110 protein-coding genes and 1 riboswitch (2 of these 111 cut by a window edge) are annotated in these 115,343 nt (G+C 56.9%); of the genes, 45 read left to right on the plus strand and 65 right to left on the minus strand.

Annotated elements, in window-relative coordinates:
- The 9 genes from BM155_RS05485 to BM155_RS05525 all read right to left on the minus strand — a co-directional run.
- On the minus strand, positions 1-526 hold the 5' portion of the coding sequence (locus tag BM155_RS05485) for a TIGR04282 family arsenosugar biosynthesis glycosyltransferase (protein ID WP_254773129.1). It extends 137 nt beyond the left edge of the window; only the first 526 of its 663 coding nucleotides appear in the window; the start codon lies at positions 524-526; its stop codon lies off the left edge, out of view.
- A gap of 146 nt (positions 527-672) precedes the next feature.
- Entirely contained in the window at positions 673-1,473 is an 801-nt protein-coding gene (locus tag BM155_RS05490) for a DUF547 domain-containing protein (RefSeq protein WP_074901595.1), read from the minus strand.
- The gene (locus BM155_RS05495; RefSeq protein ID WP_074901599.1) at positions 1,463-3,622 is read right to left on the minus strand and encodes a dihydrolipoyl dehydrogenase family protein; all 2,160 of its coding nucleotides are present in this window, start codon (positions 3,620-3,622) and stop codon (positions 1,463-1,465) included. The genes BM155_RS05490 and BM155_RS05495 overlap by 11 nt, the downstream gene beginning before the upstream one ends.
- Before the next feature lie 35 nt (positions 3,623-3,657).
- On the minus strand, positions 3,658-4,611 hold the full coding sequence (arsS, locus tag BM155_RS05500; RefSeq protein ID WP_074901602.1) for an arsenosugar biosynthesis radical SAM (seleno)protein ArsS: 954 nt from the start codon (positions 4,609-4,611) through the stop codon (positions 3,658-3,660).
- A 425-nt stretch (positions 4,612-5,036) separates the two neighbouring features.
- On the minus strand, positions 5,037-6,467 hold the full coding sequence (locus tag BM155_RS05505) for a carbohydrate-binding protein (protein WP_074901604.1): 1,431 nt from the start codon (positions 6,465-6,467) through the stop codon (positions 5,037-5,039).
- Between the two features lie 618 nt (positions 6,468-7,085).
- Positions 7,086-9,881: a galactose-binding domain-containing protein gene (locus BM155_RS05510; RefSeq protein WP_083421096.1), complete on the minus strand. Its 2,796-nt coding sequence runs from the start codon at positions 9,879-9,881 to the stop codon at positions 7,086-7,088.
- Positions 9,882-10,663: 782 nt separating this feature from the next.
- Positions 10,664-11,983: a discoidin domain-containing protein gene (locus BM155_RS05515; protein ID WP_074901609.1), complete on the minus strand. Its 1,320-nt coding sequence runs from the start codon at positions 11,981-11,983 to the stop codon at positions 10,664-10,666.
- Between the two features lie 607 nt (positions 11,984-12,590).
- Positions 12,591-12,971, minus strand: a complete 381-nt coding sequence (locus BM155_RS05520; protein WP_074901611.1) for a DUF5071 domain-containing protein — start codon at positions 12,969-12,971, stop codon at positions 12,591-12,593.
- 89 nt (positions 12,972-13,060) lie between these two features.
- Positions 13,061-13,687, minus strand: coding sequence for a TetR/AcrR family transcriptional regulator (locus tag BM155_RS05525; RefSeq protein ID WP_074901613.1), 627 nt, complete (start codon positions 13,685-13,687; stop codon positions 13,061-13,063).
- 147 nt (positions 13,688-13,834) lie between these two features.
- Between BM155_RS05525 and BM155_RS05530 the strand changes: the two genes are divergently transcribed.
- Genes BM155_RS05530 through BM155_RS05545 form a run of 4 tightly spaced genes read left to right on the plus strand, consistent with a single transcriptional unit; the run spans position 13,835 to position 18,340 of the window.
- Positions 13,835-15,391 (plus strand): efflux transporter outer membrane subunit, encoded by a 1,557-nt coding sequence (locus BM155_RS05530; protein WP_254773130.1) that lies wholly within the window; start codon positions 13,835-13,837, stop codon positions 15,389-15,391.
- Entirely contained in the window at positions 15,384-16,928 is a 1,545-nt protein-coding gene (locus BM155_RS05535) for an MFS transporter (protein WP_074901616.1), read from the plus strand. Before BM155_RS05530 ends, BM155_RS05535 begins: the two co-directional genes overlap by 8 nt.
- A 33-nt stretch (positions 16,929-16,961) precedes the next feature.
- Complete coding sequence (locus tag BM155_RS05540) at positions 16,962-17,984, plus strand: HlyD family secretion protein (RefSeq protein WP_074901618.1); 1,023 nt, start codon at positions 16,962-16,964, stop codon at positions 17,982-17,984.
- Positions 17,985-18,001: 17 nt separating this feature from the next.
- The gene (locus BM155_RS05545) at positions 18,002-18,340 is read left to right on the plus strand and encodes a DUF190 domain-containing protein (protein ID WP_074901621.1); all 339 of its coding nucleotides are present in this window, start codon (positions 18,002-18,004) and stop codon (positions 18,338-18,340) included.
- A gap of 66 nt (positions 18,341-18,406) precedes the next feature.
- Here BM155_RS05545 and dkgB read toward each other — a convergent pair whose 3' ends face one another.
- The 4 genes from dkgB to BM155_RS05565 are packed head-to-tail and all read right to left on the minus strand — an operon-like array spanning position 18,407 to position 22,330.
- Entirely contained in the window at positions 18,407-19,213 is an 807-nt protein-coding gene (gene dkgB / locus BM155_RS05550) for a 2,5-didehydrogluconate reductase DkgB (RefSeq protein ID WP_074901623.1), read from the minus strand.
- Between the two features lie 3 nt (positions 19,214-19,216).
- Positions 19,217-20,209 carry an alcohol dehydrogenase catalytic domain-containing protein gene (locus tag BM155_RS05555; RefSeq protein WP_074901625.1) on the minus strand — a complete coding sequence of 331 codons (993 nt, stop codon included), beginning with the start codon at positions 20,207-20,209 and terminating at the stop codon, positions 19,217-19,219.
- Positions 20,196-21,116: a TIGR03571 family LLM class oxidoreductase gene (locus BM155_RS05560; protein ID WP_074901628.1), complete on the minus strand. Its 921-nt coding sequence runs from the start codon at positions 21,114-21,116 to the stop codon at positions 20,196-20,198. The genes BM155_RS05555 and BM155_RS05560 overlap by 14 nt, the downstream gene beginning before the upstream one ends.
- Before the next feature lie 41 nt (positions 21,117-21,157).
- On the minus strand, positions 21,158-22,330 hold the full coding sequence (locus BM155_RS05565) for an MFS transporter (RefSeq protein ID WP_067156668.1): 1,173 nt from the start codon (positions 22,328-22,330) through the stop codon (positions 21,158-21,160).
- A gap of 98 nt (positions 22,331-22,428) precedes the next feature.
- On the opposite strand from BM155_RS05565, the gene BM155_RS05570 reads away from it, so the two are divergent.
- The 4 genes from BM155_RS05570 (at position 22,429) to BM155_RS05585 (ending at position 29,586) form a co-directional block, all read left to right on the plus strand.
- A complete protein-coding gene (locus BM155_RS05570; RefSeq protein ID WP_074901995.1) occupies positions 22,429-23,313 on the plus strand; it encodes a LysR family transcriptional regulator in 885 nt (294 codons plus the stop codon).
- A gap of 326 nt (positions 23,314-23,639) precedes the next feature.
- Entirely contained in the window at positions 23,640-25,457 is a 1,818-nt protein-coding gene (gene typA / locus BM155_RS05575) for a translational GTPase TypA (protein ID WP_074901631.1), read from the plus strand.
- A 286-nt stretch (positions 25,458-25,743) separates the two neighbouring features.
- Entirely contained in the window at positions 25,744-28,506 is a 2,763-nt protein-coding gene (locus BM155_RS05580; protein ID WP_074901634.1) for an Lcl domain-containing protein, read from the plus strand.
- Positions 28,507-28,788: 282 nt separating this feature from the next.
- Positions 28,789-29,586, plus strand: a complete 798-nt coding sequence (locus BM155_RS05585; protein WP_074901638.1) for a helix-turn-helix transcriptional regulator — start codon at positions 28,789-28,791, stop codon at positions 29,584-29,586.
- 30 nt (positions 29,587-29,616) lie between these two features.
- Here BM155_RS05585 and BM155_RS05590 read toward each other — a convergent pair whose 3' ends face one another.
- The 3 genes from BM155_RS05590 to BM155_RS05600 all read right to left on the minus strand — a co-directional run bounded on the left by BM155_RS05590 (position 29,617) and on the right by BM155_RS05600 (position 31,773).
- Positions 29,617-30,180, minus strand: a complete 564-nt coding sequence (locus BM155_RS05590; protein ID WP_067156675.1) for a glutathione S-transferase family protein — start codon at positions 30,178-30,180, stop codon at positions 29,617-29,619.
- Between the two features lie 347 nt (positions 30,181-30,527).
- Positions 30,528-31,013: an arsinothricin resistance N-acetyltransferase ArsN1 family B gene (locus BM155_RS05595; RefSeq protein WP_067156678.1), complete on the minus strand. Its 486-nt coding sequence runs from the start codon at positions 31,011-31,013 to the stop codon at positions 30,528-30,530.
- A gap of 190 nt (positions 31,014-31,203) precedes the next feature.
- The gene (locus BM155_RS05600) at positions 31,204-31,773 is read right to left on the minus strand and encodes a macro domain-containing protein (RefSeq protein ID WP_254773131.1); all 570 of its coding nucleotides are present in this window, start codon (positions 31,771-31,773) and stop codon (positions 31,204-31,206) included.
- Positions 31,774-31,947: 174 nt separating this feature from the next.
- Between BM155_RS05600 and BM155_RS05605 the strand changes: the two genes are divergently transcribed.
- From BM155_RS05605 to BM155_RS05620, 4 genes are all read left to right on the plus strand, one after another.
- Complete coding sequence (locus BM155_RS05605) at positions 31,948-33,030, plus strand: GGDEF domain-containing protein (RefSeq protein WP_067156682.1); 1,083 nt, start codon at positions 31,948-31,950, stop codon at positions 33,028-33,030.
- A 120-nt stretch (positions 33,031-33,150) separates the two neighbouring features.
- Entirely contained in the window at positions 33,151-35,025 is a 1,875-nt protein-coding gene (locus BM155_RS05610) for an NPCBM/NEW2 domain-containing protein (RefSeq protein ID WP_074901642.1), read from the plus strand.
- On the plus strand, positions 35,018-35,404 hold the full coding sequence (locus BM155_RS05615) for a GtrA family protein (protein ID WP_067156701.1): 387 nt from the start codon (positions 35,018-35,020) through the stop codon (positions 35,402-35,404). The genes BM155_RS05610 and BM155_RS05615 overlap by 8 nt, the downstream gene beginning before the upstream one ends.
- The gene (locus tag BM155_RS05620; RefSeq protein WP_067156703.1) at positions 35,401-36,429 is read left to right on the plus strand and encodes a glycosyltransferase family 2 protein; all 1,029 of its coding nucleotides are present in this window, start codon (positions 35,401-35,403) and stop codon (positions 36,427-36,429) included. Before BM155_RS05615 ends, BM155_RS05620 begins: the two co-directional genes overlap by 4 nt.
- Here BM155_RS05620 and BM155_RS05625 read toward each other — a convergent pair.
- From BM155_RS05625 to BM155_RS05650, 6 genes are all read right to left on the minus strand, one after another.
- Entirely contained in the window at positions 36,426-37,187 is a 762-nt protein-coding gene (locus BM155_RS05625; RefSeq protein WP_067156705.1) for a VIT1/CCC1 transporter family protein, read from the minus strand. The two genes, BM155_RS05620 and BM155_RS05625, sit on opposite strands and share 4 nt — an antisense overlap.
- An 87-nt stretch (positions 37,188-37,274) precedes the next feature.
- On the minus strand, positions 37,275-38,048 hold the full coding sequence (locus BM155_RS05630; RefSeq protein WP_254773133.1) for a hypothetical protein: 774 nt from the start codon (positions 38,046-38,048) through the stop codon (positions 37,275-37,277).
- Positions 38,049-38,062: 14 nt separating this feature from the next.
- Positions 38,063-39,208, minus strand: coding sequence for a PQQ-dependent sugar dehydrogenase (locus BM155_RS05635; RefSeq protein WP_074901645.1), 1,146 nt, complete (start codon positions 39,206-39,208; stop codon positions 38,063-38,065).
- A gap of 118 nt (positions 39,209-39,326) precedes the next feature.
- Positions 39,327-41,237 carry a DUF885 domain-containing protein gene (locus BM155_RS05640; RefSeq protein ID WP_074901647.1) on the minus strand — a complete coding sequence of 637 codons (1,911 nt, stop codon included), beginning with the start codon at positions 41,235-41,237 and terminating at the stop codon, positions 39,327-39,329.
- Positions 41,238-41,582: 345 nt separating this feature from the next.
- On the minus strand, positions 41,583-42,176 hold the full coding sequence (locus tag BM155_RS05645) for a DNA-3-methyladenine glycosylase I (protein WP_067156716.1): 594 nt from the start codon (positions 42,174-42,176) through the stop codon (positions 41,583-41,585).
- A gap of 112 nt (positions 42,177-42,288) precedes the next feature.
- Positions 42,289-43,278 carry an SDR family oxidoreductase gene (locus tag BM155_RS05650; RefSeq protein ID WP_074901999.1) on the minus strand — a complete coding sequence of 330 codons (990 nt, stop codon included), beginning with the start codon at positions 43,276-43,278 and terminating at the stop codon, positions 42,289-42,291.
- Between the two features lie 127 nt (positions 43,279-43,405).
- On the opposite strand from BM155_RS05650, the gene dtd reads away from it, so the two are divergent.
- Positions 43,406-43,843, plus strand: a complete 438-nt coding sequence (gene dtd, locus BM155_RS05655; RefSeq protein WP_067156718.1) for a D-aminoacyl-tRNA deacylase — start codon at positions 43,406-43,408, stop codon at positions 43,841-43,843.
- Between the two features lie 38 nt (positions 43,844-43,881).
- Here dtd and BM155_RS05660 read toward each other — a convergent pair whose 3' ends face one another.
- The gene (locus BM155_RS05660; protein WP_074901650.1) at positions 43,882-44,409 is read right to left on the minus strand and encodes a TrmH family RNA methyltransferase; all 528 of its coding nucleotides are present in this window, start codon (positions 44,407-44,409) and stop codon (positions 43,882-43,884) included.
- A 150-nt stretch (positions 44,410-44,559) separates the two neighbouring features.
- Complete coding sequence (locus tag BM155_RS05665) at positions 44,560-45,726, minus strand: aminopeptidase (RefSeq protein ID WP_082817571.1); 1,167 nt, start codon at positions 45,724-45,726, stop codon at positions 44,560-44,562.
- Between the two features lie 11 nt (positions 45,727-45,737).
- Here BM155_RS05665 and BM155_RS05670 point away from each other — a divergent pair, with 11 nt between their 5' ends.
- Complete coding sequence (locus BM155_RS05670; protein ID WP_067156726.1) at positions 45,738-45,995, plus strand: hypothetical protein; 258 nt, start codon at positions 45,738-45,740, stop codon at positions 45,993-45,995.
- 105 nt (positions 45,996-46,100) lie between these two features.
- Positions 46,101-46,271: a DUF3149 domain-containing protein gene (locus BM155_RS05675; protein WP_074901655.1), complete on the plus strand. Its 171-nt coding sequence runs from the start codon at positions 46,101-46,103 to the stop codon at positions 46,269-46,271.
- Positions 46,272-46,466: 195 nt separating this feature from the next.
- Here BM155_RS05675 and BM155_RS05680 read toward each other — a convergent pair whose 3' ends face one another.
- Positions 46,467-47,408, minus strand: coding sequence for an SDR family oxidoreductase (locus BM155_RS05680; protein WP_074901658.1), 942 nt, complete (start codon positions 47,406-47,408; stop codon positions 46,467-46,469).
- A gap of 228 nt (positions 47,409-47,636) precedes the next feature.
- On the opposite strand from BM155_RS05680, the gene BM155_RS05685 reads away from it, so the two are divergent.
- Positions 47,637-48,533 (plus strand): AraC family transcriptional regulator, encoded by an 897-nt coding sequence (locus BM155_RS05685; protein ID WP_074901660.1) that lies wholly within the window; start codon positions 47,637-47,639, stop codon positions 48,531-48,533.
- A 73-nt stretch (positions 48,534-48,606) separates the two neighbouring features.
- On the opposite strand, the gene tatC is transcribed toward BM155_RS05685, so the two are convergent.
- The 8 genes from tatC to ubiE form a co-directional block, all read right to left on the minus strand.
- A complete protein-coding gene (gene tatC / locus BM155_RS05690; protein WP_067158153.1) occupies positions 48,607-49,377 on the minus strand; it encodes a twin-arginine translocase subunit TatC in 771 nt (256 codons plus the stop codon).
- 18 nt (positions 49,378-49,395) lie between these two features.
- Positions 49,396-49,902, minus strand: coding sequence for a Sec-independent protein translocase protein TatB (tatB, locus tag BM155_RS05695; RefSeq protein WP_074901663.1), 507 nt, complete (start codon positions 49,900-49,902; stop codon positions 49,396-49,398).
- Between the two features lie 29 nt (positions 49,903-49,931).
- The gene (gene tatA / locus BM155_RS05700) at positions 49,932-50,177 is read right to left on the minus strand and encodes a Sec-independent protein translocase subunit TatA (protein WP_067156735.1); all 246 of its coding nucleotides are present in this window, start codon (positions 50,175-50,177) and stop codon (positions 49,932-49,934) included.
- A gap of 44 nt (positions 50,178-50,221) precedes the next feature.
- Entirely contained in the window at positions 50,222-50,557 is a 336-nt protein-coding gene (locus BM155_RS05705; protein ID WP_067156739.1) for a phosphoribosyl-ATP diphosphatase, read from the minus strand.
- Positions 50,554-50,964 (minus strand): phosphoribosyl-AMP cyclohydrolase, encoded by a 411-nt coding sequence (hisI, locus tag BM155_RS05710; RefSeq protein WP_067156741.1) that lies wholly within the window; start codon positions 50,962-50,964, stop codon positions 50,554-50,556. Before hisI ends, BM155_RS05705 begins: the two co-directional genes overlap by 4 nt.
- Before the next feature lie 106 nt (positions 50,965-51,070).
- A complete protein-coding gene (gene ubiB / locus BM155_RS05715; RefSeq protein ID WP_067156746.1) occupies positions 51,071-52,681 on the minus strand; it encodes a ubiquinone biosynthesis regulatory protein kinase UbiB in 1,611 nt (536 codons plus the stop codon).
- A 2-nt stretch (positions 52,682-52,683) separates the two neighbouring features.
- Positions 52,684-53,313, minus strand: coding sequence for a ubiquinone biosynthesis accessory factor UbiJ (locus BM155_RS05720; RefSeq protein WP_074901666.1), 630 nt, complete (start codon positions 53,311-53,313; stop codon positions 52,684-52,686).
- Positions 53,314-53,467: 154 nt separating this feature from the next.
- Positions 53,468-54,217, minus strand: a complete 750-nt coding sequence (ubiE, locus tag BM155_RS05725) for a bifunctional demethylmenaquinone methyltransferase/2-methoxy-6-polyprenyl-1,4-benzoquinol methylase UbiE (protein WP_067156751.1) — start codon at positions 54,215-54,217, stop codon at positions 53,468-53,470.
- Positions 54,218-54,353: 136 nt separating this feature from the next.
- Between ubiE and BM155_RS05730 the strand changes: the two genes are divergently transcribed.
- The 3 genes from BM155_RS05730 (at position 54,354) to BM155_RS05740 (ending at position 56,694) form a co-directional block, all read left to right on the plus strand.
- Positions 54,354-55,205, plus strand: a complete 852-nt coding sequence (locus BM155_RS05730; RefSeq protein ID WP_074901669.1) for a CHAD domain-containing protein — start codon at positions 54,354-54,356, stop codon at positions 55,203-55,205.
- A 64-nt stretch (positions 55,206-55,269) separates the two neighbouring features.
- A complete protein-coding gene (locus tag BM155_RS05735) occupies positions 55,270-55,731 on the plus strand; it encodes an NfeD family protein (protein WP_067156757.1) in 462 nt (153 codons plus the stop codon).
- A 117-nt stretch (positions 55,732-55,848) separates the two neighbouring features.
- A complete protein-coding gene (locus BM155_RS05740) occupies positions 55,849-56,694 on the plus strand; it encodes an SPFH domain-containing protein (protein WP_067156759.1) in 846 nt (281 codons plus the stop codon).
- A gap of 747 nt (positions 56,695-57,441) precedes the next feature.
- Here BM155_RS05740 and BM155_RS16970 read toward each other — a convergent pair.
- Positions 57,442-57,693, minus strand: a complete 252-nt coding sequence (locus tag BM155_RS16970) for a hypothetical protein (RefSeq protein ID WP_139223158.1) — start codon at positions 57,691-57,693, stop codon at positions 57,442-57,444.
- 433 nt (positions 57,694-58,126) lie between these two features.
- Between BM155_RS16970 and BM155_RS05755 the strand changes: the two genes are divergently transcribed.
- The 3 genes from BM155_RS05755 (at position 58,127) to scpC (ending at position 62,444) form a co-directional block, all read left to right on the plus strand.
- A complete protein-coding gene (locus BM155_RS05755) occupies positions 58,127-58,633 on the plus strand; it encodes a hypothetical protein (RefSeq protein WP_067156761.1) in 507 nt (168 codons plus the stop codon).
- 359 nt (positions 58,634-58,992) lie between these two features.
- Positions 58,993-59,325: a hypothetical protein gene (locus BM155_RS05760; protein ID WP_139223159.1), complete on the plus strand. Its 333-nt coding sequence runs from the start codon at positions 58,993-58,995 to the stop codon at positions 59,323-59,325.
- Positions 59,326-60,932: 1,607 nt separating this feature from the next.
- The gene (gene scpC / locus BM155_RS05770) at positions 60,933-62,444 is read left to right on the plus strand and encodes a succinyl-CoA:acetate CoA-transferase ScpC (protein WP_067156773.1); all 1,512 of its coding nucleotides are present in this window, start codon (positions 60,933-60,935) and stop codon (positions 62,442-62,444) included.
- A gap of 67 nt (positions 62,445-62,511) precedes the next feature.
- Here the strand turns inward: scpC and BM155_RS05775 are convergent, their stop codons facing one another.
- The gene (locus BM155_RS05775) at positions 62,512-63,624 is read right to left on the minus strand and encodes an NADH:flavin oxidoreductase (RefSeq protein WP_067156779.1); all 1,113 of its coding nucleotides are present in this window, start codon (positions 63,622-63,624) and stop codon (positions 62,512-62,514) included.
- A gap of 90 nt (positions 63,625-63,714) precedes the next feature.
- On the opposite strand from BM155_RS05775, the gene BM155_RS05780 reads away from it, so the two are divergent.
- On the plus strand, positions 63,715-64,170 hold the full coding sequence (locus BM155_RS05780; RefSeq protein ID WP_067158159.1) for a winged helix-turn-helix transcriptional regulator: 456 nt from the start codon (positions 63,715-63,717) through the stop codon (positions 64,168-64,170).
- 57 nt (positions 64,171-64,227) lie between these two features.
- Here BM155_RS05780 and BM155_RS05785 read toward each other — a convergent pair whose 3' ends face one another.
- The 11 genes from BM155_RS05785 to BM155_RS05835 all read right to left on the minus strand — a co-directional run bounded on the left by BM155_RS05785 (position 64,228) and on the right by BM155_RS05835 (position 77,482).
- On the minus strand, positions 64,228-65,088 hold the full coding sequence (locus tag BM155_RS05785; RefSeq protein ID WP_067156781.1) for a choline kinase family protein: 861 nt from the start codon (positions 65,086-65,088) through the stop codon (positions 64,228-64,230).
- A 10-nt stretch (positions 65,089-65,098) separates the two neighbouring features.
- The gene (pnuC, locus tag BM155_RS05790; RefSeq protein ID WP_067156783.1) at positions 65,099-65,794 is read right to left on the minus strand and encodes a nicotinamide riboside transporter PnuC; all 696 of its coding nucleotides are present in this window, start codon (positions 65,792-65,794) and stop codon (positions 65,099-65,101) included.
- Complete coding sequence (locus tag BM155_RS05795; protein WP_074901680.1) at positions 65,787-66,050, minus strand: hypothetical protein; 264 nt, start codon at positions 66,048-66,050, stop codon at positions 65,787-65,789. Before BM155_RS05795 ends, pnuC begins: the two co-directional genes overlap by 8 nt.
- 48 nt (positions 66,051-66,098) lie before the next feature.
- A complete protein-coding gene (locus BM155_RS05800; protein ID WP_074901683.1) occupies positions 66,099-68,231 on the minus strand; it encodes a TonB-dependent receptor in 2,133 nt (710 codons plus the stop codon).
- A gap of 57 nt (positions 68,232-68,288) precedes the next feature.
- A riboswitch (TPP riboswitch) is annotated at positions 68,289-68,389 on the minus strand.
- Positions 68,390-68,510: 121 nt separating this feature from the next.
- Complete coding sequence (locus BM155_RS05805) at positions 68,511-70,127, minus strand: alkaline phosphatase (protein WP_067156790.1); 1,617 nt, start codon at positions 70,125-70,127, stop codon at positions 68,511-68,513.
- Positions 70,128-70,144: 17 nt separating this feature from the next.
- Positions 70,145-71,698, minus strand: a complete 1,554-nt coding sequence (locus BM155_RS05810) for an alkaline phosphatase (protein ID WP_067156791.1) — start codon at positions 71,696-71,698, stop codon at positions 70,145-70,147.
- A gap of 175 nt (positions 71,699-71,873) precedes the next feature.
- The gene (locus BM155_RS05815; RefSeq protein WP_067156792.1) at positions 71,874-72,251 is read right to left on the minus strand and encodes a gamma-butyrobetaine hydroxylase family protein; all 378 of its coding nucleotides are present in this window, start codon (positions 72,249-72,251) and stop codon (positions 71,874-71,876) included.
- A gap of 72 nt (positions 72,252-72,323) precedes the next feature.
- Positions 72,324-73,646 carry an ATP-dependent protease ATPase subunit HslU gene (gene hslU / locus BM155_RS05820; protein ID WP_067156793.1) on the minus strand — a complete coding sequence of 441 codons (1,323 nt, stop codon included), beginning with the start codon at positions 73,644-73,646 and terminating at the stop codon, positions 72,324-72,326.
- Positions 73,647-73,692: 46 nt separating this feature from the next.
- Positions 73,693-74,232 carry an ATP-dependent protease subunit HslV gene (gene hslV / locus BM155_RS05825; RefSeq protein WP_067156795.1) on the minus strand — a complete coding sequence of 180 codons (540 nt, stop codon included), beginning with the start codon at positions 74,230-74,232 and terminating at the stop codon, positions 73,693-73,695.
- Positions 74,233-74,414: 182 nt separating this feature from the next.
- Positions 74,415-74,981 carry an SPOR domain-containing protein gene (locus BM155_RS05830; protein WP_067156797.1) on the minus strand — a complete coding sequence of 189 codons (567 nt, stop codon included), beginning with the start codon at positions 74,979-74,981 and terminating at the stop codon, positions 74,415-74,417.
- Positions 74,982-75,175: 194 nt separating this feature from the next.
- Positions 75,176-77,482 carry a primosomal protein N' gene (locus tag BM155_RS05835; protein ID WP_254773140.1) on the minus strand — a complete coding sequence of 769 codons (2,307 nt, stop codon included), beginning with the start codon at positions 77,480-77,482 and terminating at the stop codon, positions 75,176-75,178.
- A 161-nt stretch (positions 77,483-77,643) separates the two neighbouring features.
- Here BM155_RS05835 and rpmE point away from each other — a divergent pair, with 161 nt between their 5' ends.
- The 9 genes from rpmE (at position 77,644) to BM155_RS05880 (ending at position 84,941) form a co-directional block, all read left to right on the plus strand.
- On the plus strand, positions 77,644-77,859 hold the full coding sequence (gene rpmE / locus BM155_RS05840) for a 50S ribosomal protein L31 (protein WP_067156799.1): 216 nt from the start codon (positions 77,644-77,646) through the stop codon (positions 77,857-77,859).
- A 390-nt stretch (positions 77,860-78,249) separates the two neighbouring features.
- Positions 78,250-79,506 carry a malic enzyme-like NAD(P)-binding protein gene (locus BM155_RS05845; protein WP_067156801.1) on the plus strand — a complete coding sequence of 419 codons (1,257 nt, stop codon included), beginning with the start codon at positions 78,250-78,252 and terminating at the stop codon, positions 79,504-79,506.
- Between the two features lie 155 nt (positions 79,507-79,661).
- Positions 79,662-80,108: a hypothetical protein gene (locus tag BM155_RS05850; RefSeq protein WP_067156807.1), complete on the plus strand. Its 447-nt coding sequence runs from the start codon at positions 79,662-79,664 to the stop codon at positions 80,106-80,108.
- A 104-nt stretch (positions 80,109-80,212) separates the two neighbouring features.
- Positions 80,213-81,796 carry a glutamate--cysteine ligase gene (gene gshA, locus BM155_RS05855; protein ID WP_067156809.1) on the plus strand — a complete coding sequence of 528 codons (1,584 nt, stop codon included), beginning with the start codon at positions 80,213-80,215 and terminating at the stop codon, positions 81,794-81,796.
- A 39-nt stretch (positions 81,797-81,835) separates the two neighbouring features.
- On the plus strand, positions 81,836-82,432 hold the full coding sequence (locus BM155_RS05860) for an acyl carrier protein phosphodiesterase (protein WP_067156813.1): 597 nt from the start codon (positions 81,836-81,838) through the stop codon (positions 82,430-82,432).
- Between the two features lie 20 nt (positions 82,433-82,452).
- Positions 82,453-82,944 carry a disulfide bond formation protein B gene (locus tag BM155_RS05865; RefSeq protein ID WP_067156815.1) on the plus strand — a complete coding sequence of 164 codons (492 nt, stop codon included), beginning with the start codon at positions 82,453-82,455 and terminating at the stop codon, positions 82,942-82,944.
- A 45-nt stretch (positions 82,945-82,989) separates the two neighbouring features.
- Positions 82,990-83,388 (plus strand): CidA/LrgA family protein, encoded by a 399-nt coding sequence (locus tag BM155_RS05870; protein ID WP_083421097.1) that lies wholly within the window; start codon positions 82,990-82,992, stop codon positions 83,386-83,388.
- The gene (locus tag BM155_RS05875; RefSeq protein WP_074901685.1) at positions 83,381-84,067 is read left to right on the plus strand and encodes an LrgB family protein; all 687 of its coding nucleotides are present in this window, start codon (positions 83,381-83,383) and stop codon (positions 84,065-84,067) included. The genes BM155_RS05870 and BM155_RS05875 overlap by 8 nt, the downstream gene beginning before the upstream one ends.
- 406 nt (positions 84,068-84,473) lie before the next feature.
- Complete coding sequence (locus BM155_RS05880; protein ID WP_067156822.1) at positions 84,474-84,941, plus strand: Rsd/AlgQ family anti-sigma factor; 468 nt, start codon at positions 84,474-84,476, stop codon at positions 84,939-84,941.
- Between the two features lie 110 nt (positions 84,942-85,051).
- On the opposite strand, the gene bamJ is transcribed toward BM155_RS05880, so the two are convergent.
- Positions 85,052-85,822 carry a BamJ family beta-barrel-assembly machinery protein gene (bamJ, locus tag BM155_RS05885; RefSeq protein WP_067158168.1) on the minus strand — a complete coding sequence of 257 codons (771 nt, stop codon included), beginning with the start codon at positions 85,820-85,822 and terminating at the stop codon, positions 85,052-85,054.
- A gap of 465 nt (positions 85,823-86,287) precedes the next feature.
- Between bamJ and BM155_RS05890 the strand changes: the two genes are divergently transcribed.
- Entirely contained in the window at positions 86,288-87,208 is a 921-nt protein-coding gene (locus BM155_RS05890) for a hypothetical protein (protein WP_074901688.1), read from the plus strand.
- Positions 87,209-87,420: 212 nt separating this feature from the next.
- Here the strand turns inward: BM155_RS05890 and BM155_RS05895 are convergent, their stop codons facing one another.
- Positions 87,421-87,918: a TIGR02444 family protein gene (locus BM155_RS05895; protein ID WP_067156828.1), complete on the minus strand. Its 498-nt coding sequence runs from the start codon at positions 87,916-87,918 to the stop codon at positions 87,421-87,423.
- A gap of 227 nt (positions 87,919-88,145) precedes the next feature.
- Here BM155_RS05895 and BM155_RS05900 point away from each other — a divergent pair, with 227 nt between their 5' ends.
- Entirely contained in the window at positions 88,146-90,056 is a 1,911-nt protein-coding gene (locus BM155_RS05900) for an ATP-binding cassette domain-containing protein (RefSeq protein WP_074901691.1), read from the plus strand.
- A gap of 35 nt (positions 90,057-90,091) precedes the next feature.
- Here the strand turns inward: BM155_RS05900 and BM155_RS05905 are convergent, their stop codons facing one another.
- Complete coding sequence (locus BM155_RS05905) at positions 90,092-90,883, minus strand: outer membrane beta-barrel protein (RefSeq protein ID WP_074901693.1); 792 nt, start codon at positions 90,881-90,883, stop codon at positions 90,092-90,094.
- Between the two features lie 203 nt (positions 90,884-91,086).
- Between BM155_RS05905 and BM155_RS05910 the strand changes: the two genes are divergently transcribed.
- Positions 91,087-92,508 carry a DUF1254 domain-containing protein gene (locus BM155_RS05910; RefSeq protein WP_083421098.1) on the plus strand — a complete coding sequence of 474 codons (1,422 nt, stop codon included), beginning with the start codon at positions 91,087-91,089 and terminating at the stop codon, positions 92,506-92,508.
- Here BM155_RS05910 and trmB read toward each other — a convergent pair.
- The 6 genes from trmB to ftsY all read right to left on the minus strand — a co-directional run bounded on the left by trmB (position 92,501) and on the right by ftsY (position 97,710).
- Positions 92,501-93,217: a tRNA (guanosine(46)-N7)-methyltransferase TrmB gene (gene trmB / locus BM155_RS05915; RefSeq protein WP_067156834.1), complete on the minus strand. Its 717-nt coding sequence runs from the start codon at positions 93,215-93,217 to the stop codon at positions 92,501-92,503. The genes BM155_RS05910 and trmB overlap by 8 nt on opposite strands.
- 41 nt (positions 93,218-93,258) lie before the next feature.
- Positions 93,259-93,654: a DUF423 domain-containing protein gene (locus BM155_RS05920; protein ID WP_074901694.1), complete on the minus strand. Its 396-nt coding sequence runs from the start codon at positions 93,652-93,654 to the stop codon at positions 93,259-93,261.
- 142 nt (positions 93,655-93,796) lie between these two features.
- Entirely contained in the window at positions 93,797-94,651 is an 855-nt protein-coding gene (gene rpoH / locus BM155_RS05925; RefSeq protein ID WP_067156839.1) for an RNA polymerase sigma factor RpoH, read from the minus strand.
- A gap of 224 nt (positions 94,652-94,875) precedes the next feature.
- Complete coding sequence (gene ftsX, locus BM155_RS05930; protein ID WP_254773141.1) at positions 94,876-95,907, minus strand: permease-like cell division protein FtsX; 1,032 nt, start codon at positions 95,905-95,907, stop codon at positions 94,876-94,878.
- A complete protein-coding gene (gene ftsE / locus BM155_RS05935) occupies positions 95,888-96,574 on the minus strand; it encodes a cell division ATP-binding protein FtsE (protein ID WP_067156841.1) in 687 nt (228 codons plus the stop codon). Before ftsE ends, ftsX begins: the two co-directional genes overlap by 20 nt.
- Before the next feature lie 50 nt (positions 96,575-96,624).
- Entirely contained in the window at positions 96,625-97,710 is a 1,086-nt protein-coding gene (gene ftsY / locus BM155_RS05940) for a signal recognition particle-docking protein FtsY (protein WP_074901695.1), read from the minus strand.
- A gap of 74 nt (positions 97,711-97,784) precedes the next feature.
- On the opposite strand from ftsY, the gene rsmD reads away from it, so the two are divergent.
- The 3 genes from rsmD to ggt all read left to right on the plus strand — a co-directional run bounded on the left by rsmD (position 97,785) and on the right by ggt (position 100,717).
- The gene (rsmD, locus tag BM155_RS05945) at positions 97,785-98,351 is read left to right on the plus strand and encodes a 16S rRNA (guanine(966)-N(2))-methyltransferase RsmD (RefSeq protein WP_067156851.1); all 567 of its coding nucleotides are present in this window, start codon (positions 97,785-97,787) and stop codon (positions 98,349-98,351) included.
- Positions 98,352-98,425: 74 nt separating this feature from the next.
- Entirely contained in the window at positions 98,426-98,905 is a 480-nt protein-coding gene (gene coaD / locus BM155_RS05950) for a pantetheine-phosphate adenylyltransferase (RefSeq protein ID WP_067156857.1), read from the plus strand.
- Positions 98,906-98,971: 66 nt separating this feature from the next.
- Positions 98,972-100,717 (plus strand): gamma-glutamyltransferase, encoded by a 1,746-nt coding sequence (ggt, locus tag BM155_RS05955; RefSeq protein WP_074901697.1) that lies wholly within the window; start codon positions 98,972-98,974, stop codon positions 100,715-100,717.
- A gap of 319 nt (positions 100,718-101,036) precedes the next feature.
- Here ggt and BM155_RS05960 read toward each other — a convergent pair whose 3' ends face one another.
- The 5 genes from BM155_RS05960 to radC form a co-directional block, all read right to left on the minus strand.
- Positions 101,037-101,606: an amidohydrolase family protein gene (locus BM155_RS05960; RefSeq protein ID WP_139223160.1), complete on the minus strand. Its 570-nt coding sequence runs from the start codon at positions 101,604-101,606 to the stop codon at positions 101,037-101,039.
- 65 nt (positions 101,607-101,671) lie between these two features.
- Positions 101,672-102,487: a bifunctional DNA-formamidopyrimidine glycosylase/DNA-(apurinic or apyrimidinic site) lyase gene (gene mutM, locus BM155_RS05965; protein ID WP_074901712.1), complete on the minus strand. Its 816-nt coding sequence runs from the start codon at positions 102,485-102,487 to the stop codon at positions 101,672-101,674.
- A 78-nt stretch (positions 102,488-102,565) separates the two neighbouring features.
- On the minus strand, positions 102,566-102,721 hold the full coding sequence (gene rpmG, locus BM155_RS05970; RefSeq protein WP_067156865.1) for a 50S ribosomal protein L33: 156 nt from the start codon (positions 102,719-102,721) through the stop codon (positions 102,566-102,568).
- A gap of 36 nt (positions 102,722-102,757) precedes the next feature.
- Positions 102,758-102,994 carry a 50S ribosomal protein L28 gene (gene rpmB / locus BM155_RS05975; protein WP_067158178.1) on the minus strand — a complete coding sequence of 79 codons (237 nt, stop codon included), beginning with the start codon at positions 102,992-102,994 and terminating at the stop codon, positions 102,758-102,760.
- Positions 102,995-103,210: 216 nt separating this feature from the next.
- Complete coding sequence (gene radC, locus BM155_RS05980; protein WP_067156868.1) at positions 103,211-103,885, minus strand: RadC family protein; 675 nt, start codon at positions 103,883-103,885, stop codon at positions 103,211-103,213.
- A 102-nt stretch (positions 103,886-103,987) separates the two neighbouring features.
- Between radC and coaBC the strand changes: the two genes are divergently transcribed.
- The 4 genes from coaBC (at position 103,988) to slmA (ending at position 109,306) form a co-directional block, all read left to right on the plus strand.
- Positions 103,988-105,202, plus strand: coding sequence for a bifunctional phosphopantothenoylcysteine decarboxylase/phosphopantothenate--cysteine ligase CoaBC (gene coaBC, locus BM155_RS05985; RefSeq protein ID WP_074901715.1), 1,215 nt, complete (start codon positions 103,988-103,990; stop codon positions 105,200-105,202).
- Between the two features lie 46 nt (positions 105,203-105,248).
- Positions 105,249-107,606, plus strand: coding sequence for a phosphomannomutase/phosphoglucomutase (locus tag BM155_RS17530; RefSeq protein ID WP_074902011.1), 2,358 nt, complete (start codon positions 105,249-105,251; stop codon positions 107,604-107,606).
- Positions 107,607-107,664: 58 nt separating this feature from the next.
- The gene (gene argB / locus BM155_RS05995; protein WP_067156877.1) at positions 107,665-108,582 is read left to right on the plus strand and encodes an acetylglutamate kinase; all 918 of its coding nucleotides are present in this window, start codon (positions 107,665-107,667) and stop codon (positions 108,580-108,582) included.
- Between the two features lie 121 nt (positions 108,583-108,703).
- On the plus strand, positions 108,704-109,306 hold the full coding sequence (gene slmA / locus BM155_RS06000) for a nucleoid occlusion factor SlmA (protein ID WP_067156879.1): 603 nt from the start codon (positions 108,704-108,706) through the stop codon (positions 109,304-109,306).
- A gap of 21 nt (positions 109,307-109,327) precedes the next feature.
- Here slmA and BM155_RS06005 read toward each other — a convergent pair whose 3' ends face one another.
- A complete protein-coding gene (locus BM155_RS06005; protein ID WP_067156881.1) occupies positions 109,328-109,948 on the minus strand; it encodes a hypothetical protein in 621 nt (206 codons plus the stop codon).
- A 43-nt stretch (positions 109,949-109,991) separates the two neighbouring features.
- Positions 109,992-110,645, minus strand: a complete 654-nt coding sequence (gene pyrE / locus BM155_RS06010; RefSeq protein ID WP_067156883.1) for an orotate phosphoribosyltransferase — start codon at positions 110,643-110,645, stop codon at positions 109,992-109,994.
- Between the two features lie 114 nt (positions 110,646-110,759).
- Here pyrE and BM155_RS06015 point away from each other — a divergent pair, with 114 nt between their 5' ends.
- Positions 110,760-111,527 (plus strand): exodeoxyribonuclease III, encoded by a 768-nt coding sequence (locus tag BM155_RS06015; RefSeq protein WP_067156885.1) that lies wholly within the window; start codon positions 110,760-110,762, stop codon positions 111,525-111,527.
- Positions 111,528-111,594: 67 nt separating this feature from the next.
- Here the strand turns inward: BM155_RS06015 and rph are convergent, their stop codons facing one another.
- A complete protein-coding gene (rph, locus tag BM155_RS06020; RefSeq protein ID WP_067156888.1) occupies positions 111,595-112,314 on the minus strand; it encodes a ribonuclease PH in 720 nt (239 codons plus the stop codon).
- Between the two features lie 122 nt (positions 112,315-112,436).
- On the opposite strand from rph, the gene BM155_RS06025 reads away from it, so the two are divergent.
- Positions 112,437-113,318 carry a YicC/YloC family endoribonuclease gene (locus tag BM155_RS06025; protein ID WP_067156891.1) on the plus strand — a complete coding sequence of 294 codons (882 nt, stop codon included), beginning with the start codon at positions 112,437-112,439 and terminating at the stop codon, positions 113,316-113,318.
- 54 nt (positions 113,319-113,372) lie between these two features.
- Here the strand turns inward: BM155_RS06025 and BM155_RS17775 are convergent, their stop codons facing one another.
- Positions 113,373-113,603 (minus strand): type I restriction enzyme endonuclease domain-containing protein, encoded by a 231-nt coding sequence (locus BM155_RS17775; RefSeq protein WP_074901717.1) that lies wholly within the window; start codon positions 113,601-113,603, stop codon positions 113,373-113,375.
- Positions 113,604-114,081: 478 nt separating this feature from the next.
- On the minus strand, positions 114,082-114,411 hold the full coding sequence (locus tag BM155_RS06035) for an ArsR/SmtB family transcription factor (RefSeq protein ID WP_437180634.1): 330 nt from the start codon (positions 114,409-114,411) through the stop codon (positions 114,082-114,084).
- Positions 114,412-114,503: 92 nt separating this feature from the next.
- On the opposite strand from BM155_RS06035, the gene BM155_RS06040 reads away from it, so the two are divergent.
- Positions 114,504-115,343, plus strand: the 5' portion of a protein-coding gene (locus BM155_RS06040) for a permease (RefSeq protein WP_074901720.1). It continues 198 nt past the right edge of the window; 840 of the gene's 1,038 nt are visible here — the first part of the coding sequence; the start codon lies at positions 114,504-114,506; its stop codon lies beyond the right edge, outside the window.

Here is a 115,343-nt window from a genome sequence, read left to right on the forward strand (position 1 = left end):
GCCGGGTAAGACTTGCGACTGAAGCAGTACTCCAGGGTATATCGAGAAACACCGTGGGCAGGTAGTTTGAAAGCCCCAGTAGCGCGTAGCCGCCATCGCTCACAGGTACCATGCATGCGTCGTTTTTCTCCAGGGATAGTGCCGCCGCACGCAGCTTATCAGCGGTCATATCGGGGCAGTCTGTTCCTATTAATAAAACTGCTTCTCCCTTGTCAGTTGTTCGTCGGGCCGCATCGGCCAAACGTTCACCCAGATTGCCTTCTTTCTGCTCGGACCACTCCAGGGAAGAGGGCAGGGCTAGTTCACTCCAAATAGGCAGCATACGATCCGGTGCCACACACAGTTCAACTGGTCCAATATCCGCCTTAACCGCTTGCTCTACAGTATGTTCCAGCAGTTTTGCAGCGAGACATGCCGAACCTTCACTGCCAAGGGCGGGAATCAGTCTCGTCTTGGCCATACCCGGTAAAGGTGCCTTGGCCAGAATAACTATCCGGATCACGGTGTCGTCACGGAATCTCATCATGGTTCTAAAATGCCCTTTACTTCTTGTATGGCAATATCCACAGCTTTATATCTGAAATACTTTTAGGTGCAGGCGATTTATGCCTCCGCCCATAAGACAGGTGTTCAACGGTTCTTTATTGGGGAAAACTTGCAAAGTTATCGCCATTATTTTTTGTTGAGATTCCAGTCATAGTTCAGAAAGTCGATTTCCACTTTCCCGTTTCTCAACTTCGTCTTCATCGGCTCAGATAATTGGAGCGCATCAGCCTTCTCCAAAAGGAAATCTTCCAGCCTTTGATACCCTAACCAGCCCTTTTCAAAATCCTCCCGATACCATTTGAATATCGGCGAAAGATTAATCGCACTATCTTCTACCCGGTTTCGGCTGCGATCGCGAAGAAACAAGTCAACTTGTTCGTTCAACTGCTGATCGAGGCGCTCCCCGGTATAAGCTTCGGCGCGCAGTGCGGGGCATCCTATACTGGCGCAGTTGACGGCAAAGTGAATTCTGGGGTCGTTATATCGACCAGGAGCTCGCAACAGGCCATGTTCAATATCGTCGAGGCTTCTCGTTTCTCCAAGTAGTGGCACAAACTCTTTACGCCATGGAGAGGTGAAGAGACCACCTAAATCCTTGATCGACTCCAGCTCCGGCCACGCGCTCAGAATCAGCTCTACAGTCCAGGCGTTATAGGCATTAATCAAAAATGCCTTTTGTTCATTTACCGTCCAGCTGTCAAATTCCGATCGGCGCACTTTCGATAACGCCTCGCGGTACGTCATTAACTGATCCCGATCCCCGGACAGCCCCTGATAATCCACAACAGTGGCTACACCGCCATTGATGCTGTAAACATGGGCATTGAGCAATTTGTTCCAAATAGAGTGATCGAAACTTGTGGCCGCAGCACCGTTAAGTGCCAAAAGGCTTAGTAGTAATCCGATCAGCCAGCGATTATTTCGCATTACCTCTTCTCCACTGGTGATATTTTTCCACCCACGCGAGCACACCTTGTGGCGCATGGGCACGCTTCCATTCACCGGCTGCATATTTATTGGCCTCAGCCCATGTAGGATAGGCGTGAATGGTGCCGAGAATCTTGTTCAGGCCCAGTCGATATTTCATCGCCAGAACAAACTCAGCCATTAGATCGCCACTGCGATCTCCGACAATAGTGACGCCGAGAATACGGTCTTTTCCCGGTTCAGTGAGTACCTTGACGAATCCACAGGCGCTGCCGTCCGCTATGGCCCTATCCAGGTCATCTAAACCGTAACGAGTGACTTCAAAAGGAATACCTTTTTCCCTGGCTTCCTGTTCATTGAGGCCGACCCGCGCTACTTCAGGGTCAATAAAGGTCGTCCAAGGTATAACGCGGTAGTCGACCCGGAACTTCTTGAACTGGCCAAACAACGCATTGACGGCGGCGTACCAGGCTTGATGGGCTGCGACATGCGTAAATTGATAAGGCCCCGCCACATCACCGACAGCGAAAATATTCGGGTATAACGTCTGGAGATAGTCATTGGTGACTATCGTCCGTCCGGTTTCAATACCCAGTTCTTCCAGCCCGTACCCCTCCAATCGGGCAACGCGTCCTACTGCGCAGAGCAGAGCGTCGAAGGCAATCGCTTTCTCCGCACCATCGTGCTCGACGATCAATCGTTTTTCACCATTGGATATTTCACAGCGAAGCGCTTTGTGGCCAGTAAGAACCGTGACGCCATCACGCTCCAATGAGGTTTTGGCCAGTTCGGATACCTCCTCATCTTCCCGAATCATAATACGAGGTGCCATTTCCACCTGAGTTACCTGAGATCCCAGCCGCGCAAAACTCTGTGACAGCTCGCACCCTATGGGGCCACCTCCCAGTACCAGAAGCCGGTTTGGCGCGTCATCCAGCTGGGCGAATTCGTCCCACAAAGTATCACTGGTGACGTAGCCCACCTCTTCAATACCCGGGAGAGGAGGAACAAAGGGACGTGCCCCCGTTGCCAATACAATCGAACGGCTGGTGAGACGTTGTACATCTCCATCGTTGCGTTTTATTTCCACAGTCCAGGGATCGATGAGCTTCGCATATCCCTGAATGACCTCTACCCCCAGCCCTTCGTACCGCTCGATGCTATCGTGTGGCTCAATCTTGCGAATCACCTCATGGACACGGGCCATGACCTTGCGAAAAGAAAAGTCTGGAGATACCGCATCCAACCCGTAATGGTCTGCATGACGCATCTGGTTTGCCAGGCTTGCGCTCTTAATCAGGGCTTTGCTCGGGACACAACCGTAATTCAGGCAGTCGCCCCCCATCTTATTGGCTTCGATCAGGGTAACTTTTGCTTTTACCGCTGCCGCTATATAAGAACTCACCAATCCGCCGGCACCAGCGCCAATGACAACCAGATTGCGGTCAAATTTTTTTGGCTTTTTATAGTCTTTATAGACACGGCGATTCTTTATTAAAGTCAGTATTTTTTTCGCCAATAGAGGGAAGATTCCCAACAAAGCGAACGATGCCAGCAAGGAAGGAGACAGTATTCCCGACAAGCTGGTTAGATTGGCCAACTGTGTCCCTGCATTAACATATACCAGAGTTCCTGCCAGCATCCCCAACTGACTCACCCAATAGAAGGTCAGCGCTCTCAAAGGGGTAAGCCCCATTAGTAAATTGATAAGGAAAAAAGGGAATACCGGCACCAAACGCAAGGTGAACAGATAGAAGGCGCCTTCTTTCTCGATACCTTTATTAATGGGACTCAGTCTTTCGCCAAAACGGCTTTGTACCGTATCCCGAAGAAGATAGCGGGAAACGAGAAGGGCGAGTGTTGCTCCTATAGTGCTGGCGAATGAAACAATTACCGTTCCCCATAACAGGCCAAACAAGGCTCCCGCCGCCAATGTCATTACCGCTGCGCCAGGTAAAGACAATGCTGTTACCAGGACATAAATCAAGAAAAAGACACCACCAACCAATATGGGTGCCTCTACACGCCAACTTTCAAATTGTGAAAGTCCATTTTTTAAACCATCCAATGTCGTCAATTGGTGTAGGTCAAAGTAAAAAAAACCAGCAACCAATATGGCCAACAGGATTAATAAACCTATTTTTTTCATTCGCCACCTATGTCACGATGTTTTCCAAACCAGCGCTAGAAAGCACCGCCACAACTGCTGCCCTGACCGGCAGTACAAGCATAACAATGGTCCGCCACACAGATTGGCTCTTCATTGACATCTTCCTGCAGCAGATCGCGTAAGTGTTTGCGTTTAGTACCACCCAGTGGCAGATCCAGTTGCTGATTGAAATCACAGTCGTATAAATATCCTTGCCAGTCGACACTAACCAGCGATCTGCACATAACCTGTTCAATATTGCTCTGTTGGTAATTGTCCTTAAGCAATTGCATATAGCTTTGAAATTTTCCCTTGGCGATCAGGGTGGCGCCAAAACGCTTAATCGGCATATTGGCCAATGCATACAGCTGATTGAATTCGATACCAAAGTGCCGCTGTAGTTCGCGTTTGTATTCCGCTTCGAGCAATTTTTGATCCGGCGGTAAAGATGCCCCCTGTGGGTTGTAAACCAGATTCAGGATCAAACCACTGCCAGGCTTGCCATAGCCCAACGCATTGAGCTTTTGTAAGCCCGCAATACTTTTATCAAATACGCCCTTACCACGCTGGTTATCGACATTTTTCAGGGAATAACAGGGCAGTGACGCGACTACTTCCACTTGCTTCTCCGCCAGAAATTCCGCCAACCCTTCCTGCCCGGATTCAAACAAAATTGTGAGATTACATCGATCAATAACGTGCAGGCCGGCAGCGCGCGCCGCGGACACCAAATAACGGAAGTCGGCGTGTAATTCCGGTGCGCCACCGGTCAGATCCAGCGTTCGGACATTACGGGACTTGGCAACCGGCAGGATCAGATCCAGGGTTTCCCGCGCCATCATCTCTTTGCGATTCGGTCCTGCGTTGACATGGCAGTGCAGGCAACGCTGGTTGCACTTGTAGCCCAGATTGACTTGGAGAGTCTCCAGGCCTTTGCGCCGAATGACGGGGAAGTCAGTAACTTCCAGCAGGGGTAAGGTTGCGCGCATCGCAATCTCCAGAGTCTAGTCGAAATATGTAGGTTAGTCGGACCTGGTGCCGAATTCTTACAGACTAGATATCGCAAATATGAAATTTGTTCCGGGCGGCTTTAGGGCCACCCCTTGAGTTGAATATGGAGTGTGCGTTGCATGAAGTAAGGACATTCGCCATTTCTGGCGCACAGGGTATGTGACCACTAACTTAGTGAAGCATGTTTGGGATCGGCTCAGGATGTCTTGCAAGCCTTGGGCAATCCACAGGAGCTGTTCTCCCAGCTCAGGTGACATGTATAGCTTTAGGACTCTCCCGCCAAGATACCACCGTAAACCGCTCGCGATATTAAACGGGACTTCAGAAAAAAATGGCCCCAACTCAGAGGTTGGGGCCAAAGGGGGGGGGAAGATTTCTTTTTTATGCGATCAGGCGTGGATTCTTATAAAAACTCATCAAAGAATCCCGAGATATTCCCTACATGGTTAAAACCGAAGATCCAGGTTGTCTCAACCGTGTCGGAAAAATCCATACCCCCCTCCGCAATGGTGGGGTTCTTCCAACCAACTTCGTTATCAATAGCGTGGTCGGCAACACGCTTGGCCTCGGTCCAGATAACCCCCACTTGTGGGTGGTTCAATACCCGGCTCCATTGGCTGGTGTCTTTGCTGTTGAAACCAGGAGTACTATTGTTGCCGGAATTACCGTCATCGATTTTCTGGTAATCGGTATTGTTGCGCACATAGCTCAAGTCATCGTCACTGGTTTTGTCTTCATTCCAGTTGCTGTGCTGAATAATATGAATGCGCGCGTTGGTATTCACTGATGGCAGATCCTGCTTCACCCGGCGCACCAAGTCAGCACTGAAGTCAGACTGGCCAGCTTCCGATATCCACACATCGCCACCGTTATTGAGTGTGGTTTTTACCTTATTGAATACGGTATTCAGGGCACCGTTATAGTCAGAATGGGCATCCGACCAACGGTTAGCACCGAACGCGAGATCAAACAGATAGTCGGCTTCAATAAAGTCACCGCCCTGGATACCGTAAGCGCCAGCAACGGCATGGTAGTTTACATTGCTAAAGCGAGCATCCTTCAATATTGTGGCAACACCGGCGACAGAGTGAATATCATCCGGGTCCGGTTTGCTATCAAAATTGGCCAGGTACAAATCTTTACTAGTATCGAAACGGCCGATTATTTCACCAGAACCGCTATCGGAAACTTGGCGCAGTTCCAGCCAGTTGATATTGAAGTTACCCGCCTGAATCTGCAAGCGCAGTGTATGCTGCCCCTCGCTCAACTGTCCGAGATCCAGTTTTTGCGTGATCCACTTTTGCCAACCACCGGTAGCGCCTACCTGTTGTGCACTACCGCGGGTTTGACCATCGACTTCCAAAGTATATTGACCGCCACCGGGCGCTGACGCTACGCGGACGTTCGCATAGTATTCTCCAGCCTGCAGTACGTCGATATCGAACTCCAGCCATTCGTTGGTTTCGGTCCATCCCACATTGTATTGACCGCCGTTATCACTGGTTTCCTGGATATCCACGCCGTCCTCTCGGTAGGCACCACCGAGGTTCTGCGCAGTACTGTCCCAATAGCGATGATAGTCTTCCGCCTGAATGTATCCAGGCACCATAAATGTATCCGGAGACGGGGTGGAAGGATCTTCAACTTCATCACAGGGAACAGAACCGCACATGCATACACTGTAGAGGGAACGGCTATTCAAACAGTCTGTCGCCTGGTCACCGTAGATTGCTTTACATTGCGATGTGTAATCGCATTGATCTTGGGCAAAAGTGGCCATTGCCAGCGCGCTGAACGCGAAACCGGTCAAATATCGCAAAGCAGGCAAGCTCATGATAGAGACTCCTTTTACAAATAAATATAAAAATATATTCCGATTTTTTTGAATTAGTGTGTTTCGGAAACTGACATTAACTGCCAGCGCAGAGACTCTATACATCAACTCCCACACGAACCGCTTATAAGATCACAGGGATAGGGAAAAAAAGACGACTCACGAAATAATCTGAATACCCTTCTCTTGAAAAAAATTAAAAAACGTTAACCGTTTAACAAGTTAAAAAAATACAACCTCATAAATACCATATTAATGGCATGAAAATATCTAGGCTTTTTTGTTATACAAAATAACAAGGAATCATATTTTTTCAGTTATAGAAAAATAGATGCAAACACTAAATTTACATCTGAATACCATACAAACAATACGAAGGGTTTTATGAAAAAATTTTAGTGCAATACAGCAAATTCAGGTAACGTAATGGCACTCCTAGCTCCATTAAAATATCAGAGAAAAGTTAATGTGGGGTTTCTATAGATACCAAAAGGCTCTTACATTTGTAAGAGCCTTTATGCAATCCCTGATTTAACTACGTACAATCCTTGTATTCATATTTTTCTAACAGCTAGATCACTCATGCTAATTCATCAGCAGCTCCTAAACCTGCTTCTTTTAATTTTGCTGGATATTGTTATCGCTGGTATTTCCTGAGACTGGACCATTGGATTGCCCATTGACGCCTGACGCCAAGTTATTTATCAGCACGGGGAAGTTTGTGAGATTATTAACGACTGAGCTTGTTAGAGTTAACTGATCCTGATTCTGCAGGGAGTCTTCCAGATGACGAATACTGTGCTTGTCTCCCGATAGCACCACTTGCAGATTGGAGGGTATATCGGTTTGACTGCTACGCAAGGTAATATCATGATTTTTTCCTCCAATAAAGGCGAGTGCTCCCCACCCATTTTTTGAACCGTCGGTTGGCAAAACAGTGATATCTGCCTTGGTGCCGTTATCGCTAGAATAGGCGAAAGTAATTACCGGACCTACATCAGCATCAGCGTACGAATTAACAATATTTCCGGAGCCGATTGAATATCCCTGCTCACAACCGATTACTGTTGTATTTTCAACATACTTGCTGCCAGTGGCGTGCACCAAAGTAACACCTGTTCGCGTATTTCGAATCACTGAATTCAATACTGTTACCGTATCTGCACCGCGCTCATATTCAACCCCATCGATAATGGTGTTACCGCCGTTATAAGCCCGGATACCGGCTTCTTGCAAACTCATCCAGTAACCTGTCGGCAGCTTGTAGCCCCAAACCGTCATAAAATCAACACTGGCAGCACGGGCATCGGCAGCGGCAAAACGTGGGTTGTTTGCTGCCAACATATCCGCTGTTGAGCGCAACTCACCTTGTACATAAATACCATCAATCAGCGTATCTTCAGATCCCTGCATAAACACGGAGTGACCGTATGAATAATTGAATACCGTGGAATTCCTGAAGGTATTGCGTAAACCACGAATCAGTACTGAAGAGTGTTTCTGGTGAGATAGTACAGGGCCAGCGCCTTTACCGTAGGCATCACCCAAACCGTATGGTTGAGAGCCGCGCGAGGTGATAATGAGGCCTTCAATTACATTATCCCGGCCGTCCATCATGACACCGAGTGCGCCACCACTCGGCGAAGTGTCGCCGATATCTTCAATAGAAAGATTGCTTATGGTGTTGTAGTTACCGACCGTACGCAACTGTATGACTTCGTTTTTCCCAAATTGACGCCACAGATCCGTATCAAATTTTATGTAGGCACAGCGGAAGTCGTAATGACTGTTGTGTCCATCAACGGGCAATAGCGTACTAGCGGCCTTGCCACCGGGTAGGGATTGTGAGGTAAATAAACTCGTATCACTTTCATCAATGACATAAGTGCCTGGTTTTAATGCCACTTTTACATTGTTTTTCCCCATGGCCTCAATCATTTCAGGTAAAGAGTCCACAAGTGTAAATCCTGCGGGCGTTTCACAGCTAACGGGCAGAGCACCTGCTACTGTCCCACCGCCACCAACGTAGGTTGCACCCTCCCGAATGGAGGAATCATTGTCAATTATATTTAACCAATTTAGATTAAATGCCGCCGATTCAACATTGATTCTCAGAGTATGAGTGCCAGCACTGATATTACCTAAGTAAACTTCTTCAGTATTCCAGTTTTGCCAGCCTCCGGTAGAATCTACCCCATGTTGCGCCACCACGACGCCATCAACCTCTATAGAAATCTGCCCCGTGTCGCTTGGTGAAGCCAGGCGAAGTTGCGCACTGTACTCCCCTGTATTGGAAACATAAATTGGATACTCCAACCACTCACCGGCATCCATCCAGCCAACGTTGTAGCCACCGCCAGAATCAGTTGTCTCCTGAATATCGACACCTTCATCCGGGCGATACGCTCCACCACGATTCTCAGTATCAGCATCAGAATAGTTACTGAAGTCTTCGGCCTCTATTTTTCCGGGGACAATAAACAGGCTGCCTGTAGCTTCAACACCATAAACCTCTACTTCTGCGAGGCTTAACGGATTACTACCAGCAAGCTGAACTCTGACATAACGACCGCTACGATTAATATCGATAGATGTCGGGCTACCCGCTGTGGAACCGTAGTAGTAACTGGCAACATCGTCCTGTGCAAGCAGCACATTTAAATCGTTTGAACTAAATGGTTTATCTGAAACCAATACATAAAAATTGGATAAACGTGAGCTGCAACAGCTATCAGTTCGGTTATAAAGATTGATGGTTGAAATGGTGCTTACACTGCCTAAATCAACCTGCCACCAAGGTTGTATTTCGTTCTCAGTATGTGTAATGGTATTGCTACTCCAGTTACCGCGAACATCTCCATCAACCGCTCGACTGGAAATACCACTGTAATCCGTAGAGGATTGCGAGGTAGATTTACCCAAGGCCAAATTCACTATTTCGCCACTTGCCACCTCAGAAGCTGAAATAGCCACCTCAGTAAAGCTGTTCCATTTATTTGACGTATTTCCGTAACCCACAATACGCACATAGCGGGCTTCCGTATCGTCTACATCAAAGATTTGCAGATCCAAGGTTTTTGATGGTTGATCACCGTAGAAAATACTTTCCCAGGTGTTACCATCACTAGATACTTGGATTTCTATCGTCGCAGTTCTCTGATCACCTTTATAAAAAGCTATCTGCACATCTTTGACGATGTAATTCTTTCCGAGGTCATATTCAATCCATTGCCCATCTCCAATGGCAGACCAACGGGTTTCCAGATTGTTGTCTAGCGTATTCTCCGGGATATTGCCATCATTAGAAGAAGCAGTAACAGAAACAGGATCGATTGCAAATGCGCTAACGCCATATAAGGATGAAAGCAAACACAAAATGGTAGCACTCAGTGGGATTCTTTTATATCTACTCATTAATTAATCCTTTCTATCTCAGCATCGCTTTTAGATTGACCAGTAACTTACACTGATTTACAACACCTCTCGGCAGGAAAAGAGGGCGCATCCAGTTATTCAATATAAGAATCAATAAAATGAATACGCTGCAGAAAATTCTACCTTGCACATTTTTTTACAACTAGGAAAAAAACACTTTCCAAAAAGTTTTTCACGCCATCATTATTGCTATTGATCACGTATTTGTTTTTTCGCATTACTAGCCAACTAATAACAAGACATTTTTTCACGCAACGATATCTAATTTTTTCCGTTAAAACCTATTCTATATAGGAGGGTGCAATTTAGTATCAGCAAGCTATAGGTGAATGTGCTGCGTTGATATTTGATTACTTCCGGTACAATCGTGACACTGTCGCCCCCCAAAATGCCAATTATTCAGCAATTGGAAAATATCGTCTCAGACAGTAGAAGAGATTACGAGTCACCCCCAAATTTCTGGAGCCTCCAAAAGAGTTTTTTCCGTAAAAATAAAAGGCGTGTCTCTAATTAGCCACGCCTTTTCTATGATTACCTTGTGTACGAAAAACCATTAGGGAACCTCTGAATAATTCGTGTGGACACAATGGTAGGTTCCGGGGCGCTCAGGTAATAGGACGGATATTTCGAAAACGCACGAGTACTTCCCTGTAGCTCCGACGGATACCTCCCTGTATCCGACGGTTTCGAAATATCCGTGCTATCACCTGAGCTTCATATCCGCCTCAAATGAATTAATCAGAGGCTCCTTAGAGTTTGTTTTACTTGATAATATTCGTTTCCACCTCTGCATCGTAATCGATATCACAAGGTGATCCGTAACATTTAATTTGATTGCAGGTGCCACTTGGGTTTGCGCAGTTTCCGTACACATTCAGATTTACAAAGCGCGTATCGTAAATACCATCAGTAAAGTGCAATCCATGGTCTGCATTGTTAGTCACTTTTAGATTTTCCAAATAAGCATTTTTGATATGCGAGGCCCGGATGCCATGACCACGGGGGCTGTCGTAGTAACCACCAACGTTGTCATCGGTTTGAATCATTACAAGATCTGCAACACGACGGAAATATATGTTGTGGAACAAGTCAGTTTCGGTATTTCCGTTATTGTGCAGCTTTAGATCAATAGCAGTTACACCCGTAGCGCCTTTAATGTGCATACCGTTACTGCAGTACATCGCTTCGATACGCTCCATATACAAGTTATTATTACTGGTTGCTTCTCCCTGTGATGGATCACCGCTGCCTTCCAGGAACAATCCCATATGATCGTTGCGCAAATCATAGCTGTTCGGATCTTGGTTAATATGACAGCGCAACTTGAAGTCTCTTAGTTCCACATTATTTACTGCCGTTGCATATAACAGTGGTTCATTGATGCTATCAGCGATCGAGTCCGGCCAAGTGATAACCGTATCGTAGCCCTGTCCCACGATGTTAACGTTATCTTTAAGAATTAAAGATTCAGTTAAGTAGTAGGTTTTTGCTTCCAGATTCACGGTACCACCACCTTTTGCGGACATGGCGGCAACACAATCAGGCAGGTCATAGCTACCAACGCAGATTTCACTCTCTGGTTCAAGATTATCAGGTGCCTGGCCTAAAAGTTTTACTTCGGTAATATCTGTCCAGCTTGTAGAGGCAGAATTAGAGTGTGTTTTAATGCGCACTTCCTGCACTTCAATATCTGCAATGTCGATGAAATCAATTTCAGCCGTTGTCCCGCTGCTTTCACCATTAAACACACGTGTCCAGGAACCGCTGGTGTCAGGGCGAACATAGATCTCAAATTTATATGTACGCTGGTCACCACGCCCCCAAGCGATACCGACTTCGCTAACCAGGGTGGGTTGCGCTAACTGTACAGTTAAATTAACCGGTGAGCCGTACCCCGCCCATCTAGATGCAAAAGACGTATCGCCATCAATTACATTAGTTGCAGGATAGTTAGCATGACCAGACCCGTCATCGAAAGCGGTTGCTATACCGATAGCTGATTCAGCACTATAGGCAGCTGAATACGCAATAGAAGCCGTTAAAGCTAAACAGCCTGCCAATATTTTATTTTTTATTATCATAATTAAGTCCTTATATGCATCTAGATTTATTTATGGAACCCCTGATTAATTCGCGTGGACACTATGGTTGCTTCCGGGGCGCTCAGGCAATAGGAAGGACATTTCGAAAACGCACGAGTACTTCCCTGTCGCTCCGACGGATACACCCCTGTATCCGACGGTTTCGAAATGCCCGTCCTATCACCTGAGCTTCACATCCGCCCCCGAAGCGCCTCTGCCACCAGAAAGTGACTTAATCAGAGGTTCCTTATATTTCTTGAGCATCTCGATAGACCAAAGATAGTTTGCTCTATTGCGCAGTCGTCACAACGACCGAACTCAACAAATAAACAAGCCATTGAAAAGTCTACCGAGCATATTTTTTTATAACTAGAGTCAAAGGACTTTAAAGAAAGTATTTTGCGCCTGGAATATTGCTATAGTTCACGTATTATAATTTTTATAAAGCCATGAATAATTTATGTGAGCGCGGTTTGATTTCTGAATACTCAGGTAGTGGGATAGGTAAGGTGTTTAAAACCCTGTTTCAATCAAATAGCTCATAGGCTGATATATTTCCCCAACCGATCCGGAAAGTGGGCTTCCGGCGATGAAAGAACGCTTTTCATCAGTTTCGTCTAAAGCGAAGCAATTCACACACTGCATCAAATACTTCTTCTTCTACTTCACTTTTTGTGGGGTGCAATTTTATGCTGTTTAGCTTGAAACGCAGCTGACAAAACACATCATCACTAACCTGGTAGAGAAGGTGTGAAACGATCCAATATTTCCACATTTCATCATTACCGGATAATATCCTTAGTATAGGCTGCACCAGCTCCAGACCTAACATTGACAACCTCTCCGATACCAGCGGTGCGATTGGCCAGTTTAAGTCTTGCAGGCACTCCAGCAATCTCTCTATATGCGGTATCACTTCTTCATCTGATGCAGCTTTTAAATGCTCGCAGGCTTCATCATCAAATTTATCAATTGGGACTAATCTCATTACCTGAGCGCCGAACCAACTACAAGATTGATATGAATTAATCAGAGTTTCGTTAATGAAAAGCCCGTGCCGATTATTCCATGTCGCACTCAGGCTATATCGGCGTTTCCGTATGCCCGCAAAAAGGTAGTAACCGCTTGGTTTACCCACTGGTCGATCTGGGCTTCCGAGGCCTGAGACTCGGGATGGGTGAGGGCAATCAGCTGAGCCTCGCCGCGCAACATCCCCGTAAACAGGGTTGCAGCCGCTTCGAGCCCGATGACCTGTACATCAATCTCGCCGGCGTTGGCCGCTTTCTCCAGGTGCGCCGCCAGTACCTTGGTCATGGTGCCGGGGCCACTGGTGTAGAAGGTACGAGCCAGGTGCGGAAATTTATCCGCCACGGCGACCACCACACGGAAAAGCGCCAGGGACTCATAGGACAGCAAAAGGCTGAGGTATGTGTGACCAATTTCCAGCAAAACCTTGCGGATATTGCCCGGAGTCACTTCGATCTGCTGCACCCTGCGGGTAAAACGGCTGCACTGATATTCGATCACCGCGGCGAAGAGCGCTTCCTTTTTGGGGTAGCGGGAATAAAGCGTCGCCTTGGACACACCTGCCGCCTGCTGGATCATGTCCGTGGTGGCGGCATTAAAGCCATGCTCGAGAAAGACCTGGGAGGCCGCCTTCAGAACACATAGGGACTTGTCGTCTGTGGCGATTGTCTGGCTCAAGGGATCACCTGCCTGTGAAAATGGATCTCAATGAACGGACTATACCGAAACCCTCACTTGACATAAACTGTACCGATCGGTTTATACTCCGCGACCTCTCTTTCCCGCCTAACTCATTGTAAATTTCGCTTTAAACGCAGGTGTATTGTGGGTGCGAAGCAACTCCTATCGGTTTTCGTCATTCTGAACAGTACTAAACGGTACAGTTCATCGCTATTTCGGTTTCTGTCTCCCAGCACCCGGACGGGATGCTTGCTGGCTGTCACCCTGCTGGGTGGCTGCGCCTCTTTGCCTGATGGGACGCAGCCTGGCGATATCCAGCTCCCGCAGCCCCCATCTCTTGTGGCCGCGCAAAGTCTGTCGGAACAGCCGGTGCCCCAAGCCTGGTGGGCCCTGTTCAACGACGAGCTGCTGGCACAAATGGAGCGCGATCTGGCCACCGGCAACCTGGATCTGCAGCTGGCGGCGGCACGGGTTGAGCAAAGCCGGGCCAGGCTTGGCCTGGCCGCATCGGCCCAGGGCCTGCAGCTGGATGCCGCGGGCGGCTATTCACGCAGTCAGCTGAGTGAGTTTTCCCGCCTGGCGGCGCTGGGGGCTCCCACCGATCCCAGCGACTACTGGAGCCTGGGTACCCGTGCCAGTTGGGAGCTGGATCTTTGGGGGCAGCTGAGCAAGCGTACTGCCGCCGCCGGGCAGCGTCTGCTGGCAAGCCGCTATGCGCTGGCGGGCGCCCGGGTCTCCGTCTCCGCCGAAGTGGCGCGGACCTATCTGCTGCTGCGAGGGGTACAGCAGAAGCTGCGCCTGGCGGAAAAGGAACTCGAGATCAACCGCGATCTGCTGGCGCTGCAGCAAAGCCGCAGAGCCCAGGGGGTAGCGACGGACTATGACACCGCCTCGGCCCGCGCAGCCGTGGCCGCTGCTGAGGCACAGATTCCCCTGCTGGAAACCCAGCGGGATCAGCTAATGAACGCTCTGGCGCTGCTTCTGGGCAAGGCGCCAGAGGCACTCAATGCACAGCTGACGAAAAGCGCACACCAACCTGAGCTGCCGAAACAGCTGCCGGTCGGGCTGCCATCGGAGCTGGCCCGCCGGCGTCCCGATATATTGGCGGCGGAAGCACAGCTGCAGGCGGCCACGGCGGATATCGCCGCGGCCCGGGCGGATTTTTATCCGCGTATCACCCTGGGACTGAGTGCAGGAATGGAGGCGATAGAAAGCGCCGATTTCGGCAGCTGGGGTTCGCGCACCTTCTCCCTGGGGCCCTCCCTTTACCTGCCCATTTTTCAGGGCGGGCGCTTGCGCCGGATGTTGGAGCTGCGCGAAGCCGGGCAGAAGGAAGCGGCCATTCGCTACCGCAAAACCGTACTCAGCGCCTGGCATGAGGTGAACAATGCCATGAAAGGGTACAGCGATGCCCTGCGCCGCTACCAGGCATTGCAGCAGGCCAGTGTGGACACCGATCAGGCGCTTGCAACCGTTCAACGGGCCCGCCGTCATGGTGTCGCCAGCCGTATTGCGGTACGGCAGGCGCAGCTCGCCGAGCTGCGTCAGGAGAGGGCGCTGACAGATGCGGCTACCGCCTCGGCACTGTCGGTGGTGGCCCTGTATCGCGCGCTGGGGGGCGGCTGGTCGGATGCGCTGGCACCAGCCCCCGCAACAGACACGCAAGCCGGGAATATTGTAGCGGGAGGAACTCGTGGCTGAGGCTTCCGCACCGCAACCGGGCCCCCAGCAGCCGGTCTTCAACCTGCGGCTGGCCCTGGGACTGCTGGGCATCCTGCTGGCCGCAATGACCGCGGGACTGAACAGCCGGGTTCCCGGTCTGGCGCTGGCGGATATCCGCGGCCAGCTCGGCCTGAGTTATGACCAGGGCACCTGGCTGAGCACCCTGTACGCCGCCGGTGAACTGATCGCCATGCCCTTTGCCTCCTGGTTTGGCATCACCTTCTCTCTGCGGCGGTTCCACCTGTCGATGCTGCTGTCGATGATGGCCCTGGCAGTGGTCATGCCTTTTGTGGGCAATTTCTATCTGCTGGCGGGACTGCGACTGCTGCAGGGACTGTTTGCCGGAGCGCTGATTCCGCTGCTGATGGGCGCAGCCCTGCGCTTTCTGCCATTGTCGATCCGCCTGCACGGTCTGGCACTCTACGCCATGACCGCCACTCTATCCCCCAATGTGGCGGTATGGCTGGCGGCGCAGCTGGCGGAAGATCCCGTGTCCCTGAATTGGCTGTACTGGCAAGTAATTCCCCTGGGGCTGCTGGCTGCTGCGCTGGTGTATTACGGCATCCCGGCCTCGCCTCCGGCACTGCCCAGGCTGAAACAGGGCAACTGGCTGGGGATGGCCCTGGGTGTACCCGGCCTGGGCCTGCTGGCTATCGGCATCGGCCAGGGGGTGCGCCTGGAGTGGCTGCATTCCCCCCTGATCTGCCTGCTGCTGGGGCTGGGGGGAGTTCTGACACTGCTGTTTCTGATCAGTGAATGGCGTCATCCGGCACCCTTTATCAGATTGCAGATGCTGAGTCGGCGCAATCTGGGACTGGGATTCACGGTGTTCTTCTTTCTGCTGGTGGCCATGTCCGCCGGGGTCAGTGTGCCGGTCTCGGTTCTGGCTCAGCTACAAGGGTTCCGGCTGGAGCAGATGACCGCCCTCGGCCTGATTATTGGTCTGCCGCAGCTGTTTATGGGCTCGGTGGTGGCGCTGCTGCTGTACCGGCGCTGGATGGATGCCCGCTATCTGTTTGCGCTGGGGCTGGGCCTGATGGCGCTGGGCTGCTTCCTGGCCTCCCGCATCACCAGCGAGTGGATGGTGGACCAGTTTTTCTGGTCCCAGGTGTTGCAGGCCATTGGCCAGCCGATCGCCGTAGTCTGTCTGCTGTTTTTGGGCACCAGCGTTGTACAGCCGATGGAGGGTCCCTTTGTGGCCGGTATCGTCAACACCATCCGGGCCCTGGGGACTCTGCTGGGTGGCGCCTTTGTCGGCCAGCTGACGGCAGATCGCAGCCGGTTCCATTCCGACATGCTGCTCAACCACGCGGGGATGTGGCTGAGCCACAACCCGGCCCCACCGGCTATCGATAACCTGGCCCAGGTGATCTCCACCCAGGCGGCGGTACTGGCCAGCGCCGATATCTTCCTGGTCTTTATGACGCTGCTGCTGGTGCTGATTCCGCCGGTACTGTGCCTGCAATATGTGCCGGCACCCCGTATCCCCGCACCGCCGGCCGCGCAGGCAGGCTGAATTCTTGTATTTGAACAAAGAAGGTTTGAAGTCATGAAGAAAAACCGAATTGTCCTGGCAGGCGGCGCCCTTCTGGTGATCGCCGTTGCTGCCATTATCCTGATCGGTGTGGGGTCCGGTGGCGTCCAGGCCACCGACAATGCCTATATCAAAGCGGATATGACCGCCGTTGCACCACAGATTTCAGGTGTCATTCGCAAGGTGGCCGTACGCGACTATCAGCCGGTGGAAAAAGGCGATCTGCTGTTCACCATCGACGACCGGGAACTGAACGCAGCCCTGCGTCAGGCCGAGGCGGATGTGGCCAGCGCGGAAGCGGATATCCACCGGATTCAGGTGCTGCTGGATGCCCACAAGAACAGGATCCGCCAGGCACAGGCCGTGCTGAAGGTGGATGAGGCTAACCTGCAACTGGCCCGCGCCAATCAGAAACGGTTCCGCAGTCTGGCACAGGAGGGTTCCGGCACCGAGCAGGACCAGGAGCAGGCGGACGCGGTGCTGGCCGTGCAACAGGCCACATTCAAAAGAGATGAAGAAGCCCTTCAGGCGGCACACAAGCAGGAAAAGGTGCTGCAATCCCAGCTCGATATGGCCCGGGCAGCCCTGACGGCGGCACAGGCCAGGCGGGATCGTGCCCAGCTGCAGCTGTCCTATACGCAGGTGAGGGCGCCGGTTTCCGGTGTGGTGGCCCAGCGACTGCCGCGGGAGGGAAGCTATGTGCACGCCGGCCAGACCCAGATTACTCTGGTGCCCCTGAACACCCTCTATATCGAGGCCAACTACCGGGAAACCCAGCTGGCAGAGGTTCACCCTGGCCAGCCAGTGACTTTCCGGGTGGATGCCCTGCCGGGGCTTGAATTCAGGGGCCATGTGGAAAGCCTGGGACCGGCGTCCGGGGTCAGTTTCTCACCGGTAGCGCCGCACAATGCCACCGGCAATTTCACCAAGATCGTCCAGCGCCTGCCGGTGCGTATCCGCATCGACGATGGCCAGCCCCAGGCGGCGCGGCTGCGGGTGGGCATGTCGGTTCGACCGGAAATTCATACAGATCAATAAGTGAAGGGCAAGACAGAATGGAAAAGGGCTATCAGGTCACCTTCTTTACCCGGCAGGACTGCACCATCGGCAATCAGCCACTCGGGCAATGGCTGTTGCATATCGCCAGCCAGCTCGGCCTGAAGGGGGCGACCGTCAACGGCGCACTTGAAGGCGTGGGACACGACGGCGAAGTGCATATGGTCAACCTCTATGACATCTCCGAACAGCCCCTGCAGATTGTTATGGTGGTAACTGAAGCCGAATACCGGGCGCTGTTCCGGAGGCTGGAACAGGAGCCGGTGTCCGTGTTCTGTACGGTGGCCGAAGTCGAATTTGGCATGGTCGGTGGCGGGACGCAGGCACCGAACCGGTGACAGATTCACTCCAACCCCTCGGATTGGTGAAAAGGGGTACCCGGAGGGTACCCCAAAAGCCGTGTATCAATCCCACTCGGGCGCAAAGTCGGGATTCGCAATCCGCTCATTGCGATCCAGTGTTCTGATGGCAGACAAATCCTCTTCGGAGAGGCTCAGTTCAAAAGCCTTCAGGTTCGCTTCCAGGTGTACACGTTTGGTTGATGAGGGAATAGCAACTATGTCCCGGTGCTTCAGCCAGGCGAGTACTACCTGGGGAATACTGGCACCGTGCTTCCCGGCAATGCTTGCGAGTGTGGAGTCCTCCAGCACCTTGCCGACCGCCAGAGGCATGTACCCCGTCACCACAATCCCCTGTTGCTGGCAGAAATTCACGACAGCCTCGTTCTGCAGGTAGGGGTGAACTTCAATCTGGTTAGTGAGAATCTGCCCAGGCCCGGCAATGTCGATCGCCTGCCGGAGCTGCCGGGTCGTAAAATTGGAGACACCAATGTGCCGGGTCAGGCCAAGTTTTCTGGCCTCCAGCAGTGCGGAAATGTATTCCTCCATGGGGACTGCTTCTTCCGGTGAAGGCCAGTGGATCAGCAGCAGGTCCACATAATCCGTTTTCAGTCGGGCAAGGCTTTCCCTGACACTGGCAATAAATTTCTCACTGACCAGGTTTTCGTGCCAGACCTTGGTGGTAAGAAACAGATCAGCGCGGGCCACATCGGCGGTTGCCAGCAGCTCGCCAATTTCTGCTTCATTGTCGTAGAACTGGGCAGTGTCTATGTGCCGGAAGCCCAGATCCAGGGCTTCTGTAACGGCCGATTTCAGAGCGTCGCCCTGCAGCCGGAAGCTACCCAGGCCGGGGTTTGGAATTACTGTGGTCATGCTTTACTCCTTGTTCGGAAGATAACGGGAATCAATGACCGTCTTTAACGGACGGTCCAGTGTGGTCGTCAATTCCAGGGCTGCCGGAAGTTCAGAAATCGGTTCGATGTGCGGAGGCGGAAGGCTCAGCCGTTCCTGTGCAACCATAGCCAGCAGCTGCTCTCCTGCGCGACAAAATTCCTGCCACTGGCGTTCACTTCCTAGCCAGTGCAGGGCGTTCAGTGCCACCTCATGAATGGAAAGGGCTTTGTCGAAGGCAGGCACCGGCGGGCTATCCAGGCGGTCCTGAATACACAGAATATGTCCGTTTGCCTCAATCTGATCTGTCAGCCCTGCGGCATGCTCAGCATTTACCGTGTCAAAAACCGCAAAGTACTGCCCCGGCTTACCCTGAACTGCCCAGTCCACCACGGCCTGTGCGCCCAGCTGACGCAGTGCGGCAGCGTGCCGGGCTGAAGCCATCGCCGTTACCCTGAAGCCGCGCTTTGCCGCCAGCTGCACCAGAAAGCGGCCAACCATGCCGCCGGCACCGGTAATCAGAACCTGTGCATCAGGGCGATGGGGGATCTTTTCAATGGCCTGCCAGGCCGTCATCAGGGGGCACGGGAGCGCAGCTGCGGTGGACAGGGGCAGGGTGTCGGGTACCTGCAGCAGCGCCTTGCTGCTGACCACTGTGTGACTGGCAAAGCTGCCAGGCCTGTGCAGGTCCTGGTGGTAGCAGACACGCTGGCCGGGAGTAATTCCCGTAACCTTCGAGCCCACCTTGCAAACCCTGCCGGCACCATCGACACCGGGTATATGCCCCTGCTCCCAGAAGGGTGGCCAGTTCCGGATCATTTTCCAGTCCACCGGATTCAGGCCAATAAACTCGTTGCGGACAACCACCTCGTCCGGGCCCGGACTCAGATCATTCTGCAGGGATTGCCATTGCAGGGCCTGGGTGGCCTGGCCCTTTGCAACCAGGACCCAGGCAAAAACTTGTTCAGGGTGTCTCATGAAATACTCCAAGAATGTCCTCTGCCACCCGCATCAGGGTGTCTGCAACCGGCGCCTGGTTGCGTCTGAAATGCAGGCCTATGTGGTTCACACCGGCACTCTGCATCTCCTCCAGTTCCCGCAGCAGGCCATCCCGGCCGGTCTGCACGCCAAACCGGTGTCGCCGCCGTGGCGCTTTGGCATCGTCCAGGTAATCCAGATGGATAAACGACACATAGGGCTTGTCGCCAGCCACATTCCGCCAGAGTGCCACCCGGCGCATATGCTCTTCTGGCGTCCCCGGGTAGGCCAGCCAGCCACTCATATGCTCGCCAATCCACTGCGGGGATTGCTGGGACAAGCCGGCGGATAACAGTGGCGGTGGTTGCGTTTCGGGCAGAATGGCTTGCCCGGGGGCCAGCCGGCGGTCCTGTTTGCCGGTGAGTATTTCGACACCGTGACGGAAGTCCTGGCCTCGAGTCTCATAGTCCGCGCCGAACAGCGGGTATTCGGAAGGTCTGTCACCGCTTGCGATGCCAAGCAATAGACGGTTCCCGCTCAGGGCCTGAACCGAGGCTGCGGATTTGCGCACAATCCAGGGGTTGCGCAGGGGAAGAACAATGGCTGCGGTACCCAGGAGAATGTTCCGGGTGACCCCGGAAAGGAAACCCAGGTACACCAGGGGATCGAATACCTGGGCGGCATCGCCGAATGACGGGTCGTAAAGGGGCACATCGCGGACCCAAAGTGCCCGGAACCCCAGTTCGTCCGCTTGCATGGCCAGGGACTGGTGTGCACTCAAATCCGGTACACCGAATGGGCGTTTGTCGAGCAGTCGTTGACGCTGTCCGTCTGAGGTCCAGTCATTATCCAGAGGCAGCTCCACGCCAATGGTAAGGGGGCCTGATGTGAGCTTTGACAGATTCATAATTCACCTCCAGCGCCTCCCTTACGGGAGGCCGGTTCAGCTCAGGCGGTTGCCGGTTCGCGGTTATCCAGAGTTGCGGAAATACGGGTCAGAACCAGGGCACTGAGCACAATCACTCCGCCAATCCAGGGGGTATGCATCAGTCCCATATCCTCAACCACATGCCCGCCAAGCCAGGCGCCGCCGGCAATACCGATATTGAATGCTGCGATGTTCAGCCCGGATGCAACATCAACAGAATGGGGGGTATAGCGCTCGGCGAGCTGAACGACATACACCTGCAGCCCCGGCACATTGCCGAACGCGAAGGCGCCCCAGACCAGCAATGTGATGACAACGGCAATCGGGTTGTAGGCCGTGAAAGTGAGCAGGAACAGGGTTGCCGCCAGGCCTCCGAAGATGATGTACAGCGCCGAGGTTGGTCCATGGCGATCTGCCAGTTTGCCGCCCCAGATGTTTCCGGTGGCCACTGAGATTCCGTAGACCAGTAACAGGACACCAACGATTCCGGATGCAAAACCGGTGACATCTTCCAGAATTGGCGTCAGATAGGTGAATGCCGTAAAGCTGCCGCCATAACCAATGGCGGTCATGGCATATACCAGCAGCAGCCGTGGATGCGTGATCACCTCAAACTGCTGGCTCAGTGTGGCTGGCTTGGATTGCTTCAGATTTTTGGGTACCAGCAGGGCACTGCCGATCAGAGCAATGGCCCCCAGGACTGCCACTGTCAGGAAGGTTGCGCGCCAGCCGAAGGTCTGTCCGATAAAGGTGCCCAAAGGCACACCCGTCACCAGAGCCACGGTCAGCCCGGTGAACATAATGGCAATAGCGCTGGCCTCTTTTTCTTTGGATACGAGGCTGGTAGCAATCGTTGAACCAATCGAGAAGAACACACCGTGAGCCAGCCCGGTCAGGATTCGGGCCGTCATCAGTGATGCGTAATTGGGGGCCATCCAGGCAAGTACATTGCCGACGATGAACAGACTCATCAGGGACAGCAACACCCATTTACGATTCCAGCGCCCCGTCAGGGCAGTTAATACGGGGGCTCCAACAGCGACACCCAGGGCGTACAGGCTGACCAGAAGGCCAGCTGATGGCAGGGGAACACCCAGATCCTGGGCAATGGTTGGGACCAGTCCGACAATAACAAATTCGGTGGTCCCGATTGCAAAAGCACTCAGGGTGAGCGCGAAGAGTGCAATGGGCATAGCGGTTCTCCGTGAGATTCATTGACGGAGGCTAGTTTGCGGCCGCATACTTTTGCGATAAATGGCAGTTTTTGAAAAATACTTTTGCGATTTTTGAAATGAAAAGCCGGTCGGACGATCTGTATTTTTTGCTTTCAGTGGTCGACAGCGGCGGTTTCAGCGCAGCGGCGGAACAGCTGGAAGTGTCCGTCACTCGGGTTTCCCGTGCGATAACCCGGCTGGAGCAGAGTCTCAACACCACCTTGCTGAACCGCACCACACGAAAGGTAAGCCTGACTGAGGAGGGGCGCCTGTTCGTCGAGAAGGTCCGCGGGGGATTGGCCGCTCTGGAAGAAGCCGAAGAACTGCTGGCCATTCGCAAACAAAAACCGGCAGGGCGCCTGCGGGTGGATGCCGCCAATCCTTTTTTGTTGCACCAGATAGTGCCGCATGTCCGGGACTTCCGCGAAGCCTACCCCGACATCGAACTGGAACTGACCGCCAGCGACCGGATTGTGGATCTGCTGGAGCGGCGGATAGATGTCGCCATCCGGATTGGCCCGCTGGAAGACTCCTCCCTTCATGCCCGCCCAATCGCCCGTTCCCCGTTATCGGTGGTGGCCTCCCCGGATTACCTGAAACGGCGGGGCAACTGCGACTCCCCGGATGCCTTGAGAGACCATGACATCATTGGCTTTACAGCCCCGGAAGCACTGAACTTCTGGTACATCGGGCAGGGTGTGCGGGTCCGGCCCAGCATCCGGGCCAGCAGCGGAGAAGCGATTCGTCAGCTCTGTCTGAGTGGGAACGGGCTGGCCTATCTTTCCCGATTCATGATTGGCGCAGATATTGAGCAGGGGAATCTGGTGGAGTTGCTGAGCGATCACCTGGTCAGCCCTAATCCGCGGGAGCTGGTCAATGCCGTCTATTACCGCAATACAACTCTGTCAGCGCGTATTCAGGTGTTTCTGGATTTTTTCGAGACGCGCTGGAATTTCCTGTAATGCGTGCGCCGATGTACTTGTCTCTGCACGGGTATAGCAGAGAACCCGTATGTGCAGCAGCAAACTCTCAGAGAATCTTCGTATAAGCCCGGCCGAAACCTTCCGGGGCTTCGCCTCTGATTAATTCATGTGAGCGTTGTAGTTGATTTCGGGGCGCCCTGGCAATGCGGTCGGTTCCTGTAGGGATAAATTCATATCTCTGAAAGAACAATCCGTGTAAAATCTTGCCCCCTTTTATTTCCCGCTCGCAGCCTTCGGGCCGGGAGCAGTCTACGAGCTACGAGGTTTGTACGAACCTTCACGCCAAAGCAGGTAAAACGCCTTCTATGCCCTCTGATATCAACAAGTTACGCAATATCGCCATCATCGCCCACGTAGACCACGGCAAAACCACCCTGGTGGACAAGCTGTTGCAGCAGTCCGGCACCCTGGACCGCCGCGACGCGGGCGCCGAGCGGGTTATGGATTCCAACGACCAGGAGCGGGAGCGCGGCATCACCATTCTGGCCAAGAACACCGCCATCCGCTGGAACGACTACCGTATCAACATCGTCGACACCCCCGGACACGCCGACTTCGGCGGCGAGGTAGAGCGGGTACTGTCCATGGTGGATTCCGTACTGCTGCTGGTGGACGCGGTGGACGGCCCCATGCCGCAAACCCGTTTCGTAACCCAGAAGGCCTTCGAGCGCGGCCTGAATCCCATCGTCGTCATCAACAAAATCGACCGTCCCGGCGCGCGCCCGGACTGGGTGATGGACCAGGTGTTCGACCTCTTCGACAGCCTCGGTGCCACCGATGAGCAGCTGGACTTCCCAGTGGTCTACGCCTCCGCCCTGAACGGCATTGCCGGCCTGGACGACACCGATATGGCCGAGGACATGACCCCGCTGTTCCAGATGATCGTCGACAAGGTCGCGCCGCCGCAGGTGGATCTGGACGGCCCCTTCCAGATGCAGATCTCCGCCCTGGACTACAACAGTTACGTGGGTGTTATCGGCGTCGGCCGTATCACCCGCGGCACCCTGAAGCCGAACCAGCAGGTACTGGTACTGGACCGCGAGGGCAACTCGCGCAAGGCCAAGGTACTGCAGGTGATGGGCTACCTGGGGCTGGAGCGGATGGAAGTGGAACAGGCCAGCGCCGGCGACATCGTCTGCATCACCGGCGTCGGTGATCTGAATATTTCCGACACCCTGTGCGACCCGGATCACCCCGAAACACTGCCGGCCCTCACCGTGGACGAACCCACGGTCAGCATGACCTTCCAGGTCAACGACTCGCCCTTTGCTGGCCAGGACGGCAAATTCGTCACCTCGCGCAATATCAAAGAACGCCTGGAGCAGGAGCTGATCCACAACGTGGCCCTGCGGGTTGAACCGGGAGACTCTCCGGATAAATTCAAGGTTTCCGGCCGCGGAGAGCTGCACCTTTCCGTGCTGATTGAAACCATGCGCCGGGAAGGTTTCGAACTGGGTGTATCCCGCCCGGAGGTGGTGCAGAAAGAGGTGGACGGCGAAATCCACGAGCCCTATGAGCAGGTGGTGATCGACGTAGAAGAGCAGCACCAGGGTGCGGTGATGGAAGAGCTGGGCCTGCGCAAGGCGGAACTGACCAATATGGAGCCAGACGGCAAGGGCCGCGTGCGCCTGACCTTTATCGTGCCCTCCCGCGGCATGATCGGCTTCCGCTCCCTGTTCCTGACCCTCACCAGCGGCTCCGGCATTATGACCAGTATCTTTGACCACTACGGCCCGGTAAAACAGGGCGAAGTGGCCAAGCGCACCAACGGCGTGTTGGTATCCATGGTCAACGGCAAAACCCTGGCCTATGCCCTCTACGCATTGCAGGATCGGGGCCGCCTCTTCCTCGGCCACGGCGAGGATATTTACGAGGGACAGATCGTGGGTATCCACTCCCGCGGCAACGACCTGGTAGTAAACCCCACCAAAGCCAAACAGTTGACCAACATCCGCGCCGCCGGCAGCGACGAGGCCCTGACCCTCACGCCGCCGATCCGCCACACCCTGGAGCAGGCGCTGGAGTTTATCGAAGACGATGAACTGGTAGAGGTCACTCCCAACCACATTCGTTTGCGCAAAAAAATCCTGCAGGAAAATATGCGCAAGCGCGCGAAGAAATAAGGCTTTGGAAAACCTCTGAGTAACTCGCTCCTGCACGACAAAATACGGCAAAGTCGGATAAGAAGCTCAGGTGAGTTAATCAGAGAAGCCTCGATTCCCTTTCAAGAACAACGGGCCCTTCGGCCCGTTTTTTTATGCATTTATCCCCGCTACGTCATCAAGGAGCGACGTCACACAGCGAACCTCGGACGATCCGCACTCCCTGAATAGGGAATAGACACAGCCCCCCTATCTGATAGCTTCGCGCCAAAAAACCGGGCTGATTTTTATTCCACTTGGGGGACTCATGGTATTTCGCAACAGCTTCGCTGTGCTGCTCTCGGTATTAACTCTGACGGCCTGCGGCAATGGCCTGGAATCCGATACCGAGCAAACCGCATCACAGGAAATCTCCGACACACCAATTGAAGAGCCGGACCTGGACCCCGGGGAAGATCCCGTAGAAGACCCCACCGAAGATCCCGTCACCGACCCAGGTGACGGGGATTTGCCGCCACCAGAACCTTCATCCCTGATCAAGCTCGGCAGCGACGGCGCGCCGCTGGAGATCCAGTCTGTGGCCTGGAGTGATACCGGCAGTGAAGAGGAAGGCAGCCAGTGGGCTTGCGTGCAAGACACCATCAGCGGACTTGTCTGGGAGGTGAAACGGCCAAACGCACAAAACGATCACTCAGCGGCCAACAGTTTCAGTTGGTATAACCCGGACAGTGAGACGCTCAACAAAGCCTCTGGCCTGGGGCAGTGCTACGCAGGTAACACGCTCACCGGCGGTGCCGACTGTAATACGCGCGCCTTTGCCGAACGCATCCGCGCCTTAAATTTGTGCGGCCTAACAAATTGGCGCATTCCGAGCATTGCAGAACTGGCCACGCTACTAAGCGAAGAATCTGACGCTTCCGGCTACCATACCGGCGTCGCGCAATTTCCCGGAATTAACGGCGTTACCGAAACGATTTACTGGAGTAGCAATGCCGCCGACCACCAATACGTTTGGGCAATGGACTTCAGCCAGGGAGAAGCGGTGCTCCGGGAACCCTATGAAGCGCTGAATCTACGCTTGGTCAGCGGCAATCAGGCACCGGTGGCCACGTCCCAACGCATCGCCATTGCGCCGGATGACCTGCCTATCGCACCGACCAGCGGTGAACAAAAACTGGATATCACGCTCTCAGGCGAAGATCCCGACGGTGACGACCTTATCTATACCCTGGTTACCGAACCTCAGCACGGCGCACTGCGGGGGAACCCGCCCCAGCTGGAGTATATCCTCGACCACGAATATACCGGCGAGGACAGCTTTACATTCACCGCGAGCGACGGAAGTGAAACGTCGGAAGCGGCCACCGTCACCATCGGTATCGCCCCACTTGTCAGCGAAAACCCCGCGACACCCACACCGGTAGATCTGGCTCAATTCGACACAGAGTCACCGCAGTCTTTCCTGTTGAAAGACAGTATTGCCGACGACGGACAGGCACTGGGCTACATGGAAATTACTGTTCCTGAAAATACTGACATCATGCAGGATCTCAGCTATTTCCTCGCCGCACAGAATATACGGTCGGAGCAGGCGACACATTACACTTTCGAATTGTTTACTGAATCCGACTTTTCCGGTACGCCGCTGACACAGGTAACCGCCAGCGATGGCGCTCTCATCGCGGCGGCGAACCATAAAAGCAAAACCCTGTATTTACGCTTGAAGGCGAGTTTTGATGAGGCCGCGCCGGTGTATTTTGAGCTGGCGGGCGGCAGTGACTCGGAACCGAACCGACTTGTCCATTACTGCGAGGAATATCCTCATCCCGAACTCATCCCGTACAACATGTGCAACTGGGAATCCGGCTGGGATATAGGGTGTGATGAAGAGCGCTGTATTGCGGTCAACGCAGCGCCCGAAGTCGATCTTAAATACGAATGCGCATATCGCACTTACGGTATGTTCGAGAACGTCATGCGCTGCCATGCGTTCGAAGTATCAACGGGCGAGTTTTCCTATGAAATCTGCCCGTCACCCTATATCTGTACCAAAGTGAAACTGGACGATCCCCCGGATGTCGATCCCGGTGATACAGTTCCGGTCACAGACCCTATCGAAATCTCGTTCGACACCCCAAGTGTCACCATCGAGGTACCCACCACTCCGGCCTATGGTGTCAATCTGACGCAGCAGCTATTTCTCAAAGCCGTGGAAGGCAGTGCAAGCCAGCAGATACTGAGTGATTTCTTCGAAACGCTCAGAGCATCACTGGTGGAAGATGCCGCGGCGGATTCCACGGTTGCGCCTTGGCGAGACTATGTTGTCTCGCAGCTGGATTCCGGCGCATCGGTGTCCGAGATCATCGCCAACTTTACCCAAGATACCGCCAGCGGAAACCAGGAAGCCGCCGCATCACTGTACGCCACCATCAACGAGCTGATCGTGGCGCTGACGCAAAGACCGCAGAGTGCGCTGAACAATGATGAGATATGGCTACTGACAATCACCATGGCGCATATCAATGATCGCCGCGAGGCACTTGTGACCAACGCAGAGCAGAAAGTCGCCGATTACTTTGCGGAACTGAGTGACTGTTTCGGTCTGCATTGCGTTTATGTTTCCACGGGCTTCCCGCAGGCACTCGCCGATGCCATCGCTACAACCGATGCCGACCTGATTTCCGCCGGAACCGTGGGCGGAGTGGCGGTTGCCAGTGGGGTAGGGACCTACATCACCCTCACATCCAGCGTTGTACTGTCGACCGCCATGGTGCACACCGCTGCCGCCGCCGCGAAGGCCGGGGTGACCGTATCGGCATTTATTTCCGGCAGCGCCAGCATAGCGGCGCTCCCGGCGGTGATCGTTACGGTAGGGGTTGTCTGCACCGTGGTATCCGTCTCCAATCTGATTGAGGCCGGGGAGAATGAGGCAGCCTACAACGCCTTTCTCCAGGAGAACAACGCCCGCTTCAATGACCTGGCGGAATTTATCGATACTGAACACAGCGATGAGGTGCACGCCGAGATCACCAACGCCGCCATCCGTATGCTGGACGAAATGTTTCCGTAATTTGGCATCTTTCCCTGTGGTAGATTATCTAGGGAACCTCTGATTAATTCGCGTGAACGCTTTGGTTAGTTCCGTGGCGCTCAGGCAATAGGATGGCCATTTCGAAAACGCACGAGTACTTCCTTGTAGCTCCGACGGATACATCCCTGTATCCGACGGTTTCGAAATGGCCAGCCTATCACCCGAGCTTCTTATCTAGCTCCAAAGAATTTTTACCGTCAGGAAGCGAATTAATCAGAGGTTCCCTAGTATTATTGCCCAATCACTGCAGGGATTGAGACTTTGCCCCCGAATTTATCCACAGAAGATGGCAAGCACCACATATGGGACCAGCTTGCCACTATGCCCGCTGCCCGACTCGCTGACGAAGGGCTGCACTTTTTACTGGCCTCCATCAGCGAAATGATAGGTACGAATCACGCCTACTGGCTGAGTGCAGTGTGCCTGGAGCACTTGAGCCCTGAGCGCGACTATATGCTCGGCTGGCGTCCCGGGCCGGTATTCTTTTACGGGGAACAACCTGCAGACCAGTCACTCCACGCACACTACACCAGAGAAGTGATGGCCGGTACCTATGAAGTCGATGAGAGCACGCTCAATCACATTCGCGGGGCCGGGCGGTTTCGCGGCACACTCATGCGTGATCACGTGTCCGAGGGCTTTTTCGACAGCCCTCACTACCAAGCGTTTTACCGGGACAAACAGATTACCGATACACTGTTTGTCGTCGCTCCCTCCGGCTGTGATGCGGAATCCTACTATTGCTTCCAACGAATGCGTGACCAGCCGCCATATGAGTCAGCGGACCTTGATCTCGCCATGGAAATTCTGCGCCCTCTAGGCTGGTTTCACCGCAAACTGCTGCTTGCCCACGGCCTGCTGATCGCGGAAAACCCGCTGACGCCTTCAGAAAAAAAAGTTCTGCACTGGTTGCTGACCAACCTGACAGAAAAAGAAATTGCGGAAAAACTCGAACTCAAGCCGGACACTACGCACAAGCATGTCATGAACATCTACCGCAAATTCAATGTGAGCAGCAGGGCCGCGCTCATGGCCTTGTGGCTTGGGCACGCCTGTTGAGCGCGGTTTTTCCGCATTGCTGTGCTCGCACTATGCTGCCGGCGGTACCGTGGCGCAGAAACTGGAGTCCTCTTCGGCAATTGCCAAAAGACGCTGCAGGTTGGTGTGCGAGTCGATAGAAAAGCGGTTCCGGAACTGCCCCCAGGCTACTGCCACTGCCACTCGGTAGTCCGCATCTCCCAACCGCCCCGATTCGGGCAGTGGTGCCGCGTCCAACTCGGACAGAACCCGTTCTATACGCTTCTGCTGCCGCAGCGTGTAAGCATTGCTGTTGATATCGAAACCACTGCGCTCCAGCAAAAACAGGGCAATCGCCGAATCCAGTAGCGTGTTTGCGAGGCAATACCGGTCAAAATCCTGCACATTCGGAATAAATTCCATTCCGGACTTTTCGCGGACATACTTCAAAATTGGCGTCGAGTCAGTCAGCCTTAATCTATCGTCATGCAAAAACGGAACGCGCAGTGTGGGCGTTTCCGGATTTTGGCTGCTGTGAATGTCGATCTCCACCATTTCCCAGTCGAGCCCAGATTGCATCAATGCAATACGGCAATGGCGTACAAAGGGTGAAGTTAAGCTTCCAAACAGTTTCATACATAGATTCCTTTACTAAAGATCAGTAAATTCAGATTACAAAGACGCAAGATTATGTGGCAACCAACTCACAAATTAATCAAAATTATCAGGGGCTTTATCTCGCTATGGCAGCACATCAAAAAGAATTATTGGACTCTTTTTCGGTCAATCACTGCTGACTGTGTGGCTTACAAATAAAACCTAATATAGACAGGCTTCAAGTAATTTCTTTTTAATTCACTGTCTGTTCTTCACACCTAGATGAGACACCTCCAGATAGTGGGCCAGGCATTTCTAAACATCCAGCCCACAGTGTGAATGCCAGGAAAACAATGTAGTACTTACGAAAATTTATCAAGGGCACTTCAGATAAGACATTGCCAGTATCCCACATCTATCCATCTTTCAAACTTTCTTCCCACCTCTTTAAAGTGCGCCACCTTTTCCATACCGAACTTTTCGTGCAAAGCAACACTCGCCTTATTGGGTAGAGCAATTCCAGAAATTACCACGTGAATTCCGCGCTTTTTTAAGCGAGCCAACAATTCATTGTATAACTTGGTTCCCCAGCCTTTCGAGGTCAAAGAAATATCCAAATAAACTGTAGATTCAACAGAATAGCGATAAGCACAGCGTCCCTTCCAAGGACTGGCATAGCAGTAACCAATTACCGAACGCTTGTGTTCAGCAACGAGCCAAGGAAGATCGCTTTCTAAACACCCCTGTATACGCTTCGCCATTTCATCTTCCGATACCCGGTCGACCTCAAATGTCACAAAGCTGTTTTCAACATAATAGTTATAAATTTCGGCAATTCTTGCCGCGTCTGATTTTTCTGCTTCTCGTATCATATTATTGTTACTTTCCTATCAGCCATAGGTTCCTTTGATATTAAGGAACCTCTGATTAATTCGCGTGAAGGCTTTGGTTAGTTCCGTGGCGCTCAGGCAATAGGATGGCCATTTCGAAAACGCACGAGTACTTCCCTGTAGCTCCGACGGATACCTCCCTGTATCCGACGGTTTCGAAATGGCCATCCTATCACCTGAGCTTCTCATCTTGCTCCAAAGAATTTTTACCGTCAGGAAGCGAATTAATCAGAGGTTCCTTAAAGAAACGGCGCTCCACCCGCTGCCACTCCCCTAACGCCGCCGCAGAGTGCAGACACACTGTAAGTTCCCCAAACTCCGCTATCTGACTGTGGAGTATTACCAATGCCTGATGTGCTGCGATGGCGTGAGGAAAGCGGTTAGTTCCGGCTCCCAGTGCCGGGAACAACAATCGCCGGAGTCCCCGCTCCCGCGCTAAGCCGAGGACATTCTCGTAACACTGCCGCAATTGCACCACGCCCTCTACCCCCCACTGGTCTCCACTGCTCCACTGCGGCGTGACGGTGTGTATCAAATAGCGTACGGAAAGATTGGGCGCACTGGTGATACGGGCCCCACCCACCGGGCACTCCGGCAACCGCGCGCACTCTTCGGCCAAAGCTTCTCCGGCGCGATCGAAGATCTGTGCGGACAGGCCCCGCCCCCGGATCAGGTGTTTATGGGCCGGGCACACCAACGCATCGCCGCGCAGAGTCAGGATATCACCGCAAGTCAGTTTCATTTTTTCCACAGGCTTCAATCTTTGTGATTTGTGTCTCTGATAATCTAGCCCAGTACGTTGGGTACCCGGGTGAATCGCAATATACTTGCCCGCCCAAAGAACAACAGGACACCGCGCCGCCAGCGCACGACTGCGGGCCACAGACAGGGGCCCGGGAAATCACAGGGCCCTCCCATGATCTCAGGGAATAACAGCCAGAACTCGGGGTTTCGCGACCCAGTCCAGGAGGCACATCAGATAGAGCTGCGCCGGCGTGTCCAGGCCTCCGGCTATATGCTGATCTTCTCTCTTGCGATTACTGGCGCCATGGCGGTGATCGCACTCTCCGGCGGCGACCTGTGGCAAGCCACCACGCTGTTTGCTGTGGGGGGCCTGATTCTCTGCGCCTACATCTCCATTAACCTAATGGGGCCGAGCCCGAAAACACCGCTTTTGGTGGGCGCTCTGCTGCTCGTACTCTACTTCTATTTGCTACTGTCCGGCGGAGTGAACAATACGGGCTTGATGTGGGCGGTGATGCTGGTGCCCGGCTTTATCAACCTCTATGGCCACAAGCATGGAGTGGCAGCACTGCTGGCAATCGGTGGCGCCACGGCGCTGGTGCTCTTCTACCCGAATTTCCCCGGGCTCACTGCCGACTACGACACTGCCTACCGGGTCCGTTTTATCGCTGTTTTCGGCTCACTTACCGCACTTACGGCACTGCTGGACAGCAGCCGTCACCAAACCCAACAGCTGTTGCACCGGTTGACCCAGGAGCTTGAGAGCCACGCATCCACCGACGCCCTCACCGGACTCGCCAACCGCCGCGAGGCATACCGTGCAATGAACGAACTGGAAAGGCGCAACCGCCACCTCTCCGGCCGCTACACGGTGCTGATCGGCGATCTGGACAATTTCAAGACCATCAATGACACCTACGGCCACGCCTTCGGCGACCGAGTACTGCAGGATGTGGCCGAAGTGCTGAGGGGAAACACCCGCGCCGGCGATATAGTGGCGCGCTGGGGTGGAGAGGAATTTCTTCTGCTGCTGCCGAACACAGACCTGCAAGGCGGCGGCAAGCTGGCGGAAAAACTGCGCGGCAAGGTGGAAGCGCTCAGCGACCAGTACGACCCGCCGGTACAAATCTCCATCAGCTTCGGCGTCGCCGAAGGCGGCCCGTCCAGCAGTACCCACGGCCAGTTGCTGGCAGAGGCAGACGCGCGTATGTACCGCGCCAAAGAGGGTGGGCGCAATCAAGTGGTTGCGCTGTAGCTCGGCAGGAGCGGAACCCTGTCTCACAATCGGCAATTGGCGCGCTCTTCGACCAATCGGTCGATCCCTCATAGTTAAAATGGCTGCCATTCCGCCATCAACCCCAACGGAAACGCAGCCATGGATAGCCAACCGGCGCAGTCAGCAGCAAGCCGCCGTTTTTATCTGTCTCCCATTTCCCTGCCGCAACTGCGCCTGAGCCGACGTGAGTGTGTCTACGCCCTGCTTTACGGCTTGGTATTTGCCGGTGCCTGGCTGCGGATTGACTACATCCTGCATTACAACCCCGTCGACCATATCTGGAGCGATCCACAGCGCCACTGGGAGCAGGGCGTGGACGCCCTGCGCAGCGATCCCATGGCACTCACCGACCCGCTGCTCTATCAGCTCTATATCGGCCTGCTCGGCAAGCTCACCTTGAAAGACCCTCTGCTGGTGGCCTTCTACACCGCGCTGCTGTCGTTGATGACGCCCTGGATCTGGTACCGCTTCCTGCGTGAACTGCAGCCGAGTAAAACCATGGCCCTCGCCGGCTGGGCCGCGCTGTCACTGTTGCCCTCCTGGACGGTCATCTACAGCTACTTTATGCAGGAAACGCTGCTGTTGCCGCTGTTGGGAGCGGCGCTCTACGCCAGCTGGCGCTGCCGACGCAAGCAGACGCTGCGGAGTTTTTTGCCGATGGTTCTGCTGTGGGCCCTGGCCGGGCTCACCCGAGGCATCGCCATCCCCCTGGCGGCAGTGACCTGCAGCTGGCTGTGGCTGGCACAGGGGGACAAGGTGCGCAAGGCGGCCTGGTCGCTGCTGCTGTTGGCGCTGCTTCTCGGCCCCCTCACCTATCGCGCCTACCAACAGGTGCAAATCTTTGCCCCGCACGGCAACGGCAAACTGGTATCGATATACACGCGTTCCGGCAAAAAGCAGATCAACATCCACTATCTTCGCGAAGGGCAGCGCTGGAGCTATTGGTTTTCCTCCCCCTCTACCGGAGAAAAACCCCTGGAGCCCCTTTCCGACTGGCAGACGGCGCGCCGCGGCGCCGTAGAAGTGACCATCGATCTAACCCAGGGTGGCGAAGACTGGAAACGGGCGCTGGCCGAAAATCCACTGACGTTTTCCAATTACCTGTGGATTGCCAAGGAAAACCTCATCTATCTCTTTTTCGGCGCCTCCTGGCCGGACAATAACACCGCGCGCGCCCTGGACCGCATCAATATTCAGATGCGCTGGCTGTGGGCGCCGCTGACGCTGCTGCTGATCGCCGCCACCGTCATTTCCTGGCGGCGCCTGCGCGGCCGGCGCCTGCTGCCGGTGCTGATCGCCACTTGGATTCTGGTACAGGGGCTGCTGCCGATTGCCGTTAACGAAGGGCGCTACCGCAAACCCGCCGAGGGCCTGCTGCTGGCGCAGGTAGTGCTGTTGCTGGGTGTCCGGCGCCCGCGCCGCGCGTCCGCGGAAAAAATTCACACGCCCACCATTGCCCTAGTGGCGGGGGCCGGCCTGGTGCTGATCGCCGGCGGCGCCCACATTTGGCAACACTGGTCCCAGGCCGCGGCTTTCGAGCGCGATGGAAAAGCTTTCTTAAGCGCACTGCGCGCTGTGTCCCACCGCCAGCAGTGGGGCAGCCTGGGCAGGGACCAGAGTGTTCAAGGTGGCCCTATCTCCATCGACGGCCAGCACTTTCCCCGAGGCCTCGGGGTACATGCACTGAGTAAAACACGCTACACCATTCCCACCGGCGCCGAGTACTTCCACAGCTATTACGGCCTCACCGACGACGGCGGCCGCCGGGGACTAGTGGAGTTCAAGCTACTGCTAGACGGTGAGCCGGTATTTTCCAGCGGCGCCTTCGCCCATGGCGCGGCCGGGGAAATACTGTTGCCGCTACAGGGCGCCGAAACCCTGACCCTGGTGGTGGAACCGCTCGGCAGCAACCACCACGATCACGCGGCCTGGGCCATGGCCCGGTTTCTGAAGAGGAGGCCGGGCAATGATTGAGTGGCTGCTGCGCCAGCGCCTGGTGCGCTTTACCGCGGTCGGCGGCACCGCGACGCTGGTACAGTTTTTACTATTGGCACTGCTGGTGGAACGGCTGTCGGTTAATCCCGTACTTGCCTCAGCGGCCTCCTTTGCCATCTCCGCCGGCTGCAATTACTGGCTCAACTACCGCTTCACCTTCGCCAGCCGCGCCAGCCACTGGCGCACGCTGCCGAAATTTATGCTGGTGGCGCTGATCGGCCTGGGGATAAATACCGCGAGCTTTGCCCTCCTATTACTGACCTTCCACTACTTAATCGCCCAGTGCCTCGCCACTCTTATCACCCTGATCAGCAACTTTACCCTGCATCAGTACTGGATTTATCGGGAGAAATCATGAAGGAACATGCGAGCGCCGCAGCGCGCTTTCGGAACGCGCCCTCCCTGGCAATAGTGGTCCCCTGCTATAACGAAGAAGAAATACTGCTCGACAGTTGTGCGGAGCTTATCCGGCAACTGCAGCGACTGATACGTATCGGCAAGGCCACTGCGGACTCCAAAATTTATTTGGTGGACGACGGCAGTCGCGACAACACCTGGGAGCTGATGCGGGAAATCGCCGACCGGGAGGATTCCATAGTCGCTGTTAAACTGTCTCGCAACCGCGGCCATCAGAATGCGCTGCACGCGGGCCTCAGCCAGACGATCGAGGAGGCAGTGGTCAGCATTGACGCCGACTTACAGGACGGTGCGGAAAATATAGAGACAATGCTGGACCACTATTTACAGGGAAGCGATGTGGTCTACGGCGTACGCAGCGAACGTCACACAGACACCTTTTTCAAGCGCTTCACCGCGGAAGGCTACTACAAAGTCATGCACAAGCTGGGTGTGGATCTGGTATTCAACCACGCCGACTTCCGCCTGTTGTCGCGCCGCGCGCTGAACGCGCTACTGCAATACCCGGAGGCCAACCTCTTCCTGCGCGGCATGGTGCGACAGTTGGGTTTCCGCTCTTCGCAAGTGGAATACCGCCGCCTTTCGCGCGCCGCCGGCGAGAGCAAATATCCGCTGCGCCGAATGCTCTCCCTGGCCTGGAGCGGAATTACCGCCTTTTCCAGTGCACCGCTGCGGGCGATCACGCTGCTGGGTCTCGCTGCGAGCGCCTTTTCATTTATCGTTATCGTCTGGGTGCTGGCGACGCGGCTGTTTACTGCCAACGCCGTGCCCGGCTGGGCCTCTATTTTGCTGCCCTTGTTGTTTATCGGCAGTGTGCAACTGTTGTGCCTGGGCGTGATCGGAGAGTATATCGCCAAGTTGTTCGAGGAAGTGAAGCAGCGGCCGAGATACCATATCGATACGGTCCTCGGCGTAGAGAAGTCGGGGGCAATAAAACAGAAAAAAGTCGCGGCAACCGTCGATTAAACGCTATCGATGCCAAACAGCGCCCGCAACCAATAACCGATCAGAAATGCCAGCGCCGCGGCCGCACCGCCCAACAGCAGAGTGCTGAACCCGGAGCGCAGCACCGGCCGCGCGTACACCAGGCTTTTGAGCATTCCGATAACAAAGAACATCAGGCCGGCCAGCAGCGCGCTGATATTAAACTGCACCTGCTGTTCCAACGAGGAAAACAAAAAGGGCGTAAGTGGAACCACGCCGATGAAAACAAAAGCGGTAAAGGTGACCAGCGCCGAAACCAGCGGGCTGACTCGCTCCTGACCAAGGCCGTACTCCTCGGTAAGCATTGTCTCTATCCACAGCTCGCGATCAGCGGTAATAGTCGTGACTATGCTTTCCAGCGTCTCGCCGCTAAAGCCCTTATTGGCGAAGATCTGCCGTATTTCTTCCCGCTCCCCCTCCGGCACCAGGGCGATATGGCGCTCCTCGGTGCGCCGGGCCGCTGCCAGATGCTTGCGCTGGGCGTCCACCGCTTCAAAGTTGCTCACCGCCATGCTGAAGCCGTCAGCGAGCAGATTGGCGAATCCCATCACCAGTATCACCAGCGGAGAAAAGCCGGCGCCAAAGGCGCCGGATACCACGGCAAAAGTAGTGACACAGCCGTCGATAGCGCCGAGCACAAAGTCCGACACTTTCTGCGATCGGGGTTTCCGCTGCAAACGCCGCGCGATATTTTCCCGCCGGTGCTCCCTGAGCAGAGCCTTCCTGCCCGATTCTTTCATCGCTGCTTTCCTCACAATCCTTTTAGGGCCCTCTGATTCAATCGCGCGAAGGCTATTGTCGGTTCAACGGTGCTCAGGCGATGCTATCTACCTGACAACAAAGCTGGTCCTGTCCACGCCGGTGTTGCCGGTCTTCGGGTCATAGGCGTAAACAAGGATTTCATAAACCCCCGACTCCGCAGTCCGCAGGGGCGCGCTGAAAGTGTTGGTGTCCGTCAACTGCAAGGGCAGTGTTTGATGGGGTTGCCCGTCTTTTTTGACGATCGCGGCCACCTCAATTTTACTGCCATCCCAAAGGCCGCCATCGGTCAGCGGACAACCGCACATCATTACCACATTGGCGCTAATCTCGAACGGCCCCTGGTCTTTGCTGGTGACGGAAAGCGTCTTCGGGCTCAGTACATCCACCACCATGCCGGGTATTTCCACTATCAAGCCGTCACCGCCGATGGGTTTTCCCGGTACCAGCCAAGTCTGGGTCTGCGCCAGCACCCGCGCTTGTTTTTTAATGTGGGGAGCCAACACTTCCACAGTCACAAACACCGGCTCGCTGATATCGAGCTTGGCTTCGAACTTTGCCGCGCCCTCACCGATCCTGTCATAGCGGTTGCGGGGAGTTTTCATAATGCGCTCGGTATTGCCGGTGCCGCCCTGAGTGAGGCCCTGCGCCAGTATCTCGCCAGTGTCGGTATCGCGGATACGCACCAGGGCGCCGCCAATGGATGTGCCAATAAACTTGGCATCCTTGGCTTTAGCGCGCACAACAATTTCAGTGGGAACTGCTTCTGCGGCACCCGCCACGCCCGTGAACAAAAACAGCAATAAAGCGGGAACTACTGTAAATAATTGGATACTCTTCACGATCTTTCTCCTTCTCAGCCGGCCGGTTCCAAGCGGTAGAGACCGCCGTCACTGGTGTCGTTGAGCAGATAGATATACCCATCTGGGCCCTGGCGTACATCGCGGATACGGCCCAGCTGCCCTTCAAGTAAAATCTCTGTTTCTACGACCTTGTCGCCGTTCAGTTGTATGCGCAATAACTTCTGACTGCCGAGGCCACCGGCGAGCAGATTGCCTTCCCATTCCGGAAAGAAATTGCTCTTTACCTGTGCCAATCCCGAGGGCGCGAAACGGCCTTGGTAAATATATTGCGCATCGCGCACACCGGGCATGGACGGAGCGCCAATCGGCTCCTTGGTTCCGTAGTCCTTGCTGCGCGTCACTATCGGCCAACCGTAGTTTTGTCCCGCTTCGATCAGGTTCAATTCATCTCCTGTCAACGCCGCGTGTTCGCTGGCCCAGATACGGCCGTCGGCGGCCACTACCAGCCCTTGAATATTGCGGTTGCCGTAGCTGTAGATTTCGTCCAGACCGGTGTCTTCGCCGGCAAAGGGGTTGTCCGCCGGCGCCGTACCAGTCTCCGTCAGCCGCAGTACGCTGCCGGCATGGTCTTTTTTATCCTGTGCCCGCTCCGGGGTTACACCCCGGTCACCGATGGTCATCAACAGAGTGCCGTCCGCGCGCCAGGCCAGCCGCGAGCCGTAGTGGCGCCCCGGCTGGGAGTAGCGGTCCTGCACGAAGAGTTCCTGGAAATCCGTCAGTGCGACACCTTTGAGTTTCGCCCGCGCCAGTGCCGTGGCGGAGCCTGTCTCTCCGGGCTTGGAATAGGTCATATAAATCCAGTCGTGTTCACCATCGCCATAGCGCGGGTGCAATACCAAGTCCAGCAGGCCGCCCTGACCCAGCGCGGATACCTTTGGCACACCCTCGATGTACACGACTTTATCGTTTTCAATCAAAGCCAATCGGCCGCGACGCTCGCTCACCAGAAAGCGACCGTCCGGCAGGGGCGCCACTGCCCAGGGGTGATGCAATCCAGAGGCCAGCTGAACGATACGGAAACTGTGGAGTTCACTGTCGACTTTCTCCTCCACCATTTCCGCCGCATTTGTCAGAACCGCGGCGCCGACGAGCACAGCAGCAGTCAACCAACGGCGGAGATACCTCACTGTTATTTTCATTGCTCTCTCCTTGTTATTTCTTGATTCGCCAATTCAATTGGCTGGCACAAAGAACTATCGCCCATAGCAAACAGGCCGGGCAATGCCCGGCCTGTTCGATCGAATCCACCGCGATGAATTAACCGGCTTTGACCTGTTCAATCCAGGCATTAACCCGTTTTTCCAACATCGGCAACGGCAGGGCACCGCCGCCGAGCACTGTGTCGTGGAAGCCGCGGATATCAAACTTATCGCCCAGCTGTTGCTTCGCCTGCTCGCGCAGTTCAAGAATTTTCAGCATGCCGATTTTGTAGGAGGTCGCCTGGCCCGGCAGGGTCAGATAGCGGCGCACCTCAGAGCGCACCGCACCCTCTGGGATAGCGGAGTTTTCCAGGAAATACTCTACCGCCTGCTCCTGGCTCCAGCCCTTGGCGTGCATACCGGTATCCACCACCAAGCGGATGGCCCGCCACATTTCCGCGGTCAGGCGGCCGAAGTCCTTGTAGGGATCTTTGAATTGCCCCATTTCCTTGGCAAGTCTTTCCGAGTAAAGGCCCCAGCCCTCGATATAGGGCGTAAAGTGTGCCTGGGTGCGGAATTGCGGGATACCCTCCAGCTCCTGAGCAATAGAAATCTGCATGTGGTGGCCGGGATTACCCTCGTGATAGGTCACTGTCTCCATATCGGTGGTGGAGAGGGCGCTCATGTCAGACATATGCACATAGTAAGTGCCGGGACGCGAGCCATCGGGGGTACCGGGTTGGTAGTGCTGGGCGCCCCCCGGCACTTCGCGGAAGGGTTCAACCCGCTTGACTACCAGCTTCGCCTTGGGCAGCAGACCGAAGTATTTCGGCAGCTGTTTTTCTACATCGTCGAGGAAGCCCCGGGTCTCCGCCAGATAAGCCTCGCGACCTTCGTCGGTATTGGGGTAGTAGAACTGTTTGTCGTTGCGGATAAAGGTGAAGAATTCCTGCAGGCTGCCCTCAAAGCCCACCTGCTCTTTGATGCCTTCCATTTCCTTGCGGATGCGAGCCACTTCATCCAGACCTATCTGGTGCACCTCGTCGGCGGTCAGATCCAGGGTGGTGTAATTGGCCAAGCGGTTGTTGTAATAGGCCTCGCCATTCGGCAGGCTGGAGACACCCTTGGCCTCCGCACTGGTGTTTTCACGGTCTTTTTGCAGCCAGGCGATATAGGCATCAAACACAGGCTTGAACTTGTCAGTCAGCTTTTCCCGTACCTGTGCCTCATACGCCGCTGCGGCTTTGTCGTCTATTTTTCCGTCTTTTTTCAGCGCTTCGATCTTGCTCTTGGCATCGGCATAGAGCGGGGCGTCGCCCTCACCGTCGAAAGGCGCCCCGGAGGTAACTTTTTGCGCGCGTTCTATGGCCAGATCATAGGCGAAACGCGGCGGGCGAATGCCGTCTTTGGCCGCGAGCTGGGCGCGCTCGAGAATCTGTCCCATGGCGCGGCCGATACCATCAATCCGGGCGATATAAGCGTCCATGTCCTCGGTGGAATTCACCTTGTGGATATTGATCAGGAAATTGGGCAGCTGGGCCTCGGGACCGCCCAGCTCACCAGCGAAATAGGAATGGCGCTTGAAGGGCTCGGCCGCTTTCTCCTGTTCGTATTGGAAGATCCACAGATCGTAGGATTCCTTGCCCGCCGGGGTCAGCTTGTCGTAGTCGAAGTTTTTTTTCAGTTCTTCGACGGTCTTCGCTTTCCAAGCCAGCTTGCGCGCGTCGGCGGCTTCGCTCATATCGTCGATCTGGTCGTAGAGATCCTTACGACCCAAGTAGCTGAGCATAATCGGACTGAACTGTAACTCTTCCTCGTAGCGCTGGTCGAACCACTCAGTCAAGCGCTGGGTTTCCGCGGCGGGCTCAGCCGCGGTGTCCTTGGCCTCAGCGGCGCTTGCCACAGTGTTGGAGGCCTGGGGTGCGGCCTCGTGGGCCTCTTCGCGCTGACAACCGGCGACAATAGCGACGGCCAGCAGACTGGGAATCAGGGGTACACGGTGCAGGGGGTTTATTAGTTTCTTGGGCATCTTCGTGTCTCGATCATATTTCGTACAGAAAAACGCTGACTACTTTGACACGAAATTGGCGAGGTGTCGATTAGGCCCTTATTGCGCCGCAGAATAAGAGCCAAATTGATGACCTTTCGGATACTCGATGAAACAGTTGGCGGCTTCAGAAAGCAAACGATGAAAAACCTTGGGTAATTCGCTCCCAAGATTTTCAGAGGAACCACTGATTAATTCGCGTGAACACTACAGTAGGTTGCTGGGCGCTCAGGCAATGGCCAGCCTATCACCTGAGCTTCTCATCTGGCTCCAAAGAGTTTTTATCGTCAGGAAGTGAATTAATCAGAGGTTCCCTAATAAGATTTTTTAAAGCAGGTTTTTCGCCACTGCCGTGTCGATACACCGCTGGTAGGCAGGGCAGGTCACCAGATGGTCATTGACCATACCTGTGGCCTGCATATGGGCATAGATGATAGTGCTGCCCACAAAACTGAAGCCCGCCTTCTTCAGTGCTTTACTCATAGCATCCGCTTCCGGCGTGGTGGCCGGCACCTGTTCCGGGCGGCGGTGGCGATTTACGCGCACCCGTCCACCGGTAAACTGCCAAAGAAAGTCACACAGACTGGTACCACTGTCACGCAAAGCGAGATAAGCGCGGGCATTTTTTACCGCCGACTCCACCTTCAGTCGATTGCGGATAATACCGGGGTCTTGCAACAGTCGTTCAATTTTGTGCGGCGTGTAACGGGCAATTTTTTCCGCATCGAAATTGTCAAAAGCCCGGCGGTAATTTTCCCGCTTGTTCAGCACAGTGATCCACGCCAGCCCCGCCTGGGCACCCTCCAGCAGGAGAAACTCGAACATGGTGGCGTCATCAGTGACCGGCTGGCCCCATTCCTCGTCGTGGTATTTCTGATAGAGCGGTGTACTCAAACACCAGCTGCAGCGTGTATCTTCCACAGGTATTGCCGTTCTGTTATTGAGGCAGCTTAACTGCCAGAAAAGAAGTAATACTGAATCAGCTGCAATATCAGCAGCAGCATGACTAAAACGAAAACGATATTGCTGCGGTTCACGGTTTCTCCAATAAGCCCTGCGCCATCAGCCAGTCACGGCATTCGCGCAGCATGGTTTCCAAATCTACGTCAGGCCTGTAGCCCAGTTCCCGTTCGGCCTTGGCGCCGCTGGCGGTGACGCGCCGGGTAATCAGGGCGGCTTTTTCCGGCGTGATCACAGGCTCGCGCCCACTGAAGCGCGATACTACATCGTACAAGCGCGCCAGCGCGCGGATCACAAATGCGGGCGTGGTACGCTTGGGCACCGGTTTACCGAGCAGCTCGGCAATTTTCCCAAAAAATTCCAGGAAGCTCGCATCCACACCGGCGAGAATATAGTTTTCGCCGCAGCGCCCCCGAAGATATACATCAATATGCGCGCGCGCCACGGAGCCGGCGTGACAAAAGGAACCGCTGCCCGGCGGCACACCCGGCAACTGCCCTCGTTGAATCATAAAAAAAGTCTGCGCCCAGTTGCCGCGATCGTATTTACCGACGATACCACAGGGATTCAGAATCACAGCATCCAGGCCGCGCTCTATTTCCCCTCTTAACGCCAGTTCCGCGTGCTTTTTGCTGTAGAGATAGTGGTGGCGCGGGTCGTCTGCCAGCTGTGGGCTCTCCTCAGTAATAGTTTCACTGTGGTAGCCGTAGGCGGAAATAGAACTGGTGAGAATCATGCGCCCGACGTTTTTCTCCCGCGCCACGCGCGCGATATTGGCCGTTCCCTCGACGTTGTCGCGCCACTGCCGGGCATTGCCGCCACGCCACATATTGGTGTTGGCGGCCAGATGAAAGAGCGCATCGACGTTTTCCGGCACAGCCACGCGCAGCGACTCCTCATCGGTCAGGGTGGCCTGCACAAGTTCCGCGCCCAATTGCCGCGGCAGCCGGGTATCGGAGTCGGGGCGGTGCATCGCGGTGACACGCCACCCGTCCGCGCGCAATTGTTCGATCAGATTGGCACCCAAAAAGCCAGTGCCACCGGTGACAAAAGCATGTTTCACTGTATTTGGCCGCCTGATAATTTTATTGGGGTTATCGTTGTCCGCGCCTATCCACGGTTTATTGGGCTGAGGCATTGGGCTAATCTAGGGCATTTCCTTATGCGGTTCCAGAGCAGTTGAGTTAATCATGAAAGGTTTGATACAGCGTGTGCGCCATGCGCGGGTGGAAGTGAATGGAGAATCGGTCGGAGCTATCGACAAAGGTCTGCTGTTGCTGCTCGGGGTAGAGGCGCACGACAACCGGGAGAGTGCCGACAAACTATTGCACAAAGTGTTGCACTACCGCGTATTCGGGGACGACCAGGGGCGCATGAATCTGAACCTACAGCAGGCTGGCGGCGGTTTGCTGGTGGTAAGCCAGTTTACCCTGGTGGCGGACACCTCCCGCGGCCTGCGCCCCAGCTTCAGCCGCGGCGCCAAACCGCAACAGGCGGAAGCGCTCTATGACTATTTCGTCGAGCAGGCGCGGCGTCAATTCTCGCCGGTGGAGTGCGGCGTGTTTGCCGCGGATATGCAGGTCTCACTGCAGAACGATGGACCAGTGACTTTTCTGCTGGAAGTATAAGGCGGCCGCGTCCAATCTTCGGGGATGCTGTCGTCCGGTCAGTGACAACACCCGGGCTCGAGCTTCTGCGTGATGTGATAAGCCGCAATAGCGCATGCGGAAGCCACATTCATAGAGGAATTATTGCCCAGCATCGGAATATGAACCGTGGTATCGGAGATATCCAGCAGCTCCTGGCCGACACCTTCCTTTTCCGATCCGAGCACCAGGCAGATTTTTTCATCAGGCCTGGGAGAAAAGTTCGCAAGATCCACGCTGTCAGATGAAATTTCCAGGCAGACAATCCTGTAGCCTTCACCTTTTAACTGCTTTACCAGATCCAGAGTGTTTTCATGGTAGGAGTAGGGCACATATTTTTCCGCGGCGCGGGATGTCTTTCTGATTTTGGTGTTAGGGGGACAGATAGAACCACCTGAGAGAAATAATTTTTCAACGCCCAGGGCGTCGGCAATCCTGAACAGGCTGCCTATATTCGTTGGAACTCTAATGTTATATGCCAGAAGGCAGAGCGGATATTTCCTGCCACTGTTTTGGTGAGTAGCGTGATCCAATTGTACGTTTTTCATTTCGCGACTTTAAAACCATTGGTGACTTCCCTCGCTGGACTGAAAGATACCCTCTCAGCCGCTGAGACGCCCAGGACTTTGCCTGGTCGCCCCAAAACCAACGACAGCACCCAAAGGAACGAAGCAAAGATTCGTTGGCGAAAAACGCTGTTACCCTGACGACAAATCGTGCCGCGCTCCTCGCATGCAGCTTTCTCCGTTGGGCGACAACGCAGCCCCCATACTGTCGGCATCCGGTGTGCTGGAATCCTTATAGCGCTGCGCAAGCTGTTTCAGGCGCCGCTTGCGCTTTTCCTTACCCAATTCACCCAGCCGCTCCGCGGCCCGGTAGAAATCCTCCCAGCTATCACTCTCGCGATACAACTGCTTGAACGCCGGAACCTGAGACTGATATTCAGCCACCAACGCCAAAGTGGCATTATTGGTCTTGTCGATATAGCGCCGGTAGCGCTCTGGATTGGGCCAGTCGGCGGAAAGCTCGCGGTAGCAGTGGCGCAATCGCGAGAGCACCTGGGCTTTCTGCGCGCGCTTGCTCTCGTCGGTGACTCTCGCTTTATAAATGGTCTGCAACTGCTTGCGCGCTGCGGTCATCAGGCGGTTGACCGCCAGCGCCTGCGCGCGGGTATCGGCGCCCATGCCCTCGATGCCATAGCGGCGGCGCCATTCCGGCAGCGCCAGCTCCGACACCGCTGTGGCGAAGCTCTCGTTAAACTGGGTGTCGCCGGAGATATAGACCCGCCGGTGCGCCAGCTCGTGAAACAAAAGGCCGGCCAGGCGCTCGGGCGACCAGTGGACAAAGCTGGATAGCACTGGGTCATCAAACCAGCCGAGGGTACTGTAGGCGGGTACCGGGCCCAGATAGACATCATAACCCTGGGCCAACAATTCCCGCGCCTTCTCCTCGGCGGCGGCCTTATGGAAATAACCGCGGTAGCTGGCGCAGCCGACTACCGGATAGCACCAGCGCTTCGGTGTCAGGGAAAACTCCGGTGCCGCCAACACATTCCACACGGGGTAGTCTTCCTCGAGTTGCACATAGGCACCGTAAGCCCGCCCCACTGGCAGCCGCAGCTCCGCCTTGGCATAGGCGCGGATGTTCTGTACCTGGCGTAGCTGTTCGCGCAGTTTTTCCCCTGTCTGCGGTGCTGCTACCACCTCCTCAATCGGCTCGCGAGCGGACAAAAGACGCCACTGACCGCTCGCCGCCTGCGCGTAGTATTCCACGGTTTCACAACCACAAAGCAGTAATACCGCCAGGGACACAAGCGACGCGAGTAAACGCGGGAAGCTGATATACACTCTAACCATCGTTTGCATAAGGAGTTTGCATGGAGCCGACCACCCCCGGCACCGGCATGGCCCCGGTCGCCGCCGTCTTGACCGTCTTTGCGCTGGTTTTCGCCTTCCTCTGCTGGCTGCGCCTGTTGCGTGTCTGTTTTCGGCAACACTTGCTGTTGGGGCTAATCGCCATCTTTCTGCCCCCCCTGGCCCTACTAATATTGCTGCCGGGCTGGGAAAAGGAGCGCGACATGTTCGCCCTTGCCGCCGGAGCACTGGTTGCTATCAGCATAGCCGCACTTGTGTAGTCCTTTCACCTGCACCTTTTCCCGTGTGGCTTGATCCAGGTCAAGCCACGCAACTAGCTGCTTCCTAAACTGACACTATCGCCCATGTATAAGACGGAGTCAGATATGGACGCACTGATTGACCTATTTACCAGTTTTTCCGGCCTGCTGAGCTTGGGAGTCATCGCCTTTATTTTCCTGATGGCCACCTATTTAATCCGCCTCGCACTGCGCAATATCGACAAGGACAGCCACCTCGCCGAGCCGGATTCGAACGGGGCCCGGCGACAATCATAAGACAGGAAGTGTATACGCTTGCGCAAGGCGCGAGCGAAGATAGGAAATAGGATTTCGAAACCGTCGGATACAAGGCGGTATCCGGCGGAGCTACAGAGATGTACTCGTGCGTTTTCGAAATATCTGTCCTATTGCCTGAGCGCCCCGGAACCTACCATTGTGTCCACGCGAATTAATCAGAGGTTCCCTAGCAGGCTACAGTGCCCAGCGCAGTGACGTCTTCTGCTCAGAGAGGGTCCAAAGTTTAGCCGCCATTTCCCGATTAAGCGCAAGGTCCTCCAGCGGGCACTCGCCGACCGGGCCCACCATCTCGAACCTTGTAGGTCCATATAATTTTGCGGGTTCCAGCCCTTCTTCCGTTGCACACATCACTTCGGGCCAGGCCCCCTTTTCCGCGGATTGCGCCAACAGCGAGAGCACAGCCCAAAGTGCCTTTTGGAGAGGGCCGGCCGTGTCCTTCAACAAATTGGTGCGGGCTGCGCCGGGATGGCAAACCAGCACCCGGGTGCGTTTTCCGGCCGCCTCAACCCGTCGCTGCAATTCGTAAGCAAACATCATCTGTGCCAGCTTGCTCTGGGCGTAGGCGTTCCAGGGGGTATATTTTTTATCGAAGTTGAGATCTTCGAACTGAATACGTTTCAGCCCCATTTTATAGGCGTTGCTGCCGACAACCACGATGCGCCCACCCGAGGCTTCAATCCGCTCAAAGAGCAACCCACAGAGCAGAAAATGACCGAAGTGGTTCACCCCCAACTGGCTTTCAAAGCCATCCACGGTGATCTCCTGCCGGGCGACCTGAGCAATGGCCGCGTTACAAATAAGGGCGTCGATCCGGTGTACCCGCGCCATTATTTTCGCCGCAGCTTCTCGCACGGAATCCAGTACCGCCAGGTCCATTTGCACAAACGTCACCTGTGCATCAGTGCCCAACTCCTGTTTCAGACGCGCAATGGCGGCAGCGGACTTGTCGGCGTTGCGGTTCATCATCACCACTTTCGCACCCTTGGACAGGAGCACTCGCGTTGCCTCAAAGCCCGCGCCGGCAGTGGCACCGGTGATGACAAACGTCTTGCCCTTCAGCGAACTGAGCCGCTCCGGTGTCCAACCATTGGGTCCAAATTTTTGTTGCATAGCCATTGTTCAAACTCTCTCGATTGCGTATCCGGCCGATATGCCGCCGGTAAATCATGAGGTGCCGTCTCGCTGCACCAGTCAGGGGAAGCGGATGATTGGGCGACAGTGCCCGCTATTCGGTTTGAACTATAAATATCGAGGATGTAACAAAATAGGCGAAATAGTCGCTAATACATGCCTGATTGTCTCACGCTGATTGAAGGGTGTATTTTGCAATGCTACCGTGAGCACATGTATAGACAGCCGATAAAACAACTCATTGAGCGCAGGGTTAGTGAAGATGGCATGGTGGAAACCGGGGTGAAGGGCGTACAACTCTTCCGGGTCACCGAGCCGGTTCGCTGCGCCCCGGCAGTGTACGAGCCCAGTGTGGTGGCCATTGTGAGTGGTACCAAAGAGGCCATACTGGACGGCAAGCGCTACCTATACGACAGCAGTCGATACCTGTGCTGTCCCATTTCCATGCCGGTAGAGGCGGGGACGCCCGCAGCCTCGCCGGAGGTTCCTCTTCTGGGGGTATATATCTCCCTGGATACGCGCGTGATGACCGATCTGGCAATCACAATGCAAAACGCCGCGGGCGCCATCCGCAAGCCCAAGACCAACCCACCCCCACAACAGGGGGTCACACTCGCGCGCTGGGACGACGCATTTGGTGACGCGCTGTGGCGACTGCTGCAATTGATGGACAACCCGGCGGATATGGCGGTGCTTGGAGATGGCCGGCTGCGGGAAGTCTATTACGCCGTACTGAGGGGGGAAGCCGGAGATTGTGCGAAGCGCGCCTTTGGTGTGGGCAATGAAATCGCCCGGGCAATTGCGTTTCTGTCTTCCCGTTTGACAGAGCCGGTCACCATTGAAGAGATGGCCGCGCAGGTAGGAATGAGCCGGGCCGTGTTCCACCGCAAGTTCAAGCAGGCGACCACTCTGTCGCCCATCCAGTTTGTGAAGGCGATGCGGCTGAACAGTGCGGCCGTGAAAATTGCCGCAGGCATGAGTGTAAACGAAGCGGCCATGGAAGTGGGGTACGTAAGCTCCTCTCAATTCAGCCGCGAGTTCAAACGCATGTACGGGCAGTCTCCCCGGCAGTGGAGTCACACTCATCCACTACCTTCGGGAATAAGATAGTGGATTGCGGGGCGCCAAGTCCGTTACCTGAGCGTCTCATCGGCGCCCCAAAACCTTTACCTCAGGCAGCGAATTAATCAGAAGTTCCCTGATCTTGCTCTGTCGACGCCTTAGACCCGGACTGGATCCAGCGGCCAAGCAAAATACCCAGCTCAAACAGCAGCCACATGGGAACCGCCAACAGGGATTGGGAAATCACGTCCGGTGGTGTCAACAGCATTCCCACCACGAAACAGCCGACGATCACATAGGAGCGTTTGCTTGCCAGGGTCTTGGGATCTACCGCGCCACTCCAGATCAACAGTACCGTGGCGATGGGAATTTCAAAGGCGAAGCCAAAAGCAAAAAAAAGCTTCAGCACAAGATCTAGGTAGCGGCTGATATCCGGCATCACCTGGATATCCGCATGGGCGGAGCCGACGAAAAAATCAAAGATGATGGGGAAAACAACAAAATAGGCGAAGGTCATGCCAGCGTAAAAAAGGATAACGCTGGACACCAGCAGAGGCACGGCAAAACGCCTTTCATTTTGGTACAAACCGGGGGCGATAAAGGCCCAGGCTTGATAGAGCACAAAAGGGATGGCAATAAAAAAGGCCAGCACAAATGTAGTCTTAAAAGGTGTAAAGAAGGGGGAGGTCACTTCGGTGGCGATCATACCCGCGCCTTCCGCCAGGCGCGCCTGCAGTGGATCGGCGACGAAATCGTAGATCTCTGCGGCAAAGGGCACCATGCAGGCGAAGATAACCACCACCACCAAGAGAGTTTTGAGGAGGCGGTCGCGCAGTTCGATCAGGTGGTCGATAAACGGCTGCTGACTGTCGGTTTCCGGCTGGTCGCTCATGTCGCTGCTTACCTTCACTCAGGACTGCTTGTCTTTTTCCTGCGGCTTTTTTTGTGCTGCTGTACTGGCTTTCTCTGCGTGGGCGGCACGGTCCGGGTGGTGGGAATTCAGTTCCGGGTCGCCGTAGTCGTGCCAGTGCTCCGGGTACTCCGGGTCCTGCAGCTCTGTGGCGCTCTCGTCCTGTTCCGACAAATAATCTTCCTTTTCCGCCTTGGAGTGCGCCGGTTCCGCATGTGGCTCGGTGGGGACGTTTTCGCGCTCCGCGTCCACGGTGTTGAAGGCCTTTTCCATTTCCCGGCGGCTCTCCTGCAGCTCGCGCATGATGCGCTCATTGTGCAGCTCGCGGCGGATATCGTCGGCGCCCACCTCTCTTTCCAGCTCCGCGCGCGCATTGTGCAACATGCGTCGGACGCCAGACCACCAGCGGGCGGTGGTGCGCACAGCGTCCGGCAACCGCTCCGGACCCACCACCAGTAGGCCCACGATTGCAACCATCAGAAGTTCAAAAAAGCCGATATCAAACACGGGCGTTTCTCACGCAGGGCTTTAGAGTTTCACTTGTCCTGGGACTGTTTGTCCCGCTCCCGCGCGTCATCCTTGTGCTGCGGTTTTTCCGGTTCATCGTGTTCGAGCTTCTCCGGTTCCTTTTTTTCCTCGTCATCCTTCATGGCTTTTTTAAAGCCCTTGAGCGCACCGCCCAGGTCGCTGCCCAGGTTGCGCAGTCGCTTGGTGCCAAACAGCAGCAGTACGATGACCAGAATAATCAGCAACTGCCAAATATTAATTCCGCCAAATCCCATGCTCTTCTCCAGGTTTTACTCAGCCTTTTCGCTGACTTTTCCAGTTAATCTTTACTGCGCGCGGCCTTCTCTTCCAGGCCGGAGAGGCCGAAGCGGCGCGCGAGCTCATTGAGTACGTCTTGTGAATCCGCCCCCAGGTGCGAGAGCATCACCAGGGAGTGAAACCAGAGGTCGGCAGTCTCGCAGATCATCGCCTGCCTGTCGCCGCCACACTCCACATCCTTGGCGGCGAGTATTACCTCGGTGGCCTCTTCGCCAACTTTTTCCAGAATCTTGTTCAGGCCTTTTTTGTGCAGGCTCGCCACATAAGAGCTGTCGGCATCGCCCTGGCGCTTGCGGCTTTCCAGTACCGCGTCTAATTGCTGCAACAGGTCGCTCATGCCTTGCCCTCATAGATGCTTTCCGGGTCCCGGAGCACCGGCTGATTCTCTTTCCACTCCCCGTCCTGCAACAGGTTGTAAAAGCAGCTGGCGCGCCCGGTATGACAGGCAATACCGCCTTGCTGTTCCACCAGCAGTAGTACGGTATCGCCGTCGCAGTCGAGGCGTATTTCGCGCACCTGCTGCAGGTGTCCGGAAGACTCGCCCTTGCGCCAGAGTTTATTGCGTGAACGGGACCAGTAGACCGCATAACCCTCACTGGCGGTGAGAGCCAGCGATTCGCGATTCATCCACGCCATCATCAGCACGCGCCCGGTCTCGAAGTCCTGCGCTATGGCGGGTACCAAGCCGTCACTGTTCCAGCTGACCTGGTCGATAAAGCTGGTGCTCGTATCTGCGTTGGTCAATGTCTCTTCCTTCAGACTTCCTATTGTAGGTTGGCGCGGGCCTGAGACCCGCAGTGTGAAGCCGGGCCTTTAGCACGATACCGGCACACACAGGCGATTGCGGATTCTAAGGCCACAGTAACAGTACCAAAGCCGCGGCACCCATCACCCAGGTGCCTGTGGATAAGTGCGCTGCCCACTGGGGGGAGGCCAGGGCGACAGCACCGGCGGCCAGCAACACACCGGCAACCCGGCGCAAGTACTGGCCCCGGCCGCGGTGCTGGCTCTGGGCCAGCTTGTCGCCGATGCTCTGCAGCTGCGGCGCCAGATCGCGGGACTGCTCCAGCGAGGAGAAGACCATCTGCGGCAGCTGCGGAAACTTCTCCAGCCACTCCGGGCCATAGCGCTTGATCTCCCCGATAATTGTCCTGGGGTGAATGCGCTCGCGCATCCAGCGCTCCAGGAATGGATGAGCAGTCTTCCACAGATCCAGCTGCGGATAAAGCTGCCGCCCCAGGCCCTCGATATTGAGCAGTGTTTTTTGCAACAGCACCAGCTGTGGCTGCACCGCCATATCAAAGCGCCGCGCGGTCTGGAACAGGCTGATCAACACCCGGGCGAAGGAGATCTCCCCCAGGGGCTTCTCGAAAATCGGTTCGCACACCGCGCGGATTGCCGCCTCGAAGCTGTTCACCGGTGTATCGCGCCGCACCCAGCCGCTCTGCACATGCAATTCCGCCACCATGCGGTAATCGCGGCGGAACATGGCCAACAGGTTGCGGGCCAGGTAGTACTGGTCCTCGCGGGACAGGCTGCCCACTATGGCGGTGTCGATGGCAATGTACTGCGGCCGCTGCGGATGTTTGCGCGACACGAAGATATTGCCGGGGTGCATATCGGCGTGAAAGAAGTTGTGCTCAAACACCTGCTTAAAGAAGATCTCCACGCCGCGCTCGGCGAGTAGCTTCATGTCGGTATTCTGGGCGCGCAGCTGGGCTATATCGGTAACGGGAATACCGTCGATGCGCTCCAGCACCAGGACATTTTGCCGCGTGTAGTCCCAATAGACTTCGGGGACGTAGAGCAGCGGCGAATTGGCGAAATTGCGCTTCAGCTGAGTGCCGTTGGCGGCCTCGCGCACCAGATCCAGCTCGCCCTCGATCGTGTGGCGGTAGTCCTCCACCACCTCTACCGGGCGCAGGCGGCGGCCGTCCGGCACCCAGCGCTCTATCCAGCGGGCGATGACCGCCAGCAGGCGCAAGTCCTGCTCTATGATCTTTTCGATCCCCGGGCGCAACACCTTGACCACCACCTGCTCGCCGGAAAGCAGCACGGCGCTGTGCACCTGGGCCACCGAGGCCGAGGCCAGAGGCGCGCGATCGAAATCGGCAAACAGCTCATCGACACTCGCACCCAGGGCCTGTTCTATCAGCGCCACGCATTCCTCGCTGGGGAAGGGGGGTACCTTGTCCTGCAACCGGTCCAGCTCTTCGACGATATCCGCCGGCAACAGGTCCGGGCGGGTGGACAGCAGCTGGCCAAACTTGACGAAAATCGGCCCCAGCTCTTCCAGGGCCCGGCGCAGCCGTGCTCCGCGGGAGAGCCGGGATTCCGGCATTAATTTCAGCGGGCTCAGCAGGCCGCGCAGCCACAGGGGCCGGCGCGCCGCCGGCAGCAACTGGTCGAGACGGTAGCGCAGGAAAACCCGCGCGATGGTAAAACTGCGTGCAACCGGCAAAACTATTCCGCCCCCCGCTGGGAAAACTTTTCCTTCAGCAGATTGACCCGCGCCTCCAGGCGTTCGGTGGCCAGCGACAGCGCCCGCAGGTCCTCCGCAAAGGCCTCGAACTGCGCCTGCGGCGGCGTCAACCGCCACTCCTCACTGACCGCCTCCGCAGCGGCCGCCGGCGCGCGGCTGAAGCCGTCCCTCAGCCAGCTCGAAAGGGTGCGCAGCGCCTCGCCAACAGCGTGGGCCGGCACATCGCCGACCAGCTGCGCCAGCGGCGCCTCCCAGTCGATATCCAAGTCCCGCATAATGGCTTGCAACTCCGCCAGCAGCGCGCTGGAGCCATTGACGCCCACACCCACCCCCGCCGGTGTCGCACTCGAATCTCTCAGCAGGCGCACCAGCGCAACGGCAGAGCCAGATAGGCGGGTGGATATCTGCCCCTCCCAGTGGCGGTACAAACACACGCGCTCGCCTTCCACGCCCAGACAGAAGGTCATTTTCGGAGAGGTCAGATCCAGCTCCAGTACCTTGCCGTCCAGTTTCTGCAGGCGCGCGCGGGTGGCCGGGTCGTATTGCAACGCAGTGTTGATCGCGGTTTCCAGGGCAGCGTCAAAGCCGGTGCGGAATGTCGGGTCGGTCATTGGCGAAGTCGATTGGAAGTTGAGGTGAAGGTTCTGCTGCCGAAGTACCCTGGCAAGTCTAGCCGCGACAACAAACGCGCTGACAAGCCTGCGGCGGTAAATGCGCGGTGTCTTCCGCAAACAACGTCCGGCCGCAGGTCAGCGACACAACACATCAGGGCTTGATACCTTTGTGCAGCGCCACTATGCCGCCGGTCATATTGTGGTACTCGCAGTCCACAAAACCGGCATCCTCCATCATTTGCTTCAGGGTCTCCTGATCCGGATGCATGCGGATACTCTCCGCCAGATAGCGGTAGCTGTCGGCGTCATTGGCCACCAGCTTGCCCATCACGGGCAGTAGACGGAAGGAGTACTGATCGTAGACTTTTTCCAGCAGCTTTGACTGCGGCTTGGAAAACTCCAGCACCAGCAGGCGGCCGCCGGGCTTGAGCGTGCGCAGCATCGAACGCAGGGCCAGATCCTTGTCGGTGACATTGCGCAAACCGAAAGCGATAGTGACGCAATCGAAGGTGTCATCGGGGAAGGGCAGGTACTGGGCATCCGCCTGCACCGGGAACACATTGCCGGCGATCCCCCTGTCGAGCAGCCGGTCGCGCCCCACCTTGAGCATCGACTCGTTGATATCCGCGAGCAGCACAGTGCCCTCAGGCCCCACTATGCGCGAAAAGCGCGCCGTCAGATCGCCGGTACCACCGGCAATATCCAGAATCGTCTGACCCGGACGGGCGCCGGAAAGCTCAATAGTGAAACGCTTCCAAAGGCGGTGAATACCCCCGGACATCAGGTCGTTCATCACGTCATAGCGCGCCGCGACCGAGTGGAAAACCTCCGCCACGCGCCCCGCCTTCTCTTCCACCGGCACCTGCTGGTAGCCGAAATGGGTGGTCTTGCCTTCCTTCATGCTGTGCCTGCCGGGCCTTTACGAGCCCCTGATTAGCCAAATTTGAGGGGCAGCATTGTACAACGGGGCGAGCGCTCAGGCACCGCCACTCACTAAACTTTGCGATATTGCGACATAAGGTTGCGGGGCAAATACGATGACCTACCGGCTCAACCGCGACATTCCCCTGGCGGATGCTCTGCGCTGTACCGCGCGGGAAGAAATCACCGCATCCCTCGACGCCTTGCAGCAACGCCCCGGCGAAGAGGCGGTGCACGAAGTGCGCAAACACTGCAAGAAAATGCGCGCCCTGCTGCGCCTGGTGCGGGCACAAATCCCGGACTGCTACCGTATTGAGAACGCCCACTACCGGGCGCTGGCCAACAGCCTGTCGGGCACCCGCGACGCCGTCTCCATACGCGACGCCCTGCTGATGCTGGCGCCGCCGGAGCGATTTCCCAACACTTTTGCCTTCCTACAGCAAAACGCCAAAACACAAACCGATCCGGAAGCCCTCGCAGCAGCCGCCGAGATGCTGCGACAGGGCCTTTCCCGCATCGATAACTGGCCGCTCGCGCAACTGCACTGGCGGCACACAAAACACGGCTATCGGCAAGGCTACCGCCGCGCGCGCAAGGCCCTGTCCCGCGCGCGTGCAGAGGCTGGCCTGGAGCAGTATCACGAGTTGCGCAAAAGAGTAAAAGACCACTGGTATCACTGCCGCCTACTGCAAGACACCTGGCGCGAGGCCACACCGCGCAGCGCACCATTGAAGCAGATGGCGCAAGCGCTGGGCGACTGGCGAGACCTGAAACTGCTGTGCGCGCTGTTAAGCCGCCACAGCGAATCTTTTTCCGGCGAACTGATACCCGTGATAAACACGGCGCAGGAGCGCATCGTCAAACTGCGCGGAGAAGTGAAACAGCTCGGCCGCACACTTTTTACAGAACACACACCCCACTGCAAAAAAAACAGCCCCCGCCGCCGCGCCCGAGAAAACAAATCCTAGTAGTGCGCCCCCTTTTTGGCATAATCAGGTGGACATCAATCACAAAAAGGGGGGCGCAGCCCAAATGTTGGACTGGCTCAACGCAAATATCGCCTATTGGCACTGGCTGGTCCTCGGCCTGCTGCTAGTCACCGCGGAAATCTTCGTTTCCGGATTTATCCTCTTCTGGTTCGGCCTTGCCGCCCTGGTAATAGGGGTGCTGCTGGTTATTGTGGATATACCCATCACCCTGCAACTGCTGCTCTGGGCCGGTATCTCCTTTGCTCTACTGATCGGCTGGCTAAAGCTGATCCGTCCCAAGTGGAAAGATCGCACCACCTCCGGCATGGCCGCCGAGGCTCTGACCGGACAGATAGGGCTGGTGCTGGAATCCAATGCCGGGCGCAACCGCGGCCGACTGAAGTTTCCGGCACCGATTCTGGGAGAGGAGGAATGGCTGTTTATCTGCACTGAGGAAGTGGCTATTGGCGAGCGGGTCAAAGTGACCGATATATCCGGCAATACCCTGATCGTCACCCGTGCCTGACACAGCACTGGATAACCGCTGATTGATTTACCTGAGCGCCATGCAATCAGCTTCTAAGCTCAGGCGAATTCATCATTGGCTCTTTGGAAATCGTTTTTAATTTAGGGGGAAATTATCGTGGAAGGCTTATATGTAGTTCTAGCGCTGGTAGCGCTCGTGGTTATTACCATCGCCAAAGGTGTGCGCATAGTGCCCCAGGGCTCCAAACACATAGTCCAGCGCCTGGGGAAATACCACAAAACACTGCCGCCGGGCATGAACGTGGTCATTCCCTATATCGACCAAGTCTCTTACAAGGTCACCACCAAGGATATTGTGCTCGACATTCCCTCACAGGAAGTCATCACTCAGGACAACGCCACCATCATTGCCAACGCCGTGGCCTATATCAATATCGTCTCGCCGGAAAAGGCAGTGTACGGTGTGGAAGACTACACCCTGGCCATTCAGAATCTGGTACAAACGGCTCTGCGCTCCATCGTCGGTGAAATGTCCCTCGACGCAGCGCTCTCCTCCCGGGATTTGATCAAGGCAAAACTGAAAGAGGGAATCTCCGACGATATCGCCGACTGGGGCATCAACCTCAAAACCGTTGAGATCCAGGATATCAATCCCTCTCCCACCATGCAGAAAGCCATGGAAGAACAGGCCGCCGCCGAACGCCAGCGCCGCGCCACCGTCACCCGCGCCGAGGGCGAAAAACAAGCCGCGATTCTGGAAGCCGACGGCCGCCTGGAAGCTTCCAAGCGCGACGCCAAGGCCCAGGTAGTACTGGCCGACGCCAGCCGCGAAGCCATCGAACGCGTCTCCGCCGCCATCGGCGACAAGGAAATGCCGGTAATGTACCTGCTGGGCGAACGCTATATCAGCGCGCTTTCCGAACTGTCGCAGTCGGGTAATGCCAAGAATGTAATATTGCCGGCGGACTTGCCGCAGGCGGTTAAGGGGTTGTTGAATCGGTAGAGCCAAAGTGCCAGCGGGAACTCCGCTGATTAAACCGCAAGGGCTTTTTGACTAGTTTTGCCAAAAAGACAGAATTGTTCTTTCTCTAATTAAAAGAAATCCCCGGCAGTGTAAACTACTGGGGATTTTTATTTTGTGGATAATTCTCCGACTTCTAATTACCCAAAGACCCGTAGTCTGATGCGCTTGAGAGCAAACCGTTTCCAGCAGCATCTACGAATTTGATAGTGAGTGGCCGACAATTAATAAGCTTTCAGCTTTATCTGATTACTGCTATTTAATATCACGGTCAAAAATCTATATAAACTCTTATTTACATCGCCACTTTATTTTCGATAAATATGTTATGTTTGATTGACGTAGCTCCATGAACTTTCGTGCCAATAATGTTTTGGCTTGATGGACTGGCAGATTGACGTATACTGGCGTGGTTATATAGATCGGGATAAGGGGTTGAGTTAGTGGCCCCTGGAGCTGTGATATAAATATGATAATTTTTTATGCCTAGGAAAATAAGGAAGATCGGTTTAAGGCATTATGGAGCAAAGACCGTAGAGCTAAATAACACGGTCGATTGGGAATCGCTAGTTACAGAGGTTTTTGTCGGTTTCTTATTAGGCATATTTGCCTATATGGGGTATGCCGCAAAGGTTCCACTATTGTTCTTTCCGTGCCTCATTGGATCACTTGCGTGTCTGTTTGCTGTGATCAAAACAGTGTATGTAGCTATTAAGGACAGGAAAAACTTTAAGATGTGATCGGCAGGGAGAGGTAGCGCTCACAGTCGCGGATTCCGTGAGCCCAGTGTTTGCCGAGCGGCTGACAAAAAAAGCGCACTGAATGAGTGACACCAACCTGAGACTTGAAGCGCCTTTCGAAGTTGCGGTTCAAGTAGAGCCAGTGTCGCGGGTCGATCTGCAGTCGTTCTAGAATTGGTGGTAGTTGTTCATTGATAGCGCCGCGCTTGTCTTCACGAAGGCAACGGCTACTCCAGTCCACCAGTTCCAGTTAGTTCTGAAGCTGAAAAAGCAGTCCCTTTGGCATGGATTCTCGCGGGTTACCAACGAAGAGAAAGAGCGCTTGTGGCTGTTTGCCAGCCTGAGCTATGGAGATACCCTGTTGGATAGAGGTATGAGCAGAGGCTTTCGGCGTCTTGGCCATCGTGACCCAGATCGGATTCAAATCCACATAGAGCATACAGACCACCAAGATTCACTCGTCGAGCAATGCTAGAGACTTGAATCTGCCCCCCAGAAACGGCCGATACAGCCATTCTCCCAACTGATTCATCCATACACTTGTATGGATGAACAGTATTTTCTATGAACCAAGAAGTGTTGCAATATGTCTGGCACAGAGTGAATTTTATTTTGTTAGTGCCCATGATTTTCTATATGAGATACTCATTTTGTATTCAATAAAAGAAATTTGTATGAGTAAAGCACTGTTTACTTCTATTTTAATATCAGTAATTGCTTTCCTATCTGCGTGTTCAGCGGTTCCTCCTTCCACGAAAGCGGTTTCAATCTCGGACGAGATAGAACTTCCCTTGCCGCTAGAAAGCAATAAATACTGGGTGGATGATGGTCCGCTGTTTGTGGTCAACAGGAACCCGCTAGTAACTTACAGAGTGATAGACCAAGAGGAGCTTGGTCTTTATGGATCTGAAAATACAGCTTACGATTTTATAACTTCCTCATTTTCAAATCCGCGTGGAGTTTTTGAGGAGTCGTTCTTTAACTCTCATAAAGAATATGATCTTTTACATAAAGAAAAAAATGGCTTGGACTTTTATATCCTTAGCAAAGAGAATGAATCCAAAGCCTATGTCGTAGCAAAGTCGATTGACAACTGCTTAGAGATCAGCGTTTTTGGCGCCAATGCTCATTCAGTGTTGTCAGATATTATTGATAAAGCAAGGCTAACAAACGGAGAGTGACGAAAAATGATAGGGAACCTCTGATTAATTCTCGTGAACACTATGGTAGATTCCGAGGCGCTCAAGTGATAGGACAGATATTTCGAAACCGTCGGATACAGTAAAGTACTCGTGCGTTCTCGAAATATCTGTCCTATTATCTGAGCTTCACATTCGTCCCCGAAGAACCTCTGCCACCGGAAAGTGAATTAATCAGAGCTTCCCTAATAGAACAAGGTGTAATACTTAAAGAAGATTACGAGGAAAACTTAAAATTTTACTTAATCGGATCATCAACTTATAACAAGGCCAGTCATTCTCGTTCTCCACGGTTGCCGGACTTCGCTTCCCTCAGAAACTATTGACAGCGTCAAATTGCTATGAATATTTCAGAAAGCACATATTATCGAAGACAACACGTAACTGGCTCTGGATGTGTTTTGGTTTCAATAAAATTTGGGAAAACTCCAGACAGCGGTGTTCTGGTGGTAAAACGCCTTGGCATAGATCAAGATGATGCTCAAATTCAATTTGACCTGGAACGCCATAAAATAGAAATATTGGAAGGTGTTCAAGAAGCCAACATTAAGTATGGTGGTGATTTACAAGTGCAAGAAATAGAGATAGTGCCAAGTGACTATCCTAAAGAGGGACAGGCAAGGTTTGCTGCATTTAAAATATCTGAGTATGTACTTGGCAAGATATCTAAATAAATGTTAACCGTCACAATGGAATTTAAGAGATCTACGAAATCAAAAAATGGCGAATTGAATTTAAAAAAGAATGCGAACCTAGTCCTTTAAGAGGTTGGGTCCATAGGCACTTGGATAGTGATAGTCATTGGCGAAGAGATATGACTCAGCCTTTCCCAAAGCTATTTCAGGAAGAGGCCGAATCGAGTGTTCAAGATACAATCTGGCCCGAGTGGTACCCGAGCTTGTAGACTTGGATAGCAATTCCACACACTTTATTGGCACTGTTGATTTTTGATGTTATTTACTATGAAATTTAGTACCTCTTCATTGTTGGCGCTACTCATAGTCTTAGCCATTACAGTCACTCCCGCGCAAGGACAAACGCCTGCTTCATCGATTACCAATGCAACCTGGAAGCAGTACCGTGATGAGTACATGCCGAGCCCTCTCTGTGCTAAAGATGAGATTGCATTATGGAGCTGTATGGAGCATCAACGTGTATTCTCACTCTGTTCGTCGCGTGTAGTTACTCGTACATCCGGCTACATGCAGTATCGGGCTTCCGACGAAGGCAAACTTACATTTATGTTCCCGAGCGTAAAGAGGCCGCCAAAAGGTGTGTTCAAGTACACCTCGTTTATGAACGGCGATGCATCTGTTGAGTTCGTGAACAATGGGTATCAATACGCTCTTTTTGATTCCTTTCGGGCTGGTTCATCCATATTCGTTACTGCTCCCGGGTCACCGCAAGCCCCCACGGAAATACAATGCGAATCCAGCCAGACCCTGCAAGTAAATTACACAATGCGGCTAATGTACGATTCCGGTGTCTGGACGCAGGATTAAGATTATCGCCTCACCAATCATTCAAGCGGACGGCTCCATCGTCCACGAGGGTGTTCAGAATTCTGTGTCATTTCTATTGGCATAAAGAGACGCCGACTCTATCAGGCGGTCCGCGCACCAAGTGCTCTTATTATCTGAAACTGCGTTATTTTCTCGCAGCTGTACTTTTCACCGGTTCAATAAATTTCTGTCTTCTTTCAAACAGCTTGTGGAAATATAAGTATTTTGCAGTTACATCACCCTTTGTATGTACCAATATCATCAATTCGCCTCAGAAATACAAAAACTGTAGAGATATCGATAAACACAAAAAACACTGTTGTTATTCCCATACCGTGCATCCCAAAACTGCCAGTTAACTCAGCGTAAACTCTATTTAGGAGGCATTGCGGGCTATGTGTCTGCCGAAATACTGCTCTTGACGGTTCAACGCCGATACGGAAAACACAGATGCGGAATCAGCGCCCCACCAAGGGCTTGACAGAAATAAAATTGTCCAAATAAATCCGTTGGCACTTCGATATCCGAGGCCCGTGTAAGCACTGTTTTAGAGTGAAACGATACCGATCAGTCACGCAAATATCCCTGGATAGCGCCAAACACCCTCTTCCCCTGCCACGTTTAAACCACTAACCTAACGGGCCAGCAGCCCATGACTCGGGGCGCCGGCGGCTGGCCAGCCCATACCGGACTGTGGATTTTCACCACGAGACCTACCACCGGTTTATCCCGGCATACTGGGCGTTCATGCTTTTGCCAAGTTGTTTTACGGAGATGTCATGACCAACGCCACCCGCATTCACTGCCCCACATTGCGCAATCGCATTATGAGTGCCAGCGAAGCTGCTGCGCTGATCCCCGCAGGGGCCAACGTCGGCATGAGCGGCTTTACCGGTGCGGGCTATCCCAAAGCTGTACCTCAGGCGCTCGCCGAGCATATCCAGGCACAGCATGCTCAAGGTGATAACTATCGCATTAACATCTGGACAGGCGCTTCCACTGCCCCGGAGCTGGATGGTGCATTGGCAGAGGCCGATGGTATTGAACTTCGCCTGCCTTACCAGAGTGACCCCACCTGTCGGCAGAAGATCAATGAGGGACAGATGGAGTACATCGATATCCACCTGTCTCACGTGGCCCAGCACGCGTGGTTTGGCTTCTTCGGCAAGCTGGATATCGCCCTGATCGAAGTAGCCGGCATTACCGAAGATGGGAAGCTGATTCCGTCATCTTCCGTGGGTAACAACAAAACCTGGATCGAGCAGGCGGACAAGGTCATTCTGGAAGTGAATTACGGCCAGAGTGCCGGCCTCGAAGGTATGCACGATGTCTATTACGGCACTGCTCTGCCACCCAACCGACGTCCGATCCAGATTTTGCAGCCGGATGACCGTATCGGTGAGAATTATCTGCGGTGCCCGCCCGAAAAAATTATTGCAGTAGTGGAGACCAATGCGCCTGACCGCAATTCCTGTTTTAGCGAGCCGGATGAGATCTCACAGCGCATCGCCCATCACTTATTGGATTTCTTTGAGCACGAAGTGAAAAAAGGGCGGCTGCCGGAAAATCTGCTGCCCCTGCAATCCGGCGTCGGCAATATCGCCAACGCGGTCCTGGCTGGCCTCGAGGAGGGGCCGTTCGAAAATCTCACTTCCTACACAGAGGTTCTGCAGGACGGCATGCTGTCCCTGTTGCGCTCAGGGAAGCTGCGTATGGCCTCGGCCACCGCTTTTTCGCTGAGTCCAGAAGCCAATCAGGAGCTAGCGGACAATATCGACTTCTACCGCAGCCGGATTATTTTGCGCCCCCAGGAAATCAGCAACCACCCTGAAGTTATCCGCCGCCTCGGTGTCATTGCCATGAACGGTATGATCGAAGCGGATATCTACGGCAATGTGAATTCCACCCATATTATGGGCACCCGCATGATGAACGGGATTGGTGGCTCCGGGGACTTCGCCCGCAACGGCTATCTGTCGGTATTTATGACTCCGTCAACGGCCAAGGGCGGTGCCATTTCCGCCATAGTGCCGATGGTTTCCCACGTCGATCATACCGAGCACGATGTGCAGGTCATCGTTACCGAACAGGGCTTGGCGGACCTCCGCGGTCTTTCACCCAAGCAGCGGGCAAAAACCATTATCGAAAACTGCGCCCATCCGGATTATCGGCCGCGACTGCTCGATTATTTCGAACGGGCCTGCGCCAGTGGGCGCGGCATGCACACGCCACATCTGATCGGCGAAGCGCTCAGCTGGCACCAGCGGTACGAGGAAACCGGGCAGATGTAATTCTCTGCACATCCGCTGTGCCGGCCTTGTAAGGAGTTTGCGCACAGCGGATGCAGTGAAGAGACGATCAGTAGAGGGTTTCCAGGGATTTGCGCGCGAAAGCACGCACCTCTTCGAGGCGGCCCTCTTTGACCTTGAGCAGCCATTCCGGGTCCTGCAGCAAAGCCCGACCCACCGCGATCAATTCGAACTCGCGCTTCTGCATGCGCTCTACCAGCTCGTCGATGCCCGCCTTTTCCACAGATTCCTGCTTGCTGGCAAAGGTGCCACTGATAAAGTCTTCGGTCAGGCCGACACTGCCCACGGACATGGCGGGCTTGCCGGACAGCTTCTGAGTCCAACCAGCCAGGTTCAGGCTGGAGCCTTCAAACTCGGGCTCCCAGAAGCGGCGGGTGGAGGCGTGGAAGATATCCACACCGGCTTCCACCAGCGGCTTGAGGAAGCGCTCCAGCTCCTCGGGGGTGTTGACCAACCGGGCTTCGTAGTCCTGCTGCTTCCACTGGGAAAAACGCAGCATAACCGGGAATTCAGGCCCCACACGGCGGCGCACTTCCTCGATAATTTCCACCACGAAACGCAGGCGGTTTTCCGGGCTGCCGCCGTATTCGTCGTCGCGCTGGTTGGTACCTTCCCACAGGAACTGGTCCAGCAGATAGCCGTGTGCGCCGTGAATCTCCACGCCGTCAAAACCAATCGCCTTGGCGTCTTCGGCGGCATCGCCGAAAGCCTTGATCACATCGCGGATATCTTCCTTGCTCATGGCTTTGCCACTGGGCTTGCCCGGTGCGAATAGTCCGGAGGGACTGTAGCCCGGTACTGAAGGGTCCGGTTCCGTGCCTTCTTTGCGCACTGCACCTACGTGCCACAGTTGGGGAAAAATGGCTCCGCCGGCCTCGTGCACCGCATCCACGACCTTTTTCCAGCCGGCCAAAGCCGCTTCGCCGTGAAATGCCGGTACGTTGGGATAGCCGTTGGCAGCCGGGTGATTGACGGTGGTGCCCTCGGTGATGATCAGTCCGACACCAGCTTCGGCCCTGCGCCGGTAGTAGTCCACAACATTGTCTCCGGGGATACCCTTTGGGGAAAAGTTGCGGGTCATGGGGGCCATAGCCACCCGGTTGCGAAGTTTGAGATTGCCCATCTCAAACGGTTCAAACAAAGGTCCCAGGTTCATGCTCATGGTGGGAATACAACCTCTTCAATTTGGTTTCGTAACGCAACCCTATTGAATCTGGTTTTAAAAAGCAACCGTTATCACTACAATCCACCCATGGCCAGAAAACGCTTTGATAACTCCAACTGCTCCGTCGCCCGCGCTCTCAATGAAGTCGGCGACTGGTGGTCTCTGCTGATCGTGTTACATGCCATGTATGGCACCCGCCGCTTCGTGGATTTTCAGCAACAACTGGGAATCGCAAAGAACATCCTGTGCGATCGCCTCACCCGCCTGGTGGAAAACGGTGTACTGCACAAGGTGGATGTTGGAGAACACGGTTGCCGTTATGAGTACCGGCTTACCGATAAGGGCCGGGATCTGTTCCCTGTGGTGGTGGCCCTGCGTCAGTGGGGCGATAAGTGGAACCCGGCACCGGAGCAGGGGCCGCTGGACCTGCGGGACAAGGCAACGTCCCGCCCCATCCGCAGTGTCCAGGTCCTGGACGCCGATGGCAATCCGTTGGATCTCCGGGATGTATTCGTGCCCGAGCATACCGAGGGCCACGGCTGACCGACTCTGGAAGAGCATGGGTGAGTTCAGCAGAAGTTTCTCGGGACTGTAGAGCGCTCAAAGGTTCCGCAGTTCACGGATACTTCGAAAAATTTGCTCTCTGGTGTGGGCTTCTCTCATAGCCCCGGTTGACCACTGAACGGCATACCAAAGCAGGGATAAATAGCGGTAAATTGCCCGCCAGTGCGCCAGCCTCTGCCAATCAGCCGTTTTTAATGGCCGGCTCAAATATTCCGCAATCAACAATTCTTGCTGCGCTTTATCCAGCCTGTACTCCTCTACAATCACCGCAAGTTCATAGAAGGGGTCGCCCATGGCGGCATACTCCCAGTCGATGACATACAGCCTTCCGCTATCGGCAGCGATCAGGTTCGCAGACAGCAGATCGTTGTGACACAGACAAGTAGCGCTATTCGGCGTTTGTACCGCAGCTATACGTGAGTCGATGGTGTGATTTAGGTCTTGCAGTTCCGAGAAAAAATCCGCGCGCTTATCAATCGAGCACCAGTAGCGCGAAATTTTTTGCCGGATATCCAGGTAGACATTGATAGGAGGCAGAGCGTGAATGCGGTGCAGCATTTCCACCAGCCGCTTGAGGTCATCGGCACCGGTCACACGCCACGGCCTGCCTTTGATATAGCGGGTAACCAGATATTGATAGCCGGGATCACAGTAAATGATTGGCGCACACAGACCCGCCTTGTCGGCGTGACGCAGTGCCGCCGCTTCCCCGCTGCGGTTTAAATCCAGTGCATCGCTGATTGTGGAGTTCTTGCGCAGCACCCATTTTTCACCGCCTGCGGCAATCAGATAACTCTGGTTGGTCAATCCGCCCCCCAGGGGCCAGAGCACTGACGGTTCAATCGAACTCCACCGCTGCCAGTCGCGAGGAATAACTTTTGCGGAATTACCGCTCATCGTACCCCAATTAGCCCGGCTGTTTTGCCGCCGCTATCGCCGGCTGACCATTGGCGGAAATTTCTGTAGGTACATCGGCGCCCCGCGATTCACGCTTGTAAATAGCCAGCCACTGAAAGAAACCCACAATCACGATAATGACATAAAGTGCAAACAGTAACGCGGTCAGGTAAAGCCCTCGGTCGATATACAGATAGATAGAGACGCCGTCCACCACTATCCAGTAAAGCCAGTTTTCCAGCACTTTGCGCGTGACCATATAAGTGGTGATCACAGCTCCCCAGGTGGTGAAGGAGTCCAGGTAGGGCAGGGCGGCATTGGTGTTGGTGTCCAGCAGATAGCCGAAAACCAGTGTCAGCAGGCCAACACCCGCAAGCACGGCCAAATGGGTAGCGAAGGGCCAGCAGTGGATTTTCAAATTCCGTTGTTGGTCGCGGTGGTGGCGCCACTGCCACCAGCCGTAAACGGCCATCAGCAAGTAGAAAATCTGCAGGGCAGATTCCATCATTAAGCTGACGTCCCAGAAGAGAAATAGATAAATGGTGGTACTGGCAAATGCGGCATACCAGCAGCTGATCTTTTCCTTCATTGCCAGCAACAGATAGGCCAGCGCCAATATAACGGCGGCGATTTCCCAGGCGGACATGGCTTTGAGAGCGGCAGTCATGGCACTGCCGACCTCACTGGAAAAAATGCCCTCAAACATCGCGTGTATCCGGGGCTAAATCACCATCGATAAATTTACACACAAAAATAGCGCGACCGTGTTTTTCGTAGGCGCTGCGCATTTCCCGCTTCAATATATCCATCAATAGATCGTAATCGCCGAACACCTGGGAGCTCATTGTGTTGGTAATAACCCGCAGTTCCGGGTAGCTGTTCAGGCGATCGATAAAGTCCTGGATACTGGGAATATACTCGTCCTTCAGTGGATACATGCTGATTTCTACGGAGAGCTGCACGATTCTATAACCTCGACAATCAAAGGCGGCAATGCGCCGCCTCGCAATTTAAAATGTGTATGTTCCTGTGATGCCCATAACGCGCGGCTCACCATACTGGTAGTAGGCCTCCGGAGCATAACCGTTGGCCGGATTGTTGCCAAACTGGTTGCTGAAATAGAAGCCGCGAGTGGTGTAATCCTCGTCGGTCAGGTTTCTGCCCCAGAGTGCTAATTCCCAATTTTCACCCAGATAGGTAAGGCGGGTGTTGAATAGCTCGTAAGCTGTCGATTTTGCGTCGTGGCTGTTGGAAAAATAGAAGTCGTCCTTTCCCTCTATTTCAAGCCGCAGAATCAGTTGTGGCAGCAGCGCAATTTCCGCACCGGTGAAGAATTGATAGTTGGGCGCGTGGGCCAGGTCGCGCCCGTCCATGTCCACCGGATCCAGCGCAATGCCACTGTAATCATCGCGGGCATCGACGTGAGAAGACGTTATGAAATCGGCGAATTCCGCATTGAGCCAGCCGGCGGCGGCAAACAGGCGCAGGGTATCGCTGGCGAGATAGTTCACTTCGATTTCCACACCAGTGGTCTCGCCAGCGGCGGCATTGGTAAGAAACTCATCGAAGGAAAAATCGCTCGGATTGAATACCGACTGCTTGGCCTGCACATCGCTGCGATCTTGGAAAAAAGCGGCCAGCTGCGCCTGCAAACGGTTCTCCAGCCAGGCGCCCTTGATGCCCAACTCGTAATTGAGCATATGCTCGGTGTCGAATTCAAACTGCGCGCTGTCGATATTCGGGTTGTCGGCGGCAGCGGCGATCAGACTGGCGTTGATACCACCGGCTTTATAGCCGCGGGATACGGTGGCATAGATCAGCGTATTGTCGCTGTGGTGATATTCCAGAGAGAGGTTACCGCCCCAGAGATCTTCGTTTTTGCTGGAATCCACAGCGAGAGAATCGCTGTAATCCGCATCGCGTTGTTCAAATCTCAGGCCTGTGACCAAGTCGAATTTCTCACTGAGCGCGGTGCGTAACTGACCGTAAATTGCCGTATTTTGCGTGTCAAATGCGCTGCTGAAAGTCTGATTGCGCTCCAGGCTTTCGCTTTCATCACGGAAATAAATACCTGCCACCCAGTGGATGCGGCCGTTTAGCAAAGCGGAGGCATCCGTCGACAGCAGGCGCACATCGGCGCTCAGGTTGTCCCTGTCGCGCAGGTAATTGTCGGTGGAGCTGTATTCATCGGAGTGAAATCCCACATAGGTCCAGTCTTCATCGTAGCCATATTCGGTGTCAGAACTGGCGGCACTGAGTGTGCTCTCGAGGGTGAAATAATCACTGCCGGACCAGCGGCCCTTGAGGGAAAACGCCAGCGTCTCCTGCCGATCCCAACCGGGCTGGTCCGACAAGGTCTCGCGGGTGTTGTACAGGGAGAAGGCGTCGTAGCCGTTATCCGCATCCAGATAAAAGGTGGTGAAGTCCAGTTGCAGATCGTCGCTGGCCTGGTAACGCAGTTTTCCTCGCATCACGGTTTCGTCGATGCCGTTGGTATCGCTGCGGTCCAGGTACGCGTTGTCCATGTAGCCATCGGACTGCTGCTTGCGGACGGCGAGACGGTAGGAAAGTTTATCCGTCAACGCATTGCTGCTCACCGCCGACAGCATGCGGCTATTGTATTCCGCCAGCTCAGCGGACACCCGCGCCACAGGGTCACTGCTGGGAGCGGCGCTGGTCATGCTGATCAGCCCGGCCAGGGCATTGGCGCCGTATAGGGTTCCCTGGGGACCGCGCAGAATTTCCACCTGTTCCATATCCAGGGTGCTGGCGGCTAGTCCCAAACCGGAGAAGTCGATGCCGTCGATAAGCAGACCGACCGATGGATTCACCGGATCGATAAACTGGCTGCGCTCACCGATACCGCGAATCTGCACAAAACGGCCCCGCGAAGCGCCGGAGGCGAGATTGACGTTGGGGGCCATGCCCAGCAGCTGCTCCAGATTGGCGGCGCTGCGGGCCGCAATGGCGGTATTGTTCAGCACACTGACACTGCCGGGCATTTCCAATTGATTGACCGCACGCAGCTGGCTGGTGACGATGACTTCTTCCAGCGCGGGATCGCCGGTTTCAGCCGCACCCACCTGCACCGCCGACAAGCAGCCGGTAAGGGCGACCGCACTTATTTTTTTAAAGTGGTTCATGGTTCTCTCTCGCTAAATGCCAAAGTGAAAGAGACCCGGAAATCGACGTGGGGAGGGTTTTGGAAGGTTACCTATTCCTACGCCGGTACTAACCGGATCAGGTTCAAGGGTTTGCTCGGTGAGCATCTCAGGCGCTAGCGCCACCCCTTAGGTTTTGCGGGCGGGATAATAGCAGAAGTTGTCCTGGCCGGTAATCGGTGCCTTAGGGCGTGTAAGACACACTTTTTCACCCTGGCCGGAGGGGGCAGGAGCGGCGCAGGGCCGCTCCTGGGGGAGGAATTAGTCGAGCAGGCCGCCGGCGCGGGCCATGACGTGGAAGAGGTAGCTCTGCTCGTTGGTGCCGGTGACCCAATGCGCACCCGGGCCGCGCGCCCAGACGCCTACGTCTTCGCCGCCATGGGTTTCCGCGCTGGTGGGAATCAACGCTTCCTGGTGATAGCCGGGTGCGGTGGTATCCACGTTAGTCAGGTCTTTGCGGCCAGTGTCGATCTCGTGCCCGTAGCGCTCGTCCGCATCCGCAGTCTCGCCGTAGTCTGCATGACCACGACCTGTGGTGTAGCCAAGCGTAGTGTAGGGCAGGCCGTCGGCAGCGAGCGCTGGGGTCTCCTCCGGCTGGCCGCTGCCGTCATTGGTAATCACTTTGCCAAGTATGGGATTGCCGCGGGTAGGATAACCGGCGATGGTCATCACATGGCTGTGGTCGGCAGTGACGATAATCAGCGTATCCTCCGCGCTGGTTTTGTCCATCGCCACCTGTACCGCCTCGGCAAGTTCCACCGCGTCAGTCAAGGCGTTATAGGCGCTGCCCGCATGGTGACCGTGGTCGATACGGCCGCCCTCCACCATCAGGAAATAGCCCTTGTCGTTTTTGCTCAACAGCTCCAGGCCTTTCGCAGTCATCTCGCTCAGAGACGGCTCGCCGGCGGTATCGTTGCCGCGATCGGCCTCATAGTGCATATGCGACGGATTGAAGAGCCCCAGTAGTTTGTCGGTACCGGCAACATCCAGCGCGTTGAAGCCCGTTTGATCCTCGATATAAACGGCATTGGTGACGCCGTCGTTGTAGCGGTCCAGCCACTCGTCCACTAGGTTGCGGCCGTCTTCGCGCTTGCCTGCGGCGCCTTCCGCGTCAGTTTCGCTGCTGGGCAAAAAGTTGCGGCGGCCACCGCCCATGATTACGTCGATCCCGTCGCCGGCATTGAGGGCAACCAGTTGCGCGGCAATATCTGTACAGTCTCCATCGGTCACCTTGTATTCCCAATCCCGGTCCGGGACCTTGGCGTAAGTAGCCGCCGGGGTGGCGTGGGTGACGCGGGCAGTACTGATGATACCGGTGCTCTTGCCCTGGCCCTCGGCCAGTTCCAATACCGTGGTCAGAGGGCGCTGCTTGCTCGCGGCGCAATCGCCACGAGGCACGGTCTCATCCACATTGATCACGCCGGCCTTGGTTTTTACACCGGTCATAATGGCGGTGGCAGTACCGGCAGAGTCGGGGGTCTGCTGGTTGGTGTTGTAGGTTTTCACCAGCCCGGCGAAGGGCATTTTTTCGAAGCTCAACTGGTACTCTTCGCCGTCGAGTCCCTGTTGCTGGCCGGCGAGAATCCGCGCGGCGGTGACGGTGGAGATCCCCATGCCATCGCCGATAAACAAAATAATGTTTTTGGCCGCACCAGGGGTGTTATTGATGGTCTGCGCTTGGGCGCGTGCGACCGCCTGCTGGCCAACCTTGAACCAGCTGCTCTCCAGCTGGGACTGCGGCAGCGCCAGGGGTTGCTGCTCTTGCGGCTGCTCGGGCTGCGGCAATACTGCCACGTTGTCCGAGCCGCTGTCGTCGCTGCAACCGGCAGCCAACAGTGCGATGGAGAGGCCCAGCGCCAGTTTGCTGTATTTGTTCATGCTTAATTACCCCCAAATTATTCCGCGGTGACCGACAACCCGGTGGCGCCGACCATCAAGTGAAAAACCGCATTCTGTTCCAGTGAGCCCTGTACCAGCTGGCTGCCGGCACCAGCGGCGTGCAGACTGACATCTTCACCGGCGTGACTCTCGGAGCCCAGCGGCACCAGCGCCTCTTGGTGAAAACCGGGCGCCTCTGTGTCCACGGCACTCAGATCCTTGCGGCCGCTATCCTGCGCCAGGGCGTAGCGTGCATCCGCGTCGGTTTCATCACCGAGGTCGGCAAAACCCAAGCCATTGGCGTAGGACAGTGTGGTGTAAGGCAGGCCGTCCGCGGCGGGTTCAGGCTCCGTCTTGACCGCACCGCTGCTGTCGGTAGTGACGACTTTCCCCAGAATCGGGTTGCCGCGTGCCGGGTAGCCGGCAATGGTCAGTACGTGACTGTGGTCAGCGGTCACCAGTATCAGCGTCTCGTCCAGATCCACCTTCTCCAACGCCGCTTTGACCGCGTCGGAAAAGGCGATGGTGTCGTGCAGTGCGCTGTAGGCGCTGCCGGCGTGGTGGCCGTGGTCGATACGGCCGGATTCCACCATCAGGAAGTAGCCCTCCTCGTTCTTCGACAGTAGGTCGATGGCGGCGGAGGTCATCTCGGCGATGCTCGGCTCGTCGGCGCCTTTTGCCACGCGGTCGGCATCATAACTCATATGGCTGCTAGTGAAGAGGCCCAGCAGTTTTTCAGTGGACGACATTTCCAGTGCCGCCAGTTCGGTGCCACTTTGCACGTAAGCCGCCTGCTGTTCGCCATCGTAGCGCGCCAGCCATTCGGCGATGAGGTCGCGGCCGTCAGCGCGCTTGCCGCCGTCGTCCGCGGTAGTGAAGTTGCGGCGTCCGCCGCCGAGAATCACGTCGATGCCATCGCCAATGTCAAATTCCACCAGTTGCGCGGCGATATCCACGCAGCCGTTTTCCCGCGCCTCGTCGGTGAGGTCCGCGTCATTTTCCCAGTCCCGCTCGGGGCTGCGTGCGTAGGTGGCCGCCGGCGTGGCGTGCGTAATCCGTGCGGTGGAAACAATGCCGGTAGATCTGCCGCGGCTCTCCATCAACTCGAGAAAGGTGTTCAGCTCGCGCCCGCGGCTGCCGGCACAATCACCGCGCAGGGCGCCGTCGTCGATATTGATCATGCCCGCTTTGGTTTTCACGCCGCTCATCATTGCGGTCATGGTGCCCGCGGAATCGGGAGTCTGCTGGTTGGTGTTGTAGGTTTTGATCAGCGCGGTGTGAGGAAACCCCTCGAAAGAGAGCGCATTTTCCTCACCGCTTTCACCGCGTAGCTGACCTTCCAGAATACGCGCCGCGGTCAAGGTGGAAACGCCCATGCCATCACCGACGAATAGGATGACATTTTTTGCCGTGCCCTCAGTGGATTCCGCCACTCTGGCTTCTATGCGCTCGGCGCCGTCGGTGAACCAGGCGCTGTCGCTCTGGTATTCCGGTAGATCGGCGGCCAGCGCCGAGGGCGCCAGCGGAATGAGACAGCACGCGGTCAACGCGCGAGTAAATCGCTTTGCCATGGAAATCTCCGGTACTCGTGGGTAGTGCGTGCATTAGAGTCCGGAAATATGACGGGAAAATTAAGCTCGCTCTGGCTGCTTTGCGCGAGTGTTGGGGTTAGCCCTGGAATTCAGCGCACCTTTGCAGTTTGAACGCGAACCCGTCGGCGTTTTGCCTCGGGTTACACGGCGCCCCTCAGCCGATAATTTTGATCGCACTCTCATCCGGGTCGCGGCCCTTGCCCGCTGCCTGCAGGCGGTTGAGGTAGGCGTTCCAATTGTTTTCGTACTGCGCGCCCAGTTCGCGCAAGTAATCCCAGGTATAGATACCGCTGTCGTGGCCGTCGTCAAAGACAATTTTCAGCGCGTAGCGCCCGGCGGTTTCAACGCTTTCGATACCGACATTGAGCTTTCCACTAACCAGCACCGGCTCACTCGCGCCGTGGCCGCGCACCTCGGCACTGGGAGAAAAGACGCGCAAATACTCTGCCGACAGTGTGTATTCGGCGTCATCGAAAACGATGTGCAGTTCTTTTTCGGCGCGGTTCAGGTGAATTTTTTTCGGCGCGGCCACGGGGGGCTCCTGTCGTATCGGTGAGCGGCCCCCGGGACACACCTGGGGGCCTGTTTGCCACGGAGGATGCGCTTAAAGAATAAAACGCGAAAGGTCTTCGTTCTGGCTCAGTTCGCCCAAGTGGCTGTCCACATAGGCGGCGTCTATGGTGATGGACTTTTCGCCTTCTCCGGCGTCGAAGGAAATCTCCTCCAGCAGCCGCTCCAGCACCGTGTGCAGGCGGCGCGCACCGATGTTTTCTGTGCGTTCGTTCACTTCGTAGGCGACTTCGGCAATGCGCCGGATGCCGTCGTCGGAAAATTCCAACTGCATCCCTTCAGTGGCCATCAGTGCCTTGTGCTGCTCGGTCAGCGACGCCTTGGGCTCGGTGAGAATGCGCTGGAAGTCGCCGGAAGTCAGCGAGCTCAACTCCACCCGAATCGGCAGGCGGCCCTGTAATTCCGGGATCAGATCTGACGGTTTGGACAGATGGAAGGCACCGGAGGCGATAAACAAAATGTGATCCGTTTTGATCATGCCGTATTTGGTGGTAACGGTGCAGCCTTCGATCAACGGCAGCAGGTCGCGCTGCACGCCCTCGCGAGAGACATCGGCGCCGCCGCCCTCCTGGCGCTTGGCGATCTTGTCCACTTCGTCGATAAAGACAATGCCGTTTTCCTCTGCGGACTGGATGGCGCGGGCTTTGACCTCGTCGTCGTTGATCAGCTTGGCCGCCTCTTCGTTGGTCAGCTGTTTCAGCGCCTGCTTCACCTTGATTTTGCGCTTGCGCGTACGGCTCTGGGCCATATTGGAGAAAATACCCTGCAGCTGGCTGGTCATTTCCTCCATGCCCGGAGGGGCCATGATTTCCACCCCCACGGGAGTAGCGGCCATTTCAATTTCTATCTCTTTGTCGTCCAGCTGTCCCTCGCGCAGTTTTTTGCGGAACAGCTGCCGTGTGTTGGATTCGTTGTCTCCGGGCTCAGTGGAGCGGGGGGGCGGCAGCAGGGCGTCGAGGATACGCTCCTCGGCGGCGTCCATGGCGCTCTGGCGGACGCCGTTCATCGCGCGCTCGCGTTCCAGCTTTACCGCGGTCTCCACCAGGTCACGCACGATGGACTCCACGTCGCGGCCCACATAGCCCACCTCGGTAAATTTGGTCGCTTCCACTTTGATAAAGGGCGCACCGGCGAGACTGGCCAAACGGCGGGCTATCTCGGTTTTACCCACACCGGTAGGGCCGATCATCAGAATATTCTTCGGGGTGATTTCCCCGCGCAGTTCCTCACTCACCTGCATGCGCCGCCAGCGGTTGCGCAGCGCAATGGCCACGGCTCGCTTGGCGTCCTGTTGGCCGATGATATGGCGGTCGAGTTCGCGGACGATTTCGCGGGGGGTCATCTGGGATTGGGACATAGAAACTCTCGGCTCAAGTGCAATGGCTATCAAGCAGTTGCGCTTGTCAGTAACTCAATTCTTCAATGGTGTGATTCTGGTTGGTATAGACACAGATATCGCCGGCAATCTTCAGGCCCTGCTCGACAATAGCGCGCGCATCCATCTCGGTGTTGTCCAGCAACGCGCGAGCGGCGGCCTGGGCGTAGGGGCCACCGGATCCGATGGCGATCAGATCGTCCTCCGGCTGTATTACGTCGCCGTTGCCGGTAACGATTAAACTGGCGGTGGCGTCCGCTACCGCCAGCAGCGCCTCAAGGCGGCGCAAGGCGCGGTCGGTGCGCCAGTCCTTGGCCAGCTCCACAGCGGCGCGAGTCAACTTGCCGCCATGGGCCTCCAGCTTTGCCTCGAAGCGCTCAAACAGGGTGAAAGCGTCGGCGGTGCCACCGGCAAAACCGGCAAGTACCTTGTCTTTGTACAAACGGCGCACCTTGCGGGCGTTGCCCTTCATTATGGTGTTGCCCAGGGAGACCTGTCCGTCACCGCCGATGACAACTTTGCCATTGCGGCGGCAGGAGAGGATGGTGGTTCCGCGATACTGTTCCAATTGAACACCTCATGGCTGGCATTTGCGGGAGCGTTTCGGACCGCCCCCGCAAAGAATTTGCTTGAAGCCCGATACATGAGGTCAGCGATGAGGAATTTCAACAGATGCCGCCGCCATGCGCTTTATCGCTGGCGCAAGGGCGGCGTTCTCGTCAGCCTGAAGGTGAACTAGCCAGAAGCCGTCTATCGCGCCGGGCGCTTGAGCACCAGGGGCATCAGCTTGTGATCGGCGAGCACCTCGCGGGCCTTGGCCACCTGCGAGCGGCTTTTGTAGGGCCCTACCAGTACCCGGTGCCAGGTGCCGCGGTTGTCGCGGGCCGTCTCCACCTTCACATTCAGGTTGGCGAGCATCAGCTGGGCGCGCAGCCGATCCGCCTCTTTCGCGTCGCGGAAAGACGCGGCCTGCAGTATGTAGACGAGCTTGGGTTCTTCCTCGACGATTTTCCAGCGGGTTTCACTTTCGCTCTCTTCCGATTTGCGCCGCACCGGCTGCGCCGTTTTCGGCGGCGGCACAGCCACCTCGTTTTCCTTAAGCATCTTGTAGAAGTCGAAGCGCGGCTGCTCCGACTTTTCTTTCTGCTGCTCAGCCGGTGATTGGCGCGCAGCCGCGGCCGGTTTCTCGTCCTGCTTGAGGCCGTGCAGGAAAATCATGAAGACCACGAAGCCGCCGACAAAATTGCCCAGAACAAACCACACCCAGGCGGGTTTGCCTGAAGAAGTGCTGCGGCGGCGGGTGTTGCGACGGCTCATGAAGGTCTCTTCCGTACTGTTTTACACATACGTTCATTCGGCGGAAATTGTAACGCCATTCGAAGGGGAACCTCTGATTAATTCCCATGGGCGCTGTCTCTGTCCCCGGCGGCAGTGATACGCGTATACCATCTTCCGGGAATCTCATCGCCAGTGACGTATTCCCAAGAGCGGCCCAGCTTTGGGCTGCGCACTCAGGACAGCTCCTGTGCATCCATGTCGACCGCCCAGCGCAGGCGGCGGTTCTTGTAGCCTTCCGCCCACTGGCACAGGCGCGCGAGCAGCGGTTGCAGCTGGCCGCGCCGCTCGGCCGTCACCTGCACGTAGAAGCGGAAGCGGCCGGACTTTCGTTCCAGCAGTGCGGGCACCGGCCCCAGGTAAGACAACTGCGGCGACGGCGGTGCCAGCGCCTGCATTTGCGCCCGCGCCGCTTCGAGGAACTCCTCCGCCCATCTGGGTTCCTCGCACTCGGCGCGCACCAACGCCATTGCCCTGTGTGGGGGCAACTGTGCCACCGCCCGGTCGCGCAGTAACTGGCGGGCAAAGGCGCCATACCCCTTCTCCAGCAGCAGCTGCAACAGGGGGTGCTGGGGATAGCGGCTCTGCACCAACACCCGCCCCGGCAAATCACCGCGGCCGGCGCGGCCGGCCACCTGTTCCAGCAGTTGCCCCGTGCGCTCAGGGGCACGGAAATCGGCACTGAAGAGGCCGCCGTCGGCATCCTGGATAACCACCAGGGTGACCCTCGGCAAATGGTGGCCCTTGGCGAGCATCTGAGTTCCGAGTAACAGACAGGGCTCGCCCTCCCGCGCCGGCGCCAACAGCCGGTCCAGTGCCTGCTTGCTGGCAGTGGTATCGCGGTCGACGCGGATCACCGGGTAATCCGCAAAACGCTGTCCGAGCAGTTCCTCGCTGCGTTCGGTACCGCCACCCAGAGCGCTGAGCGAACGGCTGTGGCACTGAGGGCAGCTGTCCACCAGCGCCCTGCGGTAGTCGCAGTGGTGGCAGCGCAGCTGGCGAATGCGCCGGTGCATCGTCAGCTTGCTGGAACAGTGCGGACAGTCGGCCAGCCAGCCGCAGTCGTCACAGGCCAGCGCCGGTGCAAAACCGCGGCGGTTGATAAACACCAACACCTGCTCGCCCCGAGACAGAGTATCGCCAATATGACGCAATACTTGAGGAGTAAATCCTTCTTCCAGAGGCTGGCCTAAGGTCGGCACTATATGGATCTGGGGCGGGCGCGCATTGCCCGCGCGATTGCGCAGGCGCAAATGTTGGTAACGCCCGGTCAGTGCATTGTGCAGGCTCTCCAGGGAGGGCGTCGCCGAGCCCAGTAGTACCGGCGCGCCGGCATTGCGCCCCAGCACGACGGCCAGGTCGCGGGCGGAATAGCGCACCCCATCTTGCTGTTTAAAGGAGCCGTCGTGTTCCTCATCGACGATCACGGCGCCAAGACGGGGCAGGGGGGTCAGCACCGCTGAACGGGTGCCGATAACAATGTCCGCCTGACCCGCAGCCGCGGACAGCCAGGCCTGAGCGCGCTCACCCTCCGCCAGTCCCGAATGGAGCGCCGCGATACTGCGATCCGGAAAGCGCGCGGCGATGCGGCGCAGCGTCTGTGGTGTCAGACCAATCTCCGGCACCAACAGCAGGGCCTGTCGGCCCTCCGCAAGCACCCGCTCCATCAGGCGCAGGTAGACCTCGGTCTTGCCGCTGCCGGTGGTGCCCTCCAGCAGAGAGACGGTAAAGCGATCTGTGGGAATGGCCTCCAGTACCTGTTGCTGCTCCGGATTCAACTCCGGCGCAGGGCTGCTCTCGGCACTGGAAATGGGCGGAGGGACCGTGGGCCCGATCGAGCACTCCGCCAGGCCACGCTCTTCCAGGGCCCGTATTGTAGCGGTAGTGTGGCCCTGGGCCTTCAGCTGGGTGCGGCTCTGGGCGCCGCGCCGCAGTAACAGTTGCAGCAGGGCCTGCTGCCTGGGTGCCCTGGCCAGGGCCGATTCCGGCAGCCCCTTGCCTTCAACCGTCAGTTGCAGCCACTGTTCGGCCCAGTGATCCGCAGGCTTGCCCTTGCGCAAGGCCACGGGCAGGGCGGCGGCGTAGATTTCCCCCACCGGCGCCTGATAGTAGTCGGCGGCCCAGTGCAGAAAATCGCGGCTGGGGCCATCGAACAGTGGCTGCCGGTCGATCAGTTCCACCGCCGGCTTTAATTGCTCCAGCGGGGAATCGCTCACGATATCCACCAGCACCGCCACCAGTTTGCGGTTTGCGAAGGGCACCCACAGGCGCTGACCGGGTATCAGGTCGGACGGGGCCAACCCCTCTGGCGGCAGGTAGTCGAACAGACGCCGCAGCGGCACCGGCACCGCCATTCGCAGAATCACCGCTTTTGCGCCCTGGTCCGCCAACTGCCCCTCCCGCACTGCAAGCCCAAAAGCGGCATGATAGCAATTGCGCTCTGTTCCGGCTTCTCTTCCCCAGCGGATGCCGAGAGACAGCACACCCGGATTCCAGGGGCAAAATCCCCAGATTGTGCTTGAACCGCGGCGCTAATCTGATAGTATGCGCCGACTTTTTAAACAGCCCGGAGCCCCGGCTCCTGTACCAACGACGACTCCGTGCCCGGCAACAGATCGGGTGGCGGATTCGAAAAGAGGCCATCATGAAAGCAGATATCCATCCGAATTACAGCGAAATTACCGCGACCTGTTCCTGCGGCAATGTGATCAAAACCCGCTCTACCCTGGGCAAAGACATCCAGATCGATGTCTGCTCCCGCTGCCACCCCTTCTACACTGGCAAGCAGAAGCAGGCTACTACCGGCGGACGCGTGGATCGCTTCAAAAAGCGTTTCGGCAGCCGCATTTCCAGCAAGTAAGTCCCGCGCGCCATCTGGCGCGGCGACCCCAAAAAGCACCCTGGGTTTGCCCTCGGTGCTTTTTTTGTGCCCGGATGCCACTCCACCCCGTCACCACATGGTCAGCGAGCAATTTCCGCTGGGCTGACCGACTGCATAGACAAAGTCATCGAATTGAAGACAGCGCCTCGCCATGGCGCCACACTCGAAATATTTATCCCTAAACTATGCAAAATAGATCGCTATTCATTTCTTCATTTGCGAAATTCTTTATGCAATTTAGTAAGAATTGGCGGTCTAGATACTTTTTTCAACTTGTGGCGACAAGGCGCGCTCAGTTATTCTCTCCGCCCCGCAGTAACCAGGGAGATGCCCGCAGAGGTGTCCCCGCAGTATGAGACGATTTGAAAGATGACGGATTCCACGCGCCGCCAGGCAGCGCTCGACTACCACGCACTACCGACGCCCGGCAAGCTTTCGGTAGAAGTGACCACTCCCGCCCAAACCCAAGAGGACCTGTCCCTGGCGTACAGCCCCGGCGTCGCCGAGCCGGTGCACGAGATCGCCAAGGACCCGGAGGCGGCCTATCTCTACACCGGCAAGGGCAATCTGGTCGCCGTAATCTCCGACGGCAGCGCCATTCTCGGCCTCGGCAACCTTGGCCCGCTGGCATCCAAACCGGTGATGGAAGGCAAATCCCTGTTATTCAAACGCTTTGCCAACATCAATTCGGTGGATATCGAGGTGGACGCCAACAGCCCGGAGCAGTTTATCCAGACGGTGGCTTCCATTGCCGACACATTCGGTGGCATCAACCTGGAGGACATCAAGGCGCCCGAGTGCTTCCATATCGAGGAGACGCTGATCGAGCGTTGCCCCGTACCCGTCTTCCACGACGACCAGCACGGCACCGCCATAGTGACCGTGGCCGGCATGCTCAACGCACTGGAAATCCAGGGCAAACAGATAGAAGACGTGCGCATTGTCTGTCTCGGCGCCGGTGCGGCCGCCACTGCTTGCTGTAAGCTGCTGCTGGCCGCCGGGGCGCGCAAGGAACAAATCACCATGCTCGACAGCCGCGGCGTTATTCACGCCGGGCGCACCGATATCAATGCCTACAAAGGCGAATGGGCGCGGGACACGGAAATGCGCACCCTGGACGACGCCATAGAGGGCGCCGATGTCTTCCTCGGTGTGTCCGGCCCCAACCTGCTGTCCGCCGAACAGCTCGGGCGTATGGCGCCCAAGCCCGTGGTTTTCGCCTGCTCCAACCCCACCCCGGAAATCAAACCAGAGCTGGCCCACAGCGTGCGCGATGATCTGATTATGGCTACCGGCCGCTCCGACTATCCGAACCAGGTCAACAACGTACTCTGCTTTCCGTTCATCTTCCGCGGCGCCCTGGATGTGCGCGCCGTGCGGATCAACGAGGAGATGAAGCTGGCGGCCATAGACGCCATTCGCAGCATCGCCCGCGAGCCGGTACCGGATTCGGTGCGTGCAGCTTACGGGGGAGTGGAGCTCAGTTTCGGCCCCGACTATATTCTGCCGAAACCAACGGACCCACGCCTATTGCCGATCGTCGCCGCCGCCGTGGCCCGCGCGGCGGTGGACAGCGGCGCTGCGCGGCTCCCCTATCCGCAGCACTATCCTCTGCAACCGCTTTGAGGTTGGGGCGGTGACTGCCGCCCCCACTATGCGGACCGCAACAAAGCGGGCAGGCTCTGATGCCCGCCCCCGGTCCGACCGATCTCAGCCTTGAGCCACCCAGCTCCCGTCGCTACACTCCCCCCTTGTTACCAGCGATTAAAGTTTCCTGCCGCATGAGTCACGTCTACGTACTGACCAATCAGCACAAACAATTTCTGAGCAAGAGCAATGAATGGATCGACGGTCGGGATGTCGCCCGACTGTTTCGCAGCGAACACAAGGATGTCGCCATTAACCAGATGTTCGAAGCCAACACACGCGATGTGAGCCTGCGCATCGAACTGCTGGAGTGTGCGCTCAATGCCAAGGGGCATCCGCAGATACCTGAGGAGGCCCTGGGTGAACCGCCGGTGCTAGCGGATGCGGAGCAGGGGGATCCCGAAGTAACACCCGGGGGACCAGAAGAGGTACCACCCGGAAGCCACCCCGAGGTAAACCCGGAGCCAGCTCCGGAAGCCGAACCGCAGGAACCCCCGGAAGTTGCGCCGCAAGAAGCGCCGGAAATTCAACCCGGGCAGCCGGACGAAATGCGGAACCAAGCGGCTGAGACCGCAGGCTGACACCACCCGTTGATCGGGCGCGCGCCGCCCCCATATCGGCATCCACAGATATCCGTGCCAATTCCCCTGGAAGGGCGCGCAACCGCCAACACGAGGAGTTTTGAGTGCCCGTTTCCCATCTGGCCGCACTGGCACACCCGCAGACGCTGCAATTGCTCAAGGGCATTCGCCGCGGTATTGAAAAGGAAAGTCTGAGGGTCTCCCCGGACGGCGACCTGGCGCGCACCCCCCACGGCGCGGCGCTCGGATCGGCCCTGACCCACGACTGCATCACCACGGATTTTTCCGAGGCACTGCTGGAATTTATTACACCCCCGGTGGCCACGCCGGAGGAAGCGCTGCAGATTCTCGACCAAATCCACCGCTATACCTACAGCCAGATCGGCGACGAGCGCCTCTGGGTCAATTCCATGCCCTGCCGCATCGGCGCCAGCGAGGAGATCCCGGTGGCCCGCTACGGGCGCTCCCACAGCGGTACCATGAAGACCGTCTACCGCCTGGGCCTGGGATTGCGTTACGGGCGCGCCATGCAGACCATCGCCGGTATTCACTACAACTTTTCCCTGCCCGATACACTCTGGCAATGGCTGCACGAACACGAAGGCAGCAGCGAGGAACTGGGCGACTTCAAGACCCGCCGCTACTTCGACCTGATCCGCAACTTCCGCCGCCACTACTGGCTGCTGATCTACCTGTTTGGCGCCGCTCCCGCAGTGTGCGCATCTTTCGTCGAGGACCGCAGTCACAACCTGGAAGTATTCGACGCAAGCGGCCACACTCTATTCGCCCCCCACGCCACTTCCCTGCGTATGGGCGACCTGGGCTACAACAGCGAGGCGCAGCAATCGCTGATCGTCTGCTACAACGATCTGCCCAGCTATCTTTCCACCCTCTGCGCCGCCATCAGCCAGCCCTACGGTCCCTACCACGCTCTGGGAGTCAAGGACGCCGAAGGCAACTATCAGCAGCTGTCCACCGGACTGCTGCAAATTGAAAATGAGTTTTACTCCCCAATCCGCCCGAAGAATCCGGCCAGAATGGGCGAGACGGCACTGTCGGCACTGGATAACCGCGGTGTGGAGTACATCGAGGTGCGCTGCCTCGATCTCAATCCCTTCGCGCCACTGGGTATAGATGCGCCGCAGATGCGTTTCCTCGACAGCTTCCTCCTGCACTGCCTGCTCACTGAGAGTCCCAAGACTGACGAGGCCGACTATCGCGCCACCCAGGAGAACCAGGTGCGCATCGTCTATCGCGGCCGCGACCCGGAGTTACATCTGATCCACAACGGCGGCGAACGCAAACTGACAGACTGGGCCGCGTGCCTGCTGGATGAAATCGCCCCCATCGCCACACTGCTCGACAACGCCTGGCAGGGCGACAGCTACCAGCGCGCCCTGGAATCCCAGCGGGCCAAGGTCAGCGGCGCCGCACCGACCCCGGCAGCCCACATGCTGGCGGAAATGCGCAGCCGCGGACAAAGCTTCTTCCAGTGGGCCTCAGAAAAAGCGGAACAACACCGCCGCTATTTTGTCGAACGCCCTCTGGACGCGGACACCGAGCGCCACTTTGCCGAGCTGGCCGAAGCGTCATTGCAAAAACAGAAGCAAATTGAAGCCGCTGACCAGGGAACCTTCGAAGATTTTCTCGGCCACTACTATGCGCAGTACGTTTTCTGCCAACAGTAATACCGCTGTTTGGATGCCGGTATAAGACCCGGGGGTGTCGTGAACTATCTAGCCCACCTATTGCTGTCCGGCCCCGATCCGGACTGGCGCCTCGGCGGGCTGCTGGGGGACTTCGTCAAAGGCCCGCTCGAGGGTGGATTGCCCACGGCGGTGGAAGCCGGTATCCGCTTGCACCGCCGCATCGACGCCATCACTGACGACCACCCCGCCTACCGGGACGCCCGCAGCCACTTCGACAGCCGCTGGCGCCGCTACGCGGGTATCGTTTTGGATATCTGGTTCGATCACTTACTCAGCAGCCAGTGGCAACGCTGGCACCCGCAGCCGCTGGAAGACTTTTGTAATCAATGCTGGCGGGACTTTCACCTGCGCAACCGGTATATTCCGCCCCGCGCCCGCACATTTATCCGCCGCGCGGAAGAGGTCAACCTGTTCCAGAGCTATCGCGACGGGGGCGCTATTGCGCACACGCTCGAACATGTCGGGCGGCGGCTGCGCCGACCAATGCCGCTGCAGCAGGCACTGCCCGAACAAAAAGCGACACGGGATGCGCTGCAGAAAAACTTTGACAAACTGTTTGCCGATTTAACTCGCGAAGCCGCCCGGTTTCGACAGTGCTATCCAGCGAATAAATAAGTAGCAGGATCCGATAAACCATGAGCCTACCCAACCCACGTATCACCTTTTTTCTGATGTTTCTCGCCGTCGTCTTCCTATTGTCCGCGGCCTTCTACCTGGAATACGTGCGCGGACTGGAACCCTGCCCCCTGTGTATCACTCAGCGGGTAATGCTGCTGGGAGTCGGGTTGGTGTCTCTGATTGCCTGTCTGCACAACCCCGCCACCATCGGCCGCCGCTTCTACGGCCTGCTGGTATCCCTGTGGGCGATGGGTGGCCTGTATTTTTCCGGGCGCCAGATTTGGCTGCAAAATCTGCCGGAAGACCAGGTGCCGGCCTGTGGTCCCGGTATCAGCTACATGCTGGATGCCTTTCCCGTATCCGATGTGATCAGAACACTGCTCACTGGCGACGGCAACTGCGCGGAAGTCCAGTGGACTCTAATGGGGCTCAGCATCCCAGGCTGGGCGGCGGTCGGCTTCGCCGGGCTGATCCTTTTTGGCGGCTGGCAAGCGTTTCGCAAGCACTAAGGTGTTCCGGGCACCCGGTGTCCGGATCTATAGACGCTTTGTCACATGGATTCTTTTCGCGGTCCGCTCCAATCCCTGATGCAATGGCTCGGTGGCGCAGCAGTTCTGCTGATCTGCGATTTCGCCGGCCGCCAGATCAGCCAGGTGCTCACCCTGCCGGTGCCCGGCTCCGTGGTAGGCATGCTGGTGTTGCTGCTCGGACTGATGCTCTACGGCCGGGTACCGCGGGGGCTGGCAGTGGTCAGCGGGCAGTTGCTGCGCCTGCTGGCACTGCTGTTCCTGCCCGCCGCCGTGGGGGTCTTTTACCTAGAGGGGTTGTCGGTTAACGACTGGCTGGCACTGCTCGCGGCCCTTGTTATCGGCACCCTGATCAGTCTGGTGCTCTGCGCGCTGCTCATGCAAAAGCTGCTCGGCAAAGGTGACGGGGATTCCGCCGATGACTGACTTTCTACTCAGCCCCCTCTTCGCAATGCCCTTAAACCTCTGCGCCTTCCTGCTCGGCCTCGCTCTATACCGCCGCACCAACACGGCGCTATTGCACCCGATTGTCGGCGCCGGACTAATGGTAGCCGCAGTCTTGTGGAGTCTGGATATTCCCTATGATGCTTACCGTGAAGCGAGCGGTGTTCTATACGTATTGCTGGGGCCTGCGGTAGTGGCGCTGGCGGTGCCGGTAAAACAAAACCTGACCGTTGTCCGGCAGGCCGGCTGGCCTCTTGCGGTCACCATTGCGGTGGGCGCGCTGCTGGCTCCGATAACCGCCATGGGAATTGCCCTGATACTCGGTGCCACACAGACAGTACTCATGGCGCTCACCGGTAAGTCCATCACCACACCGATCGCCATGGCCCTGGCGGAAAAAATCCATACCGCCCAGAGCCTCGCCGCAGGCATCGCGGTGTTTACGGGGGTGGTGGGCGCAGTGGCCGGACCGCCTCTGCTAAACCGACTCAATATTCGCGATCATCGCGTCATTGGTATCGCTCTGGGTGTCAACGCCCACGCGGTCGGCACCGCCCGCGCGCTGGAAATCAGCGCACTCTGTGGAGCCTTTGCCGCCCTTGCCATGGGCCTCTGCGGGGCTCTGACCGCCATGGTACTGCCACTGCTGCTGTCTTCCTGACTGCCGCTTACGCGCAGCGACCTCGATTTTCAAAGGCATCCTGCATGCGCATTTCAATCCTTTAGCCATTTCTCTCACTGCCGATTTGGCGCGCATTGCGCCTCCAATCTTGCCGCAGGCGGGTGAATCTCCTATCTTGCCAAAGAGGCGTAAATTGCCTGTGAGCACAGAAAGCCTGAGGACCTTTGATTCACTCGCTCCCGGGGTCTAATTGCCCCGCCCCAGGATGGGAAACCCGGGTGATGGAATGCACATCTCGAAGCGCCGGATAAAGGGAAGTACCCACGCGCTTTTTCAGTGTCCATCCCATTGCCTGAGTGCCGGAAACCCATCACGGGGTTTAAGTGAACTAATCAGTTCCCCGGGTTTCATTAACGCAGTAACAGTAACAACAGGAAGCTTGGAGATGTTGGAAAATTGCAAATCAGCGCGGGAGCGTTGGGGTGGTGTGAGCGAGATTATTGATCGCTGGTTGCAGTCACGTCAGTCATTGCTGGTGCGCTTTTGCGGGCTGTCGGAGAAAAAGGATTTTACCGAGGGCGACAGGGAAGTAGAGGACAGTGTGCGCCATCTCTGCCAGCTGTTGGTGGACTACGTATCCGCGGGTCATTTCGAAGTCTACGAACAGCTGATCCGGGAGGGGCAGGCGTTTGGAGACAAACAGGGATTGGAGCAGGCGCGGCAGCTCTACAAGGAAATTGACCAGACCACTGACATCGCCGTGGATTTCAATGATAAGTATCAAGAGACTGACGATTTATCCAGCCTGGTGGAAGACTTGTCACAACTCGGTGAGGCATTGGAGCTCCGCTTCAGCTCCGAAGACCAGATGATTGCACTGTTGCATACAGCGCACAAAAACCAGCTGGCCTGAGAGGGATAAAACACAAAACCAGCCAAGCCATCTGGTTTAATTCCAGCACAGACACAATCAGAAAGGGCGATCCGAGGATCGCCCTTTCTTTTACAGCCTTGCGCTAACAGTTATTCCTGTTCCGCCGCTTTCTCTTCGCCGCTGTCTTGTTTCACATTGGCTTTGTGCAGCTCAACCTCGAATATCAGCGTCGCGTTGGGGCCGATCAGGCCGCCGGCGCCACCCGGGCCATAGGCCAGGTCGGAGGGAATATAGAGTTCCCACTTGGCGCCTTCTTTCATCAGTTGCAGCGCCTCAGTCCACCCCTTGATCACACCGTTAACCGGGAACTGCACCGGTTCACCGCGGGCATAGGAACTGTCAAACTCGGTACCGTCTATCAGAGTCCCTTTGTAGTCCACCTCTACAACACTATCCAGAGCCGGAGTATCGCCGCTGCCTTCGGTAATAACCTTGTACTGCAGTCCAGAATCAGTAGTGATCACGCCTTCTTTCTTGGCGTTTTCCTCGAGGAAAGCCTTACCCTCGGCGAGGTTCTTCTCTGCCTGCGCCTTGAACTCGGCTTCCTGCTTAGCCAGCATTTCCTGCTGTTTTGCTTGCATCTTCTCCTGGAATACTGCGACTACCTGCTGCTTGTCTTCGTCGGACAGGCGGGATTCGCGGCCCTTGGCCACATCGTCGAGCGCCATTAACACGACTTGCGGATCCAGCGTTACATCCTGGGATTCCAGGCGCTTGGCCATGTCCTCGGCGATGATGTAGCTGACCTTTTTCTCCTGGGTGTCCAGGGCGACCTCGGCGGCCTGCTTGGGTTCCTGTTTGTTACAGCCGGCCAGTGCGAGGCCCAGGGCAACTGCTGCAGCCAAAGGATATTTGTTCATGAGAGTTGTCTCTTTGTCCATTTTTGCATTTGTGATTCGCGCGCGGCTTGCGGGGCAGAGCCTCATTAAACCAAGCGGCTTCTCACGCAACCCCGGCCCCTGCTGCCCGCCGGGCCCTATGCATATCGCCAGCGCCCAGCAAGTCTAACCTATGGCAAGCCGCGGTGCATACCGACGCAATTCACATATCCGAGGCATCGTCGCTCCCCGATAGTTCCCCATCGAGTTGGCAAAAGTAACCAATACTCCGTTTTTTTCCGCGGCTGCGGCATACATTTTTCAAAAAAAGAGCGCTATTATCGACCTTCCACCGGTTGTTGCCGCGGATGCTCTCCAGTGGTCCGCCGCACCCGCGGCAACCGATCGATGCATTAGTCTGTGATAGCGGTGCCGACCGCACTAACCGCCGGGCGGGTGCACTGCCCGAGTGCACCGAATCGATAATAAACCTCAGGATATTTACTCATGGCTGCCAAACGAAAAGCTGTCAATCCGATCGCCGAGCTGGAAGCACAAATCGCCAAGCTAACCGCTCAACTGGATAAGGCCCGCGTCAAGCAGGTTACCGATGCCGGCAAGGCCGTGCAGAAGGCCCAAAAAGCGCTGGCCGCCGCCAAAGACAAACTCTCCAAGGCGAAGGCCAAACTCGCCGACGCCCGGGCCGCGGCAAAGACGCGCAAAACCGCGGCGGCCCAAAAACGCATCGACACCGCCAAGGCGAAAGTTGACACATTGGCCGACCAGCTGGAACAGGCGAAGGCCGCTCTGGCTGACGCCAAGCTGGCGGAAGCGAGTGCCAAACAGGAACTGAGTGCGGCCAACGCCGTGGCCAAGGCAGCGGCCAAGGTGGAAAAAGCCCTCGCGGGTGGCGCGACCAAACGCAAGGCGCGAGCGAAGACACCCGCCAAAAAGAAAGCGGCCACTAAAACCACAGCCAAAGCCGCGACCGGCGAGACCAAGAAAGCGGACAACGCGAAAACTCCAGCCAAAAAAGCGGCCACCAAAACCACAACCAAGAAAGCCGCGGGCGGCACAACCAAGAAAGCCGCAGCCAAAAAAGCCCCCGCAAAAAGGGCGGTAACCAGGAAAACCGCCACCGCGAAGACAGCGACGGCGACAACTGCCAAGCCGGAAGAAGTGAAAACCACAGCACCTGTGGAAAAGAAAACGGTGGAAAAAAAGGCTGCAGAGGAAAAACCGACTACAGCAGAGCCTGTCGAGAAAAAAGTGGAAACCGCGCCTGTTCTGGACACGCCACAGGAGAGCCGCCCCCTCGACGCCACCACACAGGTAGACAGCAAGCCGGCCGAAACACCTGCGCCGAGCATCACGCCGGTCACACCGGTCAACAGTCTCTTTAGTCCCGAGCGCTACGGCGACGAGTAAGTGCCGGTGGGAATATCGCTGGTTAATACAGAATCTTCTGATTCATTCGCTTCCTGGCGGTAAAGAGGTTCGAGGCCAGATGAGAAGCTCAGGTGATGGCAGAGACATTGCCAGTGCCCCGAACCAACCACAGTACGCAGGCGAATCAATCAGAGGTTTCACAGCCGCAGAGCCCAACACTTGCGTGTCTGCGCGCACAAACCAGAGGTTCCCTAAACGCGATTCGCCTTATAACTGTCTAACAGGCCCGCCCAGCGGGCCTGTTCTTTTTGCAGCAGACCATATTGCTGCCCCGCCAGCTCCAGCGCCGGCCGGTCTTCCGGCCAGCGCTCCGCGTGCAGTTTCCACAGCGCCGCCAGCTGGCGCTGCTCCAGTGTTTGTTCGTAGCGCTTGCAACGCTCATAGAGTCCCAGGCTGTAAGGCCGCAACCGTCCCAGCCAGCGGCGCAACCTGCGCACACTGGCAATGATGCGCCGCCGCGGTGCCAAACTGCGATCAGCCACACGCCAAATCTCCAGTGAGAGCCGTCGGCCACCGGCAGCGGCGTAACTGGCCCAGAGCAACAGACAGACGTCCGCCCCTTTGCGGTCCTGGCAATCCAGTAAAAACTCAGCGACGCCCGCGTGGCCGTAAAAACCCAGGCTGAATTGCCACAAAGGGTTGTTCAACGCACTGCCCGGGGCCGGCGATGGAGCTGTGGATGGTGTCACGTTAGAATCCCCACATTTGTAAATGGTTGGAGAACCTCAGATCAATTCGCTCCCGGGTCCAAGAATACTCTGCGACCATCCAGCAGTCGGGCACCCTTAAACCGATGGAGAACTTACGCGAATTGATCAGAGCACTCCTGCCCCCCGGTTCATATTACAGTCGGCGGAGACCGCCGCCATCGCATGAACCATTTTTAGCACCAGCTGGCACCAAGAGGTGATTTCCCTTGATCAATTTGCAAGGCGTCTCCCTGCAGCGGGGTGGGCGCGAGCTGCTTCAGCATGCGGACTGCCGCATTTTTCCCGGCCACAAAATGGGCATCATCGGCGCCAACGGCTGTGGCAAGTCTACGCTGTTCAAGCTGCTGCTGGGCCAATTGGAAAGCGACAGCGGCCATGTGGAAATACCCGCTGGCTGGCGCATCGCCCACATGGCTCAGGAAGTTGCAGCCAGCGGCCAATCGGCGCTGGACTACGTGCTGGACGGCGACACAGAATTGCGCCGGCTACAACAGGAACTGCAGCAGGCAGAAATTAGCGGCGACGGGCGCCGTCAGGCTGAGTTGCACGAGCAGCTGGCCGCAATCGACGGCTACTCCGGGCCAGCGCGCGCAGCGCAACTGCTCGACGGCCTCGGCTTTTCCCACGCGGATCAAAGCCGCCCCGTGAACAGTTTTTCCGGTGGCTGGCGCATCCGCCTCAACCTGGGGCGCGCACTGATGTGTCCGGCGGATCTGATGCTACTGGACGAGCCCACCAACCACTTGGATCTGGATGCGACTTTATGGCTTGAGCAATGGCTGCAACGTTTTCCCGGCACCTTGTTGGTCATATCCCACGACCGGGATTTTCTCGATGCAGTGGTGGACGGTATCGTCAGCTTTGAACAACAGAAGCTGGTCCTCTACAACGGCAACTACAGTGCTTTCGAACGCGCCCGTGCCGAGCGCCTGGCACAACAACAGGCTCAGTATGAGAAGCAGCAGGCGGAGCGGGCGCATATGGAAGACTTCGTGCGCCGCTTCCGCGCCAAGGCCAGCAAGGCCAAGCAGGCGCAGAGCCGTCTCAAGGCCCTGGACCGTATGGCCGCTATCGCGCCCGCCCATGTGGACTCCCCCTTCCGTTTCTCGCTGCCGGCGGCGGAAAAAAACTCAAACCCGCTGCTCGACCTGCGCGACGCCGATATCGGTTACGGCGACAATGCCGTTGTGCACAAAGTGCAACTGGGTATTCAACCGGGGCGGCGCATTGGCCTGCTGGGCCCCAATGGTGCCGGCAAATCAACGCTGATCAAAACCCTGGCCGGCGAACTGCCGCCGCTCAGTGGCAGTCGCCTGCAGGGGGAACACCTGGCTATCGGCTATTTCGCCCAGCATCAACTGGAAGCACTGGACGGCGATGCCTCGCCGCTGCTGCACTTACAGCGGCTCACACCGGAGGCGAGCGAACAGTCCCTGCGGGACTTTCTCGGCGGCTACGGTTTTTCCGGGGAGCGAGTATTCGAACGCGTTGCGGGATTTTCCGGTGGCGAGAAAGCGCGCCTGGCGTTGGCGATACTCGCCTGGCAGAAACCCAACCTGCTGCTGTTGGATGAACCCACTAACCACCTCGACCTGGAAATGCGCCACGCCCTGACCCTGGCACTGGCGGAGTTTCCCGGGGCCGTGATCCTGGTATCCCACGACCGGCACCTGCTTGCCAACACAGTGGATGAATTTATCCTCGTCAGCGACGGCAGGGCCGCCCCCTATGATGGCGACCTGGAAAACTACAAACAATGGCTGCTGGGTTTCAACCGGGACAGGAAAAAACGCGAATCCCGTGCAACAGAAACCACCGCTGCTGACAAAACAGCAGAGGATAAAAAGGCCCAGAGACGCGCCGCGGCGGCCCTGCGCGAACAGCTAAAACCGCTCACCAACAGGCTCAAAAGCATCGAGCAGCAGATGGCGCGCACAGAAAAGAGTCTGGCGGATTTGGAAAACCGGCTCGCCGATGAAAGCCTTTACAGCGGCGGGCAACAGGAGGAAATTGCGCGCTTGAACCGCGAACAGTCACAGCAACGCAAGGAATTGGAAGACCTAGAGATGGAGTGGCTGGAAGTTTCCGAACAACTGGAGGCGGCGCGCGCGGAATAGCAACACCCGCCCCCTGCAGCGGAATACACCTTGCGCTAACGGGGGCAGCCGCTTTCGTCTACCGCAGTGCCAAAGGGTGTAGTGGGGCACTGATCCAAATAGTTCGGCACCCCATCGCGATCGGAATCGACCGGACAACCGTCACCGCCTACAGGAGTGCCCGGTGGCGTCTGCGGACACTGATCCATCTCATCAAAGACACCGTCAGCGTCCGTATCCCGCCAACCAAGCGGATATTCGCTCCACTGATAACCGATAGCCAGGCTGACAAAACCGTCCAGACCACCTTCTTCAACCCCCTGAAAAGCGCGCGCATCAGCCCGCGCCTGCCATCGCGGACCCAACCGGTATTTGACGCCCAGCCCCAGGTTGACCATCGTCTGGCGATCGTGCCAGTCGTAAGTGTTATCGGCGGAATCATCGAAGTCGACACGGATTTCTCCAGCACCAAAGGCCACATAGGGCTGCCAGCAGAAGTTGCCGCAAAACTGGCCGCCAAACTGATAGAAGAGATCCAGGTGGTAGTTATAGACATCGACCTTTTCATCGATGTCTTTCACGCTCACACTGAAATAATCGACTACCCCTTCCATCGCCCAGCGATCGGTGATCATAAATCCGTAACCGACACCGCCACCGGTGGTGTTTTCCAGTTCCAGCCCTTTGAAAGGTGTGCCGTCCAACCGGTCCCCGTCGAACCAATACTTGCCTCCATTCAGATACAAGGTCGCCGTTCCCGCAAGATCCGCCCAGGCCCCCGCACTGCACAGGCAGGACAACAGAAGAACGCTTAAGGGAAATGGAAAGAGCTGGCGGCGTTTTGTCATTGTGTGCTCCGGAAGGTCCTTTTACCGGCGGTCTGATTGAAGATAGCAGACAGCAGAAGTTGTCGGGAACGCGCTGCTATGCTGCAAGGAGTATGGTCGCGGCTGGACTCGCGTACGCCGCGGGAAGCCCGGTAATCGGCCACTCCACCATCCGTGATCATCAATTCCCGACAGGCTCTGATCTCGCAACAGGAGTTCTTGCTATGAAAAACGCCCGCTTTCCGGGTCGCAATCTGGCACTGGCTGTCGCCCTGGTCTGCGCTGCGCTCGGCCCTATTCACTTATTTGCGCAGTCTCTCTCCGCCGATGAGGCAAAATCCATTGCCGTGGACGCCTATATCTACGGCTATCCGCTGGTCACTATGGAAATGACCCGGAGGGTCATGACCAATGTCGCCACACCGGAGGGAAGCCGCGCGCCCATGGGGCAATTCGCGCGCCTGCGGAAATATCCCACGGCCGCTTTCCGCGATGTCACCACCCCCAATGCCGACACCCTCTATACCATCGCCTGGATCGATGTGGGCCGAGAACCCTGGATCTTGCAACTGCCCGATACACACGGGCGATACTATTTGTTTCCGATGTTGGACGCTTGGACCAATGTTTTCAAAGCCCCCGGCAAACGCACCACTGGTACAGGCGCACAGACCTATGCCATCACCGGGCCCGGATGGAAGGGCGCACTGCCCGAAGGAATCACCCCCTATGAATCGCCCACCGCCATCGTCTGGCTGCTGGGCCGCATCTATTCCAGCGGCACACCGGAAGACTATGCCAAAGTGCATAAAATACAGGATGAAATATCCATAGTTCCTCTAAGCGCCTACGGCAAAAACTACACACCGCCGCGCGCCCAGGTAAATCCCACTATCGATATGAAGACCCCGGTACGCACCCAGGTCAATCGGATGGGCACCAGCGACTTTTTCAATCTGCTGGCGAAACTGATGAAAGACAATCCTCCAGCCGCCACCGACGCCCCCATGATCGCAAAGATGGCAAAACTCGGGATAACGCCCGGCGAGCCCTTTGCCCTCGACAAGCTTGCCCCGGATATTCAAGAAGCACTGCGGGACGTGCCCAAAGTCGCCTTTGAAAAGATCCTTGCGCACTTCAAATCGGCAGGCAGAGAAATCAACGGTTGGATGGTCACTACCGAGACCGGCCGCTACGGCACCGATTATTTGCAGCGTGCATTTATCACCGCCATGGGACTGGGCGCCAATCTGCCACAGGACGCTGTCTATCCGAGTTCCAGCCAAGACGCAGAGGGCAAACCCTTCTCAGGTGCGAACCAATATGTGATGCACTTTGCCAAGGGACAGATGCCGCCGGTCAACGGATTCTGGTCGCTGACCATGTACAACGAACAAAATTTTTTCGTTGACAATCCGCTGCACCGCTACACGCTGAGCCCCCGGGACCGCCTGAAGAAAAACCCGGATGGGTCCCTGGATCTCTATATCCAACATGAAAACCCCGGCCCGGAAAAAGCGTCCAACTGGCTGCCGGCACCGAAGGGTAAATTCAATCTGGTTCTACGCCTTTACTGGCCTGCGGAGAAACCTCCATCAGTTATCGATGGAAGCTGGAATCCGCCACCGGTAAAAAAGGTCAAATAGCTTTATAAAGCAGATCCCAGACGCCGTGGCCTAGACGCTGGCCGCGGCGTTCGAATTTGGTTTCCGGACGAAATGCCGGCCGCTCTGAATAGTTGCCGCTGCCGGCGATATTTTCCAGTTGCGGCTCGGCCTCCAGCACTTCCAGCATATGCTCGGCGTAATTTTCCCAGTCGGTGGCCATATGCAACAGACCCCCTGCCTTCAGCTTGCTGCGAATCAGACGCACGAATTCCGGCTGCACTATGCGTCGCTTGTGATGCTTTTTCTTATGCCAGGGATCGGGGAAATAAAGTTGAAAGCGGTCCAGTAAAGCGTCGCCGATACAGTCGTTCAAGACATCCACCGCATCGGCCATATAGACGCGCAGATTTTCGATGCCGGCTTTGCCGGCGTTGTTGATCAGCCGACCGACGCCAGGTGGGTGCACTTCGATACCGATAAAGTCCTTGTCCGGCTCCGCCGCCGCCATGGCCAGCAGGGAATCCCCCATACCGAAACCGATTTCCAGCACCAGCGGCGCTTCGCGCCCGAATGTCTCTCTCGGATCTAACTGTCCTCCAAACAGAGACAAACCGTATTGGCCCCAGTAATTATCGAACGCCCGCCGTTGCCCCTCGGTCATGCGTCCGGCGCGGATCACATAACTACGGATGGACTTTTTCTTGTACTCGGTGCGGTAGGGAAAATCGCCCGCGGATTCATCGTGCATTATTCGCGACCTCTACTGCGAATTTTTTCTTGTATTCCGGTTTAACCGGCCCCGGAAAATTTATTTGGAAAACTCAATGCGGCGACAAACAGCGCCACCCAGCCACCGATCATCATCAACCCGCCCAGCGGCGTCATCGGGCCCAACCAACGAGGACCGCCCAAAGTGAGCCAGTAGAGGCTGCCGGAGAAAAACACAACCCCTATGGTGAAGAGGCCGCCGCTTACGTAAAGTGCTGTTTTTTCATTCCAGTGCTGCAGCAGCAGCGCCACACCAAACAGGGCCAGTGCGTGGATCATCTGGTATTGCACACCGGTTTTATATGCTTCCAGCAGATGCTCCGTCACTTTTCCCCGCAATCCGTGAGCGCCAAAAGCACCGAGTATTACACCGCTTCCACCGAGCAAAGCGGCGATCAGTAAATAGAGCCTTGCCATTGTTTTCCTCGCCTCTTCAACTTCCGGCACAGTTGTAGCGCGGCCATTTGCAGCTGGGCAAGCGGATTTCCTCTGCCGGACCAATAACCAAACAAAAAAACCGCGCTTGCGCGCGGTTTTTTACCGAGATCAGTGCGCTCGCTCAGGCTTCCATGGCCGCGCGCACTTTCTTCATTGCATTTTTTTCCAGCTGGCGGATACGCTCGGCGGAAACACCATATTTATCCGCCAACTCGTGCAGCGTGGCTTTTTCCTCAGACAGCCAGCGCGCCTGGATGATATCGCGGCTGCGATCGTCCAGCTGGTCCATGGCGGCGGCCAGACTGTTGAGGCTGGTCTCCTGCCAGTTGTCCTGCTCCAGCTGCGCGGCCGGATCGTAGCGGCGGTCTTCCAGATAATGAGCCGGCGCCTGCCAGGCGCTGTCTTCGTCATCATCAACACCGGCATCAAAAGCGGCATCGCGGGCGGCCAGGCGACCTTCCATCTCGTGCACCTGGGCTACGTCAACATTCAAATCCTCAGCTACCGCCTTGGCTTCATCATTGGTCAACCAGGCCAGCCTTTTCTTCTGACCACGCAAATTGAAAAACAGTTTGCGCTGAGCCTTGGTGGTGGCAATTTTGACGATGCGCCAGTTGCGCAGGATAAACTCGTGGATCTCTGCCTTGATCCAGTGCACCGCGAAGGATACCAGGCGCACACCCTTTTCCGGATTAAAGCGCTTGACCGCCTTCATCAGGCCGACATTGCCTTCCTGAATCAGGTCTGCCTGGTTCAGTCCGTATCCGGAATAAGACTTGGCGATATGCACTACGAAGCGCAGATGTGACAGCACCAACTGGCGCGCCGCATTCAAATCCTGTCGATAGTACAGATCTTCGGCCAGCCGCTTTTCCTCTTCGGCAGACAGGACTTCAAAGCTGCTGACCGTCTGGATATAGGCGTTGAGGTTGGCACCCGGAGACAGCATATCTACTGGCTGCAGGCTGGTTCCCATTCAGATCTCTCCTCTCGTATCTCACGTGCCGGATCTACCGGCGGCACCGCCCGTTCTGGCGGCGAATCAGGGTCAGTGTAGCACTTGCGCAAGTGGATAAGGAAGTCCGCAGGCAAGTGCCGCCATCGACCCAAAGCCGTGTCATTAGACGACTTATCCACAGGTGAGTTCCACGTCAGCAGTGCTTCAGCAGCCATTTGCTGACGAAACTCCTGATCAACGAATCAGCGCGGCTCTATGGCCTGGATGTGCCGCGCCACCGCCAGCCAGGCCCCGGTCAGACCGAGCAGGGCGGCGCCGACGGTCAGCCCCAACAAGTAGCGGTAGCCAGGCCCCTGCAGGGTGTAGCCGCTGCCGTAGGTTGAGGAAAGTCCAGCCACCGGGCCGGAGAGAAGCGCAACCGCGACAGCCACCAGCAGCCAGGCCAACAGACCGCCGAAAAAGCCGTAGCAGAGACCGCTGTACAGGAAGGGGCGGCGCACAAAGGCGTCGGTGCCCCCCACCAGTTTGGCTACCAGTATTTCTTCGCGACGGTTCTCTATGTGCAGGCGTATGGTATTGACCACCACCAGGACAACACCCAGCGCGAGCAGTGCGGCCAGGCCGGCGGACAGGCGCCGCCCCAGCTCGGTCAGCCGCGCCAGGCGCTGTACCCAGGCCATATCCAGCACCACCGCGTCGACCAGAGCACTTTCGCGCAGACGCTCTGCCAAAGCCTCCAAGGATTCGGCCTCTGTGTCACGGGGACGCAGCAGCAGCACCGCTGGCAGAGGGTTGCTGTCCAGACCAGCGAGGGCATCACCGAGACCGGCGGCCTGCTGAAATTCAAGCAGCGCTTCTTCGGGAGAAATATAAGTGACCTCTGCCACATCGAGTTCGGCGCGCAGCGTATCGGCAAAGGCTTCCGCCCGGTCCTCGGTGATATCCATGTGCAGGAATACCGAGATCTGTGGCTGCCCGTCCCAACCGGCCACGGCGCGCTGGAAGTTGGCCAGCCCCAGCTGCAACGCCGCCGGCAGGGCCAGGGCAATGGCGATCACCAGGGCGGTCATGCCGCTGGCTATGGGGGTAGCAAAAAAACGCCGCAGGGACTCGACAGCCATCTCCCGGTGGTGACCGAGCCAGCTGTGCCAGCGATCGCCCATACCGGTGCGCGCCGTCACCGCCCCTGTGGGCCGCTGCGGCTTCACTTCCGTCGCCACGCGTTGGGATTTGCGCGATATCTGCGGTGACTTCTTATAGGGCGGCTGCTTCACGACTGGGAACTCCATCGTAGATCAACTGGCCCGCTTGCAGGGTGAGCACCCGGCGCTTCATGCGCGCAATCAGCTCCAGGTCGTGGCTGGCCACCAGCACAGTGACGCCAACGGCATTGAAGTCGGCAAACAGCTGCATAATCTCCGCCGATAGCTGCGGGTCCAGGTTTCCGGTGGGCTCGTCCGCCACCAGTATCGCCGGCTTATTCACTACCGCACGGGCGATACCGACCCGCTGCTGCTCGCCGCCAGACAGCACTATCGGATTCTGCTTTTCCTTGTGCAACAACCCCACCTTGTCCAGCGCCGCACGCACCCGGCGACCCAGCTCTCGCCGGCTGCAGCCGGCCACCTGCAGCGGCAGGGCCACGTTGTCGAAAACGCTGCGGTCAAACAACAGCTGGTGATTCTGAAAGACGATGCCGAGGTTGCGGCGGAAGTAGGGAATCTGCCCCCGGCGCAGCCGGTTTAGATTCTGTCCGGCCACCAGGATGCTGCCGCGGGTCGGGCGCTCTATCGCGGTGAGCAGCTTCAGCAGCGTACTTTTACCCGCGCCCGAGTGCCCTGTGAGAAACACCATGTCGCCGCGCTCGATTTCCAGGCTGACGCGCATCAGGGCATCCTGACCGGACTCATAGCGCTTACTGACATTGTCGAAGGTGATCATCGGGAAGTTATTCTTCTATTCACTGCCGCCGTATCCGCCAACCGGCGGGATCAGTTCGCTTCGCGACCGAAAAGCGCGGCGACAAATTCTTTCGCGGCAAACGGCTGTAGATCTTCGGCCTGCTCGCCGACGCCGATAAAGCGTACCGGAATCCCGAACTTGCGTGCCAGGGCAAAGATCACACCGCCCTTGGCGGTGCCGTCCAACTTCGTCAGCACCAGGCCGGTGACACCGGCCGCGTCGCGGAACTGTTGGGCCTGGCTGATGGCATTCTGGCCGGTACCGGCATCCAGCACCAGCAGTACTTCGTGCGGGGCGCTGGCGTCCAGCTTGCCCATTACCCGGCGCACCTTGGCAAGCTCTTCCATCAAATTGGACTTGGTGTGCAGGCGCCCGGCGGTATCGGCAATCACCACATCAATCCCCTTGGCGCGCGCCGATTGCACCGCATCGTAGATAACCGAGGCGCTGTCGGCACCGGTGTGCTGAGCCACTACCGGTACATTGTGGCGCTCCCCCCAGACCTGCAGCTGCTCCACCGCAGCGGCGCGGAAGGTATCGCCCGCGGCCAGCATCACTGACCTGCCTTCCCTCAGGTAGCGGTGGGCCAGCTTGCCGATGGTCGTGGTCTTGCCAACACCGTTGACGCCCACTACCAGGATCACAAAAGGCTTCTTGGACGTATCGACCACCAGTGGCGCCTCCACTGTATCCAGCAGCTCACCCAGCTCTTCCTGCAGGGCGCGGTAGAGCGCATCGCCATCCGCCAGTTCGCGCCGGGAAACCCGCTCGGTAAGGCGGTCGACAATTTCACCAGTGGCCTCGACACCCACATCCGCCACCAGCAGTTGGGTTTCCAGCTCTTCCAGCAGTTCCTCGTCTATCTCTTTAGCGCCGAGGAAGAGGTTGCCCATGCCCTCGGCAAACTGGCTGCTGGTGCGGCTTAGGCCGCGGCGGATTCGGGCGAAGAAGCCCTCTTTTTTGGGCGCAGGCTCAGCGGCCTCGCGCGGCGCTTCGGGCTGCTCAGCTTTTGGAGTAGAGGCATCCCCCGCTGACTCCGGGGGCTCCGGCGCCGTCTGGGACTCCACTGTTTCATCGGGTTTGGGCTTCTTTTTGCGCAGGAAATCAAAGATCATCGGTGAGTCCGGGTGTACCGCTTGCAGAAAGGCGCTAATCTTAGCACCGCTTCCGAGAATTCAAGAGGTATCCCTTGGCCAAATCCCGCCCGGCAAAAGTTTCCCTCTCCCAGCTGCGCATCATCGGTGGCCGCTGGCGGGGACGAAAACTGCAGTTTGCGCCACTCGAAGGGCTTCGGCCGACTGGCGACCGCCTGCGCGAAACTCTGTTCAACTGGCTCCAGTTCTACCTGCCCGGTGCCCGCTGCCTAGACCTCTTTGCCGGTTCCGGCGCCCTGGGGCTGGAGGCCCTGTCCCGCGGCGCCTCCGAGGTGGACTTCGTAGAATTGAATCCCGACGCGGCGCGAATGCTAAAGCAACAACTCGCCCTGCTTGAGGCGGACAATGCCCGTGTACACCAGGACAGTGCAGCCGCGTTCCTCGCCCGACCCGCCGCCAGCTACGATATCGTTTTCGTGGACCCGCCCTTCGCCGGCGACCTCTGGCAGCAAACCCTGGCCGCGCTGGCACCGCACCTGGCCGAAGGGGCCCTGATCTATGTGGAGACGCCCCGCGACAAGGCGCTGTCCCTAACCGAAGACTGGCGGATAGAAAAGGAGAAACGGGCAGGGCAGGTGTGCATGCGGCTATTGTCCCACTGACGCCCAATTTTGAGCCTGCGGAGCAAATTGTTTACCATGCGCGTCCTATTTCGGCCCGCACAGAGCCTCGACGTATGAAAAAAGTCGTCTATCCCGGAACCTTTGACCCCATTACCAACGGCCATTTGGACTTGGTGGAGCGGGCCTGCCGTCTATTCGACCATGTGATCGTCGCAGTGGCGGCCAGCCCGCGCAAGAATCCACTCTTCACCCTGGACGAGCGGGTCGAATTGGCCCAACAGGTACTCGGACACCTGCCCAATGTGGAGGTCATTGGCTTCGATATCCTGCTCGCCGATCTGGTGCGGCAGGTGGACGCCTACGGCATTCTGCGGGGACTGCGCGCCGTGTCCGATTTCGAGTACGAGTTCCAGCTGGCCAATATGAACCGCCAGCTGGCGCCGCAGATGGAAAGCCTGTTTCTGACTCCGGCAGAGCACCTGTCTTACATCTCCTCTTCTCTCGTGCGCGAGATCGCCTCCCTCGGTGGCAACGTCACCAAGTTTGTGCCGCCGCCAGTGGAGAAAGCCCTGGAGAACAAGTTCCGTCAGTAACGCGGTCGGGCTTTTGGCGCTTTCTGTTACACTCGTGCGGATTTTCCACAATCCGCGGAGTGTTTTGTGCGTTACCTGACTCTCGCCCTGCTCATTCTTTCCATTAACGTCACCGCCGCGCCCACCCGCAGCGACACATCCACGGCGGAAATCCAGCCGGAAATCGCGACCGGCCGCGGCGAGATCAAGTCCGCCACAGCGGGAAAATACATGGCGGTCACCGCCAACCCCCACGCCAGCCGCGCCGCCGCGGAAATACTCGCAAAAGGCGGCACGGCCGTGGATGCGGCCATCGCCGCGCAGCTGGTGCTGGGCCTGGTGGAACCCCAGTCCTCCGGCATCGGCGGCGGGGCGTTTATGCTGAGTTACCGGGCGGATAAAAAGGCGCTTCAGTACTACGACGGCCGCGAAACCGCGCCGGCGGCAGTGGACGAAAACTATTTTATGGAAGGGGCAAAACCCCGCGGTTTTCTTGAGGCTGTGATCGGCGGTTATTCTGTGGGCGTCCCGGGTGTGATGCGTCTGCTGGAACTGGCCCATACGCGCGACGGCAAGCTCCCGTGGAAAACCCTCTTCCAACCGGCAATAGCACTGGCAGAATCCGGTTTCGAAGTCTCTCCGCGCCTGCACCAACTGCTGGAAAAAATGCCTCAGGTCGCCGTACGTCCGGCCATAGCCTCTTACTTTTTCGATAAAAACGGCGAGCCACTGCCGGTGGGTTACCCACTGCGCAATCCGCAGTACGCCAAAACGCTGCGCCTCCTCGCCGATAAAGGTGCCGACGCCTTTTACGAGGGCGAAATCGCCGAGGCCATCGTACGTGCAGTGGCGGAAGATCCGGTCAACCCGGGCCTGCTTACGGCCGAGGACTTGGCCGCATACCGGGCCAAGGTGCGCGCCCCCTTGTGCTCAGATTTTCTCGAGTACAAGGTTTGCGGCGCCGACGCCCCTTCCTCCGGCGGTACTACAGTGGGTGCCCTCCTCGGAATGCTCGATCAATTCCCGTTACAAAACTATCGAGTCGGCGATGCGGAATTGATTCATCTGTTCGTGGAGGCATCGGAGCTGGCGTTTGCTGACCGGAACACCTATTTGGCAGATGCGGATTTTATTACCGTCCCCAGCCGTCCGCTGGTGGCGCCCGGCTATCTGGCCGAACGCGCCAAGCTGATAGACTTTGACGCGGCCACCGTGGCAATGCCCGGCAACCCGGTTTCCTTTAGCCGCGAACGGCGTACAGCGAGTTCCCCGGAACTGCCCAATACCAGTCATTTGGTGATAGTGGACCGTTACGGCAACGGCGTCAGTATGACCACCAGTATCGAAACCGGTTTTGGATCGCGGCTGATGGTGAAAGGCTTTTTACTCAACAACCAGCTAACCGATTTCTCCTTTACGCCCAGGAATGCAGACGGCGCCCTGGTGGCCAACCGTATCCAGCCCGGCAAGCGACCGCGCTCGTCCATGTCTCCGACCATCGTATTTAATGAAGACGGCAGTATGCGCCTGCTGGTGGGATCTCCTGGCGGCTCGCGGATTATCGACTACACCGCGCGTACCATCCTTTACCACCTGGGGCTGGAAATGCCGATCGCCGAGGCCATTGCTGCCGGCAATATCGGGGCCATCGGCAGGCGCGTGGAATTGGAGCCCGGTTTTTTCAGTGAAGACACGGTAGGAAAACTGAAGAGACTCGGACATCAGGTAGTCTTGCGCGATCTCAACAGCGGTATTCACGCAATTGCTCTTAAGGACGGCAAGCTGATCGGGGGTGCCGACCCGCGGCGCGAGGGCAGTGCACTCGGCAAGTAGAGGAGCCACCACGCGCGCCTGTTTCCAGCTTTTGTGCGAACCAGCCTGGGTCTTTAGGGAACCTCTGATTAATTCGCGTGAACGCTTTGGCTAGTTCCGTGGCGCTCAGGCAATAGGATGGCCATTTCGAAAACGCACGAGTACTTCCCTGTAGCTCCGACGGATACATCCCTGTATCCGACGGTTTCGAAATGGCCATCCTATCACCTGAGCTTCTCATCTAGCGCCAAAGAATTTTTACCGTCAGGAAGCGAATTAATCAGAGGTTCCTTAGCGCCGTATCACCAATCGGCTGCAGGGGGCATCAGCAATCTCCCGCTCACTGCGTGTCGGCTGGATTCCTCTGGGTATTGTTGGACTCAGGCTGGGCGTCAGCGGCGCGGGGAATAATTTTTTCCAGTAGTGCCACGGCACTCCTACCCCTCAATACCCCAATAGCGAGGCCGTTTTCGTCCTTCTCGATTACACCGCCCTCGGGGTTGGGGGTATCGCTGTTAATTCCCGCGGCCGCAAGGCCTTCGGAATTGGTCCAGATGCTCATATGGTCGCGGGAAATCAGCACTATGGGCACAAAGTCGCTGACTTGGTCCAACAGTGCTTTGTGCGGCCGCGCCGTACCGAAAGCAGCGGCGTCCCACCCCTTACCCACGATGACCTGCAAGTCCGGGTTGTCGCGCATAAAGTCTGCCACCGCCCGCACATAGTCCTCGGGGCTGCGCCCAGCGCGCAGATCCACCGCCCGCTCGACACCGGGCAGTTCCAGCGGCCGTTCCTGCAACTGCCCGCTTGGCAATTCAGCAGCGGGGCCGCCACCTTCACCTGCCGGTGGCTCAGGGCGACCGCACGCGACGAGCAGTGCGGCGGCACAGATCAGCCAGACAAGTTTCATGGCCCCTCCGCGGCTTTTGGCTTTGTGAACAGTATAGAAAGGACGGCGCCAGTGCCCGGCGCGCCTCAGCGCTGGCAATTTCTGCAAAAAAAGGTATTGCGCTGGCCGAGCACCATATCGCGCACCGGTCGCCCGCAGCGGGGGCAGGGCAGGCCAGTGCGACTGTAGACATTGAGTTCTTGCGCAAAGTAACCGGGCTGGCCGTCGCCGCCGATAAAGTCGCGCAGAGTGGTACCACCCTGTTCGATGGCCCGCGCCAACACCTGTCGGATGGCATCCGCCAGGCGCCGATAGCGGGCGCGGGAAATCGTGCCGGCAATTCTGTCCGGGCGTATACCAGCGAGGAAGAGCGACTCACTCGCGTAAATATTGCCGACGCCAACAACGATGCGCCCGTCCATAATCAGGGTCTTCACCGATTGGCGACGCCCGCGGGAGGCAGCAAACAGATGGTCACCGCTGAAATTGTCCGACAGGGGTTCCGGCCCGAGGTGGGCGAGAAGCTGGTGGCTGGTGGGGTCCGATTCGGTCCACAACAGGGCACCAAAACGGCGCGGGTCCCGGTAGCGGAGGACCAGGCCGCTATCCAACACCCAGTCGATATGGTCGTGCTTTTCCGGCGGCACTTCGGCGCCCACCAGCCGCAGACTGCCGGACATCCCCAGGTGCCAGATGGCGCAGCCGCGCTCCGTGTGCACCAGCAGATACTTGGCGCGGCGCTCCAGGCGCAGAATTTTTGCGCCGACTATGCACTTTTCAAGACCTTTTTCCACCGCCCAGCGCAGCTGGCGCTGCCGCACCTTGACGGAATCTACCCTGTGACCTTCCAGGTGCGGGGCCAGGCCGCGGCGGGTGGTTTCCACTTCGGGTAATTCAGGCATCTACTCGGCCCCCGAAAGCTGCCAACAAAAAAGCCCGGGAAACTCCGGGCTTTTTCACAAACGATTTAAGCAAGGCGATTACTTGATCTTGCCTTCCTTGTAAATCACATGCTTGCGGACAACGGGATCGTATTTCTTGATCTCCATTTTTTCCGGCATGGTGCGCTTGTTCTTGGTGGTGGTGTAGAAGTGGCCGGTGCCGGCACTGCTGTTCAGACGAATCTTCTCACGCATTGTTCTGTCTCCGATCTCTCAGCGGCTCTCCGCCGGTTACACTTTTTCGCCGCGGGCGCGCAGCTCGCTCAGCACGGCATCGATACCTTTTTTATCGATAACGCGCATACCCTTGGCGGAAACCCGCAGCTTCACAAAACGCTTCTCGGATTCCACCCAAAAGCGGTGGCTGTGCAGATTGGGCACAAAGCGGCGCTTGGTACGGTTCTTGGCGTGGGATACATTGTTACCGGTGACCGGGCGCTTACCGGTTACCTGACATACCTTGGACATGTTGGCCTCTTCAAAACTCTCTCGAGCCCGCGTCAGGGGATGCGGGGACATCAAATTCGGGATTCTAATCCGGTTCCTGGGCGGCGGCGGAAACTGTTCAGAATCTGGCCCGGCCGCAAAGAGCGGCGTTTTATACCAGAAGAGCCCTTGTGGGGCAAGTTTTATACAGCGCATTGTCCTCTGCGGGGCCGGGCGAGCGGATGGCTCACAGGTTCCCTAAAGCAGCCCCTGTTCGACAAACGACAGCGCCTCTCCCTCGCCGACAATCATATGGTCAAGCACCTTGATATCCACCAGTGCCAGCGCCTGGGACAGGCGCTCGGTGATCAGGACATCCGCCTGGCTGGGCTCACTGATACCGGAGGGGTGATTGTGGGCCAGAATGACGGCCGCGGCCCCCTTGTGCAACGCGGCCTGCACCACCTCTCGCGGGTAGACGCTGGCGGCGTTTAGAGTGCCCTCAAACAGTTCTTCGAAGGCGATCACCCGGTGCTGACTGTCCAGATAGAGGCAACAGAAAACTTCACGCCTGCGATGGCGCAAATGCGCAGAGAGGTAATCGCGGACCGCGCCGGGGCTGCACAGGGCATCGCTGCGCTGCAGGGTCTCCGCCAGATGGCGGCGCGCCATTTCCAACACCGCCTGCAACTGCACATACTTGGCATCGCCGAGGCCCTTGCCGCGGCAGAACTCCTCCCGTTCCGCCTCCAGCAGCGGCCGCAGACCGCCAAAATCCGCCAACAAGCGGCGCGCTAAATCCACCGCCGACATCCCGGCCACCCCCGTGCGCAGAAAGATCGCCAACAGCTCCGCGTCTGAAAGCGCCTCGGCCCCGCGCTGCAGTAGTTTTTCCCGCGGCCGCTCCGCAGCCGGCCAGTCTGTAATTCGCATACCTTCCTCCCTGAAGTAACGCTTGTTCCGCCCCCGGCCTTGGTACCAACGGGCGCATAAATGCTAATCTTACCCGCTCTTTCAACTTCGGAAACAGCGCCTATGTCTTCCCTGGCCGACAAACACATACTGCTGGGCATCAGCGGTGGTATCGCCGCCTACAAGAGCGCCGAACTGGTGCGCCGCCTCAAGGAGCTGGGGGCAGATGTGCGGGTGGTGATGACGGCCGGTGCCCAGGAATTCGTAAGGCCGCTGACCTTTCAGGCACTGTCCGGCAACCCGGTGCATACAGATCTGCTGGACCCGGCAGCCGAGGCGGCCATGGGCCATATCGAGCTGGCCAAATGGGCGGAACTGATACTGATCGCGCCCGCCAGCGCGCAGATATTGGCCAAGCTCGCCGCGGGCATAGCCGACGATCTGCTCTCCACCTTGTGTCTCGCCAGTACAGCCAGACTTGCCCTGGCCCCGGCGATGAACCAGGCCATGTGGCGCCATCCGGCCACGGCAGCCAATGTGCAGACATTGCGCAACCGCGGTGCGCTTTTCTGGGGCCCCGCCGCCGGCAGTCAGGCCTGCGGTGACGAGGGACCCGGTCGCATGCTGGAACCGGAAACGCTGGCAGCTGAGACCGAAGCGCTGTTCCACCTCAACCGAACCCTGGTCGGCAGGAGAGTGGCAGTTACCGCCGGCCCCACCCGGGAGGCCCTGGATCCGGTCCGATTCCTCTCCAACCATAGCTCCGGCAAAATGGGCTTTGCCCTGGCCGCCGCGGCACAGCGCGCCGGCGCCGAGGTCACACTGATCGCCGGCCCGGTAAATCTCCCCACCCCCGAAGGTGTCAGGCGTGTGGACGTGGTCAGCGCCCTGGAGATGCGCGACGCGGCTGAGCGCGCCGCCGACCACTGCGATATATTTATCGCCGCTGCCGCCGTAGCGGACTATCGCCCGCAGGCTGTGGCACAACAGAAAATCAAAAAGAAGGCGGACAGAGGAGAGGAGACGCTGGCCCTGGTCAAAAACCCGGACATTGTCGCCGGTATCGCCGCGCGTACCGACTCGCGTCCCTTTACCGTTGGCTTTGCCGCGGAGACCGAAAAAGTCATCGAACACGCGCAGGACAAACTGACGCGTAAAAATCTCGACATGATCATCGCCAACGATGTCAGCGCCGCGGACTCCGGTTTCAACAGCGATCGCAACACCGTTACCATTATTGATTCCTCTGGCTGTGAGACCTTACCGCCGACTCTGAAAACTGAACTGGCAGATCAGCTGATCGCCATGATCGCCGCCCGCGCCCCCGCGCAGGAATAATCGCCCCAATAACAACCGCGCAACCGAGAGGTTATTGAAAAGCACCGTGGCATCACGCAACAAGACTGATTTCAAATCTCTGTTTCATCGCGGCCTGCTGCTACCGGCCCTGCTGGCAGTCGCTGCCTGGCTGGGCGGCGCCTACTATATTGAAGCGAACATCATCGCCCCCCGCAGCGCCCGGCAAGTAGCGCAGGCCGCACAGCGGGAGGTGCAAGCGCACGCGGCGAAATTGCAACAAAACCTGGCCGCGCAGGCACGGGAACTGCAAACCATCAGCGCAGATGAAGGCCCGCTGCAAAGCGCGGCACTGCCGGGCGCCACTGTCCAGGCTTTTGCCGCCGACCAACTGCGCGTCGGTGCGGGTAGCGATCCCCGCCTGAATTTTGCCCTGGTGGATCTGCTCAAACGCACACAACGAAAAACCGGGCAGCCGGCGGAATTTCTGCGCACCGGCGAAAACAACAGCTGGCAGCTGCACAGAGCTATTTCCCAGCAGGACAAACTGTTACTGGTCACACAACCCTTTACCGCTTTTGAAGACACACTGAAAAAACTCGACAAAGGCAAGGGACACCTGCAATTGGTGCAAAAATTTCCCGACGGCCCGCCACAGACCCTGTGGCAAACAGGGCAGGGCAGCGGCACGGCGTCCAGCGCCAAAGTTGGCGGCAGCTACCTGACCATAGAGTTCAAGCCCTCTCCAGCCTTTGCCAAAGCCAACGGTATATCTGCCCGCTGGGTTTATTTTGCCGCGCTCGCGGGCCTGATAATCTCTCTACTGCTACTGCTGCGTTTTATGCCCCGCGACAGCAAGGCGCCCTGGGAGAGGAGCAATAAAAAAGCCGGTGACGGCACCGATGCCCCGGAACCGCAGCAGACCGAGTCCCTCGCCGCTATTCCCAGTGGCCCTATTCCCCAGGCGGTGACGGCAGTGCCCGATGAAGCGCCCCGCTCGAAATCAGAACCGCAACAGAGGAGCACTGCGCCGCAAAAGTCTGACCTGATGACCGAAATGGATTTCCCGGCCCATGTATTCCGCGCCTACGATATCCGCGGCATTGCCGAGAAAGAGATTAACGAGCCTTTCGCCTATCAGCTGGGGCGCGTTCTCGGCACCCTGGTCCAGCATATGGGCGGAGACCTGCTGTTGGTGGGCCGCGACGGTCGCAACAGCAGCGAGCTGCTTAGCAATTGCCTGGTGGAAGGTATTCTCGACAGTGGCTGCAACAGCGTGAACCTGGGGCTGGTGCCGTCTCCGCTGCTCTATTTCGCCTGTGCCAAAGGTAAAAACACCAGCAGCGGTGTCATGGTGACCGCGAGCCACAATCCGGCGGAATACAACGGTTTCAAGATTATTCTCAAAGGCCGGCCTCTGGCGGAAGACAAGCTGAAAAAGTTGCACCAATTGATGCAAAAGGGACCCTTCAAGAGCGGCCGGGGCAGCAACCGCGAGCAAGACATCAAGGAAAACTACATCGACACCATTTTTAACGACGTGGCCCTGGCTGGACAGCCGCACCTGGTGATAGACGCCGGCAACGGCGCCACCTCATTGCTGGCGCCGCGGCTTTTTGAACAGCTGGGCTGCGCCGTGACGCCGCTGTTCTGCGAAATCGACGGCAACTTTCCCAACCACGCGCCGGACCCCTCGCGCCCGGAAAACCTGCGGGCACTGATCGACAAAGTCCGGGAAACGGGCGCGGACCTTGGCGTCGCCCTTGACGGCGACGGCGACCGCGTCACACTGGTGTCCGCTTCCGGCCGCATCGCCTGGCCGGATCAGCTGGTAATGTTACTGGCCCGCGACATTCTGGCGCGCAACCCGGGGGAAAGCGTCGTATTCGATGTAAAAAGCAGCCGCGCTCTGGCACAGCTGATCAGCCAGTATGGCGGCCGCCCCATAATGTGGAAAACCGGCCACGCACCGATGAAAACCAAGATGCTGGAGACCGGCGCTATTCTCGGCGGCGAGCTCTCCGGGCACATTTTTATCAAAGATCGCTGGTTCGGTTTTGACGACGGCATCTACGCGGCCGCCCGCATCCTCGAAATTATGGCCCTGCGCGAACAGAGCCTGGACGAACTGCTCGATTCACTGCCCCAGTTCACCAGCACCCCGGAGATACTGCTGGAAGTAGAAGAAGGGGATAAATTCGCATTGATTGAAAAACTCAAGACTCAAGGCAATTTCGGAGATGCCGATGTCAACGACATTGACGGTCTGCGGCTGGAGTACGCCGATGGCTGGGGGTTGGTGCGCGCCTCCAATACCGGCGCCGCGCTGACACTGCGCTTTGAGGCGGAAACGGAGGATGCCCTTGAGCGCATCCGCAAGCTGGTGATGGCCGAATTAAAAAAAGTGGACCCGAAACTGGCCGTGCCCAATTGGGAACTTCTATAAGCGTTGCAACCGCAGCCCCGCACAGGGAAGCCTGTCTGTAGATTAGGAACTAATTTTTATGTCACTCGATAGTAAATCCGCACTGCGCATCGCCCAGGTTCTGAACGAAGCGCTGCCCTATATCCAGCGTTTCACTGGTAAGACCATCGTGGTCAAGTTCGGCGGCAATGCAATGGTGGATGAGACACTGCAAAACAGTTTTGCCCGCGACATTATCCTAATGAAGCTTGTGGGAATGAACCCGGTCGTGGTGCACGGCGGCGGGCCGCAAATCGGCGAACTGCTTCAGAAGCTCAACATCGAATCCCGCTTTATTGACGGTATGCGTGTCACCGACAGCGAAACCATGGACGTGGTGGAAATGGTCCTCGGTGGCACCGTGAATAAGCAGATCGTCAATCTGATCAACAAGAACGGCGGGCGCGCCGTCGGGGTAACAGGCAAAGACGGCCTGCTGATCAAGGCGAAAAAGCTCAAGATCAAAAACGAGGCCGCCGGCCTGCACGCATCGGAAATTATCGACATCGGCCACGTAGGCGAAGTGGAGAGCGTCAACACCGATGTCATCGACATGCTGATCAGAGGCGATTTTATTCCCGTCATCGCCCCCATCGGCGTGGGCAGGGACGGCGCCTCTTACAATATCAACGCCGACCTGGTGGCAGGAAAAATCGCCGAGTACCTGCAAGCGGAAAAGCTGATGCTGCTGACCAACGTTGCCGGCCTACAGGATAAAAACGGCAAGGTGCTCACCGGCCTCAGCACCCTGCAGGTTGACGGGCTCATCGCCGACGGCACCATCTACGGCGGCATGCTGCCGAAGATTGCCTGCGCCCTGGATGCGGTCAAGGCCGGCGTCACATCGGCGCATATTATCGATGGCCGAGTCCCCCACGCAGTACTGCTGGAAATATTTACCGACAGCGGCGTGGGCACCCTGATCACCAACTCCGCCAATGCGGAGCAAGCGGATTAACAATTGAAGCGGGCAGGGCGAACCGGTAGGATTCCCGCGCTTTTCTAACCCGGGTTCCGGAGAGCGCCCCTCCGGCAGCCTATGCGAACTGCGCTTTGAACGCATAACAACAAGGCAGCGAATGAGCAGCGAAAAGATCAACCGCCGTCAACAAATTCTCCAAGCCCTGGCACATATGTTGGAGGCCAGCCCTGGAGCACGCATTACCACCGCGGCCCTGGCCAAGGAAGTGGGCTTTTCCGAAGCGGCGCTTTACCGCCACTTTCCCAGCAAGTCAAAAATGTTCGAGGGGTTGATCGAATTTATTGAGGAAACGGTGTTCAGCCGCATCTCCCTGATACTGCAGGAAGAGCCTGCGGCCCTTGGCCGCTGCCAAAAGATACTGCACCTGTTGCTGGCTTTCTGTGAACGCAATCCGGGCATCACCCGCCTGCTCACTGGCGACGCGCTGACCGGGGAAACCGAGCGACTACACGGGCGTATACTGCAGTTCTTCGACCGGCTGGAAACCCAAATGAAGCAGATATTGCGGGAAGCGGAATTGCGCGAACAGCTGCGCCCGGCGCTTCCTCTCGGCGCCGCCGCCAACCTGCTGCTGGCCAGTGCCGAAGGGCGCATCATTCAGTACGTGCGCAGCGGCTTCAAACGCAAACCCACAGAGTACTGGTCCGAGCAGTGGCCGGTGCTGACGGCGGGTTTCTTCCGTGAAACGGCGCTGGTATAAAAGCCGGTAACCCGGCACTTATTACTGACGCGCGATCTCCGCATAGCGTGCCGCGGCCTTGTCGAACTCTCTGTTGATCTCCACCGCCTCTGCCTCCCGACGGCTCAGGCGCTCCTTCAATACGGCTACTTCCTCGCGCAGATCGGCAATGCGCTCCAGCAGCCCGGGCGCCACTTCGCGGCCCTGGCGCTGGATGCGCGCGGCCGCCGCCTCTTCCTGCTCTATCTGCCGGCCGAGACTGGCAATGTTGGAGCGCATAATCGCCATATCCTGCTCGACGATCGCCAGCTTGCGGGCACGGGCGCTCTCGATATCGGCAACGCTGTTGTAACGTTTCAGCAGCTGGCGATCCACCTCCCGCTGCTCTTCGAGGCGCTTCTGCTCGGCCAGTTCCTCGCCGCTCAACTGTGGCGGCACTACTTTGAGGACGCGGCCGGAGAGGCTCAGTATCTCGTAGCCCTTGGCCACATAGCGCGGCGGCACCTTATCGTCGAGTACACGGACGCCATTCTCGTCCGTGTAGCGGTAGAGCACCTTGCCCTCAATCTCCCCGCCCGGCTGTGCCTGAGTGGAAGCTGAGGGCAGCAGGGCGCTGATCAACAGGGCCGCGGCTAAGGATTTTGAAGGGGAAGCGACTTTCATCGCACTTCTCGCTGCTGGGTCAGATGTGCCTGCTATTCCGGTATCACTGTGCGGCAGCGCCGTAACGCTGGCGGTAGTCCTCGATCTTTTTCACCGTGCCGCTATCCTGCGACTGCTCTTTCAGATAGCTGATGATATGGTCCAGCTGCACGATGCTGATTACCGGAATATTGTACTGTTGCTCAACCTTCTGAATAGCGGAGAGTTCACAGTCTTCACCGGCCCTCTCCTGGCGGTTCAGCCCGATGACCACACCGGCCGCCTCGGCGCCCTGCTCGCTGATGATCTGCATCACTTCACGTACCGCAGTGCCGGCGGTAATCACATCATCGATAATCAAAACCTTGCCAACAAGCGGCGCACCTACTAAGGTTCCGCCTTCACCGTGATCCTTGGCCTCCTTGCGGTTGTAACAGAAGGGTTTGTCCACACCTTTCTTTGCCAGCGCCACGGCAGTCACCGCACCCAGCGGTATACCCTTGTAGGCCGGCCCGAAAATGACATCAAATTCAACTCCAGAGGCGAGTATCGCTTCGGCGTAGGCCTGTCCCAGCGCCGCTAGCGCGGCGCCTGTGTGGAATCGGCCGGCATTGAAGAAATAGGGGCTCCGGCGACCGGACTTCAGGGTGAAATCACCGAAACAAAGCACCTGATGATCCAGGGCTAGTTGGATAAAATCGCGCTGATACTGCTGCATGGAAAATTAATATCTATTGGCTAAGGTGAAGGGAGACTTCTCCGCAGAGATCTGTCGGAGACTGGTAGTAATAATGTTAGTAATCATACACAGTCCGCTGGTAAGGGGCTAATAATGCGAATAGTGAGTCTGTCGGTAGACGGCGTTCATCAGGCGGCACAACGCGGCCTCTACGATTGGCTGGCCGAGCAGGACGCGGATATCATCTGCCTGCAAGATCTGCGCTCCCTGGAGCCGGAGCTGGATCACCCCGTGTTCCACCCCGACGGCTATTACAGCTACTTTTTCGATTCCGGTACGCCGCACGAAAACGGTGTCGCCATCTATACCCGCAGCCAACCGAAGGCGATTATCTTCGGTATGGGATTCGCCAATGGCGAAGACATGTACGGCCGCTACTTGCAGGCTGACTTCGAACGCCTCAGCGTCGGCTCCCTGCTGGCACCGGTGGCCACCGACGAAGCATCTCTGGAAAAGAAAGTGCAGTTCTTCGACGACATGCAGGCGCACTTGGTCAAGATCAGCCGCAAACGCCGCGACTTTATTTTCTGCGGCAACTGGGGCATGGCCCACCGCCGCGCCGACGTGCAGAACTGGCAGGACCATCAGGACACCCCCGGTTTTATGCGCCACGAACAGCGCTGGCTGGACCAGCTGTTCAACGACATCGGCTATGTGGATGCCTTTCGCAAGGTGGTGAAGGATGCCGACGAATTCACCTGGTGGCCGAGCGGCAAAATCGGCCAGGGAGATGGCTGGCGCACCGATATGCAAGTGGTCTCGCCCTCATTGAAAAACCGCATCGAGTACGGCGCCATCAACAAAAATGTCGACTTCTGCAGTCACCTGCCGGTCATTATGGATTACGACCTGGAAGTTTGACCCGAGATGTAATGGTGACGGGCGATCGGGCGCGGCCCGATGCACCCGATCACCGGCCAGAAGAGACTTACTCCGCGAGCACGGCCCGCTGAATAGCGATTAACTCGTCTATTCCCGCTTTACCCAAAGCCAGCATCTGCGCGAACTGCTTTTCGGTGAAAGGCTCTCCCTCGGCTGTGCCCTGTACTTCGATCATGCCGCCGTCTTCCGCCATCACCAGGTTCATATCGGTATCAGCGTTGCTGTCCTCCGGGTAATCCAGGTCCAGCACTGGCTCGCCGTCGTAAATGCCTACGGACACAGCTGCTACCAGGTTCTTCAGCGGGTCCGTGGTGATGATTTTCTCCCGCTGCATGTAGCGCAGCGCATCCACCAAGGCGACACAGGCCCCCGTGATGGCCGCGGTGCGGGTGCCGCCGTCCGCCTGTATCACATCGCAATCCAGCGTAATCTGATTTTCACCCAGCGATTGCAAATCCACTGCCGCGCGCAGCGAGCGGCCGATCAAGCGCTGAATTTCCACTGTGCGGCCACTCTGCTTGCCCTTGGCCGCCTCGCGAGGCATGCGCGAACCGGTGGAGCGGGGCAGCATGCCATACTCCGCGGTAATCCAGCCGCTGCCCTGGCCGCGCAAAAAGCGCGGCACCTCGTCCGCTACAGACGCGTTGCACAGCACCTTGGTATCGCCAAATTCTACCAACACCGAACCCTCCGCATGGCGGGTATAGTTGCGGGTAATACGGACAGAACGCATTTGCGCCGGCCCGCGGCCACTGGGACGCTGCATAGATCACCTCTTTGTAAGCTCAAAGCCCGGCATTATAACCCCCGGCCAGACAATCGGATTCCGTGTGCTATGATGCCCGGCCGATTAAGTCTGGCAGAACATATTTTCCAGGGGGAACACGCATGGCCAGGGTGAACGACAAAGTACGCAGTATGACCGCCTTCGGTCGTGCGGAAGCCTCCTACGGCACCGGCACTGCCACCTGGGAACTGCGCTCGGTCAACCACCGTTACCTGGAACCCCATTTCCGCCTTCCCGAGACCGCGCGTCCGCTGGAAACCCAATTGCGCGAAACACTGCGCAAGACACTCTCCCGCGGCAAACTGGAACTCACCCTGACCCTTAAGCCCAGCAACGCGGAAACGGCGGGCCTGGAGATCAACCAGCCGCTGGTAGCAGCACTGTTGCGCGCCGCAGAACAAGTCTCCGCCGGCGGCAATTGCGCACCGATCAACCCCCTGCAACTACTGCAGTGGCCGGGCGTGATCACTGAATCAGAGACAGATAGCGAACAGCAGAGCGCCGCGATTCTTCAGGCCTTCGGCGAAGCATTGGCACAGCTCAACGCCAACCGTGAGCGGGAAGGCGCGGAACTGCGCAAATTTATCGAAGCGCGCCTGGATAATATCGAGAAACAAGTCGCCGACGTGCGCGCGCTGCTGCCGCAGATTTTGGAGGCCCAGCGGGAAAAACTGCGCGCACGGCTCGAAGAACTGCTTGCCGAACTGGATCAGGACCGGCTGGAACAAGAAATAGTCTTGCTGGCACAAAAAGCCGACGTGGACGAAGAATTGGACCGCCTGGATGCTCACATTACGGAAACCCGTCGCGTCCTCGCCGGCGGCGGCGCCATCGGGCGGCGACTGGATTTTCTGATGCAGGAATTCAACCGCGAGGCCAACACCCTGTCATCCAAATCCGTGGTTACCGACACCACCCAGGCGGCGGTGGAGCTCAAGGTGTTAATTGAGCAGATGCGGGAGCAGGTACAGAATATAGAGTAGAAGCAGACACACCACTGCTCCAACTGTTCGACAGAACTTCCGCCTGCTGCAGCACTATCTCCACTGCTTCCGGCGCTTTGTCCGGTGGGTATTTGCGCAGGCTTTCAGCAATTTCCACGGCAATTTTTTTAGAATCTCGCCTCCCAGTTCCCGCACTGCACTTTCGTTGTTGGCCTGGGCGTCGTAGAAGGCAACCTCGTCCAAGCTCAGCCCAACAACGAAAGTGCAGTTCTGGATTGGGTGCGTCCCGTTCTTTCTCCGCCAGAAACTCCTTAGCCATGGCAATGAACTCTTCTTAACCTACGCTGTTTCAATCGCACGGTTGTTGTAGCGGCGCAGGGTTTCCTGCAGGCGCTTCTGCTTCAGGGTTTAGCCTTTTACCAGATGGCTCTTCAGTACTTGAGTGGCCCTCTGCCGGAACTGGGCTGGGCGTTTGGAGCAGCCCCATCTGCGCCTGATTCAGTCACACAGTCTTTCACCACTGCATCCCAGTGCTTATCCAGCACCTCCAGGACGATTACACCCGGGGGTAACCATTGGTTACCGCCGTCGCCGTGGGAGTTTCTGAAAGTTTCTTCGTCAACGCGCCGGGAAAAAAGCCCGTTCGTAAACGGTAATTGAATCAAGCTTCACAAAATAAAATACACTCTCTGGAGATAGCAAACCTTGAAACTTCTCCGCATATTGGCTTCGCATGTACCAACAAATTAGTGTTCTTTTCTACTGCATAATTACCTCGCCACTTTGAAACTCAGCGGGATACCTACTTCGAGTCAAGCCCTCCCGACACCCCCACACAACACTCCTCCTTCAGAAAACCAATCAAGCTTTCCAAGTGCTGGTATTCGGGTATGCAGATAATAGTGCGGCTGTGTTTTTCCTGGCGGATCAGGCCCACCTTGGCCATACGCGACAGGTGGTGCGACAGGGTTGAAGCGGGAATGCCCAACGCTTGCTGGATTTCGCCGACGGCGGCGCCGCGGTGGCCGGCTTTGACCAAAAAGCGGAATACCGCCAGTCGGTGACTGTTCCCCAGTTCGGCCAAGCTGGCGGCCGCCTCTTCGTGATCCATGTACATACTTCTGACCAACATTTCTAAATTTCTAGAATTATGGTTGACACACGCCGAAATGACAAGCTAGGCTTGCCTATATTTCGATAAATCTAGAAATATGGGAGCGATCGATGTCACCGCAACTGCAAGATACCTTGGGCATGTTTGCCTTTCTCGCTGTCGAACTGTCGACACTATTTATTGGCATTAGTCTGTTGGTAGGGATGCTTCAGCGGCATATTCCGCCATCTAAGGTGGAAGCCTTGCTGAGTGCCAGCCGGCGCAGAAGTTATTTTCTGGCGGCGGGCCTGGGGGCGATTACGCCGTTTTGCAGTTGCTCGACCATTCCGATGTTGAAGGGTTTGATCCGGGCGCGGGCCGGTTTCGGGCCGATGATGGTGTTTTTGTTCGCTTCGCCACTGCTGAACCCGATTGTGGTCGGCCTGTTGATCGCCACCTTCGGTTTGACGCTCACGGCTATCTACGTAGTGGCGGCTTTCGGGGTTTCGCTCGGAGCCGGCTGGCTGCTGCAAACGCTGGGGTTTGAGCGCTATATCCGCAGTGACACAGGCAAAGAATCTGCGGGCTGCGGGTCGTCTGACTGTAGCGCCGAGCCGGCTGCCTACACTGGCGACGGAAGCTGTTGCGGGAGCACGCCGACCACAACATCTAGCGGCGGCTGTTGTGAGAGCGCGCCGGCCACAACATCTAACGGCTGCTGTGGCGATTCACCCTCTGCGGCCGTCGCCATCGATAAAGAAGGTAAATACAGCGGTTTGTGGCAGGAGGCCTGGTCAGACTTTGTGGATGTTCTGCCCTATTTATTGATTGGCATCTCCATTGGCAGCGTAATCTATGGCTTTATGCCCACTGGGTTGTTGGAGGAATATGCCGGGCCGGACAATTCTTTCGCGATCCCGATTGCAGCGGTCATCGGTGTGCCACTGTATATCCGTGCCAGTGCCGTCATA

It is taken from the genome of Microbulbifer thermotolerans, from assembly GCF_900112305.1.
GTDB lineage: Bacteria > Pseudomonadota > Gammaproteobacteria > Pseudomonadales > Cellvibrionaceae > Microbulbifer > Microbulbifer thermotolerans.

Excerpts from the sequence above, each read along its gene's own strand:
- BM155_RS05490 (WP_074901595.1), bottom strand. The coding sequence starts at position 1,473 with ATGCGAAATAATCGCTGGCTGATCGGATTACTACTAAGCCTTTTGGCA.
- BM155_RS05495 (WP_074901599.1), bottom strand. The coding sequence starts at position 3,622 with ATGAAAAAAATAGGTTTATTAATCCTGTTGGCCATATTGGTTGCTGGT.
- arsS (WP_074901602.1), bottom strand. The coding sequence starts at position 4,611 with ATGCGCGCAACCTTACCCCTGCTGGAAGTTACTGACTTCCCCGTCATT.
- BM155_RS05505 (WP_074901604.1), bottom strand. The coding sequence starts at position 6,467 with ATGAGCTTGCCTGCTTTGCGATATTTGACCGGTTTCGCGTTCAGCGCG.
- BM155_RS05510 (WP_083421096.1), bottom strand. The coding sequence starts at position 9,881 with ATGAGTAGATATAAAAGAATCCCACTGAGTGCTACCATTTTGTGTTTG.
- BM155_RS05515 (WP_074901609.1), bottom strand. The coding sequence starts at position 11,983 with ATGATAATAAAAAATAAAATATTGGCAGGCTGTTTAGCTTTAACGGCT.
- BM155_RS05520 (WP_074901611.1), bottom strand. The coding sequence starts at position 12,971 with ATGAGATTAGTCCCAATTGATAAATTTGATGATGAAGCCTGCGAGCAT.
- BM155_RS05540 (WP_074901618.1), top strand. The coding sequence starts at position 16,962 with ATGAAGAAAAACCGAATTGTCCTGGCAGGCGGCGCCCTTCTGGTGATC.
- BM155_RS05545 (WP_074901621.1), top strand. The coding sequence starts at position 18,002 with ATGGAAAAGGGCTATCAGGTCACCTTCTTTACCCGGCAGGACTGCACC.
- dkgB (WP_074901623.1), bottom strand. The coding sequence starts at position 19,213 with ATGACCACAGTAATTCCAAACCCCGGCCTGGGTAGCTTCCGGCTGCAG.
- BM155_RS05555 (WP_074901625.1), bottom strand. The coding sequence starts at position 20,209 with ATGAGACACCCTGAACAAGTTTTTGCCTGGGTCCTGGTTGCAAAGGGC.
- BM155_RS05560 (WP_074901628.1), bottom strand. The coding sequence starts at position 21,116 with ATGAATCTGTCAAAGCTCACATCAGGCCCCCTTACCATTGGCGTGGAG.
- BM155_RS05565 (WP_067156668.1), bottom strand. The coding sequence starts at position 22,330 with ATGCCCATTGCACTCTTCGCGCTCACCCTGAGTGCTTTTGCAATCGGG.
- BM155_RS05570 (WP_074901995.1), top strand. The coding sequence starts at position 22,429 with ATGAAAAGCCGGTCGGACGATCTGTATTTTTTGCTTTCAGTGGTCGAC.
- typA (WP_074901631.1), top strand. The coding sequence starts at position 23,640 with ATGCCCTCTGATATCAACAAGTTACGCAATATCGCCATCATCGCCCAC.
- BM155_RS05580 (WP_074901634.1), top strand. The coding sequence starts at position 25,744 with ATGGTATTTCGCAACAGCTTCGCTGTGCTGCTCTCGGTATTAACTCTG.
- BM155_RS05590 (WP_067156675.1), bottom strand. The coding sequence starts at position 30,180 with ATGAAACTGTTTGGAAGCTTAACTTCACCCTTTGTACGCCATTGCCGT.
- BM155_RS05595 (WP_067156678.1), bottom strand. The coding sequence starts at position 31,013 with ATGATACGAGAAGCAGAAAAATCAGACGCGGCAAGAATTGCCGAAATT.
- BM155_RS05600 (WP_254773131.1), bottom strand. The coding sequence starts at position 31,773 with ATGAAACTGACTTGCGGTGATATCCTGACTCTGCGCGGCGATGCGTTG.
- BM155_RS05605 (WP_067156682.1), top strand. The coding sequence starts at position 31,948 with ATGATCTCAGGGAATAACAGCCAGAACTCGGGGTTTCGCGACCCAGTC.
- BM155_RS05610 (WP_074901642.1), top strand. The coding sequence starts at position 33,151 with ATGGATAGCCAACCGGCGCAGTCAGCAGCAAGCCGCCGTTTTTATCTG.
- BM155_RS05615 (WP_067156701.1), top strand. The coding sequence starts at position 35,018 with ATGATTGAGTGGCTGCTGCGCCAGCGCCTGGTGCGCTTTACCGCGGTC.
- BM155_RS05620 (WP_067156703.1), top strand. The coding sequence starts at position 35,401 with ATGAAGGAACATGCGAGCGCCGCAGCGCGCTTTCGGAACGCGCCCTCC.
- BM155_RS05625 (WP_067156705.1), bottom strand. The coding sequence starts at position 37,187 with ATGAAAGAATCGGGCAGGAAGGCTCTGCTCAGGGAGCACCGGCGGGAA.
- BM155_RS05635 (WP_074901645.1), bottom strand. The coding sequence starts at position 39,208 with ATGAAAATAACAGTGAGGTATCTCCGCCGTTGGTTGACTGCTGCTGTG.
- BM155_RS05640 (WP_074901647.1), bottom strand. The coding sequence starts at position 41,237 with ATGCCCAAGAAACTAATAAACCCCCTGCACCGTGTACCCCTGATTCCC.
- dtd (WP_067156718.1), top strand. The coding sequence starts at position 43,406 with ATGAAAGGTTTGATACAGCGTGTGCGCCATGCGCGGGTGGAAGTGAAT.
- BM155_RS05660 (WP_074901650.1), bottom strand. The coding sequence starts at position 44,409 with ATGAAAAACGTACAATTGGATCACGCTACTCACCAAAACAGTGGCAGG.
- BM155_RS05665 (WP_082817571.1), bottom strand. The coding sequence starts at position 45,726 with ATGCAAACGATGGTTAGAGTGTATATCAGCTTCCCGCGTTTACTCGCG.
- BM155_RS05670 (WP_067156726.1), top strand. The coding sequence starts at position 45,738 with ATGGAGCCGACCACCCCCGGCACCGGCATGGCCCCGGTCGCCGCCGTC.
- BM155_RS05675 (WP_074901655.1), top strand. The coding sequence starts at position 46,101 with ATGGACGCACTGATTGACCTATTTACCAGTTTTTCCGGCCTGCTGAGC.
- BM155_RS05680 (WP_074901658.1), bottom strand. The coding sequence starts at position 47,408 with ATGGCTATGCAACAAAAATTTGGACCCAATGGTTGGACACCGGAGCGG.
- BM155_RS05685 (WP_074901660.1), top strand. The coding sequence starts at position 47,637 with ATGTATAGACAGCCGATAAAACAACTCATTGAGCGCAGGGTTAGTGAA.
- tatC (WP_067158153.1), bottom strand. The coding sequence starts at position 49,377 with ATGAGCGACCAGCCGGAAACCGACAGTCAGCAGCCGTTTATCGACCAC.
- tatA (WP_067156735.1), bottom strand. The coding sequence starts at position 50,177 with ATGGGATTTGGCGGAATTAATATTTGGCAGTTGCTGATTATTCTGGTC.
- BM155_RS05705 (WP_067156739.1), bottom strand. The coding sequence starts at position 50,557 with ATGAGCGACCTGTTGCAGCAATTAGACGCGGTACTGGAAAGCCGCAAG.
- BM155_RS05720 (WP_074901666.1), bottom strand. The coding sequence starts at position 53,313 with ATGACCGACCCGACATTCCGCACCGGCTTTGACGCTGCCCTGGAAACC.
- ubiE (WP_067156751.1), bottom strand. The coding sequence starts at position 54,217 with ATGAAGGAAGGCAAGACCACCCATTTCGGCTACCAGCAGGTGCCGGTG.
- BM155_RS05730 (WP_074901669.1), top strand. The coding sequence starts at position 54,354 with ATGACCTACCGGCTCAACCGCGACATTCCCCTGGCGGATGCTCTGCGC.
- BM155_RS05735 (WP_067156757.1), top strand. The coding sequence starts at position 55,270 with ATGTTGGACTGGCTCAACGCAAATATCGCCTATTGGCACTGGCTGGTC.
- BM155_RS05755 (WP_067156761.1), top strand. The coding sequence starts at position 58,127 with ATGAGTAAAGCACTGTTTACTTCTATTTTAATATCAGTAATTGCTTTC.
- BM155_RS05760 (WP_139223159.1), top strand. The coding sequence starts at position 58,993 with ATGAATATTTCAGAAAGCACATATTATCGAAGACAACACGTAACTGGC.
- scpC (WP_067156773.1), top strand. The coding sequence starts at position 60,933 with ATGACCAACGCCACCCGCATTCACTGCCCCACATTGCGCAATCGCATT.
- BM155_RS05775 (WP_067156779.1), bottom strand. The coding sequence starts at position 63,624 with ATGAGCATGAACCTGGGACCTTTGTTTGAACCGTTTGAGATGGGCAAT.
- BM155_RS05780 (WP_067158159.1), top strand. The coding sequence starts at position 63,715 with ATGGCCAGAAAACGCTTTGATAACTCCAACTGCTCCGTCGCCCGCGCT.
- BM155_RS05785 (WP_067156781.1), bottom strand. The coding sequence starts at position 65,088 with ATGAGCGGTAATTCCGCAAAAGTTATTCCTCGCGACTGGCAGCGGTGG.
- pnuC (WP_067156783.1), bottom strand. The coding sequence starts at position 65,794 with ATGTTTGAGGGCATTTTTTCCAGTGAGGTCGGCAGTGCCATGACTGCC.
- BM155_RS05800 (WP_074901683.1), bottom strand. The coding sequence starts at position 68,231 with ATGAACCACTTTAAAAAAATAAGTGCGGTCGCCCTTACCGGCTGCTTG.
- BM155_RS05805 (WP_067156790.1), bottom strand. The coding sequence starts at position 70,127 with ATGAACAAATACAGCAAACTGGCGCTGGGCCTCTCCATCGCACTGTTG.
- BM155_RS05810 (WP_067156791.1), bottom strand. The coding sequence starts at position 71,698 with ATGGCAAAGCGATTTACTCGCGCGTTGACCGCGTGCTGTCTCATTCCG.
- hslU (WP_067156793.1), bottom strand. The coding sequence starts at position 73,646 with ATGTCCCAATCCCAGATGACCCCCCGCGAAATCGTCCGCGAACTCGAC.
- BM155_RS05830 (WP_067156797.1), bottom strand. The coding sequence starts at position 74,981 with ATGAGCCGTCGCAACACCCGCCGCCGCAGCACTTCTTCAGGCAAACCC.
- rpmE (WP_067156799.1), top strand. The coding sequence starts at position 77,644 with ATGAAAGCAGATATCCATCCGAATTACAGCGAAATTACCGCGACCTGT.
- BM155_RS05845 (WP_067156801.1), top strand. The coding sequence starts at position 78,250 with ATGACGGATTCCACGCGCCGCCAGGCAGCGCTCGACTACCACGCACTA.
- BM155_RS05850 (WP_067156807.1), top strand. The coding sequence starts at position 79,662 with ATGAGTCACGTCTACGTACTGACCAATCAGCACAAACAATTTCTGAGC.
- BM155_RS05865 (WP_067156815.1), top strand. The coding sequence starts at position 82,453 with ATGAGCCTACCCAACCCACGTATCACCTTTTTTCTGATGTTTCTCGCC.
- BM155_RS05870 (WP_083421097.1), top strand. The coding sequence starts at position 82,990 with ATGGATTCTTTTCGCGGTCCGCTCCAATCCCTGATGCAATGGCTCGGT.
- BM155_RS05875 (WP_074901685.1), top strand. The coding sequence starts at position 83,381 with ATGACTGACTTTCTACTCAGCCCCCTCTTCGCAATGCCCTTAAACCTC.
- BM155_RS05880 (WP_067156822.1), top strand. The coding sequence starts at position 84,474 with ATGTTGGAAAATTGCAAATCAGCGCGGGAGCGTTGGGGTGGTGTGAGC.
- bamJ (WP_067158168.1), bottom strand. The coding sequence starts at position 85,822 with ATGAACAAATATCCTTTGGCTGCAGCAGTTGCCCTGGGCCTCGCACTG.
- BM155_RS05890 (WP_074901688.1), top strand. The coding sequence starts at position 86,288 with ATGGCTGCCAAACGAAAAGCTGTCAATCCGATCGCCGAGCTGGAAGCA.
- BM155_RS05905 (WP_074901693.1), bottom strand. The coding sequence starts at position 90,883 with ATGACAAAACGCCGCCAGCTCTTTCCATTTCCCTTAAGCGTTCTTCTG.
- BM155_RS05910 (WP_083421098.1), top strand. The coding sequence starts at position 91,087 with ATGAAAAACGCCCGCTTTCCGGGTCGCAATCTGGCACTGGCTGTCGCC.
- trmB (WP_067156834.1), bottom strand. The coding sequence starts at position 93,217 with ATGCACGATGAATCCGCGGGCGATTTTCCCTACCGCACCGAGTACAAG.
- BM155_RS05920 (WP_074901694.1), bottom strand. The coding sequence starts at position 93,654 with ATGGCAAGGCTCTATTTACTGATCGCCGCTTTGCTCGGTGGAAGCGGT.
- rpoH (WP_067156839.1), bottom strand. The coding sequence starts at position 94,651 with ATGGGAACCAGCCTGCAGCCAGTAGATATGCTGTCTCCGGGTGCCAAC.
- ftsE (WP_067156841.1), bottom strand. The coding sequence starts at position 96,574 with ATGATCACCTTCGACAATGTCAGTAAGCGCTATGAGTCCGGTCAGGAT.
- ftsY (WP_074901695.1), bottom strand. The coding sequence starts at position 97,710 with ATGATCTTTGATTTCCTGCGCAAAAAGAAGCCCAAACCCGATGAAACA.
- coaD (WP_067156857.1), top strand. The coding sequence starts at position 98,426 with ATGAAAAAAGTCGTCTATCCCGGAACCTTTGACCCCATTACCAACGGC.
- BM155_RS05960 (WP_139223160.1), bottom strand. The coding sequence starts at position 101,606 with ATGAAACTTGTCTGGCTGATCTGTGCCGCCGCACTGCTCGTCGCGTGC.
- mutM (WP_074901712.1), bottom strand. The coding sequence starts at position 102,487 with ATGCCTGAATTACCCGAAGTGGAAACCACCCGCCGCGGCCTGGCCCCG.
- rpmG (WP_067156865.1), bottom strand. The coding sequence starts at position 102,721 with ATGCGTGAGAAGATTCGTCTGAACAGCAGTGCCGGCACCGGCCACTTC.
- rpmB (WP_067158178.1), bottom strand. The coding sequence starts at position 102,994 with ATGTCCAAGGTATGTCAGGTAACCGGTAAGCGCCCGGTCACCGGTAAC.
- radC (WP_067156868.1), bottom strand. The coding sequence starts at position 103,885 with ATGCGAATTACAGACTGGCCGGCTGCGGAGCGGCCGCGGGAAAAACTA.
- coaBC (WP_074901715.1), top strand. The coding sequence starts at position 103,988 with ATGTCTTCCCTGGCCGACAAACACATACTGCTGGGCATCAGCGGTGGT.
- argB (WP_067156877.1), top strand. The coding sequence starts at position 107,665 with ATGTCACTCGATAGTAAATCCGCACTGCGCATCGCCCAGGTTCTGAAC.
- slmA (WP_067156879.1), top strand. The coding sequence starts at position 108,704 with ATGAGCAGCGAAAAGATCAACCGCCGTCAACAAATTCTCCAAGCCCTG.
- BM155_RS06005 (WP_067156881.1), bottom strand. The coding sequence starts at position 109,948 with ATGAAAGTCGCTTCCCCTTCAAAATCCTTAGCCGCGGCCCTGTTGATC.
- pyrE (WP_067156883.1), bottom strand. The coding sequence starts at position 110,645 with ATGCAGCAGTATCAGCGCGATTTTATCCAACTAGCCCTGGATCATCAG.
- BM155_RS06015 (WP_067156885.1), top strand. The coding sequence starts at position 110,760 with ATGCGAATAGTGAGTCTGTCGGTAGACGGCGTTCATCAGGCGGCACAA.
- rph (WP_067156888.1), bottom strand. The coding sequence starts at position 112,314 with ATGCAGCGTCCCAGTGGCCGCGGGCCGGCGCAAATGCGTTCTGTCCGT.
- BM155_RS06025 (WP_067156891.1), top strand. The coding sequence starts at position 112,437 with ATGGCCAGGGTGAACGACAAAGTACGCAGTATGACCGCCTTCGGTCGT.
- BM155_RS06035 (WP_437180634.1), bottom strand. The coding sequence starts at position 114,411 with ATGTTGGTCAGAAGTATGTACATGGATCACGAAGAGGCGGCCGCCAGC.